Annotated in this window: 85 protein-coding genes, 1 tRNA gene, 2 pseudogenes and 1 riboswitch; of the genes and pseudogenes, 36 read left to right on the top strand and 52 right to left on the bottom strand. The window is 74.1% G+C overall.

All coding sequences use genetic code 11. From position 1 onward, the window contains the following. Positions 1-165: 165 nt before the first annotated feature. Positions 166-1,209, bottom strand: coding sequence for a LysR substrate-binding domain-containing protein (locus ABGA99_RS30850; RefSeq protein ID WP_347579696.1), 1,044 nt, complete (start codon positions 1,207-1,209; stop codon positions 166-168). Between the two features lie 102 nt (positions 1,210-1,311). Here ABGA99_RS30850 and ABGA99_RS30845 point away from each other — a divergent pair, with 102 nt between their 5' ends. Next, positions 1,312-3,066, top strand: coding sequence for a penicillin-binding transpeptidase domain-containing protein (locus tag ABGA99_RS30845; RefSeq protein ID WP_347583905.1), 1,755 nt, complete (start codon positions 1,312-1,314; stop codon positions 3,064-3,066). A 160-nt stretch (positions 3,067-3,226) separates the two neighbouring features. Further along, entirely contained in the window at positions 3,227-4,078 is an 852-nt protein-coding gene (locus ABGA99_RS30840) for an HAD hydrolase family protein (RefSeq protein WP_347579695.1), read from the top strand. Between the two features lie 148 nt (positions 4,079-4,226). On the opposite strand, the gene ABGA99_RS30835 is transcribed toward ABGA99_RS30840, so the two are convergent. The 5 genes from ABGA99_RS30835 to hisC form a co-directional block, all read right to left on the bottom strand. Then, entirely contained in the window at positions 4,227-5,924 is a 1,698-nt protein-coding gene (locus ABGA99_RS30835) for a GAF domain-containing protein (protein ID WP_347583902.1), read from the bottom strand. Then, complete coding sequence (gene cydD, locus ABGA99_RS30830) at positions 5,921-9,775, bottom strand: thiol reductant ABC exporter subunit CydD (protein WP_347583901.1); 3,855 nt, start codon at positions 9,773-9,775, stop codon at positions 5,921-5,923. The genes ABGA99_RS30835 and cydD overlap by 4 nt, the downstream gene beginning before the upstream one ends. 1 nt (position 9,776) lies before the next feature. Next, a complete protein-coding gene (cydB, locus tag ABGA99_RS30825) occupies positions 9,777-10,895 on the bottom strand; it encodes a cytochrome d ubiquinol oxidase subunit II (protein ID WP_347583900.1) in 1,119 nt (372 codons plus the stop codon). 18 nt (positions 10,896-10,913) lie between these two features. Further along, positions 10,914-12,446, bottom strand: a complete 1,533-nt coding sequence (locus ABGA99_RS30820; RefSeq protein WP_347579691.1) for a cytochrome ubiquinol oxidase subunit I — start codon at positions 12,444-12,446, stop codon at positions 10,914-10,916. Positions 12,447-12,898: 452 nt separating this feature from the next. After that, positions 12,899-13,996 (bottom strand): histidinol-phosphate transaminase, encoded by a 1,098-nt coding sequence (gene hisC / locus ABGA99_RS30815; RefSeq protein ID WP_347583904.1) that lies wholly within the window; start codon positions 13,994-13,996, stop codon positions 12,899-12,901. A gap of 503 nt (positions 13,997-14,499) precedes the next feature. On the opposite strand from hisC, the gene ABGA99_RS30810 reads away from it, so the two are divergent. From ABGA99_RS30810 to ABGA99_RS30795, 4 genes are all read left to right on the top strand, one after another. Further along, on the top strand, positions 14,500-15,594 hold the full coding sequence (locus ABGA99_RS30810; RefSeq protein ID WP_101423471.1) for a LacI family DNA-binding transcriptional regulator: 1,095 nt from the start codon (positions 14,500-14,502) through the stop codon (positions 15,592-15,594). A gap of 508 nt (positions 15,595-16,102) precedes the next feature. Continuing rightward, the gene (locus ABGA99_RS30805) at positions 16,103-17,107 is read left to right on the top strand and encodes a metallophosphoesterase (RefSeq protein WP_347579690.1); all 1,005 of its coding nucleotides are present in this window, start codon (positions 16,103-16,105) and stop codon (positions 17,105-17,107) included. Between the two features lie 176 nt (positions 17,108-17,283). Further along, positions 17,284-18,177, top strand: a complete 894-nt coding sequence (locus ABGA99_RS30800) for a hypothetical protein (RefSeq protein ID WP_347579689.1) — start codon at positions 17,284-17,286, stop codon at positions 18,175-18,177. A gap of 66 nt (positions 18,178-18,243) precedes the next feature. Then, the gene (locus ABGA99_RS30795) at positions 18,244-18,876 is read left to right on the top strand and encodes an HAD-IB family phosphatase (RefSeq protein ID WP_347579688.1); all 633 of its coding nucleotides are present in this window, start codon (positions 18,244-18,246) and stop codon (positions 18,874-18,876) included. Positions 18,877-18,900: 24 nt separating this feature from the next. On the opposite strand, the gene ABGA99_RS30790 is transcribed toward ABGA99_RS30795, so the two are convergent. The 6 genes from ABGA99_RS30790 to ABGA99_RS30765 form a co-directional block, all read right to left on the bottom strand. Beyond that, positions 18,901-19,374, bottom strand: a complete 474-nt coding sequence (locus ABGA99_RS30790; protein WP_347579687.1) for an NUDIX hydrolase — start codon at positions 19,372-19,374, stop codon at positions 18,901-18,903. A gap of 166 nt (positions 19,375-19,540) precedes the next feature. After that, on the bottom strand, positions 19,541-20,224 hold the full coding sequence (locus tag ABGA99_RS30785; RefSeq protein ID WP_347579686.1) for a WGxxGxxG family protein: 684 nt from the start codon (positions 20,222-20,224) through the stop codon (positions 19,541-19,543). 152 nt (positions 20,225-20,376) lie between these two features. Beyond that, positions 20,377-21,624, bottom strand: coding sequence for a cystathionine gamma-lyase (locus ABGA99_RS30780; protein WP_347583899.1), 1,248 nt, complete (start codon positions 21,622-21,624; stop codon positions 20,377-20,379). Continuing rightward, positions 21,621-22,583, bottom strand: coding sequence for a fructosamine kinase family protein (locus ABGA99_RS30775; protein ID WP_347583898.1), 963 nt, complete (start codon positions 22,581-22,583; stop codon positions 21,621-21,623). The genes ABGA99_RS30780 and ABGA99_RS30775 overlap by 4 nt, the downstream gene beginning before the upstream one ends. Further along, positions 22,580-23,101 carry a low molecular weight protein-tyrosine-phosphatase gene (locus ABGA99_RS30770; protein ID WP_347579683.1) on the bottom strand — a complete coding sequence of 174 codons (522 nt, stop codon included), beginning with the start codon at positions 23,099-23,101 and terminating at the stop codon, positions 22,580-22,582. Before ABGA99_RS30770 ends, ABGA99_RS30775 begins: the two co-directional genes overlap by 4 nt. A 187-nt stretch (positions 23,102-23,288) precedes the next feature. Continuing rightward, complete coding sequence (locus ABGA99_RS30765) at positions 23,289-23,663, bottom strand: phage holin family protein (RefSeq protein WP_347583897.1); 375 nt, start codon at positions 23,661-23,663, stop codon at positions 23,289-23,291. A 56-nt stretch (positions 23,664-23,719) separates the two neighbouring features. Between ABGA99_RS30765 and ABGA99_RS30760 the strand changes: the two genes are divergently transcribed. Further along, positions 23,720-24,037 (top strand): cupin domain-containing protein, encoded by a 318-nt coding sequence (locus ABGA99_RS30760; RefSeq protein ID WP_101423481.1) that lies wholly within the window; start codon positions 23,720-23,722, stop codon positions 24,035-24,037. Positions 24,038-24,174: 137 nt separating this feature from the next. Continuing rightward, on the top strand, positions 24,175-24,387 hold the full coding sequence (locus tag ABGA99_RS30755; protein WP_047020110.1) for a DUF5326 family protein: 213 nt from the start codon (positions 24,175-24,177) through the stop codon (positions 24,385-24,387). Between the two features lie 24 nt (positions 24,388-24,411). Here ABGA99_RS30755 and ABGA99_RS30750 read toward each other — a convergent pair whose 3' ends face one another. Next, complete coding sequence (locus ABGA99_RS30750; RefSeq protein ID WP_347583896.1) at positions 24,412-25,908, bottom strand: YibE/F family protein; 1,497 nt, start codon at positions 25,906-25,908, stop codon at positions 24,412-24,414. Between the two features lie 73 nt (positions 25,909-25,981). Then, positions 25,982-26,113: riboswitch (TPP riboswitch) on the top strand. Between ABGA99_RS30750 and thiC the strand changes: the two genes are divergently transcribed. Next, a complete protein-coding gene (gene thiC / locus ABGA99_RS30745) occupies positions 26,106-27,932 on the top strand; it encodes a phosphomethylpyrimidine synthase ThiC (protein ID WP_347583895.1) in 1,827 nt (608 codons plus the stop codon). Its footprint overlaps the riboswitch before it by 8 nt. Positions 27,933-27,996: 64 nt before the next feature. On the opposite strand, the gene ABGA99_RS30740 is transcribed toward thiC, so the two are convergent. Then, positions 27,997-28,572 carry a DUF4240 domain-containing protein gene (locus ABGA99_RS30740; protein ID WP_347583894.1) on the bottom strand — a complete coding sequence of 192 codons (576 nt, stop codon included), beginning with the start codon at positions 28,570-28,572 and terminating at the stop codon, positions 27,997-27,999. Between the two features lie 329 nt (positions 28,573-28,901). On the opposite strand from ABGA99_RS30740, the gene ABGA99_RS30735 reads away from it, so the two are divergent. Further along, entirely contained in the window at positions 28,902-29,660 is a 759-nt protein-coding gene (locus ABGA99_RS30735) for a GNAT family N-acetyltransferase (RefSeq protein ID WP_347579751.1), read from the top strand. A 148-nt stretch (positions 29,661-29,808) separates the two neighbouring features. On the opposite strand, the gene ABGA99_RS30730 is transcribed toward ABGA99_RS30735, so the two are convergent. Beyond that, positions 29,809-30,426, bottom strand: a complete 618-nt coding sequence (locus ABGA99_RS30730) for a Repetin (RefSeq protein ID WP_347579678.1) — start codon at positions 30,424-30,426, stop codon at positions 29,809-29,811. Between the two features lie 293 nt (positions 30,427-30,719). Between ABGA99_RS30730 and ABGA99_RS30725 the strand changes: the two genes are divergently transcribed. Then, positions 30,720-32,180 carry a VWA domain-containing protein gene (locus tag ABGA99_RS30725; protein ID WP_347583893.1) on the top strand — a complete coding sequence of 487 codons (1,461 nt, stop codon included), beginning with the start codon at positions 30,720-30,722 and terminating at the stop codon, positions 32,178-32,180. Positions 32,181-32,190: 10 nt separating this feature from the next. Here the strand turns inward: ABGA99_RS30725 and ABGA99_RS30720 are convergent, their stop codons facing one another. After that, positions 32,191-33,102 carry an alpha/beta hydrolase gene (locus ABGA99_RS30720; RefSeq protein ID WP_347583892.1) on the bottom strand — a complete coding sequence of 304 codons (912 nt, stop codon included), beginning with the start codon at positions 33,100-33,102 and terminating at the stop codon, positions 32,191-32,193. Between the two features lie 101 nt (positions 33,103-33,203). Here ABGA99_RS30720 and ABGA99_RS30715 point away from each other — a divergent pair, with 101 nt between their 5' ends. Further along, a complete protein-coding gene (locus tag ABGA99_RS30715) occupies positions 33,204-33,872 on the top strand; it encodes a winged helix-turn-helix transcriptional regulator (protein ID WP_347583891.1) in 669 nt (222 codons plus the stop codon). A gap of 69 nt (positions 33,873-33,941) precedes the next feature. On the opposite strand, the gene ABGA99_RS30710 is transcribed toward ABGA99_RS30715, so the two are convergent. After that, positions 33,942-34,415 (bottom strand): MarR family transcriptional regulator, encoded by a 474-nt coding sequence (locus tag ABGA99_RS30710; RefSeq protein ID WP_347583890.1) that lies wholly within the window; start codon positions 34,413-34,415, stop codon positions 33,942-33,944. A 69-nt stretch (positions 34,416-34,484) separates the two neighbouring features. Here ABGA99_RS30710 and ABGA99_RS30705 point away from each other — a divergent pair, with 69 nt between their 5' ends. Next, the gene (locus ABGA99_RS30705; RefSeq protein ID WP_347579673.1) at positions 34,485-34,862 is read left to right on the top strand and encodes a cupin domain-containing protein; all 378 of its coding nucleotides are present in this window, start codon (positions 34,485-34,487) and stop codon (positions 34,860-34,862) included. A gap of 69 nt (positions 34,863-34,931) precedes the next feature. Here the strand turns inward: ABGA99_RS30705 and ABGA99_RS30700 are convergent, their stop codons facing one another. Then, the gene (locus ABGA99_RS30700) at positions 34,932-36,251 is read right to left on the bottom strand and encodes an MFS transporter (protein ID WP_347579672.1); all 1,320 of its coding nucleotides are present in this window, start codon (positions 36,249-36,251) and stop codon (positions 34,932-34,934) included. A 155-nt stretch (positions 36,252-36,406) separates the two neighbouring features. On the opposite strand from ABGA99_RS30700, the gene ABGA99_RS30695 reads away from it, so the two are divergent. The 3 genes from ABGA99_RS30695 to ABGA99_RS30685 all read left to right on the top strand — a co-directional run bounded on the left by ABGA99_RS30695 (position 36,407) and on the right by ABGA99_RS30685 (position 38,736). Continuing rightward, the gene (locus tag ABGA99_RS30695) at positions 36,407-36,868 is read left to right on the top strand and encodes a MarR family transcriptional regulator (protein ID WP_347583889.1); all 462 of its coding nucleotides are present in this window, start codon (positions 36,407-36,409) and stop codon (positions 36,866-36,868) included. A 90-nt stretch (positions 36,869-36,958) separates the two neighbouring features. Further along, positions 36,959-37,411: a GNAT family N-acetyltransferase gene (locus tag ABGA99_RS30690; RefSeq protein WP_347579670.1), complete on the top strand. Its 453-nt coding sequence runs from the start codon at positions 36,959-36,961 to the stop codon at positions 37,409-37,411. A 170-nt stretch (positions 37,412-37,581) separates the two neighbouring features. Next, the gene (locus ABGA99_RS30685) at positions 37,582-38,736 is read left to right on the top strand and encodes a winged helix DNA-binding domain-containing protein (RefSeq protein ID WP_347583888.1); all 1,155 of its coding nucleotides are present in this window, start codon (positions 37,582-37,584) and stop codon (positions 38,734-38,736) included. 149 nt (positions 38,737-38,885) lie between these two features. Here the strand turns inward: ABGA99_RS30685 and ABGA99_RS30680 are convergent, their stop codons facing one another. Then, entirely contained in the window at positions 38,886-40,256 is a 1,371-nt protein-coding gene (locus ABGA99_RS30680; protein WP_347583887.1) for a serine hydrolase domain-containing protein, read from the bottom strand. Between the two features lie 10 nt (positions 40,257-40,266). Further along, complete coding sequence (locus ABGA99_RS30675) at positions 40,267-41,370, bottom strand: DMT family transporter (protein ID WP_347583886.1); 1,104 nt, start codon at positions 41,368-41,370, stop codon at positions 40,267-40,269. A gap of 73 nt (positions 41,371-41,443) precedes the next feature. On the opposite strand from ABGA99_RS30675, the gene ABGA99_RS30670 reads away from it, so the two are divergent. After that, entirely contained in the window at positions 41,444-42,406 is a 963-nt protein-coding gene (locus tag ABGA99_RS30670; protein ID WP_347583885.1) for a LysR family transcriptional regulator, read from the top strand. 64 nt (positions 42,407-42,470) lie between these two features. Beyond that, positions 42,471-43,028: a GNAT family protein gene (locus tag ABGA99_RS30665; protein WP_347583884.1), complete on the top strand. Its 558-nt coding sequence runs from the start codon at positions 42,471-42,473 to the stop codon at positions 43,026-43,028. Between the two features lie 40 nt (positions 43,029-43,068). Here the strand turns inward: ABGA99_RS30665 and ABGA99_RS30660 are convergent, their stop codons facing one another. The 3 genes from ABGA99_RS30660 to ABGA99_RS30650 all read right to left on the bottom strand — a co-directional run bounded on the left by ABGA99_RS30660 (position 43,069) and on the right by ABGA99_RS30650 (position 45,708). Beyond that, positions 43,069-43,740, bottom strand: coding sequence for an HAD family hydrolase (locus tag ABGA99_RS30660; protein WP_347583883.1), 672 nt, complete (start codon positions 43,738-43,740; stop codon positions 43,069-43,071). 70 nt (positions 43,741-43,810) lie between these two features. Beyond that, positions 43,811-44,497 (bottom strand): response regulator transcription factor, encoded by a 687-nt coding sequence (locus ABGA99_RS30655; protein WP_347579663.1) that lies wholly within the window; start codon positions 44,495-44,497, stop codon positions 43,811-43,813. Next, positions 44,494-45,708, bottom strand: a complete 1,215-nt coding sequence (locus ABGA99_RS30650; RefSeq protein WP_347583882.1) for a histidine kinase — start codon at positions 45,706-45,708, stop codon at positions 44,494-44,496. The genes ABGA99_RS30655 and ABGA99_RS30650 overlap by 4 nt, the downstream gene beginning before the upstream one ends. Before the next feature lie 143 nt (positions 45,709-45,851). On the opposite strand from ABGA99_RS30650, the gene ABGA99_RS30645 reads away from it, so the two are divergent. From ABGA99_RS30645 to ABGA99_RS30635, 3 genes are read left to right on the top strand one after another with little or no spacing between them, the layout of a single operon-like run. Continuing rightward, complete coding sequence (locus tag ABGA99_RS30645) at positions 45,852-46,793, top strand: ATP-binding cassette domain-containing protein (RefSeq protein WP_347579661.1); 942 nt, start codon at positions 45,852-45,854, stop codon at positions 46,791-46,793. Beyond that, positions 46,790-48,430 (top strand): ABC transporter permease subunit, encoded by a 1,641-nt coding sequence (locus ABGA99_RS30640; protein WP_347583881.1) that lies wholly within the window; start codon positions 46,790-46,792, stop codon positions 48,428-48,430. Before ABGA99_RS30645 ends, ABGA99_RS30640 begins: the two co-directional genes overlap by 4 nt. A gap of 31 nt (positions 48,431-48,461) precedes the next feature. Continuing rightward, positions 48,462-49,265 carry an ABC transporter permease subunit gene (locus ABGA99_RS30635; RefSeq protein ID WP_347583880.1) on the top strand — a complete coding sequence of 268 codons (804 nt, stop codon included), beginning with the start codon at positions 48,462-48,464 and terminating at the stop codon, positions 49,263-49,265. A 69-nt stretch (positions 49,266-49,334) separates the two neighbouring features. On the opposite strand, the gene ABGA99_RS30630 is transcribed toward ABGA99_RS30635, so the two are convergent. The 5 genes from ABGA99_RS30630 to ABGA99_RS30610 all read right to left on the bottom strand — a co-directional run bounded on the left by ABGA99_RS30630 (position 49,335) and on the right by ABGA99_RS30610 (position 53,971). Then, on the bottom strand, positions 49,335-49,880 hold the full coding sequence (locus ABGA99_RS30630) for an alpha/beta hydrolase (RefSeq protein WP_347583879.1): 546 nt from the start codon (positions 49,878-49,880) through the stop codon (positions 49,335-49,337). A gap of 35 nt (positions 49,881-49,915) precedes the next feature. Continuing rightward, positions 49,916-51,553, bottom strand: coding sequence for a PLP-dependent aminotransferase family protein (locus ABGA99_RS30625; protein WP_347579657.1), 1,638 nt, complete (start codon positions 51,551-51,553; stop codon positions 49,916-49,918). 71 nt (positions 51,554-51,624) lie between these two features. Beyond that, entirely contained in the window at positions 51,625-52,290 is a 666-nt protein-coding gene (locus tag ABGA99_RS30620; protein WP_347579750.1) for a phenylalanine--tRNA ligase beta subunit-related protein, read from the bottom strand. 59 nt (positions 52,291-52,349) lie between these two features. Continuing rightward, positions 52,350-52,961, bottom strand: coding sequence for a LysE family translocator (locus ABGA99_RS30615; protein WP_347579656.1), 612 nt, complete (start codon positions 52,959-52,961; stop codon positions 52,350-52,352). A 107-nt stretch (positions 52,962-53,068) separates the two neighbouring features. Next, on the bottom strand, positions 53,069-53,971 hold the full coding sequence (locus tag ABGA99_RS30610; RefSeq protein ID WP_347579655.1) for a LysR family transcriptional regulator: 903 nt from the start codon (positions 53,969-53,971) through the stop codon (positions 53,069-53,071). 211 nt (positions 53,972-54,182) lie between these two features. Between ABGA99_RS30610 and ABGA99_RS30605 the strand changes: the two genes are divergently transcribed. Beyond that, the gene (locus tag ABGA99_RS30605) at positions 54,183-54,938 is read left to right on the top strand and encodes a sulfite exporter TauE/SafE family protein (protein ID WP_347579654.1); all 756 of its coding nucleotides are present in this window, start codon (positions 54,183-54,185) and stop codon (positions 54,936-54,938) included. Positions 54,939-55,003: 65 nt separating this feature from the next. Here ABGA99_RS30605 and ABGA99_RS30600 read toward each other — a convergent pair whose 3' ends face one another. The 9 genes from ABGA99_RS30600 to ABGA99_RS30560 all read right to left on the bottom strand — a co-directional run bounded on the left by ABGA99_RS30600 (position 55,004) and on the right by ABGA99_RS30560 (position 65,667). Continuing rightward, positions 55,004-55,813, bottom strand: coding sequence for an HAD family hydrolase (locus ABGA99_RS30600; RefSeq protein WP_347579749.1), 810 nt, complete (start codon positions 55,811-55,813; stop codon positions 55,004-55,006). 112 nt (positions 55,814-55,925) lie between these two features. After that, positions 55,926-57,215 (bottom strand): serine--tRNA ligase, encoded by a 1,290-nt coding sequence (gene serS / locus ABGA99_RS30595; protein WP_347579653.1) that lies wholly within the window; start codon positions 57,213-57,215, stop codon positions 55,926-55,928. A gap of 518 nt (positions 57,216-57,733) precedes the next feature. After that, complete coding sequence (gene pheA / locus ABGA99_RS30590) at positions 57,734-58,669, bottom strand: prephenate dehydratase (RefSeq protein ID WP_347579652.1); 936 nt, start codon at positions 58,667-58,669, stop codon at positions 57,734-57,736. A gap of 218 nt (positions 58,670-58,887) precedes the next feature. Next, the gene (gene efeB, locus ABGA99_RS30585) at positions 58,888-60,177 is read right to left on the bottom strand and encodes an iron uptake transporter deferrochelatase/peroxidase subunit (protein ID WP_347583878.1); all 1,290 of its coding nucleotides are present in this window, start codon (positions 60,175-60,177) and stop codon (positions 58,888-58,890) included. Further along, on the bottom strand, positions 60,174-62,546 hold the full coding sequence (locus ABGA99_RS30580; RefSeq protein ID WP_347583877.1) for a copper resistance protein CopC: 2,373 nt from the start codon (positions 62,544-62,546) through the stop codon (positions 60,174-60,176). The genes efeB and ABGA99_RS30580 overlap by 4 nt, the downstream gene beginning before the upstream one ends. 10 nt (positions 62,547-62,556) lie before the next feature. After that, entirely contained in the window at positions 62,557-63,066 is a 510-nt protein-coding gene (locus tag ABGA99_RS30575) for a copper chaperone PCu(A)C (RefSeq protein ID WP_347579649.1), read from the bottom strand. Beyond that, positions 63,063-63,728: an SCO family protein gene (locus ABGA99_RS30570; protein WP_347579648.1), complete on the bottom strand. Its 666-nt coding sequence runs from the start codon at positions 63,726-63,728 to the stop codon at positions 63,063-63,065. The genes ABGA99_RS30575 and ABGA99_RS30570 overlap by 4 nt, the downstream gene beginning before the upstream one ends. Positions 63,729-63,820: 92 nt before the next feature. Beyond that, positions 63,821-64,594 (bottom strand): YcnI family protein, encoded by a 774-nt coding sequence (locus ABGA99_RS30565; RefSeq protein WP_347579647.1) that lies wholly within the window; start codon positions 64,592-64,594, stop codon positions 63,821-63,823. Between the two features lie 170 nt (positions 64,595-64,764). Then, positions 64,765-65,667, bottom strand: coding sequence for a hypothetical protein (locus ABGA99_RS30560; RefSeq protein ID WP_347583876.1), 903 nt, complete (start codon positions 65,665-65,667; stop codon positions 64,765-64,767). 134 nt (positions 65,668-65,801) lie between these two features. On the opposite strand from ABGA99_RS30560, the gene ABGA99_RS30555 reads away from it, so the two are divergent. Continuing rightward, positions 65,802-66,257 (top strand): ATP-binding protein, encoded by a 456-nt coding sequence (locus ABGA99_RS30555; RefSeq protein WP_347579645.1) that lies wholly within the window; start codon positions 65,802-65,804, stop codon positions 66,255-66,257. A gap of 505 nt (positions 66,258-66,762) precedes the next feature. Beyond that, on the top strand, positions 66,763-67,899 hold the full coding sequence (locus tag ABGA99_RS30550) for a CARDB domain-containing protein (protein WP_347583875.1): 1,137 nt from the start codon (positions 66,763-66,765) through the stop codon (positions 67,897-67,899). Between the two features lie 116 nt (positions 67,900-68,015). Here the strand turns inward: ABGA99_RS30550 and ABGA99_RS30545 are convergent, their stop codons facing one another. Further along, positions 68,016-68,720, bottom strand: a complete 705-nt coding sequence (locus ABGA99_RS30545; protein ID WP_347583874.1) for a hypothetical protein — start codon at positions 68,718-68,720, stop codon at positions 68,016-68,018. A 226-nt stretch (positions 68,721-68,946) separates the two neighbouring features. Between ABGA99_RS30545 and ABGA99_RS30540 the strand changes: the two genes are divergently transcribed. The 3 genes from ABGA99_RS30540 (at position 68,947) to ABGA99_RS30530 (ending at position 72,514) form a co-directional block, all read left to right on the top strand. After that, entirely contained in the window at positions 68,947-69,687 is a 741-nt protein-coding gene (locus ABGA99_RS30540) for a hypothetical protein (protein WP_347579642.1), read from the top strand. Between the two features lie 75 nt (positions 69,688-69,762). After that, the gene (locus tag ABGA99_RS30535) at positions 69,763-71,022 is read left to right on the top strand and encodes a P1 family peptidase (protein ID WP_347583873.1); all 1,260 of its coding nucleotides are present in this window, start codon (positions 69,763-69,765) and stop codon (positions 71,020-71,022) included. A 166-nt stretch (positions 71,023-71,188) separates the two neighbouring features. After that, positions 71,189-72,514, top strand: coding sequence for a glutamate decarboxylase (locus tag ABGA99_RS30530; RefSeq protein WP_347583903.1), 1,326 nt, complete (start codon positions 71,189-71,191; stop codon positions 72,512-72,514). Positions 72,515-72,690: 176 nt separating this feature from the next. Here the strand turns inward: ABGA99_RS30530 and ABGA99_RS30525 are convergent, their stop codons facing one another. The 3 genes from ABGA99_RS30525 to ABGA99_RS30515 all read right to left on the bottom strand — a co-directional run bounded on the left by ABGA99_RS30525 (position 72,691) and on the right by ABGA99_RS30515 (position 76,033). Beyond that, entirely contained in the window at positions 72,691-73,785 is a 1,095-nt protein-coding gene (locus ABGA99_RS30525) for a DUF3533 domain-containing protein (RefSeq protein ID WP_347583872.1), read from the bottom strand. A gap of 67 nt (positions 73,786-73,852) precedes the next feature. Beyond that, entirely contained in the window at positions 73,853-74,956 is a 1,104-nt protein-coding gene (locus ABGA99_RS30520) for an ionic transporter y4hA (protein WP_347579639.1), read from the bottom strand. 135 nt (positions 74,957-75,091) lie between these two features. Next, positions 75,092-76,033, bottom strand: a complete 942-nt coding sequence (locus ABGA99_RS30515; RefSeq protein WP_347579638.1) for an AraC family transcriptional regulator — start codon at positions 76,031-76,033, stop codon at positions 75,092-75,094. Positions 76,034-76,116: 83 nt separating this feature from the next. Between ABGA99_RS30515 and ABGA99_RS30510 the strand changes: the two genes are divergently transcribed. Both ABGA99_RS30510 and ABGA99_RS30505 read left to right on the top strand, forming a co-directional pair. Next, positions 76,117-76,959, top strand: a complete 843-nt coding sequence (locus tag ABGA99_RS30510) for an NAD(P)H-binding protein (protein ID WP_347579637.1) — start codon at positions 76,117-76,119, stop codon at positions 76,957-76,959. Next, the gene (locus ABGA99_RS30505; RefSeq protein WP_347579636.1) at positions 76,952-77,467 is read left to right on the top strand and encodes a DUF1772 domain-containing protein; all 516 of its coding nucleotides are present in this window, start codon (positions 76,952-76,954) and stop codon (positions 77,465-77,467) included. The genes ABGA99_RS30510 and ABGA99_RS30505 overlap by 8 nt, the downstream gene beginning before the upstream one ends. A 242-nt stretch (positions 77,468-77,709) precedes the next feature. Here the strand turns inward: ABGA99_RS30505 and ABGA99_RS30500 are convergent, their stop codons facing one another. Further along, entirely contained in the window at positions 77,710-78,285 is a 576-nt protein-coding gene (locus tag ABGA99_RS30500) for a PepSY domain-containing protein (RefSeq protein ID WP_347579635.1), read from the bottom strand. Positions 78,286-78,414: 129 nt separating this feature from the next. On the opposite strand from ABGA99_RS30500, the gene ABGA99_RS30495 reads away from it, so the two are divergent. Next, entirely contained in the window at positions 78,415-79,101 is a 687-nt protein-coding gene (locus tag ABGA99_RS30495; protein WP_347579634.1) for a response regulator transcription factor, read from the top strand. Further along, on the top strand, positions 79,094-80,785 hold the full coding sequence (locus ABGA99_RS30490; RefSeq protein WP_347583871.1) for a HAMP domain-containing sensor histidine kinase: 1,692 nt from the start codon (positions 79,094-79,096) through the stop codon (positions 80,783-80,785). The genes ABGA99_RS30495 and ABGA99_RS30490 overlap by 8 nt, the downstream gene beginning before the upstream one ends. A gap of 174 nt (positions 80,786-80,959) precedes the next feature. Here the strand turns inward: ABGA99_RS30490 and ABGA99_RS30485 are convergent, their stop codons facing one another. Beyond that, on the bottom strand, positions 80,960-82,501 hold the full coding sequence (locus ABGA99_RS30485; protein ID WP_347579632.1) for an aminopeptidase P family protein: 1,542 nt from the start codon (positions 82,499-82,501) through the stop codon (positions 80,960-80,962). Between the two features lie 118 nt (positions 82,502-82,619). Next, complete coding sequence (locus tag ABGA99_RS30480; RefSeq protein ID WP_347579631.1) at positions 82,620-84,440, bottom strand: SpoIIE family protein phosphatase; 1,821 nt, start codon at positions 84,438-84,440, stop codon at positions 82,620-82,622. Positions 84,441-84,974: 534 nt separating this feature from the next. Between ABGA99_RS30480 and ABGA99_RS30475 the strand changes: the two genes are divergently transcribed. Beyond that, on the top strand, positions 84,975-85,688 hold the full coding sequence (locus tag ABGA99_RS30475) for a bifunctional DNA primase/polymerase (protein ID WP_347579630.1): 714 nt from the start codon (positions 84,975-84,977) through the stop codon (positions 85,686-85,688). 332 nt (positions 85,689-86,020) lie between these two features. On the opposite strand, the gene ABGA99_RS30470 is transcribed toward ABGA99_RS30475, so the two are convergent. The 3 genes from ABGA99_RS30470 to ABGA99_RS30460 all read right to left on the bottom strand — a co-directional run bounded on the left by ABGA99_RS30470 (position 86,021) and on the right by ABGA99_RS30460 (position 88,789). Then, positions 86,021-86,998, bottom strand: a complete 978-nt coding sequence (locus tag ABGA99_RS30470) for a DUF5926 family protein (protein ID WP_347579629.1) — start codon at positions 86,996-86,998, stop codon at positions 86,021-86,023. Between the two features lie 121 nt (positions 86,999-87,119). Further along, positions 87,120-87,668, bottom strand: coding sequence for an ATP-binding protein (locus tag ABGA99_RS30465; protein WP_347579628.1), 549 nt, complete (start codon positions 87,666-87,668; stop codon positions 87,120-87,122). Positions 87,669-87,844: 176 nt separating this feature from the next. Continuing rightward, positions 87,845-88,789, bottom strand: a complete 945-nt coding sequence (locus ABGA99_RS30460) for a glycerophosphodiester phosphodiesterase family protein (protein ID WP_347579627.1) — start codon at positions 88,787-88,789, stop codon at positions 87,845-87,847. 196 nt (positions 88,790-88,985) lie between these two features. On the opposite strand from ABGA99_RS30460, the gene ABGA99_RS30455 reads away from it, so the two are divergent. Continuing rightward, a complete protein-coding gene (locus ABGA99_RS30455; RefSeq protein ID WP_347579626.1) occupies positions 88,986-90,608 on the top strand; it encodes a trypsin-like peptidase domain-containing protein in 1,623 nt (540 codons plus the stop codon). Positions 90,609-90,958: 350 nt separating this feature from the next. On the opposite strand, the gene ABGA99_RS30450 is transcribed toward ABGA99_RS30455, so the two are convergent. Next, positions 90,959-91,213, bottom strand: a complete 255-nt coding sequence (locus ABGA99_RS30450) for a hypothetical protein (RefSeq protein WP_347579625.1) — start codon at positions 91,211-91,213, stop codon at positions 90,959-90,961. A gap of 352 nt (positions 91,214-91,565) precedes the next feature. Between ABGA99_RS30450 and ABGA99_RS30445 the strand changes: the two genes are divergently transcribed. Both ABGA99_RS30445 and ABGA99_RS30440 read left to right on the top strand, forming a co-directional pair. Continuing rightward, positions 91,566-92,513 (top strand): aminoglycoside phosphotransferase family protein, encoded by a 948-nt coding sequence (locus ABGA99_RS30445; protein ID WP_347579624.1) that lies wholly within the window; start codon positions 91,566-91,568, stop codon positions 92,511-92,513. Between the two features lie 25 nt (positions 92,514-92,538). After that, on the top strand, positions 92,539-92,994 hold the full coding sequence (locus ABGA99_RS30440; protein ID WP_347579747.1) for a GNAT family N-acetyltransferase: 456 nt from the start codon (positions 92,539-92,541) through the stop codon (positions 92,992-92,994). A gap of 600 nt (positions 92,995-93,594) precedes the next feature. Here the strand turns inward: ABGA99_RS30440 and ABGA99_RS30435 are convergent. Continuing rightward, positions 93,595-93,948 (bottom strand): annotated as a pseudogene (locus tag ABGA99_RS30435) (NACHT domain-containing protein); the annotation flags it as partial. Positions 93,949-94,851: 903 nt separating this feature from the next. Between ABGA99_RS30435 and ABGA99_RS30430 the strand changes: the two are divergent. Further along, positions 94,852-95,862 carry an alcohol dehydrogenase catalytic domain-containing protein gene (locus ABGA99_RS30430; protein WP_347579623.1) on the top strand — a complete coding sequence of 337 codons (1,011 nt, stop codon included), beginning with the start codon at positions 94,852-94,854 and terminating at the stop codon, positions 95,860-95,862. A gap of 51 nt (positions 95,863-95,913) precedes the next feature. On the opposite strand, the gene ABGA99_RS30425 is transcribed toward ABGA99_RS30430, so the two are convergent. The 3 genes and pseudogenes from ABGA99_RS30425 to ABGA99_RS30415 form a co-directional block, all read right to left on the bottom strand. Then, a tRNA-Ser gene (locus tag ABGA99_RS30425) sits at positions 95,914-96,001 on the bottom strand. A gap of 97 nt (positions 96,002-96,098) precedes the next feature. Continuing rightward, positions 96,099-96,506: a VOC family protein gene (locus ABGA99_RS30420; RefSeq protein WP_347579622.1), complete on the bottom strand. Its 408-nt coding sequence runs from the start codon at positions 96,504-96,506 to the stop codon at positions 96,099-96,101. Between the two features lie 154 nt (positions 96,507-96,660). Beyond that, positions 96,661-96,894: pseudogene (locus ABGA99_RS30415) on the bottom strand (hypothetical protein); the annotation flags it as partial.

Genomic DNA, 96,894 nt, shown 5'->3' with positions numbered 1-96,894 from the left:
CTTTGTGATGCGTCCGTGTACCTGTACGACAAGGCTCGCGGGTGCAATGTGAGGTGTGGTGCCGCGCCGGGGTCCGGCCGCGGCGGCGGCCCCCCCCCGGGGGGCGCGGCGGCCCGGGGTGCTCCGGGGGCGGCGGCGGTTGCGCGGGAGGCGGCTGGGGCGGGGTCACAGCGGGAACTCCGATGCGGGGCGGGGGTGGACGGCCGCGGCGCGGGCGGGGCGCATGCCGGCGTGGTCGCGCATCGCCTCGTGGGCGGCCTCCGCGAAGCGGGCCACGGCCGGGTTGTGGCCGTCCGCCGGCCACGCCGCGGACGTACGCCAGCCGATCGGATCACCGGCCAGCGGGCGCCACACCGTACCGGGACCCGCGGTGGTACGGGGCAGCAGGGCGACGGCGCCGCCGGGGGGTGCGGGTGCTGCGGCCGGGTCGGGTGCTTCGGGCGGGGCGGGTGCTTCGGATGCCGCCGGGGTGGCCGGTGCGGCCGTAGCGGCATGGGCGGTGGACAGGACGAGGGCGCGGGTGAAGTCGCCGCCGGACGCCTCGTGGACGGCGGCGGGAGTGCAGCCGTGCCGGGCGCAGGCGGTGAGCACCTCGTCGTACAGCGCGGGGTCGTCGGCCCGCGGCGTGAGGACGAGCGCGCGCCCGCTCAGGTCGGCGGCGGTCAGCCGCGCCACCGCGGCGAGCGGGTCGGCGGCGGCGAGGAGCACGCCGAGCGGCTGGTGGAGTACGGGCCCGAAGGTGAGCCCGGGTGCGGGACACGGATGCCGTACGACGCCCGCGTCCAGCGTGCCGGCGGCCAGTTCGCGGGCCTGCGCCGTGGTGGTCAGCTCGCGCAGCTCCAGCTCGCCGCCCGGGGAACGCGCGCGGTAGCCGGTGATGAGCGCGGCGACGGCCGCCGGGCCCAGATGCGGCGGCACGGCCGCGCGCAACGTACCGGCCGCGCCGCTCCCGATCCGCGCCACCGCCGCCGCGAGCCGGTCCGCGGCGGCCAGCACCTGGTCGGCCTCCGCCAGCACGAGCCGGCCGGCGGGCGTCAGCGCCGTGCCCTGGCTGCCGCGGTCGAAGAGCCGCACGCCCAGCTCGCGCTCCAGCCGGCGGATGCGCTGGGACAGCGACGGCTGCGCGATGCGCAGCCGCTCGGCGGCGCGGCCGAAGTGGCGCTCCTCGGCGACCGCCCTGAAGTAGCGCAGATGCCGGAGGAGGTCCATGAACAGGGAGGATAGTCAATCGCCTATCGGATCGATGAAGATATTGGTCTTGGACCGAGGCTCGGGGCGAGTGATCTGCTGTCCGGCATGACACGACATGGGGTGGGGTACGGGGACGAGGCGCGGGACACGTACGGGGGCGGTGCCCACGACCGCTCGTACGGCGTCGACCGGTACGGCCCGGATCAGTACTACGGGGCGGACCGGCCCGGAGCGGACCCCTACGGCGCCGATGCGTACGGGGCCGATCCGTACGACGACGTGCCGGAGCGGCGCCCGCACGTGCGACGGCGACGGCGGCGCGGCCCGGTGCTCGCCGTAGTGGCGGTGGTGCTGGCCGGCGGCGGGTACTGGGCGGCGACGGCCGGGCCGCTCGACGGTGGCGCGGACGGCGGCGGGCCCGCGGATCCGGAGGCACGGCGGACCGCGGAGCGGTTCCTCGACGGCTGGTCGGCGGGGCGGATGAAGGCGGCGGCCCGGCTGACGGACTCGCCGGCCGAGGCGGAGCGGATCCTCGCGAGCTTCACGGAGGGCCTGGAGATCGGGAAGCCGAAGCTGACGGCGGGCCGGGACCGGGCCGACGGCGACGGCGGGGCGCAGGTGACGTACACCGCGAAGATGCCCGTACGGGGCCTCGGCACCTGGACGTACGACGCGACGCTGCCGCTGGTCCGCGAGGACGGCGGGGCGTGGCGGGTGCGGTGGGAGCTCGGGGTGGTGCATCCGAAGCTGACGGAGACGGAGAAGTTCCGGCTGGTCCGCGAGGAGTCGGCGGAGCTGGACGCCGTCGACCGCGACGGGGGCGCCGTCTCCGCCGCGGACCACCCGTCGCTGGCGGGCGTGCTGGGCCTGGGCGGCGGGCGGCCGCAGGGTGCGGTGCAGGTCGTCGACCGGCACACGGGGGACGTACGGAGTACGGAGGCGCGCTTCGGGCCGCGGCGCGGTGCGGGGGACGGGACGTTGCGTACGACGGTCGACGCGGAGCTGCAGGGGGCCGCCGAGGCCGCCGTCGAGCGGCACGTCGGCGGGCGCAACGCCGGGCTCGTCGCGCTCGACATGGACAGCGGCGAGGTGCTGGCCGCGGCCAACTCGCCGGCCACGGGCTTCAACCGGGCCTTCCAGGGCACGTACGCCCCCGGCTCGACCTGGAAGATCCTGACGACGGCCGCGCTGCTGAACAAGGGCGCGGTCAGCCCCGAGACGACGGTGGACTGCCCGAAGTACCTGACGGTCGGCAAGCAGTTCCACAACGTGGAGACCTCCGAGATACCCGGCGCGACCTTCCGCGAGGACTTCATCCACTCCTGCAACACCGCCTTCGTCGCGCTGCGCGGCTCGCTCGGCGACGAGGAGATGACGGACGTCGCGCGGCAGTATTTCGGGATCGGGGAGGAGTGGAGCACGGGGGTGCCGTCGTTCGACGGGGAGGTGCCGGTGCCCGGGGACGAGACGGAGAAGGCGGCGTCGCTCTTCGGGCAGGGGCGGCTGCGGGCGAACCCGCTGGTGATGGCGTCGGTCACGGCGACGGCGGCGACGGGGACGTTCCGGCAGCCGGTGATCGTGGCGGGGCAGGAGCCCTCGGCGTCGGCCTCGGCGCTTCCGGAGGGAGTCGTGGAGCAGTTGCGGGCGCTGATGCGGGACACGGTGACGGAGGGCAGCGCGCAGGTGCTGGCGGGGCTGCCGGGGGATGTGGGGGCGAAGACGGGGACGGCGGAGGTGACGGCGACGGGGCCGAACAACGGGTGGCTGGTGGCGTACCGCGACGGGGTGGCGGTGGCGTGCGTGGTGGAGGACGCGGAGAGCGGTTCCGGGGACGCGGGGCCGGTGGTGCGGGAGGTGCTGGAGGCGGTGGGGTGAGGGGCCGTTGCGCCGGCGGGGCGGGTGCCCGGTCGGCGGCGGGTGTCGTGCGGCGTGCTTCGGGCTTCGTGCGTCGTGCCTCGTGCTCGGCGCTTCGTGCGGGGCGGTGGCGGTCCGTACGCCTGGACGGCCTGCGCGGGCCGTACGCGATGATGGCCGGGTGACCGACGCCGCTGCCTCCACCTCCGCTTTCCGTCCGCCGGCCCGTCCCCGGCTCATCGCCACGGACCTCGACGGGACCCTGCTGCGGGACGACAAGACCGTCTCCGACCGCACGGTCGCCGCGCTGGCCGCGGCGGAGGAGGCGGGGGTGGCGGTGGTGTTCGTCACGGGCCGGCCGGCGCGGTGGATGGGCGTGGTCGCGGAGCACGTGCACGGACACGGGATGGCGATCTGCGCCAACGGCGCCGCGGTCGTCGACCTGCACCGCGGGCTCGAACTGGCGGAGGTCTGCCCGCTGCCGCTCGCCGACGCCGTGGCGGTCGTCGGTGTGCTGCGGACGATCGCGCCGGGTACGGCGTTCGCGGCGGAGCACACGGGCGGCTTCGGCCGCGAATCCGGGTATCCGCTGCACCGGGGGCCGGGGCCGATAGCGCCGGTGGAGAAGCTGCTGGCGGAGGACGGGGAACGGGCGGGGGACCCGCTGCTGAAGCTGCTGGCGTACCACCCGGGCCTCGGCGCGGACGAGTTCCTGCAGGCGGCGCGGGCGGGGGCGGGGGAGCACGGGGAGTTCACCCGCTCGACGCCGAGCGCGCTGCTGGAGGTGAGCGGCAGGGGCGTGAGCAAGGCGAGCACGCTGGAGCGCTACTGCGAGGCGCGGGGGATCACGGCGGCGGAGGTCGTGGCCTTCGGCGACATGCCGAACGACATCGAGATGCTGACGTGGGCGGGCAGGTCGTACGCGATGGCCAACGCCCACCCGGAGGTCCTGGCCGCGACGACGAACCGCACGGCGGGCAACGAGGAGGACGGGGTGGCGCTGGTCATCGAGCAGTTGCTGCACGGTCTGTGAGGGAGAGCGCCGCTCCGGAACGAGAGCACTGCTCCGAAACGGGAGCGGCGCTCCACCGCGAGAGCGGGCGTCCGCGCGGGTGCTCCGTATCGAGAGCAGTGCTCTCCTACGTGACCAGTGCTCCCTACCCGGAGCCCCCGCCCGTCCCCTACGCCGCGACCGCCCCCGCCGCGCCCGGTCCGCCACCCGACTCGCCGCCCGGTGCCGTCAGCGGGACCTCCCAGATCAGTGACGTCCCCCCGCCGCAGTCCCCCAGCCCCGGCCCGTACGTCGCCTGGCCGCCCAGCTCCTCCGCCCGGCGCTCGATGTTCCGCAGCCCGCTCCGCCGCCCGTACGGCGACAGCCCCCGCCCGTCGTCCGCCACCGTCAGCCGCACCGCGTCCCGGCCGTCCGGCAGCTCCGCCGTCGCATCGACCACCACCCCCACCTGCCCCGCCCCCGCGTGCCGCGACGCGTTCGACAACCCCTCCCGCAGCGCCGCCAGCAGATGCCGTGCGATCCGCTCGTCCACCCGCTCGTCCACCGCGCCCACGAAGCTCGTCGACGGCTGGAACCCCAGCGCCGCCGCCGCCGTCGCGACCTCCCGCAGCACCAGCGCCCGCAGCCCCGTCGGCGCCTGCGCCGGCTCCTGCTGCAGCGCGTAGATCGTGCCGCGGATCTCCTCGATCGTCAGCTCCAGCGCGTCCACCGCCGCGTCGATCCGCTGCCGCACCTCCGGCGCCCGCTCCAGCCGCTTCGCCCCCTGCAACTGCATCCCCGTCGCGAACAGCCGCTGGATCACCAGGTCGTGCAGGTCCCGCGCGATCCGGTCGCGGTCCTCGTACACCGCCAGCCGCTCCCGGTCCCGCTGCACCTCCGACAGCATCAGCGCCAGCGCCGCCTGCCCCGCGAACCGCGTCGCCGACTGCTTCTCCGTCTCCCGGTACAGCCGGGCCCCGGGCGCCCGCGGCAGCGACAGCGCGCCCAGCACCCGCTTCCCGCTGCGCAGCGGCAGCATCATGCACGGCCCGAAGCGTTCCGCGCCGTCGCTCACCGCCCGCGGGTCGGCGCTCGCGTCGTCGAGGAACACCTCCTTGCCGGCCAGCAGCGCACGCACCGTCGGGCTGTACGACGGCAGCACCCGCCCCACGAGGTCGTCCACCCCCTCCCCGGCCACCGCCACGACCTCCAGCCACTCCGGCCCGGCGGCCCTGCCCGCACCACCGGCGACAGCCGTCACCTCGCCCCCCGACCGCGGCAGCAGCACCACCCCCGCCATCGCGTCCGCGAGCCCCCGCGCCTGCTCCGCGATCACCCCCAGCGCATCCCGCGCGTCCGCGCTCGACAGCAGCGCGGTGGTCACGGCGTGCGCCCCGTCGATCCACCGCTCCCGCTGCCGCGTCTCCAGGTGCAGCCGCGCGTTGCCGATCGCGATGCCCGCCTCGGTGGCGATGATCCGGACGAGGTGCAGGTCGTCGTCCAGGAACCGGCCGCCGCCGCGCTTCTCCGACAGCACCAGGTCGCCGAAGTACCGCCCGTCCACGTCGATCGGCACCGTCAGCGTCGTCCCCGGCGCGTCCGGGATCGCGTCGAGCCGCGCCCGGTCCACCTCGTCCACGCCGTACGACGCGAACTCGTCGAGATCACCGCTCTGCTCGTCGATCACCACGATCGACGCGTACCGCGCGCCTGCCAGCTCCGCCGCCGTCTGCGCGATCACGTCGAGCGTGGGGTGGAGCTGCAGCCCCGTGCCGATGGACCGCATGGCGGCCAGCAACTGCGTCACGCGCTCGGCCAGCTCGCTGGAGACCCCCTGCAGTCCGCGGGTGGCGCGGGCGGCGGCGTCCATGGAGTCGGCAGCGGTCATGTCCCGAGGGTAATAAGCGGCTCTCGGTGGGGAAAGTCGGGATTGTCGGTTACGCCGGGTGCGTCGCGGCCGTCCGTGCCCTCGTGCGGGTACGGAGACGGGTGCGCCCGCTCCCGTAGCAGCGTGCGCCGGAACGGGCCGTCCACCTCCGCCAGCTCCGCGTACGTACCGCGCTGCACCACCCGGCCCCGCTCCAGCACCACGATCTCGTCCACCGCCTCCAGCCCCGTCAGCCGGTGCGTGATCAGCACCGTCGTCCGGCCCGCGGTGGCGGCGAGGAGATCGGCGGTCAGCGCGTCGGCGGTGGGCAGGTCCAGGTGCTCGGCGGGTTCGTCGAGGACGAGCACGGGGAAGTCGGCGAGCAGCGCGCGGGCCAGGGCGAGGCGCTGGCGCTGGCCGCCGGAGAGCCGGGCGCCGTGTTCGCCTACCGGGGTGTCGAGACCGAGTGGCAGGGTCTCGGTCCAGTCGAGGAGGCGGGCGGCGGCGAGGGCGGCGCGCAGGTCGCCGTCGGTGGCGTCGGTGCAGGCGAGGCGGAGGTTCTCGCGCAGCGTGCTGTCGAAGAGGTGGGCGTCCTGGGCGCAGAGGCCCACGAGGCGGCGTACGGCGTCGGAGTCGCAGGCGAGGGCGTCGGCGGTGCTCTCGTTCGAGAGCGGTGCTCTCGCGGGAGAGCGGTGCTCCGGGGAACGGTGCTCCGAAGCGAGAGCGGTGCTCTCCCCGTCCCTTCCCAGCCGGTACGCACCCGCCACCGGATCCAGGAACCGCAGCAGCACGTGCGCCAACGTCGTCTTGCCCGACCCCGACGCACCCACCACCGCGACCCGCCGCCCCCGCGTCAGCGTCAGATCCACCCCGTCCAGCGCAAGCCCGGCCTGCCCCGGATGCCGCGCCGACACCCCCGCCAGCGTCACCGGGTACGGATCAGCCGGCGGCCGCCCCGTACCCTCCGCGGCCGGCGGCGGCGCGTCCAGGATCTCGTCCACCCGCGCCGCGCTCCGCCGCACCCGGGCCCGCTGCTGCAGCGCCAGCGGCATCCCGTTCACCGCCTCGAACGCCGCGAGCGTCCCCAGCACCACCACCCCCAGCCACACCCCGGGCAGCCGTCCCTCGGACACCGCCTGCGCCCCGGCCGCCGCCGCCCCCACCACCGTCAGCCCGCAGATCAGCGCCGACAGCCCTGCGCCCAGCGCGAGCGCCGCGGCGCTGCGGGCGGCGATACGGGTCAGCCGGCGGTCGGCGTCGCGGAGCGCGGCGAGGCGGCGGGGCAGGGCGCCGGCGACGGCGAGTTCCGCCGTGCCGGTGAGGACGTCGACGACCTCTGTCGCGAGCGCCGCCCGCGCCGGCGCGAGCCGGGCCTCCGTCCGCCGTGCCGTGGCCACGGCCAGCAGCGGCACCCCGACGCCCGCCGCCAGCAGCCCGGCCGCGAGCACGGCACCCGCCTCGGGCAGCAGCACGGCCGCCATCCCCACGGACCCGGCGCCGACCAGGGCGGCGGCACAGACGGGCAGCAGCCAGCGCAGGTAGCGGTCCTGCAATGTGTCGGTGTCCGCGACGAGCCGGGTGAGCAGGTCGCCGCGGCGGTGCGGGGCCAGGCCGGCGGGGGCGAGGCGTTCGAGCCGGGTGTACACGGCGACGCGGAGGTCCGCGAGGATCCGTAGCACCGCGTCGTGGGAGACGAGGCGCTCGGTGTAGCGGAAGACGGCGCGCCCGATGCCGAACGCGCGGGTGGCGGTCACCGCGACCATGAGGTAAAGCACCGGCGGCTGTTCTGAGGCGCGGGAGATCAACCACCCCGAGACGCCCATGAGTCCGACGGCGGACGCGAGAGCCAGCGCGCCGAGCAGCGCGGCGAGCGCCAGCCGCCCGCGGGCGGTGGTGCTGCGGAGCGCGCTGCCGCCGCGGGGCGCCGGCTCCCGCTCGTACGATCCGCTGCCCTCCGTGTACGCGCCCTCGGCACCGTGCTCCGGTACGGGGACGGTCGCCGGCGCCGGCGCCGCCGCCCGTGCCGCGTCCGCCTTCGCGGCCACCGGCCCGCGGCCCTCCCCCAGCCGGACCACCCGGTCCGCCACGCCCAGCAGTGCGGGGCGGTGGGCCACGAGCAGCACCGAGCGGCTCCGGGCCAGCCGGGCGATCGCGGCGGTCACGGCGGCCTCGGTGTCACCGTCGAGGGCGGCGGTCGGCTCGTCGAGGAGGACCACGGGCCGGTCGGCGAGGAACGCCCGTGCGAGCGCGACCCGTTGCCGCTGGCCGGCGGAGAGGCCGGCGCCCGCCTCGCCGAGCACGGCGGCGGGGTCGAGGTCGCCGGCGGCGGCGTCGCGGAGCGCCCGCGCGACCTCGGCGTCGGTGGCGTCGGGGCGGGGGAGGCGGACGTTGTCGGCGACGGTGCCGGCGAAGAGCGCGGGCCGCTGCGGTACCCAGGCGACCTGCGCGTGCCAGCTCGGCAGATCCAGTGCGGCGAGGTCCTGCCCGCCGATGAGCACCCGGCCGGCCGTGGGCCGCACGAGGCCGAGGAGCGCCGCGAGCAGCGTGGACTTGCCGCCCCCGGAGGGCCCGGTGAGCGCTACGGTCTCGCCGGGGCGGAGGGTGAGGTCCGTACGCGGAAGGGAGTCCTCGGCCCGTCCTTCGTGCCGTACGACGAGACCGTCCAGGACCAGGTCGGCGCGGCGGGCGTCCGGGCAGGCGTTGTCGGTGGGGGCGCCTACCCTGGGGCGGGCGTGCGGGGTTGGGGCGGGGGCCGTCGAGGCGGTTGAGTCCGTCGGGGCCGTTGTATCCGTTGCGGTTGAGGCCGTGCCCGTGGCTGTGGCCGTGCCGGTGCCCGTGGCCGTGCCGGTGCCCGTGGCCGCGGGGGTTGAGCCGGCCTGGCCGTCGCGGGACCCGCTCCGCTCCAGGATCGCGAAGACCCCGTCCGCCGCCGCCAGGCCCTCCGCCGCGGCGTGGTAATGCGTACCGACCTGGCGCAGCGGCAGGTATGCCTCCGGGGCGAGGATCAGCACCACCAGCCCGGTGTACAGGTCCAGTTCGCCGTGGACCAGCCGCATGCCGATGGTGACCGCGACCAGCGCCACCGAGATCGTCGCCAGCAACTCCAGCGCGAACGACGACAGAAAGGCGATCCGCAGCGTGCGCATCGTCGCGCGCCGGTAGTCGGCGGTGATGGTGCGGATGTTGTCGGCCTGCGCCTTCGCGCGGCCGAAGACCTTGAGCGTCGGCAGGCCCGAGACGACGTCGAGGAAGTGGGCCGAGAGCCGGGACAGGGTGCGCCACTGGCGGTCGGTGGCCGCCTGGGTGGCCCAGCCGATGAGCATCATGAAGACCGGGATCAGCGGCAGGGTGCCGGCGATGATCGCTGCGGAGACCCAGTCGTCGGTGACGATGCGCGCGAGCACGGCCGCGGGGACGACGACGGCGAGGCCGAGTTGGGGCAGGTAGCGGGCGAAGTAGGCGTCCAGGGCGTCGATGCCGCGGGTGGCGAGTGCGGCGAGTTCGCCGGTACGGACCTCGCCCTCCGCGGCGCCCGGCCCCGTCGGCGTACGGGAGTCTCCGATCCGTACCGCCTCCGTCAGCAGCCGCATCCGCAGCTCCGACTTGACCGCCGCGCTCGACCGGTGGGCGGCCAGTTCCGTCAGCCAGCTCACCACCGCCCGCCCCACGGCGACCGCCGCGAGCAGCAGCAGCGGCGTGCGCAGGGCGGCGGCCGACAGACCGTCCTCGAAGGCGCCGACGACGATCTCCGCCATCAGCACGGCCTGCGCGATGACCAGCCCCGCACCGGCCGCGCCCAGCGCGACCGTGGCGAGCAGGAACAGCCGGGTGGCGCGGGCGTAGCGGGCCAGGCGGGGGTCGACGGGCTTCATGTCACCGGCCCGCCCCGCCGGTCCCCGACCCTTCGGACCCCGCGCCGTCGGCACCCGTGCCGCCCGCGGCAGGACCGTCCGTACCCGCACCGCCCGCACCGCCCGCGGTGACGGCCGCGTGCGCCTCCGGCGCGATGTGCTGCGTACCGATGCGCTTGCGGAACACCCAGTACGTCCACCCCTGGTACATCAGCACCACCGGCGTCGCGATCCCCGCGCACCACGTCATGATCTCCAACGTGTACGGCGTCGACGAGGCGTTCTCCGCCGTCAGGCTCCACGCCGGGTTCAGGCTCGACGGCATCACGTCCGGGTACAGCGCCAGGAACAGCGTCGCGACCGTGGCCACGATCGTCACCCCGGAGTAGAGGAACGACCACCCCTCCCGGCCCGCGGCCACCGCGCCGATCGCGCAGAACAGCGCCGCCACCGCGACGATCAGCGTCACCAGGCTCCGCCCGTCGCCGGTGTCCGACTGCAGCCACAGCAGGAAACCGAGCGCCAGCGCGGCCGTCGCCGTACCGAGGACCGTGGCCAGCCGGCGCGCCCGCATCCGGATGTCGCCGACGGTCTTCAGCGCCGTGAACACCGCGCCGTGGAAGGTGAAGAGGAAGAGCGTGACCAGCCCGCCGAGCAGCGCGAAGGGGTTGAGCAGGTCGAAGACGTCGCCGACGTACTCCTTGTCGGGGCCGATCTGCACCCCGCGCACGATGTTGGCGAACGCCACGCCCCACAGGAACGCGGGCAGCAGGGAGGCCCAGAAGATGGCCAGTTCCCAGTTGCGCTGCCAGTCCTCCTCGGGGCGCTTGGCCCGGTACTCGAAGGCCACCCCGCGGACGATGAGGCAGACGAGGATGAGGAGAAGAGGCAGATAGAAGCCGGAGAAGAGGGTGGCGTACCAGTCGGGGAAGGCGGCGAAGGTGGCGCCCCCCGCGGTGAGCAGCCAGACCTCGTTGCCGTCCCAGACGGGGCCGATGGTGTTGATGAGCACGCGCCGCTCGGCGCGGTCGCGGGCCAGTACCCGGGTGAGGACGCCGACGCCGAAGTCGAAGCCCTCCAGGAAGAAGTAGCCGGTCCACAGGACGGCGATGAGGACGAACCAGACGATGTGCAGTTCCATGGCGTGGTCTCCCCTCCCTCAGTACGAGAAGGCCATGGGCCGGTCGGAGTCTTCGCGGTCGTGGCCGCCGATCTTCGTCGGCGGATTGCGGTCGGACTCGGTGAGTTCCGGCGGTCCGGCCTTCACGTACTTGATCATCAGCTTGGCCTCGATGACGGCGAGGGCCGCGTACAGCAGGGTGTAGACGCTCAGCGAGGTGATGACCTCGCCCTGCGAGACGCCGGGGGAGACGGCGGAGGAGGTGGGCAGGACGCCGTAGACGACCCAGGGCTGGCGGCCCGTCTCGGTGAAGATCCAGCCCCAGGCGTTGGCGATGAGCGGGAAGAGGAGGGTGTAGAGGGCGAGGCGCCAGTACCAGCCGCCGAGGCGGGGGCTGAGTTCGCGGTCCTTGGTGAGCGCGAGTCGGGGGACCTCGTCCTCGCCGGTACGGAGCCGGTCGGCGAGCCAGAAGCGGCGGCGGGTGAGCCAGAGCCCGAGGGCACCGAGGGCGAGGGAGGACATCCCGAAGCCGATCATCCAGCGGAAACTCCAGTACGCGACGGGGATGTTGGGCCGGTAGTCGCCGAGGCCGAACTTGTCGTCGTACTTGTCCCTGAGCTCCTCGTTGGTGGGGTTGATGCCGGGGACCTCGTCGGAGAAGTTGTCGTGGGCGAGGAACGACAGCACGCCGGGGACCTCTATGGCGACCCTGTTGTGGCCCTTGTCGACGTCGCCGATGGCGAAGAGCGAGAAGGGCGCGGGCGCCTCGGTCTCCCACAGGGCCTCGGCGGAGGCCATCTTCATGGGCTGCTGCTCGTACATGATCTTGCCGAGCCGGTCGCCGGTGAACGCGGTCAGCAGCCCGGCGACGACCATCGTCATCAGGCCCAGCCGCAGCGAACTGCGCATGACTGCGATGTCACGAGGTCGCCGGCCGCGCATCAGGTGGTAGGCGGCGATGCCGACGACGAACGCGCCGCCGGTGAGGAAGGCCGCGGTGATGGTGTGGGAGAACTGCGCGACGGCGGTGTTCTGGGTGAGTACGTGCCAGAAGTCGGTCAGCTCGGCGCGGCCGGACTCCTCGTTTATGCGGTAGCCGACGGGGTGCTGCATCCAGGAGTTGGCGGCGAGGATGAAGTAGGCGGAGAGCACGGTGCCGACCGCGACCATCCAGATGCAGGCGAGGTGGATCTTCTGCGGCAGCCGGTCCCAGCCGAAGATCCACAGGCCGATGAAGGTGGACTCGAAGAAGAAGGCGATCAGGGCCTCGAAGGCGAGGGGGGCGCCGAAGACGTCGCCGACGAAGCGGGAGTAGTCGGACCAGTTCATGCCGAACTGGAACTCCTGCAGGATGCCCGTCACCACGCCCATGGCGATGTTGATGAGGAAGAGCTTGCCCCAGAACTTCGTCGCCCTGAGGTACTTCTCGTTGCCCGTGCGCACCCAGGCCGTCTGCAGGCCGGCGACGAGGGAGGAGAGGGAGATCGTCAGGGGGACGAAGAGGAAGTGGTAGACGGTGGTGATGCCGAACTGCCAACGCGCCAGGGTCTCCGGGGCGAGTGCCAGATCCACGAGGGCTCCTCTCCGCGATCACGGGCACGGCACTGACGATGATCCACGCGCCGGTCGGCCGGGTGGGGCCGCGGCGACATGGCATACGGGGGTGAACCCCCACGAACAGTGTCGCTCGTGAATGCGTTCACATTCACAAGGCCCAGTGTGGCATAGCTTGTCTCCGGCCCTTCAGGGGGGTCCCCTACGTCTCGTTTCGGCAGGTCTAGGGGTGGATGGGAGGAGCGTGCGAGAGCAGTGCTCGCAGGGGAGAGCGGTGCTCTGCGGGCGGTCGGGTGAGGGTGTGGGGGGCGGTGCTCCGCACGGAGAGCGGTGCTCTCGCGTGCCACCGCTGCTCCGCCCCGAGAGCGCTGCTCTCGACGTAGGGCAGTGCTCACCACCGCGAGCACCGCACCGGACCCGCCCAGGCGGCAGCCCGCCCCCGCCCAGGCGGCAGCCGCCCCCGCCCCGCCCTACAGCTCCTTCCGGAACTCCTCCGCCACCGCCAGCAGGATGTCGTTCGCCTCGCGCTCGCCCACCGACGCCCGGACTCCGTCGCCCGCGAACGGCCGGACCACTGCGCCCGCCGCCTCGCACGCCGCCGCGAAGTCCAGCGTCCGCTCCCCCAGCCGCAGCCAGACGAAGTTCGCGTGCGTCTCCGGCACCGTCCAGCCCTGCGCCAGCAGTCCCTCCCGCACCCGCGTACGCTCCTCGACCAGCGACTCCACCCGCTCCAGCAGCGCCGCCTCGCTCCGCAGCGACGCGATCGCCGCCTCCTGCGCGATCTGGCTCACCCCGAACGGCACCGCCGTCTTCCGCAGCGCCGCCGCCACCGGCTCGTGCGCCACCGCGAAGCCGACCCGCAGCCCCGCCAGCCCGTACGCCTTGCTGAAGGTGCGCAGCACGCACACGTTCGGCCGGTCCCGGTAGATCTCCAGCCCGTCCGGGATGCCGCCGTCCACGCCGTCGTCCCGGACGAACTGGCAGTACGCCTCGTCCAGCACCACCAGCACGTCCCGCGGCACCCGGTCGAGGAACCGCTCCAGCTCCCCGCGGCGCACCGCCGTCCCCGTCGGGTTGTTCGGCGTGCAGACGAAGATCAGCCGGGTGGCGTCCGTCACCGCGTCCGCCATCGCGTCCAGGTCGTGCCGCTCCTCCGCCGTCAGCGGGACCTGCACCGATCGCGCGCCGGAGATCTGCGTGATGATCGGGTACGCCTCGAACGACCGCCAGGCGTAGATCACCTCATCCCCCGGCCCGGCCGTCGCCTGCAGCAACTGCTGTGCCACACCCACCGACCCGGTGCCCGTGGCGATGTGCTCCGGCGGCACGCCGAGGCGTTCGGCGAGTTCCGCGGTCAGCGCGGCGCACGCCATGTCGGGGTAGCGGTTGAAGCTCCCCGCCGCCGCGACCGCCGCCTCCAGCACGCCGGGCAGCGGCGGGTAGGGGTTCTCGTTCGAGGAGAGCTTGTACGCCGCCGCCCCCGGCCCGGCCGCCCCGGAACCCGCCGCCGCGCGCGCCGCCGGCTTGCCCGGCTTGTACGTCGGAATGCCCGCCAGCGCAGCCCGCAGCCTGGGCGCCGCGGCAGCCCCGGGAGCCGCACCGGCCTCCGGAGTCTCAGCAGCTTCAGCAGCCCTGGGAGTCTTGTCGTTCGTCACCGCGGTCCTCCTCGACCGAGCCCGTACCCTGCCGTTACGCGCCTTCCCGCCGGCTCCATGCTGCCCGCCGCAGCGGGCGTCGCACCCGAGGGGGCGCATCCACCCTGGCGCGCACGGGTGGCGGACGCCATGGCGCGCATCACCCGTGAAGGTGACTGAGACCTCTTCGAGACCTTCGCACCATGGCAGGTGCCACCCAGCTTGCGCCATGGACCGGTGATCGACAATGGTGCAACCACTTGGCATTCCATGGTCGTTTGACCGTTGCGCTCCTGCAGAATCGTGCCTGTCAGTTACGGTTCGGATTCTCCCGCAATCGAGCCATCCGAGCCCTACTATCAGCTCGCGATGACAAGCCTGCCTGACTACGCGGGCTTGCACGGGGGACCACGTACGTGCTTGAAGAAAGAAGGCGCATGACCGGCTCGATCCAACCGCAAGTGAGCCGGCCGCCCAGCCGCAAGCTGGCGCGGGCGGGCATCCGGGATGTCGCCGCCGCCGCGGGCGTCTCGATCACCACCGTCTCCGACGCGCTGAACGGGAAGGGCCGGCTGCCGGAGGCGACCCGCCGGCACGTCCGCGAGGTCGCCGACCGCCTCGGCTACCGGCCGTCGGCCGCCGCCCGCGCTCTGCGCACCGGCAAATCGGGACTCATCGGCTTAACGGTGACGACATACGGGGAAGAACCGTTCACCTTCACGGAGTTCGCGTACTTCGCCGAGATGGCGCGCGCCGCGACCTCCGCCGCCCTCGCCCGCGGCTACGCGCTGGTGATCCTCCCCGCGACCTCGCGGCACGACGTGTGGTCCAACGTGGCCCTCGACGGCACGGTGGTCATCGACCCGGCCGAGGGCGACCCCGTCGTCAGCGAGATCGTCCGGCAGGGCATCCCCGTCGTCAGCGACGGCCGCCCCGGCGGCTCCCTGCCCGTCACCGCCTGGGTCGACAACGACCACCAGGCGGCCGTCCTCGACCTGCTCGACCACCTCGCCGAGGCCGGCGCCCGCCGCATCGGGCTGCTCACCGGCACCAGCACGGACACCTACACCCGGCTGTCCACCACCGCGTACCTCACCTGGTGCGAGCGCGTCGGCCAGGACCCGGTGTACGAGTCCTACCCCGCCCACGACCCCCGCGCGGGCGCCGTCGCCGCCGACCGGCTGCTCGCCCGCCCCGACCGCCCGGACGCCGTCTACGGCCTCTTCGACCCCAACGGCACCGACCTCCTCGCCGCCACCCGCCGCTACGGCCTGCGGGTGCCCGACGACCTGATGCTCGTCTGCTGCAGCGAGTCCCCGGGCTACGCCTCCACGGACCCGCCCATCACCACCCTGTCGCTGAAGCCGCGCCGCATCGGCACGGCGGTCGTTCAGCTACTGATCGACGCCATCGAGGGGGTCGACGCGGGCCGGCCCATCGAGCAGGTCATACCGACGGACCTGATCGTGCGGGCGTCCTCGCAGCGCCGCCCGCCGCGTACGGTCGTCAGCGCCCCGCGCCGCCCGGCGTAGCGGCGGGGAGTGCCACTGCCGTACGGGACGTCATCCGCGACGGCCCCACGCGGAGGCCGTACGCGAGAGCCGTACGACCGGCCCACGCGACGGCCGTACGGCCCGGCCCACGCGCGGGCCGTACGGCCGGGGTCACGCCCAGGGCGTACGGCCGCCCGCGCCGCGGCCGTACGCCCGCTGCGGTACGCCGCGTGGGCCACCCGTAGCGCTTCCGACCCACCGGCACCCCGCGCCGTACGACACCTCATGCACCCTCACGGCCCCCACCCCGCGCTCCCCCCGCGCCGGTCGTGCCCCGTTTGCCCGGTTCTGGTGGCCCGGCGCGCGCCGTCTTCCGCAGCCGGAGCCAATTGGCGGCCCCTGGTACCGCACAAGGCGCGACAGGCATTTCTATGATGGGCGCACGCACACCGCGGATCTCCTCCACCTGCATGGGGGAGCGGCACCCGGTCCCATGGCGGCCGGGTCGTGTCCCGGTGGCAGAACGGCTAGGCGGTGGAGGGGTTCGATGCAACAGGGGGCCGGTCAGACGCCGGGGCTGCGGACCACGGCTGGGGTGCCCGCCGGGGCGGCGCCCCCCGTCCCCGCGGCACCGGCCGCCGGCGAGGCCTTCGGGCACGCCGACGACGGGTACACCCCGACCCAGGCCGACCTACCGGTGATCAGGCCCGGCGAGAGCGGCGGCTACGGCCCGCTGTACGTCGTCGGCGACGTCCACGGCTATCTCGACGAGCTGCGGGCCGCCCTGCGCGCCCAGGGCATCATCGACGAGGCCTACCGCTGGATCGCCGGGAACACCCGCGTGTGGTTCCTCGGCGACTTCACCGACCGCGGCCCCGACGGCATCGGCGTCATCGACCTCGTCATGCGGCTGTCCGCCGAGGCGGCGGCCGCCGGCGGCTACTGCAAGGCGCTCATGGGCAACCACGAGCTGCTGCTGCTCGGCGCCAAGCGCTTCGGCGACACGCCGGTCAACTCCGGTGCCGGCACCGCGTCCTTCCAGGCCGCCTGGTTGCTCAACGGCGGCCAGCGCACCGACATGGAGCGGCTGGAGGACGTCCACCTGCAGTGGATGGCGCGGCTCGACGCCATCCACGAGGAGGACGACCACCTCCTGGTGCACTCCGACACCACCGCGTACCTCGACTACGGCGACTCCATCGAGGGCGTCAACGACACCATCCACGACATCCTGGCCCGCTCGGACGCGGACGAGGTGTGGGATCTCTTCCGCAAGTTCACCAAGCGCTTCGCCTTCCGCGACGAGGAGACGGGACCCTCGGCGGTACGGGAACTGCTGGGCCGGTACGGCGGCGAGCGACTCGTCCACGGGCACAGCCCGATCCCGTATCTGCTCGGGGAAGTGCCCAGCGAGGACACCGACCCCGAGGAGCGCGGCGCTTCGGTACAGGGCCCGCACATCTACGCCGACGACCTGGCCATCGCCATGGACGGAGGGGTCACCATGGCCGGAAAACTGCTTGTCGTGCGACTTCCGCTGGTCGGGCGGTAGCGCGCGTCCGCCCGGCGTGCTCTAATACGGAACCTCCTTTTCTGAAAAGACACTTATCCGCCATACGTGAAGCGCTCTACCATCGGTAATAGGCTCTGCCGCCCAGGGCCTAGCGCCGCAGGCACGCTCCGTCCCCGTTTGCCTTGTTGCCTGCCCATCCGGGGGAGCACAAGCACATGACCAGTGCGTCGCATCTGCTGACAGAGGACCGCCCGGAGTTCGAGCGGCTCCTCGATACCGCGCTGCACGGTGCCGAGTTCGCGGTCGGCGCCGGCCGTGGGCGCCCGCTCAATCCCGAGCAGCTCCGCGCCCGCGCTCTCGGTGCCACGGCGGAGATTTCCGCGAGCGCGTCGGCCGAATACCAGCGGTACGTAGGGCTGCGCACGGAGTTGCGCCGGCCCTCGGCGAGCGGCGGGACACTGGGCGGCGCGGAGGGCATCTTCACCGGCGCGCGGGGCGGCGGCCAGGGCGGCAACTCCAGCGCGGGCGTGGCCGCGGCGGCTGCGGTGCTGGTGCCGGTGCTGGCCGGTACGGCGGCGGTCATCTTCCTGCTCGTCGGCTATCTGCTGCACCTGATGGACCCCGAGCCGGCCGTGGCGTCCTCGATGCGCCAGGCGGGCTGGATCTTCGCGATCCTCGCGGTCGCCGCCATCGTCATCTCGATGGTCGCGCTGCTGCTGACGGCCGTGCGCAACGGCTCGACGTCCATCAGGGCGGCGGCCAGCCGGGATCTGACCGAGCAGGTCGACCGCGCCCGCGAGGAGTGGCGCGCGGCACTGCTCGAACGCGGCATCCAGCCCTTCATCGAGGAGGCGCTCGCCGGCGGCACGGAGCCCGGCGGTCCCGACGGCGGCGGCCCGGACGCAGGGCCCGAGGCCGGTGGCGCCGGGGGCGGCGGGGCGTACCCCGCGGTGCGTACCGACCCCACCGCCACCCGCACCCCGCGCCTGGGCTACTCCCGACCGGCGTTCTCCAGTCCCGACGACGGCCAGTCGAAGGACGGACCGAGCTATTCGAGCCCCGACTTCACCAGCCCCGACTACGGCGGCCCGGAGCACGACCCGGACTGACCCCGCCGACGGTGCGGCGCGAGTATTCGGTTGTCCGCGCGCTGCGCACGTCTTAGCCTCACGGCCATGTCCCGGCTGCACATCTTCGACATGGACGGCACCCTGCTGCACGGCTCCTCCGCGAACATCGAGCTGGCGCGGCAACTGGGCCTGGTCGCGGAGTTCCAGGCGCTGGACGCGGCGTTCGGTTCCGGCGAGATCGACACGTACGACTACGCCGAGCACGCGCACGGCATGTGGAGCAGCCTCACGCCCGAGATCCTGGTCCGCGCGTTCGCGGGCGCGCCGTGGCTCGCGGGGATCCGCGAGGTGTGGGCGGACATCACCGACCGCGGGGAGCACTGCGCGGTCATCTCGCTGGCTCCCGGGTTCTTCGTCGAACGGCTGCTGGAGTGGGGGGTGCACGCGGCGCACGGATCGCGGTTCCCGGCGCTGCCGTTCCGCGAACCGGTGGACATGGCGGGCATCCTGGGGCCGCCGGACAAGGTCCGGATCGCGGATCTGCTCTGCGCGGAGTACGGACTGACGCGGGCGGACTGCGTGGCGTACGGGGACTCCATGTCGGACACCGACCTGTTCGCGGTGGTGCCGCGGTCGGTGGCCGTGAACGCCGACCACCATGTGAGCGGGCTCGCCTCGCACGCGTACAGCGGGCGGGACCTGCGGGAGGCGTACGCGCTGACGCGTACCGGCGTGTGACGCGCACCGGCGCGCAGCGCCCCGCTAGCCGAAGTCGTCGGCGAGGACGGCGAGGACGCCCTCGATGTTCGTACGCAGATAGGCGCGCAGGCTGGGCGGGACGACGTCGACGGAGTCGACGCCCTCGCGGCTGAAGGGGACGCGCACCGTCTCGTACTCGCCGCGGGGCTCGTCGACTTCGGGGCCGTGGCGCCGGGCCGGGTCCATGGACGCCAGCCGGCAGGCGAAGAAGTGCTGGACCTTCACGCCGTGTTCGCCCTCGGGGACGGTGTCGACGAAGACGGGGACGACGCCGGTGACGCGGGCGCCCAACTCCTCGTCGACCTCGCGGTGCAGCGCGGCGACGACGGAGGCGTCGGCGGGCTCGACGCCGCCGCCGGGGGTGATCCAGTAGGGCTCGCGGCCCGGCTTGGTGCGCTTGATGAGCAGCATCTCGTCGCCGTCGAGGAGGACGGCGCGGGCGGTGCGCTTGACCACGGGCCGGTGGGACACGGTCATGGGAGGTATGTGACACGCGGGGCGCCGGTCGAAACCCGCGGCCGCCGGAGGAAACCGGCGGGCCGGTGCGTGGGGCGGGCACACCCCCGTCCCGCCGCGCCGGGCGCGCGCGGGGCGCGGGGGCGCGACGGGACGGTCGGGATCCGGCGGTGGGGTGCCTGGGCCGTCACCGCCGCTTGTCGTCGCCGGGGGCCGGCTCGTCCTTGCCGTAGACGCGGTGCGTGGTGCCGCTCTCGTCGGTGCCGGGCGTGCTCTCGTGCGCGGTGCCGCCGGTGATGTCGCTGTGGGTGGTGCGGCCGGGGTCGGGCGAGGGGGAGGTACGGGACGCACCGCCGGACGCGCCGGGTTCGCCGCCCTTCATGCCGGACGCATCCGAAGTGCCGGACGTCTCGCCGGACATGCCGTGCCTGCCGCGGTGCATGCCGTGCTTTCCGTGCTTGCCACCGGGCATGTCCTGCTTGCCGCCGCCGCGCATGTCCTCGTCGGACGTGCGCATGTGGCCGGCCTCCTTGCCGTGCCCGTGCTCATGCCCATGACCATGCCCACGCCCGTGCTCGGGCTCCGTGCCGTACTCGCGGCGCGTGCCCGTCGTCTGGGCGGCGCGGTCGGAGACGTCGCGGCGTTTGCCCGTGCCGGACTTCTTCGCCAGACCGGCGAGGCCGAGCAGGCCGGCCAGGCCCAGCAGGCCCCAGTTGCTCGCGCTGTCGCCCTTCGGGCCCCGCGGGCCCTGCTGCTGGACCGTGGTCTGGGGGTTGTCCGCCGGGGTCGCGACGGGCTGCGCGCTCGCGCCGGTCAGGGGGGCCAGGGCGATGATCCCGGCCGCGCCCAGTGCTGCGGCGATCTTACGCATGGTGTGATCTCCCTTGAGAGCTGTGCCGACGGGCGTCTCGACGCGGCTCTCGACCCGCGTGCCCGCGGCTCCCCCACACACCATGAACACACGCATTGCTGTTTTACGCGAGTTTTATCCCTTTTGCTGGGCTTTTACGGTCGGGCGGGGCGTCAGCGGGCGAGGGCCTGCGCCAGCGCCGCACGCAGGTCGGCGACGAGGTCCGCGGTGTCCTCGACGCCCGCGGAGAACCTGACGAAGCCCTCCGGCACCGCGTCCCCGCCCCACCGCCCGCGCCGCTCCGCGGCCGAGCGCACGCCGCCGAAGCTCGTCGCCTCGTCGACCAGCCGCGCCGCGCCCAGGAACCGCTCCGCCGCCGCCCGGTCCGGCAGCGTGAACGCCACCACGCACCCGTACCGCCCGGCGCGCATCTGGCGCGCGGCGAGCGCGTGCGCCGGGTCGGACGGCAGACCGGGGTGGCGTACGTCCCGTACCCCGGGCGTCGCGCGCAGCGCTTCGGCTACGGCGAGGGCGTTCGCCGCCTGCCGCCCGGTACGCAACTCCAGGGTGGCCAGCGAACGGTGCGCGAGCCACGCCTCCATCGGGCCGGGGATGGCGCCCGCGGTCTTCCGCCAGGTGCGCAGCCGGCGGGCGAGCGCGGGGTCGCGGGTGACGGCGTAGCCGAGGAGGACGTCGCCGTGGCCGGTGAGCGCCTTGGTGCCGCTGGCGACGGACAGGTCGGCGCCGAGTTCCAGGGGGCGCTGGCCGAGGGGGGTGGGCAGGGTGTTGTCGACGGCGACCAGCGCGCCGGCGGCGTGCGCGACGCCGGCGAGGCGGCGGATGTCGCAGACGTCGAGGCCGGGGTTGGAGGGGGTCTCCAGCCACAGCAGGCGGGCGCCGTCGAGGTGTTCGGCCTGCGCGTCGCCGGCGGTGGGGGCGGCGCGTACGTCGGTGCCGTGCTCTTCGAGGAGGGCGCGGAGGCCGCCGGGGACGAGGTTGTAGCCGTCGGAAGGGAGGACGACGTGGCCGCGGGGCGGGCCGTCGCGCGGCGGGCCGGGGACGGCCATGAGGACGGCGGTGATCGCGGCCATGCCGGAGGCGAAGGCCACCGCCTCGGCGGGGACGCCGGGCGACTCCAGCTCGGCGAGGGCGGCTTCGAGGCGGGTCCAGGTGGGGTTGGCGTCGCGGCCGTAGTCGTAGGGGGCGGCGGTGACGTCGCCGGGGAGGTGATAGTGGGCGGCGAAGACGGGGCCGGGGAGGGCGGGTTCGTACGGCTCGGGGGCGGGGAGGCCGGCGCGTACGACGCGGGTGGCGTCGGCGTCGGCTTGGGGGGCGCCGGTTCGGGCGGCTTCGGGGGCTTCGGCGGCTTCGGCGGTGTCCCGCGGGGGCGGGCCGGTGTGCGGGGGGTGGTCCGGTGTCATCGGCCGGCTCCTTCCAGTGCGGTGCGCGCCGCGGCGCCGCACTGCGCGCCGTAGCCGGCGCCGAACAGCGCGGCGTGCACGAGCAGATGGTGAAGCTGGTACAGCGGCACCCGGCCGCGCCGGCCGGGCAGCGGCCGTACCTCCTCGTACGCCCCGAGCAGCCGCCCGAGCTGCGGGCAGCCGAACAGCTCCAGGAACGCGAGGTCCACCTCGGGGTGGCCGCCCTGCGCGGCGGGGTCGATGAGGTACGCGCGGTCGCCGGCCGACCACTGCACGTTGCCCGACCACAGGTCGCCGTGGATGACGGCGGGCGGCTGCGGCGGTCCCGTGACCTCGTCGATCACGTCGCAGAGCCGCTCGACGGCGCGGGTGTCCGCGGGCGTGAGGGCGCCGTTGTCAGTGGCGAGGCGTAGAAAGGGAAGCAGCCGGTGCCCGGCGTAGAAGGCGGGCCAGTCAGCGGGGGAGGCAGGCGTATGTCCGGCGTGCTCAGGGGGTGGTTCCGGAGCCGGATCCGGGGTGCCGGGGGTTTCGGGGGCGCCCGGGGACGGCAGCGGGAGCGAACCGATGTAGGCGGGCCAGGAGGTGCCGAAGGCGGCGGCGGGGGTCTCGTGCAGCGCGGCGAGGTCGCGGCCCAGCCGCTCGGCCTGCGCCGGGGTCGCGGGGCCGGGCTCGATCCACTCCAGCAGGATCATCCCCGGCTCCTCACCGAGCACGGCGGGGACGGGGACCGTGCCGGTGTCCGCGAGGAGGCGCAGGCCGTGCGCCTCGGCGGCGAAGAAGGCGGCGGGGGCGCCGGCGCGGGTCTTGGCGAAGACGCGGCGGCCGTCGGCGAGTTCGAGGCGGTGCGCGGCGGAGATGTCCCCGCCGCCGACGGGGCGCGCGGCGCGTACGGGAGCGCCGGCGAGCGCGGCGGCGCGGGTCTCGACGCCCCGGGGGGTGCCGGCCGCCGGGGGGCTCACGGGCGGGCGGTGAGTTCGTCGCGTACGGCCTGGAGCAGGCCCTCGGCGGCGGTCTCGATCAGGTCCAGAGCCTCTTCGAAGCCGCGGGTGCCGCCGTAGTACGGGTCCTCGACGTCGGTCAGGTCGACGTCGGGCGCGAAGGAGAGCAGCAGCCGCACCTTCTCGGCGTCGACGGGCGTCGGCGCGATCTTGAGCAGCCTGCGGACGTGCCCGCCGTCCAGGCCGAGGACGAGGTCGCGTTCGGCGAACCAGTCGGGCGTGAACTGCCGGGCGGTGTGCGCCAGCTCGTAGCCGTGCCCGGTGAGCACGGCGGCGGCGCGCGGGTCGGCGGCCTCGCCGACGTGCCAGCCGTCGGTGCCGGCGCTGTCCACCTCGATCTCGCCGCCGAGCCCCGCCTCCGCGACACGGGCGCGGAAGACTGTCTCGGCCATCGGCGAGCGGCAGATGTTGCCGGTGCAGACGAAGCAGACGCGGAAAGGCGCGGGGAGGGGGCGTTCGCTCGTTCGCATGCGGTCCATCCTGCCTCAGCCGGGGCGCGGACGCCCGGTGCCGGTGGCCGGTTCCCCGCCCCCGGAGCCCGCCGCTCCGCTCCGCGCCGGCCCGTGCGGCGGGCCGGCCGGCGCCGGGCTCTCCCGGCCCGTACCGCGGGCGGGGTCGTGCGGCCCGGAAGGTGCCGCTCCGTGCCCGTACCGGCACCGTCGGCTCTCAGTCCCGGTCGAGGGCCATGCTCGTCGCCCACGACACGATGCTGATCACCAGGCCGCCGAGCACCGCCGTCCAGAATCCCTCCACATGGAAGCTCAAGTTCGCTTTGTCCGCGATCCAGGAGGTGAGCATCAGCATCAGCGCGTTGATCACGAGCGTGAAGAGCCCGAGGGTCAGCACCAGCAGCGGCAGCGACAGGAGTTGCACGAGGGGCTTGACGATGAAGTTCACGACGCCGAAGATCAACGCGACCAGCAGCAGCGTGACGACCTTGTCGGCATTGTCGTGACCGGTCAGCCCGATGTCGGGGATCAGCCAGACCGCGACCGCGAGGGCGGCCGCGTTGGCGAGGGTCTTGATCAGGAAAGTCTTCATGTGTTGATCGTTCCAGAGGTAGTCGGGAGCACCATGGACGCGGAGGGCGGAGCACGATGAAGGCATTCCGGCTGGACGATCTGGAGGCGGAGCGCCGTGCGAACGACGGAGCGTACCTGCAGTTCGTGCGCGAGCGGAACATGTCGGTGGGCCTCTACGCGCTGGACGCCGGAGCGCCCGATCCGCAGCAGCCCCACCGCCAGGACGAGGTCTACGTGATCATGAGCGGTCGCGGCTCCGTCACAGTCGGCGACGAAACCCTGCAGGTCGGCAGGGGCTGCGTCGTCTATGTGCCCGCGGGCGTGCCGCATCGTTTCCACCACATCACCGAGGATCTCCGGGTTCTGGTGGTCTTCTCTCCACCCGAGGCGTGAATCAGTCCCTCAGGGTCGCCTCGGGGTTCGTTCCGGGGTGGACCGGGGCAGGGGGCACTCCCATCCGCCCGTGCGGCGTCCTAGCATCGAAGGCACCGGGACAACCCCGGCGTACCGGAGGAGGAATGACCGTGTCCGTGAAAGAGATCACCGCGGGACTGCCGTGGTGGGTGACGTGGGTGCTGATCCCGGCGATCGTGCTGGTGGTCTTCGGCAGCCTGATCATGGCGCTGGTCGGCTTCATCATCGGCCTGCTCTTCAAGGTGCTGCTGGCCGCGGCGCTGATCGCCGGTGCGATCTTCCTGGTGCGGAAGTTCATGACCGCGTCGTCGTCGAAGAACGACTGGTAGCCGACCGCCCCCTCGTCTCCGGCGCTACCTCCGGCGCCGCCGTCCGCCGCCGCCCCGGCGGCGGGAGCGGCCCTCGGGAGGAGCCGCGGCAGCGCCGGAGCCCGTGCCCGCCCAGGCACCCGGCCCGGAAACGGCTCCCGGTCCTGCAGGGGCACCCGGTCCCGGTCCCATGCCGGTCCCCGGCCCCGGTCCCACGCCGGTCCCCGGCCCCGGTGCCATCCCGGCACCCGGTCCCGTGCCCCCGCCCGGCACCGGCCCCGCCCCGTGGCGGCGGTCGGCGGAGACGACGAGCGCCGCGAGCCCCGTCGTCAGCGGCACCGAGGCGACCAGCCCGATGCTGCCCACGAGGGTCCGTACGATCTCCTCGGCGACGAACTCGCTCGTCGCCACCGTGCCGACGCCCTGGTCGGCGATCGTGAAGAGCAGCAGCAGCGGCAGCGCCGCCCCCGCGTACGCCAGGACCAGCGTGTTCACCACCGACGCGATGTGATCGCGCCCGATCCGCATCGCCGACGCGTACAGCTTCCGCCACGGCGCCGACGGATCGGCCTGCCGCAGCTCCCATACCGCGGACGCCTGCGTCACCGTCACGTCGTCGAGCACCCCGAGCGACCCGATCAGCACCCCCGCGAGCAGCAGCCCGCTCATGTCGATGTCCGGGTACTGGGTGTGGATGAGCCCGGTGAAGTCGTCGGTGTTCCCGGTCAGTTTCGACCAGCCGATGAACAGCGAGCCCAGCAGCCCGATCAGCAGCAGCGACGTCAGCGTGCCGAGGGCGGCCACCGACGTACGCGCGTTGAAGCCGTGACACAGATAGAGCGCGATCAGCATGATGGCGCTGCCGCCGACCACCGCCACCACCAGCGGATTCGACCCGTCGAGGATCGCCGGCAGAATGAACAGGATCAGGATGGCGAAGCTCACCGCCAGCGCCGCGAGCGCCGCCAGCCCGCGCATCCGCCCGACGAGGACCACCGCCCCCGCGAACACCAGCGCCAGCGCCGCCATCGGCACGGTCCGTACCACGTCGGAGACGGCGTACTGCAGCTCACGCGGCGCCTTCGGCGAGTAGGAGACGACGAGTTCCTGCCCCACGTCGTACCGCCGGGACGCATCCGGCGCGACGATCTCCGTGAAGGTCCGCCCGGCGTGCTTGCCCGACGTCACCTCGATCGTCGCCTGCTCGCACACCGCGTCCTCGTCCGGCCGCGGCTCGTCCGGATCGCCACCGCCGGCCGGCGGCCCCTGCTCCTGGATCTGCGCGCCCACGTCCGCGCACTTCACTTCCTCGACCTTCGTGACCTTCGCCCGCTGCCGCTCCTGGTCGAAGCCGATGCCGCTGCGCTCGCCCGCCGGTTCACCGCCCGGCCACAGCGCGATCAGCCCGGCGAGCACCGCCAGCGCGAACGGGACGAGCACCGCGGCGATCACCGTACGCAGCCGGTGCGAGGCGGGCGGGTCCTGGGCGCCGTGGGTATGGCCGTGGCCGTGGTGGTGGCCGTGGCCGTGCGAATCAGTCACGGCCCGATCATCGCAGGAGCGGCGCGGGGCCCTCTTTCGTACCGGTGCGTGCAGCGGTTAGCGTGGTCGGCGAACTGCACACCGCGGGAGCTCGGAGCACCGGGCTGAGAGGGCGCTGACGGATCCGGATCCGGACCCAAGCTGCGCCGACCGCCGAACCTGTTACCGGGTAATGCCGGCGTAGGGAGTGGGTCTCCATGACCGTTTCGGATGCACGTACGCCCGCCACCGGGGACTCCGCGAAGTCCGCGGCGTCCGCGGATTCCGCGAAGTCGGCGGAATCCACCGCGATCGGCTGGCACAAGGACCACATCGAGCACCCCGCACGGCCCGACATCAGGGTCCCGGTGCGGCGCGTGCACCTCACGAACGGCCAGGACGTGACGCTGTACGACACGTCCGGGCCGTACACCGACCCGACCATCGACACCGAGGTACGCCGCGGGCTCACCCCGCTGCGCGACAACTGGATCATCGCCCGCGGCGACACCGAGGAGTACCCGGGCCGCCCGCCCCGCCCCGAGGACGACGGCCTCAAACACACCTCGCCCCGCGGCGGCCTGCGCAACCTCGACGCCGTCTTCCCCGGCCGCCCGCGCCAGCCGCGGCGCGCCCGCGGCGCGGCGGTCACCCAACTCGCGTACGCCAGACGCGGGGAGATCACCGCCGAGATGGAGTTCGTCGCACTGCGCGAGCGCGTCGAGCCCGCCTTCGTCCGCGACGAGATCGCGGCCGGCCGCGCCGTGCTCCCCGCGAACGTCAACCACCCCGAGTCCGAACCGATGATCATCGGGAAGAACTTCCTGGTGAAGGTCAACGCCAACATCGGCAACTCGGCCGTCACCTCCTCCATCGAGAAGGAGGTGGAGAAGATGACGTGGGCCACCCGCTGGGGCGCCGACACGGTCATGGACCTGTCCACCGGCCGCAACATCCACACCACCCGCGAGTGGATCCTGCGCAACTCCCCCGTCCCCATCGGCACCGTGCCGCTCTACCAGGCGCTGGAGAAGGTCGACGGCCGGGCCGAGGAACTGAGCTGGGACGTCTACAAGGACACCGTCCTCGAACAGTGCGAGCAGGGCGTCGACTACATGACCGTCCACGCCGGCGTCCTGCTGCGCTACGTCCCGCTCACCGCCCGCCGCAAGACGGGCATCGTCTCCCGCGGCGGCTCCATCATGGCCGCCTGGTGCCTGGCCCACCACCAGGAGTCGTTCCTCTACACCCACTTCGACGAGCTGTGCGAGATCCTCGCCTCGTACGACGTGACGTTCTCCCTCGGCGACGGCCTGCGGCCCGGCTCGATCGCGGACGCCAACGACGAGGCGCAGTTCGCGGAGCTGCGCACGCTCGGCGAGCTGAACCGGATCGCGAAGTCCCACGGCGTGCAGACCATGATCGAGGGCCCGGGACACGTCCCGATGCACAAGATCAAGGAGAACGTGGACCTCCAGCAGGAGATCTGCGAAGAAGCCCCGTTCTACACGCTCGGCCCCCTGGCCACCGACATCGCGCCGGCCTACGACCACATCACCTCCGGCATCGGCGCGGCGATGATCGCCTGGTGGGGCACGGCGATGCTCTGCTACGTCACGCCGAAGGAACACCTGGGCCTCCCGGACCGCGACGACGTCAAGACCGGCGTGATCACGTACAAGATCGCCGCCCACGCCGCGGACCTCGCCAAGGGCCACCCGGGCGCCCAGGACTGGGACGACGCCCTGTCGGACGCCCGCTTCGAGTTCCGCTGGGAGGACCAGTTCAACCTGGCCCTCGACCCGGACACGGCCCGCGAGTTCCACGACGCCACACTGCCGGCGGAGCCGGCGAAGACGGCGCACTTCTGCTCGATGTGCGGCCCTAAATTCTGCTCGATGAAGATCAGCAGGAGCATCACGGAACGCTTCGGCTCCGACGACTCGGTGGAGCTGAGCGCCGAGGAGATCGAACGCGGCATGCTGGAGAAGTCCAGGGAGTTCGCAGACGCGGGCAACCGCGTCTACCTCCCCCTCGCGGACTGACCCCGGCCCCAGACCTGGCCGGAGCGCTGTCCGAAGGCTCCGGCCAGGCGCGGCGTACCGCCGGCTACGCCCGGTCGGCCGCCCCCAGGTACAGGCGCGCCAGGCGCGGCAGGCGCTTCTGCATCTCCCTGTCGTCGTCGAAGTCGAAGTCCTCCCCCATGTCATGCGCCGCGGCGCCCTCGCCGTCCGCCGGCCGGTACTCCGCCCACGCCTCGTGGAAGGCGTCCCTGCTCCCCGTCAGCCGCTCGAAGGCGGCGCCCGCCGCGTAGTTGACCTCCTCCTGGAACAGGATCTCGTCCCGGTAATCCCGCGCGGCCTCGGCGACGTCCGGGTGCTCGGCAAGGCTGTCCGGCGCGGCCACCACGCGCTCGTACCACTCGCGGCCGAGGGATATCACCCCGGCGCGGAAGTCCATGAAACTGTCGTCCGAGCAGCCCCCTCCGATGAGATACGCGGCCGCCCACACGTCCCAGCGGTACAGGGCACCGTGCACCTCGCCGAACCGCTCCGCGTACTCCAGGATCTCCCGCCGGGTGAGCCCCGCGAGGAGTCCCACGAGCGCCTCGTCGAAGGGCACGCCGTCCGCCGCCGCGGAGGAGCGCGCCGATTCGACGAGGTGCCAGAACCGATCGATGTCCATGGCCCGTACTGTGGCACCCCCCGCTGACATTCCGGTCTCATCCCGGAAAGGCGTTGCATGGGGGCAGCCGGCATGGGACATTGGCCGCCGTCCGCGCGCTCGCGGACGCCTCCGCCGGCCGCCCGCCGGCGCACTCACGGTGAGGAACGAAGCCTTTGATCCCGGCGCCCGTCAGCGGCCGCCGTCGGCGCCGAGTGGCCCGCCCGTTTTGGTAGCGGAGCCGCCCGCTCGATCCGCCGGACCCGCCCGTCCCGTACGGCGGCCCCACGCTCTCTTCCGTATCCGCACGTCAGAGACTTCGTGAGGTCGATACCACCGTGGCCACCCCCCTGGACAAGCAGGTCCAGAACTTCGCCGTCGCCCATCTCCGCCGCCGCCCCGACGTCGTCGAGACCGGCGGCTTCGTCGCCGGTTTCGCCGTCGACACCGACAGCCCCTACCTCAACTACGCGACCCCGCTGCCCGGCACCGCCCCCACCCCCGGCGACGTCGCCGCCCTCATAGGCGCGTTCCGGGAGCGGGGGCTGCTGCCGCGGCTGGAGTTCGCGCCGCAGGCCGCGCCCCGGGTGGCGGCGGCGCTGCGGGCGGCGGGATTCGGCACGGAGGCCGTGCACGAGTACCTCGTCTGCACCCCGGACACCTACACCGATCCCCTCCCGCGCGGCAACGGGCCGACGGTGGAGACCCCCGCCACCGACGCGGAGTTCCGGGCGCTGGACGCGGCGCTCGCCGAGGCGTTCGGCGGCGCGTTCGCCGCGTCGGCCGAGGGCGCGGCGCGGCTGCGGCGGCTGGGGGAGGACGGCGGGGAGGTGCGTTTCGTACGGGCCGGGGACGGCGGCTGCGCCGGCGGCGCGACGTGCTCGCCGCCGGCCGAGGACACCGCCGAACTCGCCGGCGTCGGCACCCGCCCCGCGCACCGGCGCCGCGGAGTCGCGGCGGCGGTGACGGCGGCGCTGACGGCGGCGATGTTCGGCCGCGGGGCCGGATCGGTGTGGCTGGAGTACTCCGGCGCGGGCTCCCGCGGCACGTACACGCGCGTCGGCTACCGCCCCGGCGGCACCCGCCTGTACGTCTCCCTGCCCGGCTGACGGGGGTGTTCACGCCCGGGGCGGGCGCATCAGCTGCAGGTACCCGCCCCGGGGGTCGAGCACACCGTCGTGGCCCGCCCGCCGGGCCACCGGCTCGACCGGGGCGACGAAGTCGTCGTGGGCGGGGGCGACGTCGGAACTCCGCGGTTCAGAGCTCCGGCTGCCAGGGCTGGACCCGGAAATCGCCGGTGCCGCGCTTGACCTTCTCGAACGGCGCCGAACTCACGCACGGCGCCAGGTCCTTGTCCTCCACCGGGCTGCCCGTGCCCGCCCAGCTGTAGCCGAGCCGGTCGTGGCGGCCCTGGTCGTGGACGGTGACGCCGACGCGCAGGCCCTTCGCGCCCGGGAGGTCGGTGTCGGTGATGACACCGGAGACGACGGCGACCTTGCCGCCGGTGACGAGACAGTCGACGTCGGCCTCCGCCCACGCGCCCTCGCCGCCGAGGTAGTGGCTGAAGCGGAACGTGCCCGTTGCCTTGCGGGGGTTGTCGTTGTGCTGCGCGGCGAGGCGGGCGTCGAAGGAGAACGTGATGTCGTCGCCGAGCGACCGGGTGAGCTTCGCGGTACCGGTCAGGGAGGCGGCGGGCCGCTCCCCGCGGTCGGCGCTCCGGGGGCTCGGGGCGCTCTGGGTGCTTTCGGCGCCCCGGGTGGCGCGGTCGTCGGTGCTGCCGTCGCCGGCCGCGGCGGCGGTGCCGGCGGTGGCCGTCGCGAGCAGGGCGGCGGAGAGGGCGACGACACGAAGGCGGTTGCTGCGTACGTAGCGCAAGAGAACTGCTCCCCAAGGGCTGTTGCCCCGGACGATCCGGGTGCCAGCAGCCTCGCCCGCGGCGGGGGCCCGCCGCGTCAGCCCGCGGCGGCAAGCGGCGTACCCCCGTGGTCTGCCCCACCACCCGGCCCGGCTACCTCCCCGGCATGACACGCTGTACCTGACCAGGGCAGGCTTCCGGCCACCGGCCGCGGAACCCGGCCGCGGCGCCGGGAGTTCCCGACGGAACCACGGGGCGTGCGCCGCACGTCACCGCAGCCGCAGCCCGACCGCATCGGAGAGGGACCGATTCCATGGCCACCGGACCGCTCGCCAAAGGCGCCAACCTGCCCGTCGACGCCCCCGCGGTACGCGCCGAACTCTCCTGGTCCGAAGGAGCCGGCGTACCCGACGTCGACGCCTCGGCTCTGCTGCTCACCGCGGCCGGCCGGGTCCGGGACGACGGCGACTTCGTCTTCTACAACCAGCCGCAGCACACCTCCCAGGCGGTCACGCACCTCGGCAAGCAGCAGGCGGGCGGCCGTTACACCGACTCCGTCGAGGTGCTGCTGACCTCGCTGGGGCCGGGCATCGAACGGGTCGTCCTGTGCGCCTCGGCCGACGGCGGCACCTTCGGCCAGGTGCCCGGGCTGTCGCTGCGGCTCCTGGACGCAGGAACGGGCGCCGAACTGGCCCGCTTCGACATGGAGGCCACGACCGAGACGGCGTTCGTCGGCGGCGAGCTGTACCTGCGCAGCGACCGCTGGAAGTTCCGCGCCGTGGGCCAGGGCTACGCCTCGGGGCTCGCCGGCCTGGCCACCGACTTCGGTATCACGGTCGACGATTCCCCGCCCCCTCCCTCCCCCACCGCACCACCCGCGCCTCCGGCCTCCCCGGCACCGTCGCCGGCGGCACCTCAGCCCGCAGCCCCGGCGGCACCCCCGCCCGCGCCCGCGGCACCCGGCACGTCGCCCGCCCCCGCCCCGGCACCCGCCGCGTCCGGCGGGCCGCGGCTGGTCAAGGGCGAGGAGCACCTGCCCGTCGACATGCGCAAGCGGCTGTCGCTCCGCAAGGAGCAGGTGGCCATCACCCTGCGCAAGCACGGGGCCGCCGACATCTCCGCGCGCGTCATCATCGTCCTGGACGCCTCCGGCTCCATGACCCGCCTCTACGCCCAAGGCGTCGTCGCCGATGTCGTCGAGCGCATGGCCGCTGTCGCCGCGGAGTTGGACGACGACGGGGCCATGCAGGCGTGGACCTTCGCCTCCCATCCGGCCCGGCTCCCGGACCTTCTCCTGGGGGATCTCCCCGAGTGGCTACGACTGCACGTACGCGTCGGGCAGCTTGCCCTCTTCCGCCCCCGCAAGAAGCGCAAGGGCCTGGAGAACGGCCAGATCGACATGCGGACGGTCGGTATCCAGAACGAAGAACAGAAGGTCATCGCCGAAGTCCGCGCCTACGTCCGCGAGAACCCTGCCCCCGATCCGACACTCGTGCTGTTCTTCTCCGACGGCGGCGTCTACCGCAACGCCGAGATCGAGCGCGAGCTGCGCGAAGCGGTCGAGGAGCCGATCTTCTGGCAGTTCGTGGGGCTGGGCGCCTCCGACTACGGCGTACTGGAGCGGTTCGACAGCCTCGTTGGCCGCCGCGTGGACAACGTCGGGTTCTTCGCCGTCGACGACATCAGCGGACTCCCCGATCCGCAGCTCTACGACCGCCTCCTCTCCCAGTTCCCCGGCTGGATCACCGCCGCCCGCCGCGCCCGCATCCTCTGACCCTTCGGTCTCACCCCCGCCCGCGACTCCGACCCGCCGCGCCGGTGTGCGGGACGAGCGCGGCTATGACCGTGTCCCACAGCTCCGGGGGTGGCATCTGGTGGCCCATACCCTGCAGCGGTACGAGCCTGGCTCCCGGAATCTCGCGGGCCAGCGCCTCGCCGTGCGCGTAGGGGAACAGCGGGTCGCGCGTGCCGTGGAGCACGAGGGTCGGCGCGGTGATGTCGCCGAGGGACAGCGCGGCCGGCTCCTTTCCGTCGTCGAGCAGCCAGTGGTTGGCGGCCGCGGCGGGGGCGGGACTGCGGTCGAAAGCCCGCCCGGCCACGCGCCGTACACGCTGCTCGTCCACCGGGATGGCGCCGGCGAAGGTGCGTTCACCGGCGAGGAAGTGCGCGAGGACCGACTCGCGATCGGACCAGTCCGGCCCCGGCTGGGGCTCCGCGAACTTCCGGGCCAGCTCGTCGCTCATCGGCGGCAACTCGGGGCGGTCGGGCCCGCCCGGCCCGTTGGGGCTCGTGGCGATCAACGTCAACGAGGCCACCCGGCCGGGGAAGCGCGCCGCGATGGCCTGGGCCATGCCGCCGCCCATGGAGACGCCCACGAGGTGCGCGGAGTCGAGGCCGAGTGCGTCGAGCAACCCGACCACGTCGGCGATCAGATCCTCGCCGCCGTACGTCGGCGCCCCGACCGGGAACGTCGTGGACCGGCCCGTATCGCGCGTATCGAAGCGGACAACGTACCGCCCGGCCGCGGCCAGGCGTGAGCAGAAGCCGTCCTCCCACCAGTCCATCGACGCCTCCGCGCCTCCGATCAGCAAGATCGGCGGATCCTCGGCCGCGCCGAACGTCTGCGTACAGATCTCGACCTCCCCGACGCGCACCAACCGCTCCGCCTCGGGCCGGACTTCCGCCGTGCCGTTCATGACCCGCCTCCCTCACCTGGCTTTCCCGAAGGCTACTACATTTCTCGGAGTTCGTGCTACGTTTTTCGTAGCAGAATCGGCAGCGTGGGAGGAGAGCGGCGATGGCGAGGGGCAGCGGCGACGAGAGGCGGACGTACGGGCAGGCGTGCCCGATCGCCCACGCGCTCGACATGATCGGGGAACGCTGGGCGCTGCTCGTCGTGCGCGAGCTGCGCCTGGGCCCCCGCCGCTACGCCGACTTGCAGGCCGCGCTCCCCGGCGTCGGGCCCAGCGTGCTGTCCCAACGCCTGTGCGACCTGGAGCGCTTCGGTGTGCTCGCGCGCCGTACGCTGCCGCCGCCCGCGTCGGCGAAGGTGTACGAGCTGACGGAGTGGGGCAGCGAGCTGGAGCCGGTCTTCGCCGCCCTGCGCACGTGGGGGCTGCGCTCGCCGGTGATACCCCTGGAGGGGGTGCTGACGTCCGACACCGTGCTGCTCGGGCTGCGCGCCTACTTCCAGCCGCAGCCGCACGCGGCGTGGTCGGCGAGTTACCGCATAGAGCTGGATCGCGAGGTGTACCGGGTGGAGGTCGCCGACGGCGAGCTGACCGCGGTGCGGCGTGGCGAGGAGCCGCGGTCCCCGGACGTCGCGGTGGCGACGGACCACGACACGCTGCAGTCGGTGCTGTCCCGCGAACGCCCGCTGTCCGAGGCGGTCGAGGCGGGGGAGCTGACCATCGAGGGCGACGGTGAGGTGATGGAGCGGCTGGTGGAGGCGGTGCAGCGGAGCTGAGGCCGCGACCTCCTGCTCATGCCGGACAGGCCCCTCGGTCGCCGCCCCGATCGTCGGCCGGGCGCCGGGTCACCAGACGGGGCGGAGCGGGGGGAGCTCGTCGCCGGCGAGGCCGTGGACGAGGCGGAGGAGTTCGGTGCGCAGGAGAGAGGTGTCGGCGCCTGTGCGGCGGGCGAGTTCGGCTTCGAGGCCGTGCAGGGCGTCTCCGGCGAGGGTGAGGTGCCGGCGGGCGGCGTCGGTGAGGACCACGAGCTTGCGCCGGCCCCCGGCGGGGTGGGCGGTGCGGAGTACGTAGCCGCGGCGCTCCAGGTCGTCGACGAGTTGGCCGGCGGCCTGTTTGGTGACGCCGAGCCGGGTGGCGAGTTCGCTGCTGGTGGCGCCGTCGGCGCCGAGGATCTGGAAGATCATGCCGTGCACCGGCCGCAGGTCGGGGTAACCGGCGTCGGCCACCCGCTCGTTGAACTCGGTCAGGACGAGCTGGAAGGCCATGCCGAGCAGGAACAGCAGCTCGGGCGCCGGCGGGCTGTCGGGGTCGCGGGTCACGGGGACATCTTGACACGGTTGAGTAAAACTCCTTTACTCAGGCTATTCGAGTAAAGGAGCTTTACACGTATGAAGGTCATCAGCCCCACCCCCGACCGCACCGTCACCACCCCGAACGCCGCCATGGAATCCCTCGCCACCCCCTCCCGGGGCAGCGCCGCGCTCAGCACCTGGCGGGTTCGGATGGACGCCGGCCGGTCCGGGCCCGTACACGCCATCGACCGCGAGCAGGTCTGGATGGTCATCTCCGGCTCCCTCACCGTGACCTGCGGCGGCCGCACCGAGACCGCCACCGCCGGGCAGGCGGTCCTGCTCCCGCCCGACGTGCTGCGGCAGCTCGGCGCGGCCGAGGACACCGGTGCCGTCGAGGCACTGGTGGCGATGGAGGCGGGCGGCGGCGCCGTCACCGAGGACGGCACGCGCCACCCCCTGCCCTGGGCGGAGTAGGGAGCGCCGGTACGCCGGGGATGCGGACGGTCGGCACCGGTCGCGCGGCACGCGGGCCGGGGGTGCGCGTCAGTCGGCGGTGGTCGAATGGGTCCGTGCGGCGGCGCTGTCCTCGTTCCGTACGGCGGCGCTGTTCTTCTGCAGGTCGTCGCCGACTTGGGCGCCTGCCGCGCTGCCCGTCACCCGTACCGTGCGTGACGCGGTCGCCGCGCCTGCGGCGCGGGCCGTGCGGCGCTCCAGCCTTGCGGCCAGGAGCGCGAGGGCCAGGCCGGAGGCGGCGAGGGCGGCGCCGACCCAGTTGGGGGCGGTGTAGCCGAGGCCGGCGGAGATGACGAGGCCGCCGAGCCAGGCGGCCAGCGCGTTGCCGAGGTTGAACGCGCCGACGTTGACCGCGGAGGCGAGGGTGGGTGCGGCGGCGGCCTGGTCCAGTACCCGCTTCTGCAGCGGCGGCACGGTCGCGAAGCCGAAGAACCCGACGAGGAAGATGCTCACGGCCGCCGCCGGCTTGCTGTGCGCGGTGAGCGTGAACAGCGCCAGCGTCGCGGTCAGGGCGCTGAGGGCGACGTACAGCATCGGCATGAGGGCGCGGTCGGCGAAGCGGCCCCCGATCAGGTTGCCGCCGACCATGCCGAGGCCGAAGAGGGCGAGGAGCCAGGTGACGGAGCTGTCGGCGTAGCCGGCGACCTCGGTCATCATCGGCGCGATGTAGGTGATGGCGGCGAAGACTCCGCCGAAGCCGACGACGGTCATGCCCATGGCCAGGAGCACCTGGACGTTGAGGAACGCGGCCAGTTCGCTCCGGAGGCCGGTGGCGCCGGGGGAGGAGGGCTCCCTGGGCGCCTGCGGCAGGTCGGGTACGAGCCTGGCCACGCCGGCCAGCCCGACCACCCCGATCGCCGCGACCGCGAGGAAGGTGGCCCGCCAGCCGACGGTCTGCCCGAGGAGCGTGCCGCCGGGGACGCCGACGACGTTGGCCACGGTCAGCCCCGTGAACATCATCGCGATGGCCCCGGCCCGCTTGTCCCTGGCGACGAGCCCGGCGGCGACGACCGCGCCGATGCCGAAGAACGCGCCGTGCGCGAGCGAGGCGACGATGCGCCCGGCGAGCAGGATGCCGAAGGCGGGCGCGAGCGCGGAGAGGACGTTGCCGGCGATGAACAGGCCCATGAGGCCCATCAGCATCCGCTTGCGCGGGACGCGGGTGCCGAGCGCGGTGAGCAGCGGGGCGCCGCCGAAGACGCCGAGGGCGTAGCCGGTGGTGAGCCAGCCGGCGGTGGGGACGGAGACGGAGAACTCGTCGGCCACCTCGGGCAGCAGGCCCATGACGACGAACTCGGTGGTGCCGATCCCGAAGGCGCCGATGGCCAGCGCGAGCAGCGCGAGAGGCATGCGGGGACTCCTGCGGTGGGTGCGGGGACTGCCATTTACCAAGCGCCCACAATAATTGTGTACGCCTATTCTTGCAAACGCGGGCTATTGCGGTCGTGGAGTAAACTCGGGATCAGGAGGGCGAACGCACGCACTCACGGGACGCGGAGGCGCTCATGGCGGCCACAGCCGAGCAGCTCGACGAACTGGCCCGGGGCTGGTCGGCCCTGGCATCCCTGCACGCCCGCATCGAGACCCACGTGGAGCGCACGCTCCAGCGTGCGCACCGGCTGAGCGCCCGCGAATACTCCGTACTGGACGCCCTCAGCCGCCAGGACGAGTTCCACCTGCGCATGAACCAGCTCGCCGACACCGTCGTCCTCAGCCAGAGCGCCACCACCCGCCTCGTCACCCGCCTTGAGGACCGGGGCCTGCTCAGCCGCTACCTCTGCCCGGACGACCGCCGCGGCATCTACACCGAGGTCACCCCCGCCGGCCGTCGCCTCCTCGCCGAAGCCAGGCCCGGGTACGAGGCATCCCTGCGCGCCGCGCTCGACGAGGCCGCGAAACGGCCGGAACTGGCGCCGCTGGTGGCGGCGGTGGAGACGCTGGAGGCCCCGCCGGCGTACGTGCCGTAGGAGCGCGTGCGAAAGAAGGCGGCGTGCAGGACGTCCAAGGGGCGCGTACGGCAACGGGGCGCGCCCCAGGGTACGCGTAGGGTCGGCAGCATGACCGACCTGGCAATCCGGCGCGCGACGGCCGCCGACGTCCCCGCCATCGTGGCGATGCTCGCCGACGACCCCCTGGGCGCCACCCGCGAGACACCCGACGACCCCGCCCCGTACGACGACGCCTTCGCGCGCCTCGCAGCCGACCCCGGCCAGTACCTCGCCGTCGCCGAACGCGACGGACGCGTCGTCGGCACGGTCCAGCTCACCGTCATCCCCGGGCTGTCGCGGCGGGGTGCGACGCGGGCGCTCATCGAAGCGGTGCGCGTGCACCGCGAGGAGCGCGGGGGCGGGCTGGGCACGCAGCTCATCGAGTGGGCCGTCGAGGAGGCGCGAGGGCGGGGGTGCGCGGTCGTGCAACTCACGTCGGACGCGACGCGCACGGACGCGCACCGCTTCTACGAGCGGCTGGGGTTCGCGGCGTCGCACGTGGGATTCAAACGGATGCTGTAGCGGGCGCGGGCGCGGGCCGGGGTTCCGAGGGGCCGGCCGCGGGCTTGTCACCGGGCGGGGCACTCGCTTCCCGCGTTGAATCTTCCCTGGTCAGAGCGCTTACCGCGGATGCGATCCGAAGTTATCCACAGGCCCGAGCGGGTCGGCGTGGGCTTCGGCATACTGCCACTATGCAGATCACGACAGAGCAGCGGCGAGCCCGGATCGGCGTGCGGCATGCGCTGGCTCCGATCGCCCGCGCGGCCTCGCCCGTCGCCGCCGCCGACGCGGTCGTCGCGCTGCATGCGACGGACGCGGCGACCGTCTTCCTTTCCGCCTGCGCGCGGATGAGGGATCCCGGTGTCACGCCCGTCGAGCGCGCGCTCTACGAGGAAGTGGCGCTGGTGAAGCTGCTGTCCATGCGGCGGACGCTCTTCGCCGTCAGCCGCGAGCTCGCGCCCGTCGTGGACGCGGCCGCCGCGCGCGCCATAGCGGCGCGCGAGCGCGCCACCTTCCTCAAGCACCTCAAAGACTGGAACGGCCTGGACGAGGCATGGCTCCAGCGCGCCGAAGCCGCCGCGCTGGCGGTGCTCAAGGACAAGGGCGAGGCGACCGGCAGCGAGATATCCGCCGCCGAGCCCCTGCTCCGCACGAAGATCACGGTCTTCCCCGGCAGCCGCCAGGAGACGCAGCAGGGCGTGACGACGCGCGTGCTGCGGATGCTGGCCTGCGACGGACACATACGCCGCGGACACCCGCGCGGGTCATGGACGTCGAGCCAGTTCCGGTGGGCGCCGGGCGAGGACTTCGGCGGCATGGACGTCACCGAGGCGCAGACGGAGCTGACCCGACGCTGGCTGTACGCGTACGGACCGGCCACCGAAGCGGACCTCGTGTGGTGGACCGGCTGGACGAAGACCGCCGCGCGCAGGGCACTGGCCGCGACCGGCGCCGTGGCGGTGGAACTGGACGAGGGCACGGGGTACGTGCTGCCCGACGACACCGAGCCGGTCGCGGAGCCGGAGCCGTGGGCGGCGCTGCTCCCGGGGCTCGACCCGACACCGATGGGCTGGAAGGAACGCGACTGGCACCTCGACGCCGGCTACCGCAAGGCGCTGTTCGACGGCAGCGGCAACGTGGGGCCGACGGTGTGGTGGAACGGCGAGGTCGTCGGCGGCTGGGCGCAACGACAGGACGGGGAGGTGGTGTGGCGGATGTTCACGGACGTGGGCGGCGACGCGGAACGCGCGGTGGCCGCGGAGGCCGAACGACTGACGGCATGGGTGGGCGACGCCCGAATAACGCCGAGGTTCCGCACGCCGCTGGAGAAGGAGTTGACGGCATAGGGGCGACGGCGTAGCCGTCGGCGTGATCTTCACGCGGCCGGTGTGTCCGGCCGGCCGCCATGGCCGGGTCCCGGGTCTCCCAAGCCGGCTGCCGGGCTCTGTCGTTGTGCACGTCGACGGCGTCGCGTGTCCGGGTGGGACGGGAAGGGTTACGTCCAGCCGCGGGTGCCGCCGGGGACGGGGGCGTTCCGGTCGTACGGTTCGCGGGTGAAGACGAAGGTGCCCAGGTCGAGGTGCGACACCTCGCCGTCCGCCGATCGCTCCACCCGCAGCGTCTCACCGGCGCAGTAGCCGTCGACCGCGGTCCACGTGCCGTCCGCCTCCGGGCGCAGCCGGGAGGCGTAGCCGTTGCCGGTCAGCGGACTCAGGTCCAGCCACCGGTCCGCCTTCAGCCGCAGCGCGTGCGGGTTCGCGCCCCAGTACCACGGGCCCGTGAGGGCGAGCAGCTCCGGATCCACGGCGTCCGCGGCCAGCGGACGCCACGGCTCGGGGACACGCGGCTCGTACCGCACCACGCTGCCGATCAGATCTGCGGCCAGTCCGGAGACGGACACACCGGAGGTGACGTTCGTGAGGGCGACCGCGCTCACCCCCTCGTCGACATCGGAAAGGAGGCAGGCGAGGAAGCCGGGCATGGAGCCGGTGTGGCCGGCGAGCAGCGTGCCGTCGCGGCGGATGAGCTGGAGCCCCAGCCCGTACGCGCTGTCCCACGACGCGACCTCGGGGGCAACGGCAGGGGTGCGCATCTCCGCCAGCGTGTCGGCGGAGAGCACCCGGTCGTCGCCGCGGACGAGGAAGGCCGCGAACCGGGCCAAGTCGCCGACCGTGGACCACAACTGGCCCGCGGGGCCCATCCGGCCGGTGTCGTGCAACGGCTCGGGCTGCATGACGTCGGCCCACGGATGGACGGCGAAGCCGCCGGCGTGCGGGGCCTCGGGCAGCAGCGTCGTACGCCGCAGCCCCAGCGGCTCCAGCAGTTCGCGCCGCAGCACGTCGCCCCACGGTGCGCCGCGCAGTGCCTCGACGAGCGCGCCGAGGTAGGCGAAGCCGGGGTTGGAGTAGTGGTGCAGGCGGCCCGCCGGGTGGCGGGTGGGGTCGCCGTCGAAGAGTTCGCCGAGTTCGGGGCGCAGGGTGCCCGGGGTCCGCTCCCACCAGGGGCCGCGGGGCTCGGCGCCGATACCGGAGCTGTGAGAGAGGAGTTGAGCGATGGTCACCGCGGGGGCCTGAGTGCCGGGGACGTGCTTCCCCAGCGGATCGGCGAGGTCGACAAGGCCCTCGTCGCGCAGCCGGAGCACCAGTACGGCGACGAACGTCTTGGTGATCGAGCCGATGCGGTACTGGGTGTCGGTGGTGGGTTCGTGCCCGTCGATCATCGAGCGGGCACCGGACCAGACGGTCTCCCCGTCGCGTACCACGGCCGCGACGAGCGAAGGCGTACGTCCCTCGCTCTGCGCGACGGCGAGCCGGTGGCGCAGGGCGCGGGCGGTGACGGGGAGCAGGGCGTCGTGATACGGCGGCATGGGCCGCAGCCTAGCCGCGGCCCGTGCTGCGGAGCGCGGAAGTTTCGGCGCCCCGGGCGGCGCCGACGCGGGTGGCGTACCAGACGGTGGCGATCACCAGCACGCAGCCGGCGTACTGCGTCGCCGTGGGCCGCTCGCCGATGAACGCGACGGCGGTGGCGATGGCGAGCACCGGCTGCAGCAGGAGCAGCGCCGCCCCGGTGGCCGGGGCGAGCCGGGGCAGAGCGGGGGTGATGAGGAGCAGGGCGAGGACCTGGCCGAGCGCGGCCATCGCGGCCAGCCAGCCGAGGGCGGCGGGCCCGGGCGTCGGATCGATACCGGTCCACAGCGCGCCGAGGACGCCGGAGGCGATGCCGGCGGAGAACGTCGCCGTGCACACCGGCACGGCGATGTGCCCGCGGGCACGGGAGGGGGTGGAAGGAGCCGGGGCGGTGCCGGCGAGGCGGGTGAGGAAGAGGTAGCCGGCGAAGGCGACACCGGCGGCGGTGCCGTAGAGGATGCCGCTGACGGGGCTGCTGCCCGGTTCCGGGTCGCCGATCGCGCCGCCCGCGAGCGCCACCCCCGCGAGCAGCACCGGGGCGGTGAGCCAGAAGCCCCGCGGCAGGGGCGTGCGTGTCAGCAGGCGGGCCAGCAGCGGGAAGACGAGCACCTGGATGTTGAGCAACACAGTCGCGATGGAGGCGCCGACGTCCCGGATGCTGGCCGCCCAGAAGACGAAGTCGACGCCGAGCAGCAGCCCGGCCGCCAGGTCCGTGAGCACCGGGCGCCGGGCGCGGGGGCCGAGGCGGCGGAGTTCAACGGCCGCCAGTGGGGCGAGCAGCAGCAGCGCCAGGGCGCAGCGCAGGAAGGCGGCGGTGCCGGCGTTCACGTCGGAGAGCTTCACGAAGATCGCCGACAGCGAGATGCACGCCGAGCCGCCGATGACCAACGTCACCGGTGTGGCCAGCCGGGTCAGGAAGCGCTGGTCGTGGCCCGTCCCGTGGCAGGGCTCGTGGCCCTGCTCCGGGCCCTGGTCGTAGCCCCGGTGGTGTTCCGGGGCGGCGGAGTTTCCGGCCGGTCGACTGCGGAGGGGTATGTCGCCCTGGCAGTCCTGGCTGTCCCCGTCGACTCGCATGCTCCTCACTCTGCCTGCCCGCTCTCGCAAGAAAAAGCGATGATTCGTTAGCCGCAAGCGTTAGCATCACTTCGTGTTCAGTCTGGAGCGCCTCCGCGCACTCGACGCCGTCGCCGTCCACGGCACCATCGCCCGTGCCGCCGAGTCGCTGCATGTCACCGCCTCCGGCGTCTCGCAGCAGCTCGCCAAGCTGGAGCGCGAGTCGGGGCACCGGCTGCTGGAGCCGTACGGGCGCAGCGTCCGCCTCACTCACGCCGGCCAGGTGCTCGCCGCGCATGCCGCCCGGGTCTGTGCGCAGGTCGCCGAGGCCGAGGCGGATCTCGCCGATCTGCAGGACGAGATCCTCGGCCCGCTGCGCCTCGGCGGTGTCGGAAGTTCGCTGCGCGCGCTGCTGCCCGAGGTACTGACCGCCCTCACCGCCTCGTATCCGCGGCTGGCCCCCACCGTCGTCGACGGCGAGGTCGTCGAGCTGGTGCCCCGGCTGGTCGGCGGCGAGCTGGATCTGCTGCTCATCGAGAGCTGGAGCAGCCGTCCCATCCGCCTGCCGCAGGGGCTGACGGTGCGGACGCTGGTCGTCGAGGACGTGCAGTTGGCGCTGCCGGACGCCCATCCGCTGGCCGGCCGCGAGCGCGTCGGCCTCGCCGAGCTGGGTGATCTCGCCCACCCGAGCGGGGCGGCGGTGTGGGCGAGTTGTCCGGTCGGCACCGAGCCCTACGAGGGGCTGACGCAGGCGCTGCGCGAGGTGGGTCTGGAGCCGGAGGTGCGGTACCAGGTCACGGAGTACGCCACGCTGCTTGCGCTCGTGCGCGGCGGGTTGTGCGTGTCGCTCGTACCCGAGATGGCACAGCGGCCGTGCCCTCCCGGGGTGCGGTTCGTGCCGGTGCGGCCCGCGGTGCGGCGTTCGGTGCAGGCCGCGTGGCGGTCCCGGGGCGAGAGTCCGGCCGTACGGGCCTGCGTCGCCGCCCTCGCCGAAGCAGGGCGGACGGAGACGGCGCTGGCGGAGGTGCGGCGGGCGGAGCCCGCCGCGGGTGGATGACCTGCGGGGTCTGTCGGCGGCCCGTGCGAGGATCACCGTACGGAGCACAGCCACTGGAGGACCGATGTTCGCGATACCCCTGGGTGACGACGGTGCCGAGCTGCGGCCGCTGGAGCCGTGGCAGGCCGAGGAGTTCCTCGCCCACATGGACCGCGGGCGCGAGTTCATCGGCCGCCACGTCGGCCTCCCCGACGCCACCGCCGACCTCGAATCCACCCGCGCCTGGCTCCAGTCGTACGCCGACAAGACCGCCGCGGACGCCGGCCGTCTCTACGGCATCTGGCTCGACGGTCTCCTCGTCGGCGGCGTTCTCTTCCGCGTCTTCGACGCGCAGCAGCGCACCTGCGAGGCCGGCTGCTGGCTGGAGCCCGCGGCGTCCGGCCGCGGGCTGGTCACGCGCGCCACCCGCGTGATCATCGACTGGGCGGTGCACGAGCGCGGCGTGGAGCGCGTGGAGTGGCTCGTCTCCACGGAGAACATCCCGAGCATCAAGGTCGCCCAGCGCCTCGGCATGAGCCGTGAGGCCGTGCTGCGCGCGAAGCACCCCTACCGGGGGGTGCGGCAGGACACGGAGGTGTGGTCGGTGCTGGCGTCCGAGTGGGGCAAGGGGCGGGAGGCGTAGGGGCGTCTGCCGCTCGTACGAGCCGTGCGGCCCCGCCCCGTCAGTCCGCCGCGCCCGCCGCCTCCAGCAGGACCGGCAGCTTACGCATGTCGTCGAAGAGCACGGTGTCCGGCCCCGCCAGCCAGTCGGCAGGTGACAGCCCGCCGGTGAAGCCGTACGCGCGCATGCCCGCGGCGCGCGCCGCCTGGACGCCGTAGCGGCTGTCCTCGACCACCGCGCACGCCTGCGGCGCGTAGCCCATCTCCCGCGCCGCGTGCAGGAAGAGGTCCGGCGCGGGTTTGCCGCGGCCACCGACGTCGGTGGCGGAGTAGATGCGTCCGGCGAAACGGTCGTACAGCCCGGTCCGGCCGAGGGTGCGGCGCATCCGGTCGTGCCCGCCGCTGGACGCGACGCACGTGGGCAGGCCGGCGGCGGCGATGGCGTCGAGCGCGTCGACGACGCCGGGGACGGCTTCGAGGCGGTCGAGGCCGGCGAAGAACTCCTCGTAGTAGCGGGTGCGCCAGGTCTCGTCGGTGCCCGGGCCGAGGCGTTCGACGACCATGGCGCCGACGGATTCCTGGGACTTGCCCATGAAGAGTTCGACGGCGTCGGCTTCGGTGAGCGGCCAGCCGAGTTCCGCCCCCACGGTGACCTGCGCGGCGGCGGCGATGCGCTCGGAGTCGACGAGGACTCCGTCGCAGTCGAATATCACGAGTTCGATGGCTCCGGGCATGGTCACGAGGCTAACCGAGCCGCGCCGGTACGAGCCGGGCGGCCGGCCCCGGGGGCCCGGGCCCGGACCGTCAGCGGGCGCCGGGGACGACGAGCCCCGTCTCGTACGCCATGACCACCGCCTGCGTACGGTCCCGCAGCCCGAGCTTGGCCAGCAGCCGGCTGACGTGCGTCTTCACCGTCTCCTCGCCGACGTGCAGGCGCGCGGCCAGTTCGGGGTTGGACAGGCCCTCCGCGAGCAGCCGCAGCACCTCCGTCTCGCGCGGCGTCAGCGCGGCCAGCGGCGCCGCCGCCCCGTCCCGTTCCGGCCGCGCCGCGCGCAGCCGCGCGAACTCGGCGATCAGCCGCCGCGTGACCCCCGGCGCGAGCAGCGCCTCGCCGGCCGCGACGACGCGCACCGCGTCGAAGAGCCGTTCCGCCGTGACGTCCTTGAGCAGGAAGCCGCTGGCGCCGGCGGCGAGGGCGTCGTAGACGTACTCGTCGAGGTCGAAGGTGGTGAGGATCAGCACCTTCGGGTGCGGCGGCTCCGCCGTGAGCCGGGCGGTGGCCTCGATGCCGTCGACCCCGGGCATGCGGACGTCCATGAGCACGACGTCGGGCCGCCGGGCGCGGCAGACGCGGACCGCGTCGGCGCCGTCGTGTGCGGTGCCGACGACGTCGAAGTCGGGCTGGGTGGCGAGGAGTCCGGCGAAGCCGGCGCGGACGACTTCGTGGTCGTCGGCGACGACGACGCGCACGGGGTTCGCGGGGCCGGTCATGCGGCGGTTTCCTCCCTGCCGGTACGGGTCTGTGCGGGGAGGGTCGCTTCGAGGAGGAAGCCGCCGCCCGCGGCGGGGCCGCTGCGGAGCCGGCCGCCGACGGCGGCGGCGCGTTCGCGCATGCCGAGCAGCCCGTGTCCGCCGTCCGCGGGGCCGGGACCCGGGCCGTTGTCGCGGATGCGCAGGCGCAGGGCGGCGTCGGTGTAGTGGAGTTCGACGTCGACGGCGGCGCCGGGGGCGTGCCGGCGCGCGTTGGTGAGGGCTTCCTGCACGATGCGGTACGCGGTGAGTTCGATACCGGTGTCGAGGGGGCGTACGGCGCCGCTGACGATGAGGCGGACGGCGGCCCCGGCGGCGTCGCGGGCGCCGTCGAGGAGTTCGTTGAGCTGGGCGAGGCCGGGCGGGGGGCGGCGTTCCGCGGGGGCGGCGCCGGCGTCTTCCCGCAGCACGCCGAGCAGGCGGCGCATCTCGGTCAGCGCGGTACGGGCGGTGTCGCCGATGTCGCGGAGCCGCCGGGCGCCTTCGTCGGGAAGGCCGGGGGTGGTGAGGCGGGCGGTTTCCGCCTGGACGGAGATCATCGAGATGTGGTGGGCGACGACGTCGTGGAGTTCGCGGGCGATGCGGGCGCGTTCGCCGCGGGCGGCGTGTTCGTAGAGGGTGTGGGCGATGGCGCGTTCGGTGGCGCTGTGGGCGGCGGCGGCGCTGCGGGCGCGGCGGGCGAGGCCCGTGCCGGTGGCGGCGGCGAGGAGGACGGCGGCGGCTACGGCGAGCAGCCGGCCGGTGGCGTCGAGCCGGCCGCCGGCGGCGGCGCCGGGGTCGCCGACGGCGTAGCCGGCGAGCGGCAGCACGAGCAGGACGGCGAGGGTGCGGGCCCGGCGGGTGCCGTGGCGGGCGAGGCGGTGCAGGAGGAGCGCCTGGGCGGCGACGCCGGCCGCGACGGGGGCGCCGAGGAGGGCGACGAGCGGGGCGTTCGCGGCGGTGGCGAGGACGGCGGCGGGGGCGGGGTGGGTGCGGAGCAGCGCGACGGGGGCGGTGGCGCCGAAGGCGAGCAGCAGGGCGGCGGTGAGGCGGTCGCCGGCCCCGGCGCGCAGGACGGTGTCGACGGCGGCGAGGAGCGCGAGGAGCGCGGCGGCGGCGACGGGCCCGTCGGGGGAGGAGGCGAGGCGGCGCACGCCCCTGCCCCCCGCCGGCTCCCCCCGTGCTCCCGTCACGCCGCCATTGTCCCTGCGTACACCCCTTCCGGCGTCCCTCCCGCCCAGGACGGTCGCCTCCCCCACACGAGCTACCCCGCCGTCCGCAAGACTCCTCCCCCGCGTGACGACCCGCCCGCCGCCCGCTTCGTAGCCTCCTCACCATGGCAGCGTCAGAAGCAACCATCGAGGTCCGGGAGCTGCGCAAGCGCTTCGGTCCCGTCGCCGCCGTGGACGGCCTGTCGTTCACGGTCGTCCCCGGTCAGGTCACCGGGTTCGTCGGCCCCAACGGGGCCGGGAAGTCCACCACCATGCGCATCGTCCTGGGCCTCGACGCCCCCGACGCGGGCAGCGCGCTGGTCGGCGGCCGTCCGTACGCGGCGCTGCGCCGCCCGCTGCAGCACGTCGGCGCCGCGCTGGACGCGGCGGCCGTGCACCCCAGCCGGCGCGGGCGCGACCACCTGCTGTGGCTGGCGCACTCGCACGGCCTGCCGCCGCGCCGCGTCGACGAGGTGCTGGAGCAGGTGGGGCTCGCCACGGCGGGGCGGCGGCGGGCCGGCGGCTACTCGCTGGGGATGCGCCAGCGCCTCGGCATCGCCGCCGCGCTCCTCGGCGATCCGCCGGTGCTGCTCTTCGACGAGCCGGTCAACGGCCTGGACCCGGAGGGCATCCGCTGGATACGCGGCCTTCTGCGCCGGCTGGCGGCGGAGGGCCGGGCGGTGCTCGTCTCCAGCCATCTGATGAGCGAACTGGAGGACACCGCCGACCACCTCGTCGTCGTCGGCCGCGGCCGGCTCGTCGCGGACATGCCGGTGGCCGCGGTGCTGGCCGCGGCCTCCGACAGCCGCGTCGCGCTGCGTACGGGGGCGCGGGAGCGGGCGATGACGGTGCTGGCGGCGGCGGGGGCGACGGTGGCGGCGACGGGCCGGGAGTCGCTGACGGTGTCGGGGCTGCCGGCGGAGCGGGTGGCGGAGGTGCTGGGCGCGGAGGCGGTGCCGTTCTCGGAGCTGGCGGCGCACCGGGCGTCGCTGGAGGAGGCGTACATGGAGCTGACGCGCGGCGAGGCGGAGTTCGCCGCCGGCCCGGAGGGGGAGGGTCCGCGATGAGTACGGGGATCGGTTCGGGGTCCGGTACGAGGACGGGCACGGGGACGGGCGCCGACGTCGGCGCCGGGGCGCGGGCGGGTGCCGGGGGTGTGGCCCCGTACCGCTCGAAGCTGCCGCCCGCGCGTGCGGGCTTCTGGCAGTTGCTGCGCGCCGAGTTCACCAAACTGCGCAGTGTCGACCGGTGGCTGCTCACGCTGCTCGCGGGCGTGGTCGTGACGGTGCTGGTGTCGCTGGTGTCGGCGGGCGGCAGCGAGACGGCCACGTCCGACGACGACGGCGGCGGCTCGGGCACCAAAGCGGCGGCCCGGGTGGCGGACTCGTTCCGCTTCGTGCACCGGCCGCTGGCCGGGGACGGCAGCGTGACCGCGCGGGTGACGGACCTGACGCTGGGCGAGGGCACGGACGCGCCGTGGGCGAAGGCCGGCGTGATCGTGAAGGCGGGCGCGGAGCCGGGGAGTCCGTATGTGGCGCTGATGCGCACGGCCGGGCACGGGGTGCGGCTGCAGTACGGGTTCGCGCACGACGTCGCCGGTGGCGCCGTGGCCGGGGACGCCCCGGTGTGGCTGCGGCTGACGCGCGAGGGCGACCGGCTGACCGGCTACGAGTCCGCCGACGGCGAACGCTGGCGCGAGGTCGGCAGCGTGCCCGCGGCCGGGCTGCCGGACACGGCGCGGGCGGGGCTGTTCGTGGCGGCGCCGGAGACGGTGCGGGTGGAGCGGTCGTTCGGGTCGCTGAGCATCGGGGCGGGGCCGAGCGCGGCGACGGGGGTGTTCGACAACGTACGCCTCGACGGGGGCGGTTCCGGCGGCGCGACGGGCAACAGCGGGAGCGGCGGCGGTCGTGCGGACTGGCGGGACGAGGCCGTCGGCCCGCCGTCCGGCCCGGCGGCGGCGAACGGACCGGTCGGCGGCACCGAGCGCGCCGGCGGCACGTTCACCGTCACCGGCTCCGGCGACATCGGCCCGCTCCCGCCCGCGGGCGACCTGACGTGGATGAGCCTGGCGGGCGCCCAGGTGGGGCTGATCGCGTTCGCGGCGCTGGGCGTGCTGTTCATCACCGCCGAGTACAAGCGCGGCATGATCCGTACGACGTTCACCGCCGGCCCGCGGCGCGGGCGGGTGCTGGCGGCGAAGGCCACGGTGCTGGCGGCGGTGGCGTTCGCGGCGGGGCTGGCTGCGGCGGTGGTGTCGTTCCTGGCGGGGCAGCGGGCGCTGCGCGCGAGCGGGCACCGGCCGCCGCAGTTCCCGGAGGTGTCGCTGACCGACGGACCGGCGCTGCGGGCGGTGGTGGGCACGGGGCTGCTGCTGGCGCTGGTGGCGCTGTTCGCGCTGGGGCTGGGGGCGCTGCTGCGGCACACGGCGGCGGCGGTGACGATCGTGGTGGTGCTGTTCGTGCTGCCGCTGGTGCTGGGCGGGGGCCTGCCGCTGGGGGTGGTGGAGTGGCTGTTCCGGGTGACGCCGGTGGCGGGGTTCGGGGTGCAGAGCACGACCCCGCGGTACGAGCAGGTGGAGACGGTGTGCCTGCCGGAGGACGGGTGCATGCCGCAGGGGCCGTGGGCGGGGCTCGGGGTGCTGGCGGTGTGGGCGGCGGTGGCGCTGGCGCTGGCGGTGTGGCGGCTGAGGCGGCGCGATGCGTGACGGGCGACGGGGGAGGCGGGGGCCGCGGTACGTGCCCGGGGCCCGGGTGGCGTTCGGGGGCGTGCGGGACGCCGGGTACGCGGCGCGGGCGGAGTGGACCAAGCTGCGTACCGTCCCGAGTACGTGGTGGCTCCTCCTCGCCGTCGCCGCCGTCACCGCGGCGGTCGGCGCGGGCGCGGTCAGCGGACTGTCCACGGCGCACTGCCCGCCGGCCGGCTGCCGCGAGGACGTCGTGAAGACCAGCCTGACGGGCGTGTGGGCCGGGCAGGCGGCGGTCGCCGTGCTCGCGTCACTGGCGTTCACGGCGGAGTACGGCACGGGCACGATCCGTACGACGCTGACCGCCGTACCCGGCCGGCTGCGGGTACTCGCCGCGAAGGCCGCCGTGGTCGGTGCCGCGGTGCTGGTGGCGGGCGGCGCGGGGGTGCTGGGCGCGCTGCTCGCGGGACGGGCGCTGGTCCCGGCCGGCTTCGCCGCGTACGACCTGGGGGCGGGGCCGGTGCTGCGGGCCGGCTTCGGGACGGCGCTGTACCTGGTGCTGGTGGCGCTGCTGGCGCTGGGCCTGGGCGCGGCGCTGCGGGACACGGCGGGGGCGGTCGCGGCGTGCCTGGGGGTGCTGTACGCGTCGCCGCTGGTCGCGGGGATGCTGTCGGATCCGGAGTGGGTCGAGCGGTTCCAGCGGTACGGGCCGGCGTCGGCGGGTCTCGCGGTGCAGTCGACGGTGGACACGGCGGAGTTGCCGATCGGACCGTGGGCAGGGCTGGGCGTACTGGCGGCGTGGTCGGCGGCGGCGCTGGTGCTGGGCGCGGCGGTGCTGCGCCGCAGGGACGCGTGAGGGGGACGGGCTACGGACGCCCGGAACCCCCGCGCCGCCACACCCAGTTGCGCGTCCGCCTCCGCCCCGTCACCCCCGCACCCCGTCGAGGAACCCCGTCACCGCCTCGCCGAACTCCTCCGGCGCCTCCGACCACGGCAGGTGTCCCGCCCCGGCGAGCACCACCCGCTCCACCCGCGGCAACGCCGCCACCAGCGAATCCACCGCCGTCCGCGGCCGGATGTCCGACTCTCCGTCCACGACCAGCACCGGCACGTGCGACTCCGCACACTCCCCGCGCAGTCCGACCGACCCCAGCTCTCTCCCCTCCTCGGCGACGAGCGCCGCGTTGGCCTCCGCGTTCACCCCGAGGAAGGGCGTCGCCATCCGCTCGGCCTCCGCCAGCGCCCGCGGGCCCGCCGGCGGTACGAAGTCCGCCGACCACTGCAGCACGCACGCCTCCCGCTCCTCCGCCGCACCCCGGCCGCCCTCCAGCGCCCCCCGCGCCCACAACTCCCGCAGCCGCGGCAGCCGCACGCCGAGCGCGGCGTCGCCCTGCCGCACGGCCCACAGCCGCACCCCGTCCCCGGCGGCCACGACCCTGCCGCCCGTCCGTCCCACGTCCTCACCACCCATCTGCGCACGCTGTCCCCGCCGTTGTCCCGGCCCCGCTACCTCCCCCGCAGTGCCCGTCCGAGCAGCCGCACCCCCTCGGTCACGGCGTCGGGGTGGCTCGCCGCGTAGCCGAGGACCAGACCGGGCGGGCCGGGGCGGAGGCGGTGCCAGGACAGGGGCTGCACCTTGACGCCGCAACCGAGCGCCGCCGCCGCCAGCTCCGTATCGGTCACCCCCGCCAGCGCCGGATCCCCTCCCGGCTCCGAACCGGTCGCCCTCGTCAGTCCGGCACCGGCCGCCCCCGCCGCCGCTTCCCCGCCCGGCCCGCGCCCGCCGCCCGTCGCGCTCCCGCCGCCCGCCCCGCCTCTCCCGTACGCACCGGAGCCGCCCGCCCCGTCGAACGTCACCGTCAGATGCAGCCCCGCCGCCGCCCCGTGGACCACCGCGCCCGGCAGGTGCTCCGCGATCGCCGCGATCATCGCGTCCCGCCGCCGTCGGTGCCGCCCGCGGAGCAGCCGCAGGTGCCGCTCCAGCTCCCCCGACTCCATCAGCCGGGCCAGCACGAGCTGCGGCAGCACCGCGTTGCCCAGGTCGGTGAAGCGTTTGGCGTTCACCAGCGCGTCCCGGTACTCCGGCGGCGGCACCACCCAGCCGACCCGCAGCGCCGGCGCCAGCAGCTTCGACACGCTGCCCATGTAGCAGACGCGCTCCGCGAGCATCGCGCGCAGTGCGGGCACCGGCGGCCGGTCGTAGCGGTGCTCGGCGTCGTAGTCGTCTTCGAGGACGAGCCCGCCGCCGTCCTCCGCCCAGCGCAGCAGCTCGCGGCGGCGCTCGCCGCTGAGCACCGCGCCGGTCGGGAACTGGTGCGCCGGGGTGAGCAGCACCGCACGCGCGCCGGTGGCGCGCAGCGCGTCGACCCGTATGCCGTCGGCGTCGACCGGCACCGGGAGGATGTCCAGTCCGCCGTTCTCCAAGTGCTGGCGCGTGCCGAGCGAACCGGGGTCCTCCAGCGCCACCGCCCCCACGCCGTCGGCGCGCAGCACCGGGTGCAGCAGGGTCAGCGCCTGGGCCGTGCCGGCGACGACGACGACGTCGTCGGGGTCGGCGCGGATGCCGCGGTTGCGGGCGAGCCAGCCGGCGACGGCCCGGCGCAGCGCGGGGGTGCCGTGCGGGTCGCCGTAGCCGAGGTCGGCGGCGGACAGCTCGGCGAGGACGGCCCGCTCCGCGCGCAGCCACGCGGCGCGCGGGAACGCGGCGAGGTCCGGCAGCCCGGGGGTGAGGTCGATCGACGCCGGGGCGGCACGGAGGACTTCGAAGGCCTCGGGCCCGGGCGCGGCGGGAAAGAACACGGCGGGCCGCTCCGCACCCCCCGCCCGGGGGCCGGGACCCGCTTCCACCGGTGCCGCGACCACGACGGTCCCCCCGCGCCGTCGCCCCTCGACGTGCCCGTCCTCCGTCAGCCGCCGGTACGCCTCCGTGACCACCCCGCGCGACACCCGCAGCTCCGCCGCGAGCACCCGCGTCGGAGGCAGCCGGCCGCCCACCGCCAGCCGGCCGTCCGCGATCGCCTCCCTGAGCCGCCACGCCAGCCAGTCCGCCATCCCGCCCGCCGGTGCGTCCCCGACGTCGAGCTGCAGGAAATCCGACCCGTACGCTTTGGACCTCTCGGAGGCCGTTTTCTCCACCCCGTTCATAGAGCCATCGTGGCACGGCTCACTGACAACGCCCCTCCGAAGGCCCGTCGCCCCAGCTCGGACCGGGTGGATCAGTCCCCGAACACGAACTCCGGCTCCGCCGCCGTCAGCAGCGCCGCCTTCGGCGCCACGCCCCACAACCGCTCCAGCTCCCCCTGAACCGCATCCGTCAGCTCCGCCACGTCCGCCGCAGCCGTCTCGTGCACGGCCTCCGCCACCACCAGCACCCGGCGCGTCGCCGCGCCGACGGCCGAATACCCGCTCTGCCGGTTCGTCCAGCGCCGCGCGTGCGCCCGCCCCGCCGAGTCGGCGAACGTCACCTCACCCGCCGCCGGATGCTCGCTCCCACCGCCGAACGTCGTGTACGTCTCGTCGCCCCGCGCCCGGCGCACCTGCAGCCACGGCTCCGCGATCCGGTCCACGTCCAGGACCGCCACGGGAATCGCATACGCCACGGAGACCGCGTTGCACAGGTCCACCACCGGGTGAATCCGCGGCAGCGACCCCTCCCGCCGCAGCCGCCGCAGCAGGGACTCCGACGCGCACCGGTACTGCGTCGGCCGCAGCCCCAGCCGCGTGTACGTCCGCCGCCACGCCCGTACCTCGGGGAACTCCCCCTCGGTGCCCGCCGCCAGCCGCTCCCGTGCGACGTCCGTGTACGCCGCGACCCGCGCCTCCAGCTCCGCGCCCCCGCCGGGGCCGGCCGCGTCACCGGCCCCGAAGTCCCCGTACAGCACGCCCGCCGCCAGCTCCGGAAACTCCGCCCGCAGATCCTGCGCATGCCCGAACCGCATCGTCACGCCACCGCCAGCTTCGCGCCCAGGCCGACGAACGACACCGCGAACACCCGCCTGATCCCTGCCATCACCCGCGGCCGTCCCAGGATGTGCCCGCGGACGGCCGCCGCGCAGATCCCGTACGCCGCGAAGACCGCGAAGGTCAGTCCCATGAACACCGCGCTCAGCCGCAGCATCGCCGCCACCGATCCCTCCTGGCCCGCCGGCACGAACTGCGGCAGGAAAGCCACGAAGAACATCGTCAGCTTCGGGTTGAGCACGTTGAGCAGCACGCCGGAGACGATCACCCGGCCCACCGGCTGCGGCCCGGCCGCCGCGTCGTCCGCGACGACCAGGGCCTCCTTGTCGCGCAGCGTCGACCACGCCATGTACAGCAGGTATGCGACGCCCAGGTACTTCACGACCTCGAACGCCACGGCGCTGGCGTGCAGCAGCGCGGCAAGCCCGGTGACGGTGGCGACGACGTGCGGGACGGTGCCGAGCGTGCAGGCGAACGCGGCGACCACGCTCGCCCGCCGGCCGTGGGACAGCCCGGCGGCGAGGGTGTAGACCACGCCGGTGCCCGGCGTGACGACCACGACGAGCGTGGTCAGCAGGAAGGCGGTGCTCACGAAGGGCCTCCGGCGATGGTGACTCGGCTACGGCAAAACGGCACCAGCCTCGCCCGCCGATGGCCCGTCGGGCAGAGCCAAAGAAGACCGAGATCAGGAGTCCATAATTACGGAGCCTCCTGAGCGTCCATCCCCGCCGCCACCATGTCCGCGAACGCCCGCGCCAGCGGCGACAGCGCAGCCCACCGCCGCACCGCCCACCCCGCCCACAGCGGCGGCAGCTCCGGTACGGGGACGAGCCGCACCCCCGGATGCCGCCCGCCCCGCCACCCCGGCAGCTCCGGCACGATCGCGTAGCCGAGCCCCAGCTCCGCCAGCAGGATCGCCGTGTCCCAGTCCGCGACCGACGTGTCGAACGCCGGCAGCCGCACCCCCGACTCCGCGAACCACGCCTCCAGATGCGCCCGCGAACTCGAATTCGCCGGCAGCCCGATGAGCCGCACCGCCGCCAGGTCCGCCGCCCCCACCGACGACCGCTCCGCCAGCGGATCGCCCTCCCGTACGGCCAGCACCCACCGCAGCTCCGCGGCGCGCCGCAACTCCACGCCCCGTACCGGTGCGGCGATCGTGATCCACGCCAGGTCCGCGCCGCCCGCGGCTAGCGCGGCGACGCAGCCGCGACTGGAGTTCTCCGTCTGGAATTCCAGGCTGACCTGCGGATACCGCTCGCGGAACGCCACGACCGCCGCCGACATGAAGTGCCGTACGGTCGTCGCCCCCGTCGTCACCCGCACCGAGCCGCCGTCCCCGCGCGCCAGGTCGCCCAGCCGCCGCAGCGCGTGGTCCACGCCGCCGATGCCCTCGGCGGCGGCGGTACGCAGCAGCTCCCCGGCGTGCGTGGGCACCACGCCGCGCGGATGCCGCTCCACGAGGCTGAGGCCGACCTCCCGCTCCAGCCGCTTGACATGCTGGCTGACGGCCGACTGCGTACAGCCCAGCTCCCGCGCCACCGCGCTCAGGCTCCCCGCCCGGCACACGGCGACGAAAACCCGCAGGTCGTCCAGAGTCATGCGCGTCAAGCTAACCCTTGGGGACGCCCAAGGACACCCGAGGATTGACTTGGAGGGACCCTCGCGCCCACGATGACCACGATCTTCGCTGTACGCCCGCGCCCGGCCGACCGCCCGCACCAACCCGCCCGCACGACCCGCCCGCACGACCCCGGCAGTACGGGACCGCCCCGCACCCGCCGGACCGACCCAACGGAACGAGGACGCCGCCGTGGAACCGCTCGAAGCCGTCGCGCTCGCCGGCGCCGGACTGGTGGCCGGCGGCATGAACGCGGTCGTCGGCTCCGGCACCCTGATCACCTTCCCGACGCTCCTCGCCCTCGGCTACCCGCCGGTCCTCGCGAACGTCTCCAACACCCTCGGCCTCGTCCCCGGCGTCGCCGGCGCCGTCTACGGCTACCGCCGCGAGCTGCGCGGCCAGCGCCGCCGCATCCTGCGCTTCGGCACCGCCTCCCTCATCGGCGGCCTGGCCGGCGCACTGCTGCTCCTGCAACTGCCCGCCGAGGCGTTCCAGGCAGTCGTCCCCGCCCTGATCCTGACGGCCTGCGCCCTGGTCCTCCTCCAGCCCGTCCTCGCCCGCCGGCTCGCCGAGCGCAGCGAGGACGACGACAAGGACGGCGGCACCCCGATGTGGGTCGGCGTCCTCGGTACGGGCATCTACGGCGGCTACTTCGGGGCCGCCCAGGGCGTCATCCTCATGGGCCTGTTCGGCACCTTCGTCCGCGACGACCTCCAGCGCCTCAACGCCGTCAAGAACGTTCTCGCCGCCCTGGTCAACGGGGTCGCGTCGATCGTCTTCATCATCGTCACCGACGTCGACTGGACCGCGGCCGGCATCATCGCCCTCGGCTCGACTCTCGGCGGCTTCCTGGGCGCCCACCTGGGCCGCAAGCTCACCCCGACCCTGATGCGCGCGATCATCGTCACCGTCGGCACCACCGCCGCGCTCACGATGATCATCCGCTGACTCCGCGCCGCCGCCGCCCGCCGGCAGGCAGGACGGCGGGCGGTGCGGCCCCCGCGGGTACGCGCCTAGCCGAACACCCGGTCCAGCACCATCGCGATGCCGTCCTCGTCGTTCGACCCCGTCACCTCGTCCGCCACCGCGACCAGCTCCGGGTGCGCTCCCGCCATCGCGACCCCGTGGCCGGCCCAGCGGAACATCGGTATGTCGTTCGGCATGTCCCCGAAGGCGATCGTCTCCGCGCCCTTGACCCCGAGCCGGCGGGCCGCGATCGACAGGCCGGTGGCCTTGCTCAGCCCGTGGGGCAGCACCTCGACGGTGTCGGCGCCGGCGAGGACCACCTCGACGAGGTCGCCGACCGTGTCGCGGGCGGCGGCCGTCAGCGCGTCGTCGTCCAGCTCCGCGTGCTGGATGTAGAGCTTGCCGATCGGCTGGGCCCACAGCTCGGCGCGCTCCGCCACCCGGCGGACCGGCAGGTCCTCGCGGGCCACCGCGCGAAAGCCGGGGCCGAAGAGCACCTCGCCCGCGAGCCCGTCCGCGCTGGCGGCCACCGCGACCTCGCCGACCTCGGCCTCCAGCTTCGCCACCGCGTCGGCGGCGAGACGCCGGTCGAGGGTCACGGAGGTCAGCAGCCGGTGCTCGCCCGCGTCGTACACCTGCGCGCCCTGGCCGCAGACGGCCAGGCCCTCGTAGCCCAGCTCGTCGAGTATGTGCCGGGTCCAGGCCACGGCGCGGCCGGTGACGACGATGTGCGCCGCGCCCCGCGCGCACGCCGCCTCGATCGCCGCGCGCGTACGCGGGGAGACCGTCTCGTCGCTGCGCAGCAGCGTGCCGTCGAGGTCGGTCGCGATGAGCCGGTACGGAAGCGCGCCGCTCATGCCGCCCGGCCCTCGCCGCACGCCGCTGCCGTACGCGCCTCGCAGCCCCACGCCGCCGCCGTACGGGCCGCTGCCGCAGGCGCCTCGCCGGTCCGTGCCCCGCCCCCGCCGCTCATGTGGCGACCGGCTCCAGCAGCTCGCGCCCGCCCAGGTACGGCCGCAGCACCTCCGGCACCACCACCGAGCCGTCCGGCTGCTGGTGCGTCTCCAGGATCGCCACGATCGTCCGCGGCACCGCGCACAGCGTCCCGTTCAGCGTGGCCAGCGGGCGGGCCGCCTTCTTCTGGCCCTGCCCGTCGCGCATCCGCACCGACAGCCGCCGCGCCTGGAACTCCCCGCAGTTCGACGTCGACGTCAGCTCCCGGTACTTGCCCTGCGTCGGGATCCACGCCTCGCAGTCGTACTTCCGCGCCGCCGACGCGCCCAGGTCGCCCGAGGCCACGTCGATCACCCGGTACGCCAGGCCGAGCGCGGACAGCCACTGCTTCTCCCAGTCCAGCAGCCGCGCGTGCTCCGCCTCGGCGTCCTCCGGGGCCACGTAGGAGAACATCTCGACCTTGTCGAACTGGTGCACCCGGATGATGCCGCGGGTGTCCTTGCCGTGCGAGCCCGCCTCGCGGCGGAAGCAGGGCGAGAACCCCGCGTAGCGCAGGGGCAGCCGGTCGGCCTCGATGATCTCGTCCATGTGGTACGCCGCGAGCGTGACCTCCGAGGTGCCGACGAGGTAGAAGTCGTCGCGCTCCAGGTAGTACACGTCCTCGGCGGCCTGGCCGAGGAAGCCCGTGCCCTCCATGGCGCGCGGCTTGACCAGCGCGGGGGTGAGCATCGGGGTGAAGCCGGCGGCGGTGGCCTGGGCGATCGCCGCGTTGACCAGGGCCAGCTCCAGCAGGGCGCCGACGCCCGTCAGGTAGTAGAAGCGCGAGCCGGAGACCTTCGCGGCGCGCTCGGTGTCGATGGCGCCGAGGATGCGGCCCAGCTCCAGGTGGTCGCGCGGCTCGAAGCCCTCGGCGGCGAAGTCGCGCGGGGTGCCGACGGTCTCCAGCAGCGCGAAGTCGTCCTCGCCGCCGACGGGCACGTCGGGATGCACCACGTTCGCCAGGCGCAGCAGCAGGGCCTGCGTCTCGGCGGCGGCCTCGTCCTGCGCGGCGTCGGCGGCCTTGACGGAGGCGGACAGCTCGCCGGTGCGCCGCAGCAGCTCCTGCTTCTCCTCGCCCTGCGCGCGCGGGATCAGCTTGCCGAGCTGCTTCTGCTCGCCCCGCAGCTCGTCGAAGCGCGTACTGGACGACCTGCGCCGCTCGTCGGCGGAGAGCAGCGCGTCGACGAGGCCGACATCCTCTCCACGGGCGCGCTGCGACGCGCGCACTCGGTCGGGGTCCTCACGGAGCAGGCGAAGGTCAATCACGGGAGTCAGGTTACCGGGGTACGCGGACAGGCTCGACGCCGATTTCCACCCCTGTGGATTTCTCGGCGCTTTGTGGTGAATAGACGGTTTTGTGGAGCACTCTTCTCACCGCATGGAGAAAAGGTGTGTGAAGGTGCAATCGGGACATAAGGTCCACCTACGTCCGCGGTGCGCACGGCAGTTGGGGAATCCTTTTCCACAGGTGGCCGCGGATCCTCAAAGTTATCCACAGGCGGGGGAGGCGGCCTGTGGAAGCCGGGGAAGATCGTTCCGTAGGGCCGGTGCTGGCGCAGGAATTCCCCGATACGCCCCCGGCTACACACCCTTTGGAGCGGAATTGCCTACCGCCTTGGAGTGGATCAAGGGAATTGCCGTGACGAGTAACCATCTGAGCAGTTGGACGCCGGAAATCGATCACTAGACAGATTTGTCGACATTGCCCGTTCGGACACCGGAGTTATGCACAGCCGACCTCGACAGCCTGTGGATAACTTTGCGAACTGTGCACAGACCCCAGGTCAGGCCCGGCCGTCCAGACACCGCGTCAGCCAGTCGGACGCCTCCGCGAAGGCCGTGTCGGACGTCCCCAGCCGCAGCGGCTGCACATCCGCGGGCGACAGCCCTGCGCGGGGGTACGAACCGAGGAACCGCACCCGCGGACAGATCCGCTTCAGCCCCATCATCGCCTCGCCCACCCGGCGGTCGGTGATGTGCCCCTCGCAGTCCACCGAGAAGCAGTACCGCCCGATACCCTCGCCCGTCGGCCGCGATTCGATGCGCAGCAGGTTGACGCCCCGCACCGCGTACTCCTGCAGCAGCTCCATCAGCGCGCCCGGGTGGTCGTCGCCGAGCCAGATCACGACCGACGTCTTGTCCGCGCCCGTCGGTGCCGCCGGCCGCGCCGGGCGGCCGACGAGGACGAACCGGGTCTCCGCGTTCTCCGCGTCGTGGATGTCGGAGACCAGCGGCTCCAGCCCGTACACCGACGCCGCGAACTCGCCCGCGAACGCGCCGTCCACCCGCCCCTCCTGCACCTGCCGCGCGCCGTCCGCGTTGGACGCCGACGACTCCCACACCGCATCCGGCAGATGCCCCGCCAGCCAGCGCCGCACCTGCGGCTGGGCCACCGGGTGCCCGGTGACGGTCTTGATGTCCGCCAGCTTCGTCCCCGGCCGCACCAGCAGCGCGAACGCGATCGGCAGCAGCACCTCGCGGTAGATCATCAGCGGCTCGCCGAGCGCCAGCTCGTCGAGCGTGGCGGTCACGCCGCCCTCCACGGAGTTCTCGATCGGCACCAGCGCGCCCGAGGCGCCCCCGCTGCGCACCGAGTCCAGCACCGCCGGCACCGAGACCATCGGCACCAGCTCGCGCGTCGCCGCCTCGGGGAGGGTGCGCAGCGCGGCCTCGGTGAAGGTGCCCTCGGGGCCGAGATAGGTGAAGCGGCTGGCGGACATGGGGGCGGCTCCTCGTGGGCGTCGGCGAGACGGCCACGATACCCACGGGGGCGGGGCGGGGAGTGCCGGTCCGGGGAACGGACGATCATGGAGCGGGCCGGCGCGGGAGCCGGGTGCCCGTGCCGTACGAACAACCGGGCGGGCCTCTGCCGTACGAACCCCGGCGGGCCCCCTTCCGTACCGACGCAGCCGTGCCGTACCGCGCGTACGGCCCCCGCTCAGCCCTCCAGCAGCCGCTGTCCCACGTACTCGCCCTCCGCCGCCCCGCCCGGCACCGCGAACAGCCCGCTCGCCTCGTGCTGCAGGAAGCGCGACAGCCCGTCACCCCGGTCCAGCTTGCGCTGCACCGGCACGAAGCCCTTCAGCGGATCCGCCTGCCAGGCGACGAAGAGCAGCCCGGCGTCGGGCACCGGTCCGTCCTTGGTGTCCAGATAGCCGTCGTGGTACGAGAACGAGCGGCGCAGCATCGTCGCCCCGCCGTTCGACTCCGGCGCCGCCACCCGTACGTGCGCGTCCCCCGCGATGGCGAGGGAGCCGTCCGCGAGTTGTTTGTTCATGTCCACCGGCGTCGTCTCCTCCCCGCCCGACAGCGGGGCACCGTCCGACCTGCGGCGCCCGATGACGTGCTCCTGCCGCTCCGGCGACAGGTGGTCCCAGGTGTCGAGCAGCATCCGGATCCGGCGGAACACCGCGTACGAGCCGCCCGCCAGCCACTCCTGCCCGCCGTCCGCGGGCACGAAGACGTGCCGGTCGAAGTCCGGGTCCTCGGGCCGGGGGTTGTTGGTGCCGTCGACCTGCCCCATCAGGTTGCGGGCCGTACGGGGCCGGTCGGTGGCGCCCGGGGTGCGGTTGAAGCCGCTCATCTGCCAGCGCAGCACCGCCGCGTCGCCCGCGCGGCGCTGGAGCGTGCGCAGCGCGTCGAACGCCACCAGGGCGTCGTCGGCGCCGATCTGCAGCCACAGGTCGCCGTCGCTGCGCCGCGCGTCCAGCGCGTCGGCGGAGAACGGCGGCAGCGGGGCGAGCCCGTCCGGGCGCCGGGCGGCCAGGCCGGTGCGGTCGAAGAACGTGCGCCCGAAGCCGAACGTCACGGTCAGCGCCGCGGGACCGGCGTCGAGCGCGCTGCCGGTGCCGGCCGCCGCCTCCTTGCCCTCGCTCAGCTCGCGGGCCGTCGCCGACCACCTCTTGAGCAGCGCCGCGGCCGCCTTGCGCCCCGCGCCCGGGGCCAGGTCGAAGGCGGCGAAGTGGCCCGCGGCCTGCAGCGGGGTGGTGATGCCCGCCTGGTGGGTGCCGTGGAACCGCACGCTGTTCGCGCCGATCGACGTCAGCGGCGCGGGGGGCGCGTCCCGCAGCGCCTCGGCGGCGGCCGCGCCGGAGGCGCCGCCGGCGAGGAGCCCCGCCGCCCCGGCGGCCCCCGCCGCGCCGACGAGGCGGCGGCGGGAGACCGGGTGCCGGGGGGCGTCGGCGGTTTCGGTTTCCGGTGCGGTGCGGGCGGAACGTGTCGAACTCACGGGATCGTCAACTTCTTCTCTTCTGTCACCTGGTCGATGGGCGAGGTGCGCACGGTCATCCGGAGGGTCCACTCCCCGGGCATCGGGAGCTGCACGCCGGTGGCGGCCCAGTGCCCGTTCTCGACGGGGGTGGGGACGACGTCGAGCGGGCCGACGTTCTTCTCCTCCAGCGTGAAGGAGAGCCGTACCTCGGGGACGTTGAGGAGCTGGTTGTTGGCGTCCGTGAGGTAGATGTGCAGCTGGTTGTCGCCGGTACGACCGGGGTCCACGGTGATCTCCGCGGTCCCGGCGCCGCCCTGCCCGCCCGTGTCGTACGGGATCTTCGCCTTGACCGGCCCGACCGGCTGCCGCTGCGCCGCCTCGGCCGCGGCCTGCTCGGTCTCGGCCCTGCCGGGCTGGGTGCCCGTCAGGAGAGTCACGACGGAGAGCAGTACGACGGCGAGGACGGTCTCCACAAGGACCGACTGGCGCAGACCCCGGCGCACGGGGTCGGAGTCGCGCTCCTTGCGCGCGCGGTTCGCGTCGACGGCGGCCCGCTGGCGGGCGAGCTCCGCGGCCCGGCCGGGATCGTCGCCGGTGCCGGACCCGTCGCCGGTGCCGGACCCGGCATCCGCGTCGGGCCCGTCGCCGGGGGCCTCGTCATCCGGTACGGAGCCGGTGCCGGAACCCGTGCCGGATCCCTGCGCCGGCACCGAGACGCCGTCCGACGCCCCGTCCGCGGAGGCGGTAGAGCCGGTGGAGGCAGTGGAGGCAGTGGAGGCGGCCGGCGCTGTGCCGGAACCGGCCCCGCCGCCCGTACCCGCCGCCGCGGTGGCGCCGGCGTGGACGAGCTGCGCCTCCGCCGTCTCGCCCTCCTGCTCCGCGCGCGCCGCGAGCCCCGAACCGGCCAGCCGCTGCGTCCAGCGCCGCGACGTCCAGCCCGCGGTGATCAGCACCGCGACCAGCCCCAGCTTTACCAGCAGCAACTGCCCGTACGAGGTGTCCGTCAGCGCGCTCCAGCTCCCCAGCCCGCGCCACGCCTGGTACAGCCCCGTCGCGGCGAGCACCGACACCGACGTCAGCGCCAGCCGCGAGAAGCGGCGTATGACGTACGACGGGACCCGCGGCCCGAGGCGCAGACTCAGCGCCAGCGAGGTGAGGCCGCCGAGCCAGACGGCGACGGCCAGCAGGTGCAGCATCGTCATCGGCACGGCCAGCCACGGCTGGATGCCGGTGGAGGCGTGCTCGGCCATGCCCCACGTCGCGGCGAGGCCGACGGCGACCACGCCGCCGCCGAGCCCGAGGCCGATGGCCAGGTCGCGGCTCCGTGCGGCGTCGTCCTCGGCGGGGGCGGGCCGGGTGGCGGTCTCGGTGGCGGGCCCGGTGGCGGTCCCGGCGGCCGGTTCGCCGGCGTCCTGCTCGACGGCCGTGGCGGAGCCGGCGTCCGGCCCCGTACCCGTATCGGCACCCTCACCGGCATCGGCACCCGTGTCGGCATCCGCGCCCGCGCCCGCTTTCGCGTCCGCCTCCGCACGCGCGCCCTTCGCGCCGGGCGCGGACTCCCGCCCGTACACCCCGAACAGCACCGCCAGCACCACCGCCGCCGCGCCCAGCAGCAGCAGCCGCGACAGCAGCGCCGTGCCCGGCCGGGTCTCCAGCACGTCCCGCAGTGAGTCGAGCCCGAAGTCGGCGCCCGTGTACGGCCCGCGCAGCAGCAGCAGCGCCACGGTGGCGGCGAACAGCAGCGCCCACCCCCCGCTCGCCACCCGGCGCACGACCCGGTTGCGCCCGCCGCACACGCCCGCGAACACCGCGCCGCCGACGAGCAGCACGAAGCCCGCGTACGCCACGTAGCGCGCGGTGTCGTACAGCGCCTGGGCGCTGCCGTTGTCCTCGCCCGCCTCGGACACCGCCACCGTCGTCTTCGACGGCTTGCCCACGGAGAAGGTGAACGCGCCGGAGATCGGATGGCTGTCCGCGGACACGGTCTTCCAGACCACGGTGAACGTGCCGTCGGGCAGCCCGGGGCGCAGCGCGGTCGTCGCCGTCTTGGTGTTGCCGTCGAGGTGGGCGGCGCCGCCCCTGGTGACGTCGTTCCCGTCGGGGTCGAGGACGCGGATGGCGTCGTCGGCCAACTGGACGCTCTCGGAGAAGTCGAGCGTGACGGCCTGCGGCGCTTCCTGGACGATCGAGCCCTCGGCGGGGTCGGTGCCGGTGAGCGCGGCGTGCGCCGCGGCCGGGGTGGCGCCCGGGACCAGGACGCACAGCAGGGCGGCGACGGCGGCGCACAACGCCCCGAGCGCACGCCTGCGATGCGCGCCCCCGGGATGCATCGAGCGCCGGCGGATCGGTGCGCGGCGGGCTCGGTGGAGCTGTCCGGTTGGGGTCATGACACGCCTCTCACTCCGCGGGGCGGTACGTCGTCGGCTGCACCGGCACCTCGACCTCGATCGGCTCCGACTCGGCGAAGTGCAGCACGAAGGACACCTTCTCGCCAACCTCCGGTTTGCGATCCAGCTTCTCCAGCATCAGATGGGCGCCTCCGCGGGCGAGGGTCAGCTCGCCGCCCGCGGGCACGTCGAGGCCGTCGACGGCGCGCATCCGCTCACCCTCTGTGGTGTGCATCGTGACGTCGTCGGCGAGGTCGGTGCTGACGGCGGTGAGCCGGTCGTCGGCCGCGCCGTCGTTGCGTACGGTCAGATAGCCGGCGGCGAGGTCCTTCATCACCGGCTGCGGTACGAAGCCGGCCTCGGCGCGCAGCCGGGGGCCGGTGCCAGGGCCGGTGCCGGAGCCGTCGCCGGACTCCGCCTTCGTCTGCGTACCGGCATCGTCGCCGGAACACGCGCCCAGGCCGAGGGCGAGGGACAGGGCGGCCGCAGTAACTACTGAGACCCGGCGCGTACGCCTCACGGCTTCTGTCCCCTGACCAGCTTCGGCATGTCCTTCGCGTACTGATCGGCCGTCACCCCGGCCAGATACAGCACGTGCGCCTTGTCGTCCTTCGGCGAGTACGCCAGCACCTCGGCGCCGTGGCTGACGGTGATGCTGCCGTCCTTCTCCTTCACCGGCTTCTCCAGATGCACGCCGACGCTCCGCGCGGCGTCCCTGACCGCGGCGAAGTCGCCGGTCAGGCCGATGAAGTCCTTGTCCTGGGCGTCGAGCCACTCGCCCATCCGGCGCGGGGTGTCGCGCTCGGGGTCGGTGCTGACCATGACGACCTGCAGTTCGTCCTGCTCGGCGCGGGGCAGCTTCTGCTTGGCGATGGCGATGTCGCTCATCGTCGTGGGGCAGACGTCGGGGCAGTTGGTGTAGCCGAAGAACAGGAGGGTGGGCTTGCCCGCCGTCTCGGCGACGAGGTCGTACTCCTCGCCCTCCGTGTCGGTCAGGACGAGGTCCGGTTTCTCCTTGGGGGTGTCGAGGACGACACCGGGTTTGCTGCTGCCGCCGGAGATCTCCACGGCGGGCTTGGCGCCGTCGTCCCCGGAGTCCGAGCCGCAGGCGGTGAGGGTGAGGGCCGCGCAGGCGGCGAGGGCCGCGGCGGCGTAGGCGGTGGTCTTACGGGTTGTGCGCATGCTGTGTTTCCTTGAGGGGTCGCGGGTGGCCCGCCCGGTGCTGCCGGCCGGGCCACCCCCTTGCGTATACGTGCCGGGTGCGGGTGCCGCGCCTACTGCGCCGCGGACGAGCCGCCCGAGCCGCTCCGCCGCGACAGCACGCCGAACGCGACGCCGCCGGCGCCGAGCACGATGCCGACGATGCCCAGCGTGCGGGCCATCGTGTCGGAGGAGCCGTCGTCGTCGGCGGCGCTGTCGTCGGTGTCCGTGCCCTCGCCCTCGCCCTCGGCGGCGGCGGCTTCGGCGTCGTCACCGTTGCCGGCGTCGTCATCGGCGTCGTCACCGGCACCGCCGTGGCCGCCGTCCTCCGCCGGCGTCAGGGCCAGCACCGGCGCCGGGCTCTCCGGCTCCTCCGCGCCCTCCTCGGGGACCTCGATCCAGCGGACGACCTCGCCGTTGTCGTACGTCTGGACCGCCTTGAACACCAACCGGTCGGCGTCCTCGGGCAGCGCGCCCATGGAGACCGGGAACCGCTGGAACATCCCCGGCTCGACCTTCCCGCCGGACCACGTGACCTTGCTGGCCGCTTCGGTGATCTTCTCGCCGTGCGACTCGATCGGGGTGTCGAGCTCGGCCTGCTCCACCTTCACGTCCCAGCCGGGCACCGGCTCGGGCATGACGGACGTCAGCGGGTGGTCGGTCGGCAGGGTGACCTCCAGCTTGATCGTGGAGGCGTCGTCGCGCTCGTTGGGCACCTTGAAGTTGACGGTGGCGTACCCGCCCTGCTCGGCCTCTCCGGGGTCGATGCTGACGTGCGCGGCGGCCGGCCCGGCGAGGACGAGAACGGCACCGGCGGCGACGGCGGTGCTGACGGACATTCGCCGCATACGGGATGACTTCATGACTGACACACTCCGGTCGGTGTGGATGGATTGGGGGTTGGCGCGCGTGCGGCAGCGGCGCGACCACCCGCTCACCCGAAGCCCCGCGCCCGCGTCCGCCCGTGACGTTCGGGGCGTGCGGCGCGTGGGCCGTAAGCCGGAGGGGTGCCGTCGCGTCAGGCCGCGAGGGCGAGCGCCGGAGGCCCGCGGCGTACGACGGTGTGCTGCAGTTCGCGTACGGTACGGGCGCTCCGCTCGTCGTACGCGGTCGACGCCCCGGGGCGCACGGCCGGCCGGCCCGCGCCGTCGAACCCGGCGTCGATCGCCCGCCGGTAGCGCACGGCGGCGCGCAGCGGGGCGAGGCCGGCGCCGGTGGCGAGGTGCAGCAGGGTCGTCAGCGCCGCGTCGCCGCGGCGCAGCAGCCAGCCGGCGGTGAGGGCGGCGAGGAGGTGGCCGAGGACCATCGGCAGGGAGTACGTGGACAGGTCGAACGCGGCGCCCAGGCCGTCGCCGATCCCGCCGCCGTGCGCCGCGTGCGCGCTTCCCGTACCGCCGGCACCGGCGTCCGGATCGAGCCCGGCGTTGGTGACGATCTCGCGGGCGCGACCCTCGGAGAGGTTCATCGCGGCGTCGTTGCACAGCAGCCGGCGGGCGAGTTCGACGGCCGTACTGCCGCCCTCGCCGCCTGAGCCGCCCGCGTGCGCACCGCCGTGGCCCCCGGCGGCGGCGCCGACGGCGCAGTGCTGCCCGAGTCCGAAGAGCCCGTGCAGCCCGATCTGCCCCACCGCCAGCAGCGCCGCGATCCCGGGCAACGACCGCTCCCGCCCGGCCAGCGGCACGGCCACCGCGAACACCAGCGCCGCGGCGACGCCGAGCGTCCACAGCGGCACCGACTCGTTCGAGGCCAGCACGTGCCCGCCCGCGGACAGCACGACGCAGACCGCGGTGAAGACCGCGGCCCGCAGGAGGCGCAGCTCCACGGTGGCGGGAGCGTGAGGGGCAGCCATGGCGGGCGCCATCATCTCACCGCACAGCCGTACGGTCCCGCCCGGGGCGCCGATCGGCCGGATCCGGACCACCTCACCTCCCACCCCGAAAGGCGGAAGAAACCCCTCCGCCGAATGAGGGTTCTCACGCAACTCGCGTGCTTACGGTGCCGACACAAGGGTTATACGTACCGTATGTCGGGGTGGCGGCCAGGAGGCTGAACGCAATGAGCATGTGGTGGTCCCTGCGACTGCGCCGGGAGGCGGCCAGCGTCCCACTCGCCCGCCGCCTGCTGGTCGGCGCGATGGAGACGGCCGGGGTGGACCCGGACGTCGCCTTCGACCTCTCCCTCGCCCTCACCGAAGCGTGCGCCAACGCCGTCGAACACGGCGGCGCGACCCCCGGCGAGGACTACCGCGTCACCGCCTGCTTCGACGGCGACCGCTGCCACATCGAGGTCATCGACTCCGGCCCCGGCTTCGCCACCCCCACCCCACCCCCCGACTCCCCGGCCACCGCCACACCCCCGACCGACACGGGCGCGGAGGGCGGCCGCGGCCTGTTCCTCATCGCGGAGCTGAGCGACCACGTCGACATCCGCGACCGCCCGGGCCGCGGCGCGGTGGTGAGCTTCGACAAGATCCTCAAATGGCGCGAGGACGCCCCGCTGCAGGCGGCGTGACCCTGCTTCCTGGCCTGGTGGTCTGAGACCTCAACGCTCGGCCGGGATTCACTGCTGCGGGAGATACGCCCGGGTGAAGGCTCTCCCGGGCTGCGCGTGCGTATGCGGTGCACGTGCACGGCCGGCCGGCCTTCGCTGAGCACGTCGTGTGCGGCCGGGCGAGGGCGCCATCGAACGCCCGGCGCGTGCGGGCCATGGGCATACGGCTGCGGTAACCGATCAGTCCTGCCCGATCCGGTGCCGCCTAAGGTCCCGGTGCCGTCAATCCGGTGCCTCGCAAGCTCACTCCGCCGAGTGGCGGGTCCCGCCTTCCGCGGTGGATGTTCCGGCCATTCGACGTGGCGTGGAGGGCGGCGGCAGGGGACGTTTCTGCTGCGGGTAGCGGGTCCGGCGCAGTCCGTGCGGGCCGTGATACGCCGTCGGCTTTCCAGCGGGATCCGCCGCAAAACCCGCCGCGCGGGATTGGCCGGGACCACAGCCCGGACCCTTTCCGCAGCCGCCGCGCATGCCTTGTGATGCCAGCGTCATCAAAGACCTCCCGGCACGTGGACGCGCGGTTCGAGCAGGTGCCACGGCCGGGCGGCGGCGAACCCCCGGCGCGGTCGCCGAACAGCGTCAGTTCACCGACGGCAACACCGCCTGGGGCTACTACACCGGCACGTACACCGTGCCGGACGGCCAGACCCTCACCCGCTTCGCCTTCCGCTCCGTCGCCGCCGCCGGCGGCAACAAGGCGATCGGGAACTTCCTGGACGGGGTGTTCTTCGGCACCGCCCCCGAGGTGGTGCTCACCAAGTCCGCCATCCCCCAGGGACCACTGGAGATCGGTGACGTCATCACCTACCGCATCACCGCGAAGAACGTGGGCGGCGGCGCGGCCGAGGCCCTGACGCTCACCGACCGCATCCCGCCCGGAGCGACCTACCTGCCCGGCTCCCTGCGGATCACCGACGGTCCCAACGCCGGCCCCAAGAGCGACCAGGACGGGGACGACCAGGCGTCCTGCGACGCCCGGGAGGACCGGGTCGTCTTCCATCTGGGCGAGGGCGCCTCCGGCGTACAGCCCGGCAGCCTGCCCCACACCGAAACCCTGCCCGAGGGGACCACGGTGGAATACCGGGTCACCATCGACGCGAGCAGCGCCGGCGGGCAGATCGCCAACGTCGCCACCGCCACCTACGAGAACCGCCTCGGCGACGTCCCCGAGCCACTGACCGCCACGTCCGACGAGGCCGTCACCGATGTCCTGCCGGCCGCCGACCTCACCGTGGTGAAGTCGGCCGACGCCACCACCGTCACCGTCGGCCAGACCGTGACCTACCGCATCACCGTCGGCAACTCCGGACCGAACGACGCCACCGGCGTCACCGTCACCGACCGGCTCCCCGACAGCCTCGCCTTCCTGGCCGCCACCGCCTCTCCGGGCGCCTACGATCCCCGTACCGGGCTCTGGAACGTCGGCGACCTGGCCCACGGCGCCACCGCCACCCTCACCCTGCACGCCAAGGCCACCGCGACCGGCTCCCTCGTCAACACCGCCACCGTGCAGGCCGCCGAGAAGGACCCCGACCCCGCGAACAACACCGACTCGGTCACCATCTGCGTCGAACGCGCCCCCTCCTGCTGCGACCCCTGCGCCTGACCGCCCCCACCAGCCGCGGGACAGCGCGCGTCGAGTGCACGTGAGGGTTCTGGCGCGGAATCGGCAGGTGAGGGCCGGGTGGGCAGCACCCGGTCCCCACAAGGCGAGCACGCCCCCTACTCGAAGCTGACCTCGCCGTGTTCGTCCGCGCGGACGGGCAGGTCGTTCCAGGCGAAGTCGAAGTCGCCGCTCCGGCAGGACCACAGGATGTCCTGGCAGAAGTAGCCGGTGTCCTCACCCGGCGCCGCGGTGAAGACGTCCGGCAGGCGGTCGCAGCGCGGGCCGCGGGGGGCCAGGGGGCCGTCGGCGTCGCTGCGGCCCACGTGCCAGGCGTACGCGGCGTAGACCGCCTTGGCGGTGTGGACGCTGGCGAGGGGGCTGATGTCGTAGCCGGGGCGGGTCTTGCGGGCGGTCTCGCGCGGGGGGTCGGTGCGCGTCACCTCCCAGGGCACCTCCACCTCCGCGTAGCGGACGGTGCAGCGGGTGGTGGCTCCGGCGCGGTCGGGCAGGCCGCCGGTGCAGCGGCCCGCGCGGACGGGGCGGAGGTCGTCGGCCATGAGGAGCGTCGCGCGCTGCAGGCGGACGAGGAGCCGGTCGGTGTCGCTCGCGCCGCGGCCGGCCGCCGGTACGGCCCGCGCGGCGGCGGCGCCGGGCAGGGCGGGGTTCTCACCGCCGGGACGTATCTCGACGGGGCGCCGGTGGCCGCGGACGTCGGAGGGCTCGGGGCGGTCGTCGCAGCGGTGCGACGCCTCCGTACAGCCTGATAAGAGGGTCACCACCGCTGTCACGGCTGCCACGGTGGGGGCCAGGGCGCGGCTCATCACTCCGTTCTACCTCCGGGCACCCTCCCGAACGAAGAGTGCGCCCCGTTCACCCCGGTGCACGCCCCGGCGGCTCCCCGCGCGCGCCCGCGGATCGGCGTGATCTCAGGCGTGTCCGCGGGCGGCTCGGCAGGGGGTACCCCGTCCGCTGCTCCGGTCGTGCGACCGATTTGCCCTGAATGTACGATTCTGGCGTTGTTGCTGTTTCCTTCTGGAAGGAAATCCGATGCCCCGTACGCGGAAAGGGACCCTCGGCGCCCTCGGCGCCACGCTCTGCGCGACCGCTCTGGTCGGCACCGCAGGAGCCGCCCAGGCACAGGACGACAACGGCGTCGCGAAGAAGAGCGCCACGGAGATAGCCACCGCAGCCGTGGACTCCTTCAACGACGCCCGTTCCCTGCACGTCACCACGGAGAGGACGGGGTCCGGCCTCAGCCGTACGGACGTGACCAGCCTCGACGTCTCCGCCGACCGCGACAACAACTGCGTCGGCACCGTCGGCTTCGCCGCCGACGGCGGCAGCCTGGAGGTCATCCGGCACGCCGACAAGGTGTGGCTCAAGGCGAACGCCGCCTGGCTGAGGAACAACCTCCCGTCCGGCCAGTCGCAGGACGTGCAGAAGCTGGAGGGCAAGTTCCTCCAGGGCACCACCCAGGACCAGGGCCTTTCCGACCTCGCCAGGATCTGCAGCATCAACGAGTACCGCGACACCCTCAAGGACGCCACCTCCGTGGCCACCCTGAAGAAGGGCAGCGAGACGACCGTCGGCGGCAAGCCCGTCATCGACGTCACGGGCAAGCACGACGGGACGGACATGACCCTGTCCGTCTCCACCCAGGGCAAGCCGTTCCCGGTGCGGGCGACTTCGAAGGGCGACGGCGATTCGCAGACGACGAACTTCACCTTCGACCAGCCCGTCCCGGACAAGACCCCGCCGGCCGGCGAGACGGTCCCCTGGAGCGGCTGACGCCCCGGCCCGGCCCCGCTGCCCGTCCGCGTCCGCTCCGCCGCGATGTCAGTCCCCGATGTGAGACTGGAGCGCATGAGCGAAGAGCGCGGGCGGGCACGGGACTTCGGCATTCCGCTGACCGGTGAGCCGGGGGCGTGGAACGCGATCACGGACGTGCCCGGCGTCCAGGTCGGGTACGTGACGCTGATCGAGGGCGACGACGTACGGACCGGGGTCACGGCGCTGCTGCCGCGCGGCCGCGACGGCGTCGGCACGCCGTGCGCGGCGGGGTGGCACTCGCTCAACGGCAACGGCGAGATGACCGGCACGGCGTGGCTGGAGGAGAGCGGCGCGCTGGCGGTGCCGGTGCTCCTCACCAACACGTACGCGGTCGGGCCGGTGCACCGCGGCGTGGTCGAGTGGGTGCGCGCGCACCGCAGGGACATGGCGCCGGAGTGGCTGCTGCCGGTGGTCACCGAGACGTGGGACGGGTACCTGCACGACATCCACGGAGCCCACGTCACCCCCGCGCACGCGGGCGCGGCGATCGACGCGGCGGCGGCCGGGCCGGTCGCGGAGGGCGGCGTCGGGGGCGGCACGGGGATGCGGTGCTACGGGTACAAGGGCGGCTCGGGGACGGCGTCGCGCGTGGTGCGGTACGGGGCCGAGCAGTACACGGTCGGGGTCTTCGTGCAGGCCAACTTCGGGGCCCGGCGGGAGCTGACGGTGGCGGGGACGCCGCTGGGGCGCGAGCCGGCGGAGGCGGCACGCGGGGGCGGCGGCGTGGCCGCTACGGGCGCGGGCGGTCGGCCGGCTGCCGGTGCCGGGCCGGCGGACGGTTCGTACGGGAGCCGTGACAGGCCCGCGGAGCCGGTGGATGCCGTACGCTCCGCGAGCCCCGCGGACCCCGAGCGGCCCGTGCCGCCCGGCGCCGGGTCCGTCATCGTCGTCATCGCGACCGACGCGCCGCTGCTGCCCGGCCAGTGCAAGGCCCTCGCCCGGCGGGTGCCGCTGGGCCTGGCCCGTACGGGCACCACCGGCAGCCACTTCTCCGGCGACCTCTTCCTCGCCTTCTCCACCGCCAACGCCGGCGCCCTCACCAGTACGTTCCCGCCGCGCCCCGCCGCGGACGGGGACGCCGGCGGCGCCGGTGACGACGCTCCGTACGAGACGCTGCGCTTCATACCCTGGGGCCGTGTCGACCCCTTCCACACGGCCGTCGTCGAAGCCGTCGAGGAGGCCGTGCTCAACGTGCTGACCGCCGCCGAGCCGATGACCGGCCGCGACGGGCACCACGTGCCCGCGTTCCCGCTCGCGGCCCTCGCCGGACTGCCCGAGGTGCGTACGGACTGACCGGGCCCGCACCCGGCCCCGTACCCGCCCCGCGCGGGCGGCGTGTCGGTCCGTGCCCCGCCGCTCCCGGTGCCCACGATAGGTGCGCCGAGGCGAGAGGAGCCGCACCGTGGCCCTGCACCAGACCGACCGCGGCGTCGCCGGACCGTACGACGACGTCTACGCGATGCCCATCAGCGAGCACGCGCTGCCCAAGTACGTCATGCCCGAGGAGGTCGCCGACCCGCGCGCCGTCAACGCCCTCATCCGCGACGAGCTGGCCCTCGACGGCAACGCCGCACAGAACCTCGCGACGTTCTGCACCACCTGGGCCGAGGCCGAGGTGCACGGTCTCATGGACGAGTGCCTCGGCAAGAACATGATCGACAAGGACGAGTACCCGCAGACCGCGGACATCGAGAACCGCTGCGTGCACATCCTCGCCGACCTGTGGCACTCCCCGCACGGCGAGACCACCATGGGCTGCTCCACCACCGGCTCCAGCGAGGCCGCGATGCTCGGCGGCCTGGCGCTCAAGTGGCGCTGGCGCCGGCGCCGCGAGGCCGAGGGCAAGCCGGCCGACCGGCCGAACCTGGTGTGCGGGCCGGTGCAGGTGTGCTGGGAGAAGTTCGCCCGCTACTTCGACGTCGAGCTGCGCCAGGCGCCGCTGGAGCCGGACGCCACCGGGCTGCGCCCGCACCAGTTGCGCGAGTACGTCGACGAGAACACCATCGGCGTCGTCGCCATCCTCGGCGTCACGTACACCTGCGACTACGAGCCCGTCAAAGAGATCGCCGCCGAACTCGACGCGATCCAGTCCGACACGGGCCTGGACGTGCCCGTGCACGTGGACGCCGCCAGCGGCGGCTTCGTCGCCCCCTTCCTCCGCCCCGAGCTGGAGTGGGACTTCCGCGTGCCGCGGGTGGCGTCCATCAACTCCTCCGGCCACAAGTACGGCATGGCGCCGCTGGGCGTCGGCTGGGCGATCTGGCGCTCCGCCGACCTGCTGCCCGAGGACCTGATCTTCCGCGTCAGCTACCTCGGCGGCGACATGCCGACATTCGCGCTCAACTTCTCCCGGCCCGGCGGCGAGGTCGTCGCGCAGTACTACAACCTGTTGCGGCTGGGCCGCGCGGGCTACCGCCGCATCTACCGCGCGGCGGCCGGCAGCGCCGAGTGGCTGGGCGAGCAGATCGCCGGCATGGGCCCGTTCACCCTGCTGTACGACGGGCGCGGCGCGCTGCCGGCGGTGTCCTGGACGCTGAAGGACCCGGCGGGCGCGGGCTTCACGCTGTACGACGTGACGGAGCAACTGCGGCTGCGCGGCTGGCAGGTGCCCGCGTACCCGCTGCCGCCGCGGCGGCAGGAGACGGTCATCCAGCGGGTGCTGATCAGGCACGGCATCAGCCACGACAAGATCGAGCTGCTGGCGGCGGACGTACGGCAGGCGCTGGAGCGGCTGAAGGACGGGGCCGGGACACCGGCGCCGCACCGGCCGGGCTTCCACCACTGAGCCGCGGGCGCCGGTGCGGTCCATGAGGGAGACGACCGCGCCCGGCACGTTGTCGAGAGGTGTCGCGGGCGGAGACGGATCGTTGTCGGTGGAGCGGCCTACCCTGGGGCGGGAGTGCGGGAGAGGTCCGGTGAGGGCCGGGACGGCCCCGAGGTCCGGGAGGTCCGCGAAGTCCGTCAGACCGGGCGCTGGGCGTCCGACGCGCGGACCCGGGCGAACAGCAGCGTCAGCACCGCCCCGCCCACCGCCCACGCCGAGAGCACCAGCAGCGGCCCCGTCATCGCCCGCCCGTCGAAGTACGCGATCGACCGCACCGTCCACGTCCCCGCGCCCGGGATCAGCGCCGGCCCGATCTCCCGCCAGAACGGCGGCAGCAGCGGATACGGATACGCCCCGCCCGCGCTCGGGTTGCCCGCGATGACGATCACCAGCACCGTCATCCCGATCCCGAGGACGCCCAGCATCCCCTGGAACGCGAACGTCGTCGCCCCCGCCGCACACACCACCAGTGCCCCGAGCGCCGCAAGAGCCGGCACGCCGCCCGGCAGCGCCCCCAGCACCGGCCCGATCACCACCGCACCCAGCACCCCCAGCGCGATCGCGTACAGCACCAGCACCGCCAGCCGGATCACCGCCCGCCGCGGATCCGCCGGACGCGCCCCGTAGCTGACCGCGAGGATCGCCGCGCACAGATACCCGCCGACGCACCACCCCACCACCAGGTAGAACGACGACAACCCCCGCGCGTCCTCCCGGTCCGCCGGAGCCACGTCCACCGTCCGTACGTTCCGGCCCCGCGTCCGCTCCGCCTCCGTCACGACCTGCCGTACCGCGTCCGACAGCGACGGCCCGCCGCCGCTCGCGACCAGCAGCAGATCCGTCGACCCCCGCGCGTCGACGACCAGCGCGCCGTCCAGCGCGCGGTCCCGGATCCGCCCCACCGCGGCGTCCCGCGACGCCACCGCCCGCGCCGACAGCGGCGAGCCCGGCAGCCCGTTCAGCCCGTCGATCAGCTCCCCCCGCGTCTGCGCCGGGGCGAGGACCCCGACCGGGACGTCCTTCGGCTTCGGCGAGTGGAACGCACCCGCGTACGAGGTGATGAACAGCACCCCCAGCGCCAGCACCCCCAGCACCAGCAGCGCGGAACGCGGCGTCACCGCGTCCTTCACCTGACCCCGGAAACTCTCCTCACCGCTCCCCCCGCCGCCCGCGGGCACCCTGCCGTCGGCCGCCCCGCTGCCACCCGGGCCGGCCCCGTCGTCCAGACGCATGCCCCCAGCCTCCGCGACACCCCCCGCCCCCGCACCGCGGAGACACCCGAACGAGTCCGCACCCTCCTCACGGCATCACCGCCAGCACCAGATACGCCGCGAACAACGCCAGATGCACCCCGCCCTGCTGGAGCGTCGCCCGCCCGCGCGTCACCGTCAGCGTCCCCACCACCACCGTCATCGTCAGCAGCACCAACTGGCTGCTCCCCAGCCCCAGCTTCAGCGGCCCCGCCAGCCAGATCGACGCGATCGCCACCGTCGGGATCGTCAGCCCGATACTCGCGATCGCCGACCCGTACGCCAGGTTCAGGCTCGTCTGCACCCGATCCCGGCCCGCCTCCCGCACCGCCGCGATCGACTCCGGCAGCAGCACCAGCAGCGCGATCGCCGCACCCACCGCCGAGCGCGGCAGCTCCGCCGCCTCCAGCCCGTCCTCGATCGCCGGCGACACCCCCTTGGCCAGCCCCACCACACACACCAGCGCCAGCAGGAGCAGCCCGAGACCGAACCACGCCGTCCGCTTCGACGGCCGGTGCGCCGGGTCCTCCAGGTCGTCGATCACCTCGCCGCCCGGCGTCACCGGCAAGAACTCCTCCCGGTGCCGCACCGTCTGCGTCGCCACGAACATTCCGTACAGCGCGATCGACGCCAGCGCTGCGAACGCCAACTGCGCCGTCGCGAACACCGGTCCCGGCTCGCTCGTCGTGAACGTCGGCAGCACCAGACTCAGCCCCGCCAGCGTCGTCACCGTCGCGAGCTGCGTCCCCGTGCCCTCCGCGCTGAAGAACGCCTCCCCGCGACGCAGCGCGACCAGCAGCAGACTGATGCCGACGATGCCGTTGCACGTGATCATCACCGCGGCGAAGACGGTGTCACGGGCCAGCGCGCTCGACTTCTCGCCCCCGTCGACCATCATCGTGACGATCAGCGCCACCTCGATGACCGTCACCGCCACCGCCAGCACCAGCGCCCCGTACGGCTGCCCGATCCGCTCCGCGACCACCTCCGCGTGATGCACGGCGGCGAGCACCGCGGTGATGAGGAAGAAGGAGACGACGCCCGTCAGGACACCGGAGAGCGAGCGCCCCCAGGTGATGGCGAGCATCACGGCGGCGACCGGCGGCACGACGACCGACCAGTGGAGGCGCCGGGAAGCCGTGCGGACGGTCATGTTCCGACAGTCGCACGCGGCACGCGCCCCTGCTCATCAGGCACGGCCGGACGGCGGTCCCGTACGCCCCGGGCCTCCGGGCGGGCCCGGGGGTACGGACCGGGGGGCGCGCCCCGCACGCCCCGGGCCCCGCCCCTACGCCCCCGCCGCCGCCAACCGGTGCTCCTGCGGGCTCACCCCGTGCACCCGCTTGAACGCCGTGCTCAGCGCAAACGGACTCCCGTACCCCACCCGCCGCGCCACCGCACCCACCGTCGCGTCCGGCTCCCGCAGCAGATCCGCCGCCAACGCCAGCCGCCACCCCGTCAGATACGTCATCGGCGGCTCCCCCACCAACTCCGCGAACCGCCGCGCCAGCGCCGCCCGCGACACCCCCGCCCGCACCGCCAGCTCCGCCACCGTCCACGGATGCGCCGGATTATGGTGCAGCAGCTTCAGCGCCCGGCCCACCACCGGATCCCCCTGCGCCCGGTACCACCCCGGCGCCCGCGCCTCCGGCCGCGCGAACCACGCCCGCAGCGCCGCCACCACCAGCAGATCCAGCAGCCGGTCCAGCACCACCTCCTGCGCCGGGTCGTCCCGCGCGATCTCCTCCGCCAGCAGCGGCAGCAGCGGGCAGTCCCACGTGTCCCGGCGCAGCACCACCAGCCGCGGCAGCGCGTCCAGCAGCCGGGCACCGATCTCGCCGGTGTTCTCGTACGAGCCGATGAGCATCATCGCCGAACCGTCGCCGCTGTGCCCCCAGGTCCGTACCCCGAGATCCATCTCTCCGGCGAGGCTCTGCCCGTCCGGCGTCTCGCACCGCCCGCCCCGGTGGATCAGCGCCTGCGGCTCGGTCGCCGGATCGTCGGAGAAGACATACGGATCCGGGCCGCGCATGATCGCGATCTCGCCCTCCCCCACCCGCACCGGCTCCGCGTCGTCGTACGTCACCCACGCCGTACCCCGCGCCTGCGCCACGAGGCACAAGGGCGCCCGGTCCATGATCCGCACCGCCCACGGCGGCTCCAGGATCGCGCGCATCATGAACGCGCCGCGCGCGTGCGGGCTGTCGAGGAGTCCGGCGATCGAATCCATACCCCCCCCAGCGTAGACGCTCACGTATGCGAACGAGCCTTTGAACCATGGAGCGTCCAGCCCGCCACGGCTTCACTGTTCCTATGACCCACACCGGCACCACCACCGAGCAGAACGTCCACCTCATCATCGGCGGCACCGGCAAGACGGGCCGCCACGTCGCCCGGACACTGGCCGCCCGCGGCCACGCCGTGCGCGCCGTCTCCCGCCGCAGCGACACCCCCTTCGACTGGCACGACACCGCCACCTGGACACCCGCCCTCCACGGCATCCGCACCGCCTACCTCACCTACGCCCCCGACCTCGCCGACCCCGCCGCCGCCCCCGCCGTCCGCGCCTTCACCGAGACGGCCGTACGCGCCGGCGTGCAGCGCCTCGTCCTCCTCTCCGGCCGCGGCGAACCCGAATGCCACCCCAGCGAGGACGCCGTCAAGGAGTCCGGCGCCCAGTGGACCGTCGTCCGCTGCGCCTGGTTCATGCAGAACTTCGACGAGGACTTCCTCCTCGAACCCGTCCTCTCCGGCGAACTCGTCCTCCCCGCCGCCGACATCCCCGAGCCGTTCATCGACACCCGCGACATCGCCGACGTCGTGGTCGCGGCCCTCACCGAAGACGGGCACAGTGGGACCACGTACGAACTGAGCGGCCCCCGGCTGATCACGTTCGGCGAGGCCGCCGCCGAGATCGGCAAGGCCACAGGCCGCGACGTGCGCTACGTGCCCGTCACCCCCGAGCAGTTCCGCGAGGTGGTCGCAGGGCACCTGCCGCCGGAGCTCGTCGAGATCTTCGCCGAGCTGTTCACCCGCATACTCGACGGCCGCAACGCCCACCTGACCGACGGCGTCCGCCAAGCCCTGGGGCGAGCGCCCCGCGACTTCACCGACTTCGTGCGCGAAGCCGCCGGCAGAGGGGCCTGGAATGTCTGACTTCCGCACGGCGGCACTGTTCGCGGCCGTCCTCACCACGGGACTGAGCGCCGGCCTCTTCTCCGTCTGGTCGTACTCCGTGATGCCCGGCCTCGCCCGCGTGTCCGACCGCACCTTCGTCGAGAGCTTCCAGCAGATGAACCGGGCCATGATGAACGGCTGGTTCGCCCTCACCTTCGGCGGCGCCCTCGTCTTCCTCCTCCTGGCCGGCGGACTGCTCCTCGGCGCCGACGGCGACCAGAGGTCGAAGCCGCTGCCGTGGCTGATCGCCGCGCTCGCCCTGTACGTGGCCATGCTGGCCATCACCTTCGCGATCAACGTGCCGATGAACAACGAACTCGACGCCGCCGGCGCCGTCGACCAGATCAAGGACCTGGCAGGGCTGCGCGAGCGGGTGGAGGACAGGTGGGTGCGCTGGAACAACGTCCGCTCCGTCGTCACCGTGCTCTCCTTCGCCAGCGTGGGCTGGGCGCTGCTGCAGTACGGACGCGCCACCGGCAAGGAATAGCCGGGTGGCGGGGCGGGGCCGGCACCGGGGGCACGGGGCTCCGGGGCCGGCCTTCGTCATGCGCGGAGCGCGGTACGGAGGGCGCATACGCGCACAGGGGAAAGCCCCCGGCGGGGCGCCTCCGTGTGAACTGGGGAGTATCACGGGGCGGCACCCGCCGGGGGCCGGGGGGGATGGATCAGGGGGTGGGGACGGGGACGGAGGCCGGGGGAGGTGAGGGGGGCGGCGGATCAGCCGGTGACTCAGTCGTCCGAGTCGTCGGAGTCGTCGTCACCGAAGTCGTCGTCGCTGTCGTCGTCGTCCTTGTCGTCGTCGCTGTCGTCATCGTCGTCCGACTGACCGTCGTCGTCCCCGCGGTCGGCGACGATGTCACCGCTGGCGGCGTCGACGTTCACCTCGTACCACTTGCCGTCCTCGCCGAGGACGTCGATCTCCCACTTGGCGGCCCCGCTCCTGCCGTCGTCGTCCGCGGCGTCGAACTCGGCCGAGTCCACCGTCCCGGCGTGCTCCTGCAGCGCCGCCGCGATCGCGTCGTCGACGCTCACCTTCGCCGCGGCGAGCGCCTCCGCCTCGGTGCGGTCGTCGTCCCGGCCGTCGTCGTCCCGGCCGTCGTCGTCCCGGCCGTCGTCGTCCCGGCCGTCATCGTCCCGGTCGTCCTTGCCGTCGTCGTCGCGGTCGTCGTCGCCCACCTGCACGTCCGCCGGCACCGAGGCGGCGTCCGCCCCGCTGTCGCCGTTCGAGGCCGCGACCGCGGTCACCGTGCCCCCGGTGATCAGAGCGGCCGACGCGACGGCGGCGATGACGATGTTGCGCTTCATGAGGGTCCTCCTGCTGTCGACGGCTCCTGCCGCTGTGCGCTGACAGAGACCAAGCTGCCTGAGCGACCCTGAAGGCACCCTGAAGGCACCTGAAGGGTTCTTCAGGTTCGGTTTGCGACCCTTGGGGGCATGCGACTGCTGATCGTCGAGGACGAACGACGCCTCGCCACCTCCCTCGCCCGCGGGCTCGCCGCCGAGGGCTTCGCCGTGGACGTCGTCCACGACGGCGTCGAAGGTCTGCACCGGGCCACCGAGACCGACTACGACCTCATCGTCCTCGACATCATGCTCCCCGGCCTGAACGGCTACCGCGTCTGCGCCGCCCTCCGCGCCGCCGGCGACGAGACCCCGATCCTCATGCTCACCGCCAAGGACGGCGAATACGACGAGGCCGAGGGCCTCGACACCGGCGCCGACGACTACCTCACCAAGCCCTTCAGCTACGTCGTCCTCCTCGCCCGCGTACGCGCCCTCCTGCGCCGCCGCGGCCGCACCGCCGCCCCCGTCCTGCGCGTCGGCGCCCTCGCCGTCGACCCCGCCGCGCGCCGGGTCCACGTCGGAGAGAGCGAGGTGACGCTGACGATGAAGGAGTTCGCGGTGCTGGAAGTCCTGGCGCAGCGCGCCGGCGAGGTCGTCGCCAAGTCCGAGATCCTCGACCACGCCTGGGACTTCGCGTACGACGGCGACCCCAACATCGTCGAGGTCTACGTCAGCGCCCTGCGCCGCAAACTCGGCGCCCGCACCATCCAGACCGTGCGCGGCGCCGGCTACCGCCTCGCCGACCCGGACGCCCCCGGCGGCAGCGCCCGTGCGTAGCCCGTTCTCCTCCGTACGCGCCAAGGCCGCGGTCGGTGCCACGGCCGTCGTCGCGCTGGCGCTCGTCGCCGCGGGCGTCGCCGTCCTGCTCGTGCTCCGCTCCAACCTGCACGACCAGGCCGAGTTGCAGGCCGAGGTCAACGCGCGCCGCGTCGCGACGGAACTGAGCAACGGCGTCCCGCTCGACGATCTCGACCTCCCCGAGGACAACCCCACGGTCGTACGGGACGACAGGGACCGGATCGTGCGCGGCAGCGAGGACCTCGGCACCATCGTCGGCGCCGGCGACGGCCCCACGGAACCGGCGCCGGACACCCGCACGGAGAGCCCGGCGCCGACACCGGCACCGAGCCGTACGGGGGACCCGGGCGACTCGGGGGACGACAACGGCGGGGACCGCGACGACGACGCGGACGACGACGCCGAGGACGCGGCGGACGACGCCGCCGACGACTCGAACTCCGACGACTCGAACTCCGACGACTCCGCCGACGACTCCGCATCGGACGACACGGACGACACGGACGACACGGACGACACGGACTACTCGGACGACGAGTCCGGCGACGACGAGCCGGCGCCGCGCCGCGGCGAGGTCGAGGACGAACCCGAACACCACACCGGCACGGCCGTACTCGACGGCGAACGCGCCGACTACCGCTTCGCAGGCCTCAAGGTCACCTCCCCCGACGGCAAGACCTCCACCGTCTGGGCCGGCGTCCCCCTCGACACCGAGCAGAACGCCGTCGGCTCCGTCGGCCGTGCCATGCTCGCCGGGCTGGTGCCGCTGCTCGCCGTCGTGGCGGGCGTGACCTGGCTGGTCACGCGGCGCGCGCTGCGCCCGGTCGAGGGCATCCGCGGCGAGATGGCGGCGATCACCGCCTCCACGGACCTGTCCCGACGGGTGCCGGAGCCCGCCACCCACGACGAGGTCGCCCGGCTGGCCCGCACCACCAACGAGACGCTGACCGCGCTGGAGGAGTCCGTCGAGCGCCAGCGCCGCTTCGTCGCCGACGCCTCGCACGAACTCCGCAGCCCGATCGCCTCGCTCCGCACCCAACTGGAGGTCGCCGCCGCCCACCCCGAACTCCTCGACCTGGACGGCGCGGTGGAGGACACCGTACGGCTCCAGCACCTCGCCGCCGACCTGCTGCTGCTGGCCCGGCTGGACGCCGGGGAGGAGCCTTTGGGCAAGCCGGTCGCGCTGGGCGCGCTGGTGCGGGAGGATGTCGAACGCCGCAACGCGGAGGGCCCGGACGGCGCCGGTGGTGCCGGGGGTCCGGGAGGCGGGGCGGCGATCGTGGCCGGGGAACTGGCGGACGCGACGGTGGCCGGCTCCCGCAGCCAACTGGAGCGCGTCCTCGGCAACCTGCTGAACAACGCGGTACGGCATGCCGCCGGCCGCGTCGGCGTCAGCGTGCGCCGCGAGGGTGCGTGGGCGGTGCTGGAGGTCGCGGACGACGGTGAGGGAGTGCCGCCGGCGGACCGGGAGCGGATCTTCGAACGGTTCGTCCGCCTCGACGACGCGCGCAGCCGCGACGAGGGCGGCGCGGGCCTGGGCCTGGCGATCGTCCGGGACGTGGTCGTACGCCACGGGGGGTCGATCGGCGTGGGCGAGGCGCCGGGCGGAGGGGCGCTGTTCACCGTACGGCTGCCGCTGAGCGTATCGACAGATGACGACTGACGACTAACGACTGACGGCTGACGGCTGACAGACTTTGAAGTCTGTCAGCCGTCAGGCAGTCGAGTCGGGCCGCGGAATTCGTGCAACCCTGCCGCGCCCCGTCTGCGTCTTCTCCAGTGCACCGGCCGGTGTCCGCCCGTACGCGCCGGCCGGTGCTCCGTCACCCCCGGCGGGTCAGGCGCGCAGCCGGGCCATCCACGCCTCGACCTCGTCGGCCTGCCGCGGCAGGTGGTCCGACAGGTTCCGGCAGCCGTCCTCCGTCACCAGGATGTCGTCCTCGATCCGCACGCCGATGCCCCGGTACTCCTCCGGCACCGTCAGGTCGTCCAGCTGGAAGTACAGCCCCGGCTCCACCGTCAGGCACATCCCCGGCCGCAGCGTGCCGCCCACGTACTCCTCGGTGCGGGCCGCGGCGCAGTCGTGGACGTCGATGCCGAGCATGTGCCCCGTGCCGTGCAGCGTCCAGCGCCGCTGCAGCCCCAGCTCCAGCACCTTGTCCACGTCCTCGACCTGCAGCAGCCCCCACTCGATGAGCTTCGCCGCCAGCACCCGCTGCGACGCGTCGTGGAAGTCGCGGTACGCCGCGCCCGGCCGGACGGCGGCGATGCCCGCCTCCTGCGCCTCGTACACGGCGTCGTAGATCCGCCGCTGCAGCGGCGTGTACGTCCCGTCGATGGGGAGGGTGCGGGTGACGTCGGCGGTGTAGAGGTTGCGGGTCTCGACGCCGGCGTCGAGCAGCAGCAGGTCGCCGGAGCGGACGGCGCCGTCGTTGCGCACCCAGTGCAGCGTGGTGGCGTGCGGGCCGGAGGCGCAGATGGAGCTGTAGCCGACGTCGTTGCCCTCGACGCGGGCGCGGAGGAAGAACGTGCCCTCGATGTAGCGCTCGCTGGTGGCCTCGGCCCGGTCGAGGATCTTCACGACGTCCTCGAAGCCGCGGGCGGTCGACTCGCACGCGTACTCCAGCTCCGCGATCTCGAAATCGTCCTTGACGAGCCGCATCTCGGAGAGGAAGACGCGGAACTCCTCGTCCCGCTCGCCGGTCACCTTGTCGTCGAGCGCCTTGTCGACGGCGTCGTCGTAGCCGCGGAGCAGCCGTACGGGGCCGGTGGCCTCCGCCAGGTGCTCGGCCAGGGTGCGGACGTCCTTGACGGGGAGGCCGAGCAGCTTCTCGTTCTCGGTGAGGCTGTTGCGCCGGCCGACCCACAGTTCGCCCTGCCCGGAGAGCCAGAACTCGCCGTTGGTGCGGTCGGAGCGCGGCAGCAGGTACGCGGTCGCCTCGTGGCCGGGTGTGCCGTCGCCGGTCGTGACGGGCTCCAGGACGAGCACGCCGTCCTCGGTCTGGTCGCCGGTGAGGTAGGCGTAGTCGGAGGAGGGCCGGAAGGGGTATTCGGTGTCGTTGGCCCGGACCTTGAGGTTGCCGGCGGGGACGACGAGGCGTTCGCCGGGGAAGCGCGCGGAGAGCGCGGCGCGGCGCTCGGCGGCGTAGGGGGCCTGGGGGACGGGCCGGAGGTCGTGGCGTTCGGTGTCGGCCCAGCCGGACTTCATGTTCTCGGCGAGCTCGTCCGAGAGGGCGCCGTACAGGCCGTTCTTGCGCTGCTTGACGGGCTTCTCCTCGGCGCCCTCCGCGCCCTCGGCGCCTTCCGCGGTCGCCCCGTGCGCGGTCTCCGCGGGTTCCGCGGTCTCGGGCGTCCGGGTCTGCGGCTGCTCCTGGGTCACGGCTTCCTCCTCTGCGATGCGTCGGCCGCCTCCAGCGTACGGCCGGGGGCCCGCCGCGAAGACCCCGCGAGCAGTGACGTTTCGAACGACGCGGGCCCCGGCGCCGGCGGGCCGGCGGTCAGCCGGTGAGCTGGACGGCGAGCAGGACGACGTCCTCGGGGTGGTCGGCGCCGTCGCGGGGGCCGGCGGGCAGCAGGCGGGCGAGGACGTGGTCGGTGAGCGCTTCGGGGTCGTCGCGTACGGGTGCCGGTGCGGTGGCGGCGGCGTGGTGGAGGCGGGTCATGGCCTGGTCGGTGGACCGGCCGGTGCGGTGGAGGAGGCCGTCGGTGTAGAGCAGGACGGTTTCTCCTGGCGCCGGGTCGATGGTGACGCTGGGCGCTTCCCAGCAGGTCAGCATGCCGAGCGGCGCGGACAGGGTGGTCTCGGCGTACTCGGTGCGCCAGGGGCCGGTGACGAGCGGCGGGCAGTGGCCCGCGCCGGCGACGACGATGCTGCGGCGGCCGGGCGGTGCGTAGGCGAAGAGGGCGGTGGCGCGGCGGCCGGGTTCGGTCAGCCGCATGAGGAGTTCGAGGTCGGAGAGGACGGCGACGGGGTCTTCGCCTTCCATGACGGCGTACGCGCGCAGCCCCGCGCGCAACTGGCCCATGGCGGCGACGGCGGCGGGTCCGCCGCCGCCGGCGGAGCCGACGGCGAGGCCGAGGGCGCCGTCGGGGAGGGGGAGGACGTCGTAGAAGTCGCCGCCGCCCAGGGGTCCGGTGCGGTGCCGGACGGCGACGCGGGCGCCGGGGACGCGGGGGAGGCGGGCGGGGAGCAGGGCGGCGCGGACGCCGTCGGCGGCGGTGCGGGCGCGGGCCAGGTCGAGGAGCCGGGCGAGGTGGTCGCCGGCGTGGCGGGCGTAGAGGCCGGCGACGCGGCGCTGCCGGTCGGTGGGCCGGGCGGGTCCGTCGTAGAGCCATTCGACGGCGCCGAGGAGCGTGGGCGGTGCAGGCGGTGCGGGGGGTGCGGGGGCCGGGTGGGCACCGGGGCCGTAGGCGGGTGCGCCCGGTGGTACGGGGCCGGTTGCGCCCGGGTGTACGGGTCCCGGGGCGCTTCCGGGCTGTCCCGGTACCGGTTGTCCGGGGTGCGGTCGGCCCGGTGCCGGGTGTCCGGGGGCCGCGGGCCCGTGGCCGGGGTGGCCCGCGTGCTCGGGTCCCGGTGCCGCCGGTCCCTGCGGCCCGTAGCCGGCCTGCCCTGTCCCCGGGTGGGCCGTCCCGGGGAGTGCCGTTCCCGCGTGTCCCGTTCCCGGATGTGCCCGCTGTCCGGTTCCCGTCTGGCCCGGTTGTGCCATACCGCCCTGGTCCGGCTGTCCCGGCCCCGGGTGTCCCGGGCCCGCCGCCGCGCCTCCCGCCGGGCCCCGGTCGGCCCCAGGACCGGCCGTGCCCGGCGCGCCCGCGGGCCCCGTCGCCGTCCCCGCCGCGTCGCCCGTGGCCGCGAGCGCTACCGCGTAGCCCGCCCCGTAGCCGAGGCGCATGGCGACGTCGCGGTGGCGGGGGTGGAGGTCGGGTTCCGCGGCGAGGTCGGGGCGGCAGACGTCTGCGGGGCGGGTGGCGGCGGGGGCGTCGAGGAGGCGTCCGTACGACGTGGACGCGCGTGGCACGGTCTCCATGGCGCCGAGTTCGGCGGCGCCGATGCCGTACCCGACGCGGGCGTCGGGGCCGCGGCCGTCGGCGGGTTGCAGGACGGCGAACCCCCGGCGCGCGCCGAGGAGTTCCGCGCCGGCGCGGAGGATCTCGTGGAGCGCCTGTTCCCACTCCGTGGTGCGGGTGAGGCGTCCGGTCAGTTCGTGGAGTGCGGTGAGGTCGCCGGCCCAGGCGGAGAGGCGGTCGTACGAGGCGGCGGGGGACTCGGCGGGGTGGGCGGGGGCGGGCCGTAGCAGCCGCTGCAGCTCAATTCCGGCCACATTCGGGAACGGTGGGGTGCTCACTGTCGGCGGCTTTCGGGCAGGGGTTCCGCACCATCGGCCCGCGCTCCGGCGCGGCCGGTCCGTACGGGCCTGACCGGCACAGGCATCCCGCTCAGCGGCATTGCAGACCCCCATCTCATGCCGTACCACTCGCAATAGATCCACATTTACACGGACTGGTGATGCGATGTCCAGTGTTGTCGGCCCGCGCATGGGGGTGTCCGCGGGGCATCTGAGTTTGGCTTAAAATCGACGGGTGCTCTGTTCAACTGCGGTCGACTGGATTTCGACACGGAGGTCCCCACACAAGCCGGCAACGGCAGGAACCCGCCCAGGCGGCAGTGCGTCTTACTGGACAGAGCCCGGGCCCCGCCGACGCGTGGCGCGCCATCGCACGACCGACGCACGCATCGATGCACCGAAGCAGCGCACCTACGCAGCACAGACACCGCACCGAGACCGCAGTGACTGTATGACCCTCGCAAGGTGAATCGGCCAGCAGACCCTGGTGCCACGGAAGGATGAGCGCTTATGCGCGAATATCCCGGAAAGCGGCGCAGGCGTAACGGACAGCGGGCGCTGCCGGACGCGGCGCTGACGTTCGCTTCGCAGTGGGAGTGGCCCGTCGTACCCGGAGCGGGCCTGGAACCGCAGCGGCGCAGCCGCCGGAACCGGACGCAGGACCGGACACAGGAAACGACCGCGCAGCCGCGTGACCGCGGCTGCGCGTGCCCTTACGCGGAGTGTGCCGTACCCGGCGCACATCCCTACGACCCCGGCGTGCTCGCCGCGACCACGGATCCGCGCATGGTCCGCTGGTGGTGGGAGCGGCAGCCGGACGCACCGGTGCTGCTCGCCACCGGCGGCCGCGCGCCGAGCGCGGTGAGCCTGCCCGCGGTGACCGCGGCGCGGGCGCTTGCCCGGCTGGACCGCCTCGGTGTGCGTACCGGCCCGGTGGTGGCGACGCCCGAGCGCTGGGCGCTGCTGGTGGCCAGTTACGGCTACGACGAGCTGGGTGAGCTGCTCGGCGAGCACGGCTGGGTGCCGGCGTCGCTGGGCTTCCACGGCGAGGGCGGCTATCTGGCGTTGCCGCCGTCGCAGACGGGCGCGGGCCGGGTCCGCTGGGAGCGGGCCCCGCGGTCGGACGGCGGGGCGCCGTGGCTGCCGTCGGTGGCGTCGGTGGTCGACGTGCTGGTGGCGGCGGTGGCGGCGGCCCCGGGCGGCGGCAGCAGGTTCGTCGGCTGAGGCGGCGCCGGGCCGAGGGGCCCGGTGGCGCGTACGAGCGGGAGAGCGGTGCGTACGGGCAGGCATGCCGCAAGCCGGTCCGTACGTGCCGCCTGTCCGCCCCGCGCGGCCCGAATGTCGCGGTGTCCACGGGTTCCGGGCTTCACGGCGCGGTGGGAAAAGTCCGTGTGCCGTCCCGGTTCCGGGCATGTAAAGACCCGGCCGCTGGCGACGGGGGATGCACCAGCGACCGGGCTACAAGCGACGGTAACAACACTTTGGCGTTTCGCAAATTCGAACGTCGTAATTCCCGTCAAATGATGGACCCGTCATACCGCACGGTATGCAGCTGATCAGCTCAGCGTCACTTGGCGGTTGGCGAGTCCGCCGCGGGCCTTGCGCTCGGTGCCCGTCAGCGGCCCGGTGACGGCCAGCGCGTCCGCCAGCCGCTCCCCGAACTCCGCGGCGGGCTTCTCGCAGTCCTCCGCCGTCATCGACGACGGCAGGTCCCAGACGGGCACCACGAGTCCGTGTGCGCGGAACGAGCCGACGAGGCGGGTGTCTTCGGCGAGCCGGGAGGTGCCGGCGGCGTGCAGCCGGGCGAGGGCGTCGAGGAGTTTCTCCTCGGGGTGGGGCATGACCCAGCGCAGGTGGTTCTTCTCCGGCGCCTCGCACCAGTACGCGGCCTCGACGCCGCCGAGGCGGGCGGTGGGGATGGCGGCGGCGTTGGCCCGTTCCAGGGAGGCGGCGACCTCGCCGGACGCCGACTCCGCGTCGTCCAGCCAGAACTCGAACCCGTCGTGTACGACGGGCCGCAGCGGTGCGGAGGTGTCGAGGAGGTCCTGCAGCCGCGGGCCTTCGCCGGTGCCGGTGGGCGCGGCGGGTTCGACGGGGGAGCCGGGGGTGGCGGTCAGCGCGCGCTGTAGGACGTCGGCGAGGTCGCGGCTGATGTCGCCGGAGGCCGTGTCGTTCTGCAGCCCGAGGAGGACCGTGCCGTCGTCGCGGCGCAGCGCGGGCCAGGCCATGGGCAGCACGGTGGCGAGGGTGAGCGACGGTACGTCGCCGGGGAGGCCCGCGGCGAGGGTGAGGCCGGCGGTGCCGGCGGGGACGAGTTCGCGCAGCGCCACCCAGTCGCACTCGCCGGGCAGCCCCTCGAAGGGGCGGCGGACCAGCTCGGTGACGGCCTGCGCGGCGGCGCGGCCGTGGCATGCCTTGTACCGCCGGCCGGAGCCGCACGGGCAGGGCTCGCGGGCGCCGACGACGGGGATGTCGCCGTCGGGCACGGCGGCGGGCTGGGATGCCTTCGTACGGGGGCGGCGCTTCTTCGCCATGGCTGGAATGCTCCGTTCGGGGCGCGGACGGTGTCACGTACCGCCGGAGCCTAGTCCCAGCGTCGGGCCCGTGCGCTCACTGCCCGGTCTCGGCGCGGGAGCGGCGCGGGGTCGGCGCGGGTCAGTGGCCGGGCAGGGAGGCCCAGACCGTGACCTCGCCGAGGGGGCCGGCGTCGTAGCGCACGCCCCAGTCGCAGGCGAGGGAGGAGATGATGGCCAGCCCGCGGCCGCCCTTGGCGGTGACCGAGGGTGTGGCGGGAAGTGGTCGGGTGGGTCCGCCACCGTCCGTGACGGCGAGGGTGACGCGGCCGTCCGGATCCATCTGCCAGTCGGCCCGTACGCGCGTGTCCACGGTACCGGGGCCGGGCGCGGCGGGCGCCTCCTGCCTGGCCTGGGCGGCGGCGGGCGCGGCGTCCGCACCGGGCGCCGGGTCCTCGCCCCGGCCGGCGGCGGCACGGGCGTCCGGCCGGGCGGGTACGAGCACTTCCGCGTCCGCGGTCGCCGCGGCCGTGGCCAGCGGTCTGGCGTGCCTGCAGGCGTTGCTGAGCAGCTCGGACAGGACGAGCACGGCGTCGTCGACGGTCGTCTCGGCGGCGCCCCGGGCGCGCAGGTCCGCGCGCAGCCGGCGGCGCGCCAGCCCCACCCCGTCCGGGCCGTGGGGAACGGCCATGGACGAAGCCGGCGCTTGCTGTGCCACCACGAACATCACCACCCCCAGCGATCTCCTCGCCCCGCAACAGGGAGTCAATGCCCCCGCGGGGTGGATCGGAAACCGGCCAACCGGCGACCGTTGATGGACTCGTTACGTAACCGAACGCAGTGCGCGCACCGCGGTACTACGCGTAGTCATGCATCGCCTGTCGGCGGTGTGTCGTAGTCGATGCGGTCAAGCTGGGCCCGGACCTGGCGGGGGCGGTTGGTGATGAGGGCCTCGACGCCGAGGCGGGCGCACAGGGCGACGTCGTCGGGTTCGTCGACGGTCCAGACGTGGACGCGGTGGCCGGCGCGGTGGAGGCGGTCGACGTAGCCGGGGTTGCTGCGGACGAGGCGCATGCTCGGGCCCGCGATGTGCACGCCGCGGGGCAGCCGGCCGTCGCGGAAGCGGGGGAGGAGGAACCGCATGAGGAAGACGGTGGGGACGGCGGGCGCGGCGGCGTGGACGCGGTGCAGGGAGCGGGCGGAGAAGCTCATCACCCGGACGAGGGAGGGCTCGTCGGTGGCCTGGGGGCCGCCGGGGGCGGTAGGGGGTGCGGCGCCCTCGGCGGGCGGCGCCGCCGGGCCGGCGAGGCCGAAGCGGCGCAGCAGCTCGACCAGTTTCTCCTCCACCTGGCCGGCCCAGCGGGTGGGATGCTTGGTCTCGATGGCCAGTTCCACCCGGCGCCCGGCGTCGGTGACCAGCTCCAGCAGGCGTTCCAGGGTGAGTACCGAGGTACGTTCCCAGTCGGGCTCCTCGGGTGTCTCGCGCTGGCGGCGGCCGACCTCGTCGCGGCGGGCCTCGCGGGCCTTCCAGGAGCCGAAGTCGAGGGCGGCGAGGTCGGCGAGCTCCAAAGCGGACACGGCGCCGCGGCCGTCGGATGTACGGTTGACGCGCCTGTCGTGAACACAGACGAGATGGCCGTCGGCGGTGAGCCGCACGTCGCACTCCAGGGCGTCGGCGCCTTCCTCGATCGCCGTGCGGTACGCGGCGAGCGTGTGCTCCGGCGCCGCCTCGGACGCGCCCCGGTGCGCGACGACGGCGGGCGGACCCGGCTCCGTACGCCCGAACGGCCGATCCGCTGGTGCTTGGCTCACCGGCTCATCGTGCCACCCGGCGCGCCAGGTGGCACGGCCTTCGGCTGCCGCCCCGGGGATGCGCCGGATTTGTCCGAAGTAAAGGATGTCAGCCAAAGACAAGGTGCGGTTTACCGTCCGCTGACAAGCGGTGCGGGACCCTGGTTGGGCGGGTAGGCGCAACTGGCACCTGGCGTGAAACGTGAAGGAGAGAGCTGTGAGTACCGAGAACGACGGCGCGACGCCCCGGCGGCCGGACTTTCCGCCGCCGGACGCGGGAGCGAGGTCTCCGGTCGAGTCTCCTGAGCGCGCGAGCGGAGGAGCCGGCGGTGCCTGGCCGGCGGGACCGGAGAGGCCGGGTGGTTCGGACGCTGCCGGCCCTCCGGACGGCCCGGGTGCCGGGGGGCACGGTGGGGCGCGTACGGAGCAGTTCGCCGCGGTCGGCGCCGCGGGCGGCACGGGCTCCGGCGGCCACACCGGGCCCGCCGGAGGTCAGGCCGGGCCGCCCGGCGCCGCCGGTCCCCCCGGCGGCGCCGGCCCGCAGTGGCCTCCGCCCCCGCTGTCGGCGGGCGCCGCACCGGCGAGCCCCGGCCCGGCGGGCTCGCCGCCCCCCGCCCAGCACGGCTGGGGCAGCGCCCCGCCGCCGGGCGGCAGCGGCTGGGACTCCGCTCCCAGGCCCTCCGGGAACGGCGGCCGGCGCGTGGGCACGGTGGTCGTGGCCACCCTCGTCGCCGCGCTGCTCGGTGGCGGCATCGGCGGCGGCATCGGGTACTGGGCGGCCGAGAGCGACGACTCCGGCGGTACGTCCACGACCGTCTCCGGCACCCAGGACGGCCAGAAGATCGAGAACCCGCCCGGTTCGGTCGCCGGCATCGCCGACAACGCGCTGCCCAGCGTGGTGACCATCGAGGCCGGCGGCGCCGGCGGTGACGGCGCCTCCGGCGAGGAGGGCGCGGCCACCGGCACCGGTTTCGTCTACGACAAGCAGGGCCACATCCTGACCAACAACCACGTCGTGGCGGGCGCCGAGGGCAGCGGGTCGTTGACGGCGACGTTCTCCAACGGCAAGACGTACGACGCCGAGGTCGTCGGCCAGGCCAGCGGCTACGACGTGGCCGTCATCAAGCTCGCCGACGCCTCCGACGCCGAGCTCACGCCGCTGCCGCTGGGCGACTCCGACAAGGTCGACGTCGGTGACCAGACCATCGCCATCGGCTCGCCGTTCGGCCTGTCGGGCACGGTCACCACGGGCATCGTGAGCGCCAAGAACCGCCCGGTGGCCTCCGGCGACGCGAGCGGGCAGCAGGAGTCCTACATGAACGCCCTGCAGACCGACGCCTCCATCAACCCCGGCAACTCCGGCGGCCCGCTGCTGGACCACGACGGCAACGTCATCGGCATCAACTCCGCGATCCGCCCGGCGGACAGCGGCAGCCCGTTCGGCGGCGGTCAGGGCGGCAGCATCGGCCTGGGCTTCGCGATCCCCATCAACCAGGCGGACCGGGTCGCGCAGAACCTCATCGACACGGGCGAGCCGGTCTACGCGATCATCGGCGTCTCCGTCGACAACTCGTACCAGGGCAAGGGCGCGAAGGTCAGCGAGTCGGGCAGCGACTCGACGGGCGACCCGGTGACGCCCGGCGGCCCCGCGGCCGACGCGGGTCTGCAGCCGGGCGACGTGATCACGAAGCTGGACGACACGATCGTCGACAGCGGACCGACGCTGATCGCCCAACTGTGGGCCCACGAGCCGGGCGACAAGGTGGAGATCACCTACGAGCGCGGCGGCGACCAGAAGACCACGCAGCTCACCCTCGGTGAACGCGAGGGCGACGACTGAGCGGTCGGTGCCGGTACCGGCGGCCGGACACCCCGAGGCGGGTGCCCGGCCGCTGCGGTGTGCGGGGGCAGGAGTGGGGGCGGGGGCTTCGGTTCTCGGGGGCGGGAGGTCCGGGCCGGGTGTCCGGGGCCGGCCCTCGTCGGCCCCGCCCCTCACCCGGCCCGGACCGGCTCGGCCCGGGGCCCGTCACTGCCCCGGCCGGAGCATCCCCGCACCGGCCCCTCCTCCTGCGGGCCCGGCCGGCCGCCGGCCTTCCCGCACCGGACCGTTGGGGCCGCGCACGCCCCCGTCCGGGCCCGGTGCGCCCGCGGTCCGTACCGCAGGGCGGCTCTCTGCCGCGCGCGGCGCGGTCAGCTTCGGCGGGCGGCCTCCGCGCGCACCTCCGCCCACGCCGCCTCCTTCAGCGCCATCCGGGCCGCCGGCAGCCGGCCGCCCGTCGTCTGCCAGTACGGATGGGTGGACACCCGCACCGACAGCCGCAGCAATCGCCGCCGCAGGACCGCCGTTTCGCTGGCGCTGTGCCGGGGCTCCTCGGCGAGCCTGCGGTACACCGCGTACCAGTCGCGCTGGGTCTGGACGAGGTCTTCGGGGAAGGTGTGGGTCACGCAGTTATTCTGACACGTGTTCGATTTTCGAGTCACGCGTATTCTCCGGATCCCACCCCGTCACGGCGGCCCACCGCTCCCCCGCGCTCCTCAGCACCTCCCTCGCCGGCGCCTTGACCTGCCCGTACTCCCCCGGGTCCGGAAACCGGCGCGCCGGCCGCGACGTGAACCCGCCCCACGCCCGGCGCGCCGCCCCGCCCGCCCGCGGACAGTCGCGGAAGAGCTGCGCGAAGCAGGCGCCCGGCCCGTCGGCCTCGCGTACGCGGACGTCGATCCGGATGCCCACGCAGTCCCCCGCAGCAGGCTCCCGCGGTGGAAAACCGTTCGACAGCGCGGGCGTGCGGGGGGTGGGATGAGGCGGACCGCAGGCCGGGAGGAGAGTCGTTTGCCGTCCGAGACCCCCGCAGCCGCCGTGGGCAGCCCCGTCGTCGACGAGGCGCTGGCCGGGCGTCTGCTGGCGGCGCAGTTCCCGCGCTGGGCGCATCTGCCGCTACGCCCCCTGCACCCCGGCGGCTCGGACCACGTGATCTTCCGGCTCGGCGACGCCATGTCCGTACGCCTCCCGCGCGGCGACTGGGCGGCGGGCCAGGCCGAGAAGGAACTCCTGTGGCTGCCCCGCCTCGCCCCGCACCTGCCGCTGGCGGTGCCCGCGCCGCTGGAGGTGGGCGAGCCGGCGTTCGGCTACCCGTGGCACTGGTCGGTGTCGCGCTGGCTCGACGGCCGGACGGCGACCCCGGACGGCCTGGCGGATCCGGTGGAGGCGGCGGCGGACGTGGCGGCGTTCCTGCGCGCGCTGCAGGGCCTTGCGCTGCCTTCCGACGCGTCGTACGGGCTGCTCTCCCCCGCGGTGCCGCTGCGGGACCGCGACCGTACGACGCGGGCGGCGATCGCGGCGGTGGGCGCGGCCGGGGCGTTCGACGCCCGCGCGCTGACGGCGGTGTGGGAGGCGGCCGTCGAGGCGGGGGACCGGGACGGGCCGCCGGTGTGGTTCCACGGCGACATGCACAACGGCAACCTCCTCACCCGCGCCGGCCAGGTGAGCGCCGTCCTCGACTTCGGCGGCCTGGGCGTCGGCGACCCCGCCTGTGACCTGGTCATCGCCTGGACCCTGCTGGACGCAGGACCGCGCACCGCGTTCCGGGAGGCGCTGGGCGCGGACGACGCGGCGTGGGCGCGGGGGCGGGGCTGGGCGCTGACGACGGCTCTCCACGCGTACACGGCGTACGCGGCGACGAACCCGCTCGTCGCCCGCAACACGACCCGCCAGATCACCGAGGCCCTGGCGGACACCACACGCTGACCGCGGGGTGGCGAGGAGCGAGAGCATGGGCACCGAGACCGCACACATCGAGCCGGCGACCGTGGAGGACTTCCACCGGGTGCTCGCCGACCACCCCCGCTACTGGGGCGAACGCGACCTGCGCGCGCTGCATCTGCTGGCGATGGTGCAGGAGTTCGGCGACACCTGTCTGGTCGCCCGTGCCGCGGACGGCGTCCGCGGCTACGTCTTCGGCTTCGTCACCCCGTCCCGTACGGGCTACGTCCACCTGATCGCCACCCGCGACGACGCCCGCGGCACGGGGCTGGGGCGGCGGCTGTACGGCGCGTTCGCGGCGGCGGCGACCCGGCAGGGGGCGGAGCGGCTGAAGGCGATCACGTCGGTGGCCAACACGGGGTCCCAGGCGTTCCACCGCGGGCTGGGGTTCACGGCCCGGGTGGCGGAGGACTACGACGGTGCGGGGCGGGCGATGGTGGTGTTCGGCCGGGCACTGCCGCTGTAGGGGATCGATTCCTGCCCCACCGCATCCCGCCCGCTCCGCCGGCTCCGCCCCGGCGGCGACGGTAGGGCCTATCCGGGACGGGATCGGGAGACGGGTGCGGACGTCGATCGCGGAACCTGCGCCGGAAGCCGGGCCGGACGCGGCGCCGGCCCGGTGATGACGAAGTCCTGCCGGTCGTCCGCCCACGCGCCCGTGCAGGAACCCCGCCGTCCGCCGGATGAGTTCCCGTTCCAAGACGGCGGACTCCTGCTCCTGCCGTACGAACAGCCAGTGCGCCAGATACCGCAGCGCGGACTCCACGTGGGCGCGGGCGCGCAGTTCCGTGTGGATCCGGCGGCGCGCGTCCCACTTGTGGAAGAGCAGGTTCGCGCACTGCTCGTAGACCTCCGGCCGGTTGCGCGGGAGGCAGCCCTCGCCCCGGTAGAGGATGCACCACAGCGCCAGCATCAGCGGGTTCGCGCGCAGGCCGGGGATCGACTTGCTCTCCGTCATGAAGGCGGCCGCCAGGCCCTGGGCATCGGCGCGGCAGACGCCTTCCTCCTGGGCGAACCACTTCGTCACGTATTCGCGCACCCGCTCGTGGTCGAACCCGCCGAGCTGGTAGCAGCGGAACTGCCCCTCGTCCAGCCGGGCCTGGTCGTAGCCCACCACCCGCGAGGTCACCAGCACCCGCACCATCGGGTACTCCGGGCAGAAGCGCTCCACGATCGCCGTGACCTCGGCCCGACGCGTGGTGTCGGTCAGCTCGTCCAGGCCGTCGAAGATGACCACCGCCGAGCCGGCGAGGAACAGCCGCGAGACGAGTCCGGGAGGGGCGGGGCACTGGTAGAAGGTCTCCAGCCGGTGCTCGATGTGGCGGACGACCGACCGCTCCGGGGGATCCTGCGCGGCGAACTCCCGCAGGGTGACGAGGAAGGGCACCCGCCGGGTGGGCGACGTCGCGTGCCAGTGCATCAGCACGCCGGACGCCGTCGTCTTGCCCCCGCCGGGGTCGCCGAGGAGGACCGTCCGGTCCAGCGCCTCGCCGAGTTGCCACAGGGCGATCGGCTCGGGCGTGGTCGAGGGGACGGGCATGATCTCGGGCGCGACGTAGAGATCACCGAGGGGGACGCGCCGCCGCCGCTCGAAGTCGGGCGGCTTGATCCTGCCGAACTCCTCGACCACGTGCCGCCGATAGCGCCCCAGGTACTCCCGTTCCGCGTCCGGGTCCCGCTCGTCGTACGCGGCGAGCTTCCGCTCGACGGCGCGTGACGACGCGAGCATGCGCGCCGAGAACGCCTCGCTCCGCAGCCGCGGCAGCAACTCCCCGCCCGCACCCTGCAGACGGCCCACGAGCGTGCAGATCTGCTCGTCGTAGAAGTCGAAGAGGACGTGCGCGAAACGCGACCGGTCGGCCCGCGGAGCCGCCGGTGCCAGCCCGGCCTCCAGGAGCCCGCGCATCCGCCGGACGTCCGCCTCCGGCGCGTCCGTCAGCCGGGCGGCGAGCAGTTCGTGGACGACCGCGTGGAACTCGTCGCTCCCGACGACCGCCTCGGCGGTCTCCTCCGGGACGCCCTCGGGAAGATCACCGGACAGTTCGGGGCCGGGCGCTTGCAGCTCGTACGTGTCGAACCACTCGACCAGCTTCTGGTCGTCCTTCAGCGCCCGGTTGCCGAGCGCCTTCAGGCTGACACCGAGCCGTACGGACGTGTCGGCGACGACGCGCGCCAGGACGCCGGCGGCCCGCGCCCTGCAGAACGTCATCCGGGTTCACGCTCAGCACCGTAGCGAACCGCGGGGGCGGACGGCCGGTCATCACCGGGATGCGGGGGAAGGCGCACTAGATTCGTGCCTACCCGGCGATGGAACGAGGCCCCCATGCTCACGGCGGTAGCCACCGCGGCCGACGCGCCGCTCACCCTCACCGAACGCGAGGTGCCCGAGCCCGGGCCGGGGGAGGTGCTCGTCAGGATCATCGCGTGCGGCGTCTGCCGCACCGACCTGGACCTGCTCCGGGGCCACTGGCCCATCGCCCGCTTCCCGGTCGTCCCCGGGCACGAGATCACCGGCGAGGTCGCCGCCCTCGGGCCCGGCGTCTCGTGGCCGGCGGTCGGGACGGCGGTCGGCGCGCAGTTCCTCGGCGACTCGTGCCGGCACTGCGACCACTGCGTACGCGGGGAGCAGATCCTCTGCCCCGCCAAGCGGATCACGGGCATCGTCATGGACGGCGGCTACACCGAGTACGCCGTCCTCAAGGCCGACTTCGTCACCCCGCTGCCCGAAGGGCTGGACCCGGTGGGGGCGGCGCCGCTGATGTGCGCGGGGCTGACGGCGTTCAACAGCCTGCGGCAGGCGGGGATCACCGCGACGTCGCGCGTCGCGGTGATCGGCGCGGGCGGCGTGGGGACGCTGGCCGTCCGGTACGCCGTCGCCATGGGCGCCCGCGTCGCCGCCGTCGGCCGCTCGCCGGGCGGCGAGGCGGCGGCCCGCGACCTGGGCGCCGAGCGCTACATCGCCACCCGCGACACCGACCCCGCCGAGGCGCTACGGGACTGGGACGGCGGCGCCGACCTGATCCTGAACGCCGCCCCCTCCACCGCCGCGGCCACCGCGACGCTGACGGGCCTGGCCCCGGACGGCACCCTCGTCCTCTGCGGCTACGACGACACCCCCCTGGTCCTCCCCCCGGCCCCGATGGTCCTGGGCCGCCTCCACGTCATGCTCAACCCCTCGGGCTCCCCCCACGACGCCCGCGCCACCCTGGCCTTCTCCGCGGCCCACGGCATCGTGCCGGACTACACCCCGATCGGCCTGGAGGGCGCGGGCGCCACCCTGGAAGCCATGGCCAAGACCAGCCCGCCCAACCGCTCGGTCATCACCTTCGCCTGACGGTCCGGCGCGGCTACGTGCACGTTCGTGCCGGTCAGGAAGGGATATCGGCGGAGAGTGTGGGATTCGAACCCACGGTGACGGGGTACGCCACGCCGGTTTTCAAGACCGGTCCCTTAGGCCGCTCGGGCAACTCTCCCTGCCGTCGCTCGGCGGCGGCAGGGACCAAGGCTAGCGGTTCGGGCGGCGGCGTTGCGTCCGGGATGGGGGTGGGCTGTGGGGGTGGTGGGGCGGGGTCAGGCGGTGGTGCCGGCGGTGGGGTCCATCCAGAAGATCTCCCACTGGTGGCCGTCCGGGTCGAGGAAGCTGCGGCCGTACATGAAGCCCTGGTCGTTGGGCTCGTTCGCGACGCCGCCGCCCGCGGCCAGCGCCTTGTCGACGATCTCGTCGACCTCCGCGCGGCTGTCGACGCTCAGGGCGAGGATCGCCTCCGTGGAGGTGGCGGCGTCCGCGATCTCCTTCTTGGTGAAGCCCTTGAAGAAGGGCTCGGTGAGGAGCATCGCGTAGATGTCGTCGGTGATGACGAGGCAGGTGGCGTTCTCGTCGGTGAAGTTCTCGTCGAAGCGGTAGCCGAGGGCGGTGAAGAAGGCCATCGAGCGGTCCAGGTCCTTCACGGGCAGGTTGACGAAGATCTTGTGCGGCATGGTGGTGGCCCCTCTCCGGGCTGTGATCGTCGGCTCCTGGAGCGCGCTGTCACAGGGGTAGACGGTGTGGGGGCGGCCAACTCATCGGTGGGCCGGCGCTCTCCCGGGATTTTTTCCCGGGGCTGTCTGCCGGGGGTTTCCGGCCGGGCCCGCGTCACCGCGGCGTGTGTCTCGCCGCCGAGGCCACCGTCGCCGTCGCCTCCCGCTCCGGCAGCCCCGCCGTCATCGCGGCGCGGATCAGGGCCTCCGCCACGTCCCGGCCGTGGCCCGTCTCGTACGCGCGGCAGGCCGCCCAGAACAGGCGGGCGTTGCGTTCGCCGGGGTGGGAGGCGGCGACGAAGCGGATCAGGGCGTCCGGCCGGCGTTCTTCTCCCGGGGGGTGCGGGGG

Source organism: Streptomyces sp. B5E4, from assembly GCF_039871555.1.
Taxonomy (GTDB): Bacteria; Actinomycetota; Actinomycetes; order Streptomycetales; family Streptomycetaceae; genus Streptomyces.
This window is presented reverse-complemented; position numbering and strand designations above follow the sequence as displayed.

Bases quoted from the DNA above. Each gene is read 5' to 3' on its own strand.
- ABGA99_RS30850 (WP_347579696.1), bottom strand. From the start codon at position 1,209: ATGGACCTCCTCCGGCATCTGCGCTACTTCAGGGCGGTCGCCGAGGAG.
- ABGA99_RS30835 (WP_347583902.1), bottom strand. From the start codon at position 5,924: ATGACCGCTGCCGACTCCATGGACGCCGCCGCCCGCGCCACCCGCGGA.
- cydD (WP_347583901.1), bottom strand. From the start codon at position 9,775: ATGAAGCCCGTCGACCCCCGCCTGGCCCGCTACGCCCGCGCCACCCGG.
- cydB (WP_347583900.1), bottom strand. From the start codon at position 10,895: ATGGAACTGCACATCGTCTGGTTCGTCCTCATCGCCGTCCTGTGGACC.
- ABGA99_RS30810 (WP_101423471.1), top strand. From the start codon at position 14,500: ATGACCGGCTCGATCCAACCGCAAGTGAGCCGGCCGCCCAGCCGCAAG.
- ABGA99_RS30805 (WP_347579690.1), top strand. From the start codon at position 16,103: ATGCAACAGGGGGCCGGTCAGACGCCGGGGCTGCGGACCACGGCTGGG.
- ABGA99_RS30800 (WP_347579689.1), top strand. From the start codon at position 17,284: ATGACCAGTGCGTCGCATCTGCTGACAGAGGACCGCCCGGAGTTCGAG.
- ABGA99_RS30795 (WP_347579688.1), top strand. From the start codon at position 18,244: ATGTCCCGGCTGCACATCTTCGACATGGACGGCACCCTGCTGCACGGC.
- ABGA99_RS30790 (WP_347579687.1), bottom strand. From the start codon at position 19,374: ATGACCGTGTCCCACCGGCCCGTGGTCAAGCGCACCGCCCGCGCCGTC.
- ABGA99_RS30785 (WP_347579686.1), bottom strand. From the start codon at position 20,224: ATGCGTAAGATCGCCGCAGCACTGGGCGCGGCCGGGATCATCGCCCTG.
- ABGA99_RS30780 (WP_347583899.1), bottom strand. From the start codon at position 21,624: ATGACACCGGACCACCCCCCGCACACCGGCCCGCCCCCGCGGGACACC.
- ABGA99_RS30770 (WP_347579683.1), bottom strand. From the start codon at position 23,101: ATGGACCGCATGCGAACGAGCGAACGCCCCCTCCCCGCGCCTTTCCGC.
- ABGA99_RS30765 (WP_347583897.1), bottom strand. From the start codon at position 23,663: ATGAAGACTTTCCTGATCAAGACCCTCGCCAACGCGGCCGCCCTCGCG.
- ABGA99_RS30760 (WP_101423481.1), top strand. From the start codon at position 23,720: ATGAAGGCATTCCGGCTGGACGATCTGGAGGCGGAGCGCCGTGCGAAC.
- thiC (WP_347583895.1), top strand. From the start codon at position 26,106: ATGACCGTTTCGGATGCACGTACGCCCGCCACCGGGGACTCCGCGAAG.
- ABGA99_RS30740 (WP_347583894.1), bottom strand. From the start codon at position 28,572: ATGGACATCGATCGGTTCTGGCACCTCGTCGAATCGGCGCGCTCCTCC.
- ABGA99_RS30725 (WP_347583893.1), top strand. From the start codon at position 30,720: ATGGCCACCGGACCGCTCGCCAAAGGCGCCAACCTGCCCGTCGACGCC.
- ABGA99_RS30720 (WP_347583892.1), bottom strand. From the start codon at position 33,102: ATGAACGGCACGGCGGAAGTCCGGCCCGAGGCGGAGCGGTTGGTGCGC.
- ABGA99_RS30715 (WP_347583891.1), top strand. From the start codon at position 33,204: ATGGCGAGGGGCAGCGGCGACGAGAGGCGGACGTACGGGCAGGCGTGC.
- ABGA99_RS30705 (WP_347579673.1), top strand. From the start codon at position 34,485: ATGAAGGTCATCAGCCCCACCCCCGACCGCACCGTCACCACCCCGAAC.
- ABGA99_RS30700 (WP_347579672.1), bottom strand. From the start codon at position 36,251: ATGCCTCTCGCGCTGCTCGCGCTGGCCATCGGCGCCTTCGGGATCGGC.
- ABGA99_RS30695 (WP_347583889.1), top strand. From the start codon at position 36,407: ATGGCGGCCACAGCCGAGCAGCTCGACGAACTGGCCCGGGGCTGGTCG.
- ABGA99_RS30690 (WP_347579670.1), top strand. From the start codon at position 36,959: ATGACCGACCTGGCAATCCGGCGCGCGACGGCCGCCGACGTCCCCGCC.
- ABGA99_RS30685 (WP_347583888.1), top strand. From the start codon at position 37,582: ATGCAGATCACGACAGAGCAGCGGCGAGCCCGGATCGGCGTGCGGCAT.
- ABGA99_RS30680 (WP_347583887.1), bottom strand. From the start codon at position 40,256: ATGCCGCCGTATCACGACGCCCTGCTCCCCGTCACCGCCCGCGCCCTG.
- ABGA99_RS30675 (WP_347583886.1), bottom strand. From the start codon at position 41,370: ATGCGAGTCGACGGGGACAGCCAGGACTGCCAGGGCGACATACCCCTC.
- ABGA99_RS30665 (WP_347583884.1), top strand. From the start codon at position 42,471: ATGTTCGCGATACCCCTGGGTGACGACGGTGCCGAGCTGCGGCCGCTG.
- ABGA99_RS30660 (WP_347583883.1), bottom strand. From the start codon at position 43,740: ATGCCCGGAGCCATCGAACTCGTGATATTCGACTGCGACGGAGTCCTC.
- ABGA99_RS30655 (WP_347579663.1), bottom strand. From the start codon at position 44,497: ATGACCGGCCCCGCGAACCCCGTGCGCGTCGTCGTCGCCGACGACCAC.
- ABGA99_RS30645 (WP_347579661.1), top strand. From the start codon at position 45,852: ATGGCAGCGTCAGAAGCAACCATCGAGGTCCGGGAGCTGCGCAAGCGC.
- ABGA99_RS30640 (WP_347583881.1), top strand. From the start codon at position 46,790: ATGAGTACGGGGATCGGTTCGGGGTCCGGTACGAGGACGGGCACGGGG.
- ABGA99_RS30630 (WP_347583879.1), bottom strand. From the start codon at position 49,880: ATGGGTGGTGAGGACGTGGGACGGACGGGCGGCAGGGTCGTGGCCGCC.
- ABGA99_RS30625 (WP_347579657.1), bottom strand. From the start codon at position 51,553: ATGAACGGGGTGGAGAAAACGGCCTCCGAGAGGTCCAAAGCGTACGGG.
- ABGA99_RS30610 (WP_347579655.1), bottom strand. From the start codon at position 53,971: ATGACTCTGGACGACCTGCGGGTTTTCGTCGCCGTGTGCCGGGCGGGG.
- ABGA99_RS30600 (WP_347579749.1), bottom strand. From the start codon at position 55,813: ATGAGCGGCGCGCTTCCGTACCGGCTCATCGCGACCGACCTCGACGGC.
- pheA (WP_347579652.1), bottom strand. From the start codon at position 58,669: ATGTCCGCCAGCCGCTTCACCTATCTCGGCCCCGAGGGCACCTTCACC.
- ABGA99_RS30580 (WP_347583877.1), bottom strand. From the start codon at position 62,546: ATGACCCCAACCGGACAGCTCCACCGAGCCCGCCGCGCACCGATCCGC.
- ABGA99_RS30570 (WP_347579648.1), bottom strand. From the start codon at position 63,728: ATGCGCACAACCCGTAAGACCACCGCCTACGCCGCCGCGGCCCTCGCC.
- ABGA99_RS30565 (WP_347579647.1), bottom strand. From the start codon at position 64,594: ATGCGGCGAATGTCCGTCAGCACCGCCGTCGCCGCCGGTGCCGTTCTC.
- ABGA99_RS30555 (WP_347579645.1), top strand. From the start codon at position 65,802: ATGAGCATGTGGTGGTCCCTGCGACTGCGCCGGGAGGCGGCCAGCGTC.
- ABGA99_RS30550 (WP_347583875.1), top strand. From the start codon at position 66,763: ATGCCTTGTGATGCCAGCGTCATCAAAGACCTCCCGGCACGTGGACGC.
- ABGA99_RS30545 (WP_347583874.1), bottom strand. From the start codon at position 68,720: ATGAGCCGCGCCCTGGCCCCCACCGTGGCAGCCGTGACAGCGGTGGTG.
- ABGA99_RS30540 (WP_347579642.1), top strand. From the start codon at position 68,947: ATGCCCCGTACGCGGAAAGGGACCCTCGGCGCCCTCGGCGCCACGCTC.
- ABGA99_RS30535 (WP_347583873.1), top strand. From the start codon at position 69,763: ATGAGCGAAGAGCGCGGGCGGGCACGGGACTTCGGCATTCCGCTGACC.
- ABGA99_RS30530 (WP_347583903.1), top strand. From the start codon at position 71,189: ATGCCCATCAGCGAGCACGCGCTGCCCAAGTACGTCATGCCCGAGGAG.
- ABGA99_RS30525 (WP_347583872.1), bottom strand. From the start codon at position 73,785: ATGCGTCTGGACGACGGGGCCGGCCCGGGTGGCAGCGGGGCGGCCGAC.
- ABGA99_RS30520 (WP_347579639.1), bottom strand. From the start codon at position 74,956: ATGACCGTCCGCACGGCTTCCCGGCGCCTCCACTGGTCGGTCGTCGTG.
- ABGA99_RS30515 (WP_347579638.1), bottom strand. From the start codon at position 76,033: ATGGATTCGATCGCCGGACTCCTCGACAGCCCGCACGCGCGCGGCGCG.
- ABGA99_RS30510 (WP_347579637.1), top strand. From the start codon at position 76,117: ATGACCCACACCGGCACCACCACCGAGCAGAACGTCCACCTCATCATC.
- ABGA99_RS30505 (WP_347579636.1), top strand. From the start codon at position 76,952: ATGTCTGACTTCCGCACGGCGGCACTGTTCGCGGCCGTCCTCACCACG.
- ABGA99_RS30500 (WP_347579635.1), bottom strand. From the start codon at position 78,285: ATGAAGCGCAACATCGTCATCGCCGCCGTCGCGTCGGCCGCTCTGATC.
- ABGA99_RS30495 (WP_347579634.1), top strand. From the start codon at position 78,415: ATGCGACTGCTGATCGTCGAGGACGAACGACGCCTCGCCACCTCCCTC.
- ABGA99_RS30475 (WP_347579630.1), top strand. From the start codon at position 84,975: ATGCGCGAATATCCCGGAAAGCGGCGCAGGCGTAACGGACAGCGGGCG.
- ABGA99_RS30470 (WP_347579629.1), bottom strand. From the start codon at position 86,998: ATGGCGAAGAAGCGCCGCCCCCGTACGAAGGCATCCCAGCCCGCCGCC.
- ABGA99_RS30465 (WP_347579628.1), bottom strand. From the start codon at position 87,668: ATGGCCGTTCCCCACGGCCCGGACGGGGTGGGGCTGGCGCGCCGCCGG.
- ABGA99_RS30445 (WP_347579624.1), top strand. From the start codon at position 91,566: ATGAGGCGGACCGCAGGCCGGGAGGAGAGTCGTTTGCCGTCCGAGACC.
- ABGA99_RS30440 (WP_347579747.1), top strand. From the start codon at position 92,539: ATGGGCACCGAGACCGCACACATCGAGCCGGCGACCGTGGAGGACTTC.
- ABGA99_RS30430 (WP_347579623.1), top strand. From the start codon at position 94,852: ATGCTCACGGCGGTAGCCACCGCGGCCGACGCGCCGCTCACCCTCACC.
- ABGA99_RS30420 (WP_347579622.1), bottom strand. From the start codon at position 96,506: ATGCCGCACAAGATCTTCGTCAACCTGCCCGTGAAGGACCTGGACCGC.